The sequence below is a fragment of the Pseudomonas sp. genome (assembly GCF_033723075.1).
Lineage (GTDB): Bacteria > Pseudomonadota > Gammaproteobacteria > Pseudomonadales > Pseudomonadaceae > Aquipseudomonas.
In genome coordinates, this window is the sequence record NZ_JAWVXU010000014.1 from 1 (window position 1) to 114,681 (window position 114,681).

Below are 114,681 nucleotides of genomic sequence, written 5' to 3' on the forward strand. Positions count from 1 at the left end.
CATCTGCGAGATCATGAAGGCCTACGACGTCAGCTTCTCGCTGGGCGATGGCCTGCGGCCGGGTTCGATCGCCGACGCCAACGACGCCGCCCAGTTCGGCGAGCTGGAAACCCTCGGCGAGCTGACCAAGATCGCCTGGAAGCATGACGTGCAGTGCATGATCGAAGGCCCCGGCCACGTGCCGATGCAGCTGATCAAGGAGAACATGGACAAGCAGCTGGAATGCTGCGACGAGGCGCCGTTCTACACCCTCGGCCCGCTGACCACCGACATCGCCCCGGGCTACGACCACATCACTTCGGGCATCGGTGCGGCGATGATCGGCTGGTTCGGCTGCGCCATGCTCTGCTACGTCACGCCCAAGGAACACCTGGGCCTGCCGAACAAGGATGACGTCAAGACCGGGATCATCACCTACAAGATCGCCGCCCATGCCGCCGACCTGGCCAAGGGGCATCCGGGCGCGCAGATCCGCGACAACGCCCTGTCCAAGGCGCGCTTCGAGTTCCGCTGGGAAGACCAGTTCAACCTCGGCCTCGACCCGGATACCGCACGCAGCTACCACGACGAAACGCTGCCGAAGGACTCGGGCAAGGTGGCGCATTTCTGCTCCATGTGCGGACCGAAGTTCTGCTCGATGAAGATCACCCAGGAAGTGCGGGTCTACGCCGAAGAACAGCGCATCGCCGCCCTCGACCTGGGTGTCGAGGAAGGCATGCAGGCCAAGGCCGCCGAGTTCAAGGCGCAGGGCGCGCAGCTCTATCACAAGGTCTGATAGCGGCTGGAAGCACGGCTGACGAGAGAGAGAAAGACGGGGCAGAGTGCCCCGTCTTTGTTGGGGCGTGGCATTTGTGCGGGGTGACAGCAGGGTAATGCAGGTCACCTGGCCAGGCGGCCCAGGTCGGTCAACTCCTGCCCTATGCAAGGTCTCCTTTGGGCCGCTTTCCGGCGTTTGTGACGGGCAGCAACCGGCCCCAGGAGCGGCCATTCGGCTCAGGGTCATGAAACAAATTGGCGTCCCCTTTTCTCATAAGCAAAAGGCAAGACCTGACCCTCTGCCCCATGCGTAGGGGTTGAGGCTGTGCATTATCGTTCTCCAGTGAAACCTTGAACTGCAGAGAGGTTGTGAAAATATCGAGCGCCGTCGCGAGGCTGTCTCCAGGCGTTCGCAGCGCAACGCCAGCAGCGGGCGCTTGGAGGCTGCCGCAGTAGGCGGGAGTTTTTTCACAACCTCTAAGACCTTAGCAGGAGTATGGTCTTGTCGAAGCAGTGACTCACAGGTCATAAATCACATCGACAGGATGTATGCCGAACAGCGGAACCACATTTGCGTGCACGTTTTATCCACCGAGCTTTAGTCCTACCAGTCACCTGGAGTCATCTCCGACTTCAGCAACTCCTTGAACAACCGGGCGCTCGGGCTCTCGTAACTCTTGCTCCAGGCCGCGACGGTTTCGATGGCGGTGCTCTCTCCCTCCAGCGGGACGACTGCAATATCTTCACGCTTGAATTTCTTCACGCATTCCGAGTAAAGGGAGATCCCCATGTTGGCCGCGACCAGGCCGAAAATACCGTTGCTGGTGGTCGCTTCCTGGATCACATTCGGCGTGAATCCCGCACGCAGACAGACTTGCAGCACATAGGCGCGATACTCGCTCCAGCCGCTTTCCGAACCCAGTATAAATTTTTCAGCGGCCAACTCCGCAGCGCTGATCGAGGTCCTGTGCGCTAGCGGGTGCCTGACCGGCAGGATCACTGTAGTGCTTTCGTGGGCGACCCGATGGGTCTCAAGACCTTCAACGGCCAGCGGCCCGATGAGGAAGCCGATGTCGATCAAAGAATCCCTGAGAGCCTTGTGCTGCTCATGGGATGGCATGTACACCAAGTCGATACCCACCTCGGGATGGCACTCCTTGAATGTCTCAAGGATGCGCGGCAGCACGCCATTAATCGAGAAGTCGTTATACGCCACAGTGATATGGCCAATATCACCGGCGGCGGCACGCCGAGCCAGGTGGACACCTCGATCGATATGCGAGAAGACGTGCCGACACTCTTCAAGAAACAATCGTCCCGACTCGGTCAGGCTCACTTGGCGCGTCGTCCGCGCAAACAGATCGGCCCTCACCTCCTCTTCCAGCCCCTTGATCAGCCGGCTTAACGCTGGCTGGGTAATAAATAGCACCTCGGCTGCCCTCTTGAAATGCAGCGCCTCAGCCACTGCGACAAACGCCCTCATCTGGCGTAAATCGAACCGAACATTATTATCCATAGAGGCATCAATCTCTTCAAATAATGAATTAGATGATATCAGTATCCGGGCGTATCTTAAGTTTCGCAAGCACGGCAAACCTGCCAGACCAGACCGCCACCCTACGGTCGCCCTTAGGGTTAAACAACGAATACTGGAGTACAAAAATGTCCAATGACCTGATGGCAAATCTCGAACAAGCCTTTGAAGAGGCCACTAAACTGTACAAGGATCGCGGCTTCCAGCGCCGCGTCGGCTTCGGCAAGAAGCCCGCACTGATCAACGTCGATCTGGCCAACGCCTGGACGCGTCCGGGAAACCCTTTCACCTGCGACAAGATCGACGACGAGATCATTCCCGGTGTACAGCGCCTGCTCGAGGCCTGCCGCGCGCACGGTTTCCCGGTGATCCACGTGACCACCTGCTACCAGGTCAACGACCGCAAAAACCCCAACACCGACATGGGCCTGTGGCACAACAAGATTCCGGTCGATGTGGTCGCCCAAAGCAATGAAGAACTCTGGGCCATCGACTCGCGCATCGCACCGATCGAAGGCGAGCAGGTGCTGATCAAGAAACACGCCAGCTCGTTCCAGGGTACCTATCTGGCCGGCTTCCTGCGTGCCGCCGGGGTAGATACCGTACTGGTCACCGGCGTCACCGCCTCGGCCTGTGTACGCACCACTATCTGTGACGCCATGGCCGAAGGTTTCCGTCCGATTGCTGTGAAAGAATGTATCGGCGACCGTATTCCAGGTGCCGTAGCCTGGAACCTGTTCGACATCGACGCCAAGTTCGGCGACGTCGAATCGGTCGACACCTGTGTCGACTACCTGAATACCGTGGGTAATAAGTAACAACTAATACGCAGGCGGTCGCGGCCGCTATTGCTCTGGCCGCGACCGCATACTCCACCTAAGGAGAACAATAAAATGGCGCGCATAGGTGTAGATGTTGGCGGTACCAATACCGACCTTATTCTAGAAACAACGGAAAAAGACTCCATAGGTCGGGCGATCTTCGAACACAAGGTGCCGACCACCATCGAGGACCAATCGATCGCCGTGATGCGAGGTATCTTGGAGCTCTGCGACAAGGCCGGGCTGAACAAGGATGAAGTCAACCTGATCGTGCACGGCACAACAGTTGCCACCAACATCTCGATCGAACATAACGGCGCAGAAGTCGGGATGCTAACGACCAAGGGCTTCCGCGATATCCTTCATATCGGGCGGCACAAGCGACCTTATAATTTTTCCCTGCATTTCGACGTGCCCTGGCAGTCGGACCCACTGGTCAAACGACGCAACCGTATTCCGATCAATGAGCGCGTCCTGCCGCCACACGGCGAGATCGAAACACCCTTGAATGAGCAGGAGGTGCGCGAGGCAGCCGAAACGCTGAAAGCCCGTGGCATACAGGCGGTGATCATCGGCTTCCTTTACTCTTTCCTCAACCGCGAGCATGAGCAACGCGCCAAGGAAATCGTTCTGCAAGTCATGCCCGACGCCTTCGTCTGCTGCTCCAGCGAAGTGGTCGACGTCATGCGTGAATACGAGCGCTTCTCTACCACCGCGATGAACGCCTATGTCGGGCCGCGCACCTCCCACTATCTGACCCACTTATCGAGCCAGCTACGCGACAACGGTTTCCAGGCCGAACTGCGCATCATGCAGTCCGGCGGCGGCGTGGCCACAGTTGAAAGCTGCTGCGAAAGACCGATCAATATCCTCATGTCTGGTCCTGCCGGCGGGGTGATCGGCGGCCATTACTTCGCTCAACTGGATGGCGAGAAGAACATCATCACCGTGGATATTGGTGGTACATCCGCCGATATCTCCACGTTGATCGACGGCGAAATCAAGATCATGAACCCGCGCGACTCTTACGTCTCCGGACATCCCGTGATGGTGCCGATGATCGACCTGATTACTATCGGCGCCGGTGGTGGTTCGGTGGCCTATATCGACGAGGCCGGTGGCTTTCAGGTCGGCCCGCGCTCCGCCGGCTCCAACCCCGGCCCGGCCTGCTATAACCGTGGAGGCACAGAACCGACCGTGACCGATGCGAACATAGTGCTGGGCCGTCTTGACCCTGACCAGATGCTTGGCGGCGACTTGAAGATCGACGCGGAGCTATCCACCAAGGCGATCAAGGAAAAAATCGCCGACCCTCTGGGGATCAGTGTCCTGGAGGCCGCCCAAGGCATATTGCGCATAGTCAACAACCACATGGCCCTGGCCATCCGCTCCAACTCGGTGGCCCGTGGTGTCGACCCGCGCGACTTCGTGCTAATGCCCTTCGGCGGGGCCGGGCCAGTCCATGGCCCGGCGCTGGCGGAAGAAGTCAATGCCAAGGCGGTATTCGTACCACCATCACCTGGAATTACTGCTGCAGCGGGCCTTCTCACCACCGACTTGCAATACGAGGCGACCCGCTCACAACTCTGCGATCTCAATACCATTTCCAGTACCAACCAGGCGCGACTACAGCAGCATCTGCTCGACCTCGAGCAAGAGATACGCCAGCAACTGCGCAACGATGGGATTGCTGACCAAGAAATGCGGATCACCCGTATCGCCGAATGCCGTTATTACGGACAGGGCTTCGAGTTGCGCTCGCTGATTCCGGCCGGTGATATCACCCAGCAATCCGTGCAAGACATCATCGCCGAGTTCCATCGCCAGCATGAGAAGGACTACGGCTATTGCTTCACCGATGCGGTGGTCGAGATGGTCACCCTTCGCCTGATAGGCAACTCTGCAACGCGCAAATTGGCCTGGCAACCACTGGATGACGCGCAGGACGGCGACAGCGTTGCGGCCTTCATGTACGAGCGCGAGACCATCTTCGACGATGGCCAGCGACTAGTGACGCCGCGTTACGACCGTACCCGGCTGGGCGCCGGCCAGGTCATCGAAGGGCCCGCCATGCTTATGCAGCATGACTCCACCTCGCTGGTACCCCCGGGCTGGACCGCGAAAGTGACCAAGCACGGAAACCTCATCATTTCCAGAAATTAATCAAGAGGTTGGTGAAATGAACAACAACAAGGTCGACCCAATCACTCTGCAAGTCCTCAACGGCGCGTTGAAAACCATCGCCGAAGAGATGGGCCATGTGCTCTATCGCATGTCGTTTTCCTCGATCATTCGTGAATCCCAGGATCTCGGCGCCGGCTTATTCGATACCAACTACCAGACCATCTGCGAATCGGAGTCCACGCCGATGCACATCGGCTCGATTCCGGCGTATCTGCGCGGCATCGAAAAAACCCTGCAGGGCGGGGCATGGCACGATGGCGACGTGGTGATCCACAATCACCCCTACTATGGCTCCAGCCACAGCCCCGATCTGGCGATCATCATCCCGATCTTCCATGAAGGCGAACTGGTCGGCTTCTCCGGCAACACCGCCCACCACATCGATATCGGCGCGGCCACCCCAGGCCTGATTATCGATGTCGACGACGTTTATGCCGAAGGCATGCTGTTGGCCGGCATCAAGTTCTATGAGAAAGGCGTACGCAACGAAGCACTGGCTCAGATGTTCAAGTTCAACAGCCGGGCCTCGACACAACTGATCAGCGACATCGAGGCTCAGGTGGCCTCGGCGCGGCTGGGCGTGAAACGCTTTAAGGAGTTGCTGGAGCGATACGGCAAAGACTTCACCTTCACCGCCATTGCCCAGCTAATGGATTATTCGGAAACCATCCTGCGCCAGAAGATCGCCGAGATCCCCGACGGCGAGTACCGCGCCGAAGGCTTGCTCGACGATGACGGGCGCAACCGCGAAACCCGCCTGCCCATAGTGGTGACTGTGAAGGTGGAGGGCGATTCGGTCACCGTCGACCTGACCGGCTCGGCGGCACAAACCCCAACCGCCTACAACGTGCCATTCGAAGGCTCGTGCAAGGTTGCCGCCTACGCGGCCTTCCGCAAGATCCTGCTGGACTCTTACACCATCGAAAGCTCGGTGCCGTCCAATGAGGGTTCGTTCCGCCCGATCAAGGTCGTGGCTCCGGAAGGTTCGATCTTCAATCCAATTTTCCCGGCGGCATGCGAGGCGCGCTTTACTCAATGCAACCGGATGATCGACCTGATCATCAAGGCTCTTTCGCCGGTTCTACCCGACAAGGTGATAGCCGGCAGTTCGGCGTCAATATCTTTCGCCTCCTACTCAGGCATCAAGGACAACGGCGACTACTGGGTCTTCCTCGAGGTCAACGAGGGCGCCTACGGCGGACGGCCACGTTCCGACGGGCCGGACTGCATCGACAACCTGATGGCCAACACCCGCAACAACCCGATCGAGGACCTGGGCATGCACCTGCCGATGATCTGCGACCGCTACGAACTGCGCGATGACGTGATGCCCGGCGCCGGCAAATATCGCGGCGGCATCGGCGTGGTCAAGTCGCAGCGGGTGCTCACCCCTGGCTTCATCACCCATGAGAGCGAGCGCCATTACGACGTACCCTGGGGCCTCTTCGGCGGTAGCGACGGGGTAGTCGGCAAGACCGAGATCTATAACGCCAACTCGCCAGAGGTCGTGACGGAGATGCCATCCAAGTTCTCCGGCTATGCCTCCCAGGCCGGTGACGTGATGGCCTACTACTCGCCTTGTGGTGGTGGCTACGGCAACCCGCTGGACCGTCCAGCCGAACAGGTCCGGGAAGATGTGCTGGACGATTTCTGCTCGCTAGAGCACGCCTACGCGGTTTACGGCGTCGTTCTCAACGAGAAACTCGATATCGATGCCGCTGGCACTCAGGTCCGCCGCAACTTGCTCAGGAATAACACACAGTAATTGGCTCGGGACATAGCCAAGGTGGAGCGGTATATCCCGCTCCTCATTTTTATAATAAAAACAGCCTAAAGGTAACCACTATGATTTCCGATACGAACTCGGCGGTGTCCGCTAGCACGCCGGCTAATGGCCGCCTGAATCATTTGCTCGAAGAGTCGATTCTTCCGGTATCTGTTAAACAACGGACTATCAGCGCCCTTGGCTTTGTCTGGATCTGGATCGGTATCGCCGTCATCATCGCCACCTTCCAATTGGGGGCGAATGGTGTAGCCGGTTTGCCATTGCTACATGTCGTTGGCATTATTCTGGCAGCCAACGTGGTGCTGGCCTTATTAATGTGCCTCACTGCCGATATCGGCACCGAACACGGCCTATCATTTGCCGTGTACTTACGAGCCCCCTTCGGTGTCTATGGAACCCACCTCCCCTCGATATTTCGCGGCCTGATAGCGGCAATCTGGTTCGGCATTCAAACTTACCTCGGCGCCCTCGCGCTGAATGGTATTGTCGAATACTTGACCGGATATTCAAGCTGGCCAGTCTGGTATGTGGTGTTTGCCTTAATGCAGATTGGCAACACCGCACTGGGCATTAAAGCGGTAGAAATTCTGGCTGCTATTGCAGCGCCGGCGATCATGATCATCTCTATCTGGATGTACTACACCCTGGATGTGCTGGCACATACCAAAGGTCTGAATATCTGGACATTCGTCGGCAATGAGAGCATCACCCCGCTGACCCTGTTCCTGGCCAACGTGGCGTTTTGGTCGACTTTGGCAATCGATATTCCAAATATCACTCGCTTCGTCAAGACCAGCTCCGGCGCCAGGAGCTTCATCAAACGCAACAAGAATATCTTTGTAGCTCAGTTGATTGCCCTGCCGGCCACCCAGACCTGGATTGCGGTGATCGGAGCCGCCTCCTTTATTGCTGCGGGCGACTGGAACCCGATCAATGTGATTCAGGGGCAAAGCGAGGGTCTCAGCCTGCTCATGCTGCTGACACTGGTGCTGCTGGCCCAGTGGTCGACCAATACCGCAGCCAACCTGATTCCTGCGGCCCTTACCTTCGTGAACGTCGGGGCGCCTTATGTGAAGTATCCAATGGCCGTGCTGCTTGCCGGAGTCGTGGGAACGCTATCCATGCCTTGGGCGATTCTGGATAATCTATTTGCCTTCCTGTTCTCTTATGGCTCCTTCCTGTCGGCCATCGGCGGCATCATGATTGCTGACTACTTTTTGATTCGCCGACGCAAGCTCAACGTGCCTGACCTTTATAAAGCGGATGGCCAGTATCGCTATAGCAGTGGCGTCAACCTGGCAGGCATCATTGCCTGGATCGCCGCTGGCGGACTGGCGTTCAGCTCGGGTGCCTGGGCCTTCGTGGTTGGGTTTGGCGCAGGCTTGGTGATCTACTACCTGTTGATGAAACTTTGGGTACTGCGGGTGCATACACAACAAGAGCTGGCAGCCGGCACGGGCGATAAATTCCTTGCCACCAGTGTCGGGATGAACTGGATTTATAACAAGAATACAAATGCCTTCAGTCGTGTTCGCACAGAAGACCTGAGCACCGACATGGGCAGACCTGACCTGTAAGAGGCTACACACTGTCACTTCAAATCAATTAGAACACTGCAGGTCGAACTGCCGTCACACATCAAATGTTGGCAGTTCACTAAACCTCACTACACATCACTGAAAACACCCCAACTCACACAACATTATCATCACGCACCTCGCGCCTGTATTAACTACACATAGGCACGACTTTATTAAAAAACAACAAAACCAAAGACAACAACGCTATTGCCCAAGACAACCAACCACATTGATTACAGCCCAACGCACGACTTCTAGCCGTTACCCATAACAACATCGCAATGGAGATAACAATGAAAACAAAAAAATCCCTGTCGAGCCTTGGCGGCTTTCTGTTTTTTATTTCAGGCCTTCTGCAGGCTGCCGAATGGAGCAACACCAACATCCAGTTGCTATACGGGGAAGACTACAACTTTGGTTCTGCGCCCAACGGCAAAGCGGATATTCGCACCATCACGCTGGAGCACGCCAGTGGCTGGAAATATGGTGACAACTACTTCTTCTTCGACCTCACCGAGGAAACCAATGGCACTGAAGACACCGCCGTCTATGGCGAATACTACACCCGCCTGAATCTTAATAAGATTTTTGCCCGGCCTATTCCTGCCGAGAACCTCTACCAGGGCACATCCATCGGCCTGGGTATCAATCATGGCGAAGACTTCCAAGTCGGCCTGTATGGCCTGAGCACCAACTGGAACATTCCCGGGCTGAATTACTTCCAGATGGACTTCTATGCTTATGACGACATGAAGGGGTCGTTACGTACCACCTACCAGATCACCCCAGTATGGGGCGCCGACTTCAACCTTGGCGCGACCCGCTGGGTATTTAATGGCTTCGCCGACTTCATTGGCAGTCGCGGTGCCGGCACCGTCCGCCAGACCCTGGTGCAGCCAAAACTGTTGCTAGATATCGGCAAGCTTCTGTTCTCCGAGCAAGATCGTTTGCTGGCCGGCGTGGAATACCACTACTGGAAGAACAAATTCGGCGTAGAGGGGGCGGACGACGACGTTATCCAAGGCATGATCCAATGGAATTTCTGAACAGATCACGCCAGGAATTGGCCTGACGCCAAGATGCTGTAGGCCGTTCATTCCTATCAAGAACGGTCTACCCAGCAGACAGCGTTGCATATGACAACACCCTGTTTCAGCTCTTTCGAGCGAGCGGCCATGAAAACAGCAGCGGCACAAGCCCAGCAACAGCGTTGCTTCAGCAGTCGCCTGCAAGACACCAACCTAGCCTACCTCAAGAGCAGCCAGGGCAACATCTCAGGCAAGCCCTCATGTCAGGTCGGCTTTCCGCTACTCGAGCATTTCTCGATGATGGCATTCACCGGGGCGATCGATGCCCTGGTGACCGCCAACCCGCTCAGCAGCAGGCCGCTGTATAGGTTCAAAACCCTCGGGCTGGACGGCCCGGCGGTAGCCAGCGATCTCGGCATCAATATATCGGTGGATACCTCTCTGGCCAGTCAGATGATTGGCGAACTGGACATGCTGATCGTCTGCGGCGGCTTCCGCAGCAACCTTCAGCCCACCGCCAAACTGCTCCACAGACTGCGTCAGATCGCGGCGCAGCAGGTCACCCTGGGCGGCCTGTGGAATGGCAGCTACATACTGGCCCGTGCCGGCCTGCTAGACGGCTACCAGTGCACCATCCATCCCGAAAACCGTGCCGGGCTGGAAATCTGTCCCCGGGTCCGGCCCCCCCTACCTTATGTAGTCGACCGAAACCGCATCAGTTGCGCTGGGCATGATGCTGGAAGTGAATCGCCCTTCGTTTATTAGACACCCTTTGAGGGTCCGCTTTTGGCCCAGGCTGTGTAAAAACTCCCGCTCATGTCTGCGGATCGCGTTGCTACGCGAAATCTGGAGAAGTTTTCGCATCGAGCTTGCGTGGAATTTACAGCGATCGTCAGATTTGATCATTGATTGATCAGCTCTCGGCGCTCAAAACGTTTTTACACAGCCTGGGCCGTTTGCTGCCCTTCGAATCGCCTTTCCATCACCTCGCGCACCTTGCCAGTGACTGGAGTGATTGGGCGACTCAATGCCGAGCGCAAGTGATTTTAATCCACGATCGGTTCAACAGCGGTATCGGCGGCGGGGGCCTGTATACGCTTTTTCGGATTTGACTGAATACGTCGCTCTTGTCCGCGCTGCCGCTTAGCCTGCTGCTTCGCATGCAGCGCCTGAGCCGCCGTCACCGTGCCAACTGCCTGGCCGCTCAAGTCCAAGCGCGGCGTATTCTCCGTCATGCTTGCCCAGTATCGACTTCCCCGGCACCAGGTAGCGATGCCCTGCTTGAGCTGTTCGCTGGATATTCCGAGCAGCTCCAGATGTTGCTCGGCATCCTTGAAAATGCCCTCCTTTAGCGGAAACTTGGGGGTCGGATTGACCGGGAAGGCCAATGGAAAGTGCTTCTGCAATCGCCAGATCGCTTCCACCGCAGGGTCTTGCTCACGAGGCTTTGTTTGCAGGGGGGGCTTCCGCTTGCGCTGCTTCGTGCTATCAGTCTGTACCTGCACTTTTTCGGCCCGCAGGCGGTCACGTAGCTCAGCTAGTTGTTCAAAACCCATCGTTCAGTTCGCAGCTTCATGGTTGATTCGTGGTGCAAGGTTATCCCATGCAGTCTTTTGAAAAAACCTATTCAGGAGTCGGCACGATCAAGGCAAGTGATCGCGACATCCCAGTCGCTCGCCGACGAGCAAAGGAGCGGCAGGGTATGTGGCAGCTTTGGAAAGATTAAGGATAAGGGGCTGCATCTGGCCGCTTTCTGGCTGTCACGAATTGCTGGATTGGGTCGACTCCAGCCGCTCGTGACCGGCAGCTGACGACCGATTCCATTGAAAAAGTAGCTGACTCATGCCCTCACGGAATCGCCCTGTTGGCGCGCACGGGCCCCGCAACGCGCCACAAAAGCGGGGGTTGGCGCCTAGAGAAACAGGCCGCTCAAGGGCGAGGAGGCATCGCCACTGAGTCGGCGCGGCATGCGCCCGGCCAGGTAGGCTTCGCGGCCGGCCTCGACTGCCTTGCGCATCGCCGAGGCCATGCGGATCGGCTCGCGGGCGCGGGCGATGGCAGTGTTCATCAGCACCCCGTCGCAGCCCAGTTCCATGGCGATAGCCGCATCCGAGGCGGTGCCGACGCCGGCATCGACGATCACCGGCACTTTGGCATTCTCGACGATCAGGCGGATGTTGTAGGGGTTGCGAATGCCCAGCCCGGAGCCGATAGGCGCACCCAGGGGCATCACCGCCACGCAGCCGAGTTCCTCCAGGCGCCGCGCCACCAGTGGGTCGTCGCTGGTATAGACCATCACCTTGAAGCCCAGATCGACCAACTGGCGTGCGGCGATCAGGGTTTCGCCGATGTCCGGGTAGAGGGTCTGTGCGTCGCCGAGCACTTCCAGTTTGACCAGATCGTGGCCGTCCAGCAGTTCGCGCGCCAGCAGGCAGGTACGCACCGCGTCCTTGGCGGTGTAACAGCCGGCGGTGTTGGGCAGCAGGGTGAAGCACTCGGGCGCTATTGCCTCGAGCAGGTTGGGCTGCTCGGCATCCTGGCCGAGGTTGCTGCGGCGCACCGCGAAGGTGACGATCTGCGCCGCGCTGGCTTCGACCGCCGCGCGGGTCTCGGTCAGGTCGGCGTAATGCCCGGTGCCGACCAGCAGGCGTGAGGCGAAGGCCTGGCCGGCGATCAACAGCGGGTCGGGGATTACAGTCGCGATAGTCATAGAGGCTCCGGGTCGGTTAGGGGATGTAGGCGGCGATCAGCCTCCGCCGATGGCGTGCACGATCTCCAAGCGGTCGCCCTGCTGCAGACGCAGCTCGGCGTACTCGCTGCGCGGCACCACCTCGAGGTTGCACTCGATGGCCAGACGGCGTTCCTGCAGGTGCAGGCGCGCCAGCAGTTCGGTCAGGCTGGTGCCGACCGGCAGTTGCTGCGCCACCCCGTTGATCTGCACCTCGATCATGCGCTCTCTCCTGCGTCTGGACTGTCGATGGCCCCATGCTCGGGCTATTTGCACGCGCTTTTAAGGGCCAGTCGGTAGTGCGCGGCTGGTCCAGTGGCGCGCTCGGCGGGCTGGCATCACGACTGGCGGATAACTGGTTCTAACCGCGACTGCGCCTTGCTCTTAGCTTCTGTTCCAGAGGAGGGCGGCCGCGTCAGGTTCGCCACCCGCCCGCCAACCAACAAGAACAAAGCCCCAGTCAGGAGGTAACCATGAACAACCCAGCCTACGAGTACGATGCAGCCGAGGCCTTGGCCAGTGACCGCGCCCACGTCTGGCATCACCTGTCGCAGCACAAGCCGCTGGAGCAGAACGATCCGCTGATGATCGTCGAAGGCAAGGGCATGCGTGTTTGGGACATCAAGGGTAATGAATACCTGGATGCGGTTTCCGGCGGTGTGTGGACCGTCAACGTCGGCTACGGCCGCGAGAGCATCGCCGATGCGGTGCGCGATCAGCTGGTGAAGATGAATTACTTCGCCAACTCCGCCGGCAATATTCCTGGCGCCCTGTTCGCCAAGAAGCTGATTGAGAAGATGCCGGGCCTGAGCCGGGTGTACTACTCCAACTCCGGTTCCGAGGCCAACGAGAAGGCCTACAAGATCGTGCGCCAGATCGCTCACAAGAAGTACGGCGGCAAAAAGTACAAGATTCTGTTCCGCGAGCGCGACTACCACGGCACCACTATCACCGCGTTGAGCTCGACCGGCCAGTTCGAGCGCAAGAACCAATACGGCCCCTTCACCCCGGGTTTCGTCGAGTTTCCGCACTGCTGCGAATACCGCTCGCAGTTCGGAGATGTGGCCGACTACGGGGTGCGCGCCGCGCTGGAAATGGAACGGGTGATCCTCGCCGAAGGACCGGATACTGTCGGTGCCGTGGTGCTCGAACCGATTACCGCTGGGGGTGGGGTGATCACTCCGCCGGCCGGTTACTGGGAAACTATTCAGGCGATCTGCAAGAAGTACGACATCCTCCTGCACATCGACGAAGTGGTCTGTGGCCTGGGCCGTACCGGTACCTGGTTCGGCTATCAGCACTACGGTATCAAGCCGGACATCGTGACCATGGCCAAGGGCGTGGCCAGCGGCTATGCGGCGATCTCCTGCACCGTGACCACCGAGGAAGTGTTCGAAGCGTTCAAGGGCGAGGCCGACGATCGAATGGGCTACTTCCGTGACATCAGCACCTTTGGCGGTTGCACCGCAGGCCCGGCGGCGGCGCTGGAGAACATGCGGATCATTGAAGAGGAAGGCCTGCTGGAGAACGTCACCCAGATGGGCGAGTACTTCTTGGCTCGCCTGCGTGAGCTGCAGGACAAGTACCAGGTAATCGGCGATGTGCGCGGCAAGGGTCTGTTCTGTGGCCTGGAACTGGTCAAGGACCGCCAGACCAAGGAACCGGTAGCGGAGAGCCTACCGATTGCCATCGTCGCCGACTGCATGCGCCAAGGGGTGATGATCGGGCGGACCAACCGCAGCTTCGAGCAGTTCAACAACACCCTGTGCTTCAGCCCGGCGCTGATCGCCACCAAGGATGATCTGGATCGGATCGTCGCGGCCCTGGACAACGCCTTTGGCCGCCTTGCAGCCAATCCATAAGGCTCGCCAAACCGTAGCGGACCGGGCACCCAGCTGAGCTGGGTGACCCGGTTTTGGCGTGTCTGCAGCGTTGAGTGCCGCGTGCTAGATAGTCTTGTCGAAGTGTTGTTGCTAGTCTGCTGGGCACTCGCCACGCAAGTGCTGGTAAGAGCATCATGAAGTGGCTGGCCGAGCCGTATGCGGCGCCAGCGCTTGTCGTTCGTTCAGTCGAGGCCGCTATGTTCCAGCTGTTCCATTTGTCTGCCGAAAAATCCACCAGCTTGCAACAGCAACTGCGCGAGCAGATTGCCCAGGTCATTCTCAACGGCAATATCCCGCTCGACAGCCCGCTGCCGTCCAGCCGCAAGCTGGCCAAACAGCTGAATATCGCGCGCAACACCGTGGTCCTGGCCTACGAACACCTGCTCGACGATGGCTACCTGTTGGCCCGTGAGCGCAGCGGTTACTACGTCAATCCAGACATGCTGGCGCGCAAGGTCGAGTCGCCGCGGGCGGCCCGGGACGAGGCCGGCGGCACTTCGCCAGACTGGTCGCAGCGGCTGGTGGTACAGCCCTCGCAGCAGCGCAACATGAGCAAACCACGCGACTGGCAGAATTATAAATACCCCTTTATCTACGGTCAGTTCGACCCGGCCCTTTTTCCTACCGCCAACTGGCGTGAATGCTGCCGCGACGCGGTGAGCATCCCGGCGATCCGCGATTGGGCTTCGGACCGCTTCGATAACGACGATCCCTTGCTGATGGAGCAGATCAGGACGCGCCTGTTGCCGCGTCGTGGGGTTTGGGCTTCGCCCGAGCAAATCCTGGTCACCGTTGGCGCGCAACACGGCCTGTACATGCTGGCGCGGCTGCTGCTGCGCCCCGACAGCCTGATGGGCATCGAAGATCCGGGCTACATGGACATCCGCAATATCGCCATGCTCAACCCGTCACGGGTTCAGCCGCTGGCGGTGGACAACCATGGCCTGGTGCTCAGCGATGAGCTGAATGGCTGCGACCTGATCTATACCACCCCCAGCCACCAGTGCCCGAGCACAGTGACCATGCCCCTGGAACGTCGCTACGAACTGTTGCAGCGGGCCAATGAGCACGATTTTCTGATCATCGAGGACGACTACGAGAGCGAGACCAACTTCAAGGCCAACCCGATCCCAGCGCTCAAGAGTCTTGATAAGAATGATCGAGTGCTCTACGTCGGCAGCCTGTCGAAGACCCTGGCGCCGGGCCTGCGAGTTGGCTATCTGGTTGGGCCCGAAGCCTTGATCCGCGAGGCGCGCGCTCTGCGTCGGCTGATGGTGCGCCATCCGGCGGCGAACAATCAGCGTTCGGTGGCGCTGTTTCTCGAGCGCGGCTACCACGATGCATTGATCATGAGCCTGATGCGTGCCTACCAGGAGCGTCATCAGCAGATGGGCGACGCCCTGCATGAGTACCTGCCGGAGTCCTCCCAGGAACCGAGCTTTGGCGGCTCCTGCTATTGGGTCAAGGGCCCCGACAGCCTGGATGCACGACGCCTGCAGCAGGAGGCCGCCGTCCACGGCATCCTTATCGAACCCGGTGATATCCATTTCTACGGCGATCAGCCGCCGCTCAACTACTTCCGGCTGGGCTACTCGTCGATTCCCGCCGAGCGCATCCGTCCGGGGATCAAACTGCTCGCCGAGCTGATCCAGCAGCTCAGCTAAAGCGCTGTCGTTGAACCTGAACCGCTGATCTCGCTCGCCTCGGGCGGGGGGCATAACCGTGCTCGCAGTTTGTTGCGCCCCTGCCGCAGGGCGCTTGCGCCTGCTCGCTAAGCGGGACTTTCCTGGCGCAACAGCTGGTCCGCAACTGGTTCTATCTGCCTCTTTCTCCGCGCTCCTACTCTAGCGCCAAGCCAGCCCGTCCTTGCTTCAAGGCGAACAAGAGACGGCTCGCTCGACTTGCCCCAAGACTCCATCACAACAACAACGGGAGAGATCGGCATGCTTATTGGAGTTCCTAAAGAGATCAAGAACCACGAGTACCGCGTCGGTATGGTACCTGCCAGTGTGCAGGAGCTGACCAGCCGTAGGCATGTGGTGCTGGTGCAAACCCAGGCTGGCGCCAGCATCGGCTTCAGCGACGAGGATTACCGCGCAGCTGGCGCGACTATCGCCGCCAATGCCGAAGAGGTGTTTGCCAACGCCGAGATGATCGTCAAGGTCAAGGAGCCACAGGCCAGCGAGCGCAAGCAACTGCGCCGCGACCAACTGCTGTTTACCTACCTGCACCTGGCCCCGGATCGCGAGCAGACCGTCGACCTGATGGAAAGCGGTGCCACCTGCATCGCCTACGAGACCGTGACGTCTAGCCGTGGCGGCCTGCCGCTGCTGGCGCCGATGTCGGAAGTGGCCGGGCGGATGTCGATCCAGGCCGGCGCCAGCTGCCTGGAGAAATCCCGTGGCGGGCGTGGCGTGTTGCTCGGCGGCGTGCCGGGCGTGGCATCGGCCAAGGTGGTGATCATCGGTGGCGGTGTGGTCGGCTCGAATGCCGCGCGTATGGCCTTGGGCATGGGCGCGCAAGTGGTGGTACTGGATCGCAGCGTCGAAGTGCTGCGCCGTCTGGTCAGCGAGTTCGGCACCCAGTTGCAGACGGTGCTGTCGACCCGCGCGGAACTCGAAGAGCACGTGCTCTCGGCCGACCTGGTGATCGGTGGCGTACTGATCCCCGGCGCTGCCGCGCCTAAGTTGGTCACCGCCGAAATGGTCCGCGCCATGAAGCCGGGTTCGGCGGTGGTCGATGTGGCCATCGACCAGGGTGGCTGCTTTGAGACCTCGCATGCCACCACCCACCAGGACCCCACCTACATAGTCGACGACGTGGTGCATTACTGCGTGGCCAACATGCCTGGCGCGGTGGCCCGTACCTCCACCCTGGCACTCAACAACGCCACCTTGCCGCACATCGTCGCCTTGGCCGACTTGGGCTGGCAGGAGGCACTACGCCGTGACCCGCATCTGGCCAACGGCCTGAACATCTATGCCGGACAGGTCACCTGCCCGGAAGTGGCCGAGGCCCTCGGCTATCCCTGTGCGCCCATGCCGCTCAACGGCTGAGCCCCGAGTAACCGGCGGCCCAGCCGCTGTACCTTAAGTAACGAGAGGAATATCGACATGCCACGCATGACACCCAGCGAAGCAATGGTAGAAACCCTGGTCGCCAACGGCGTCACCGACGTCTTTGGCATCATGGGCTCGGCCTTTATGGATGCGATGGATATCTTCGCTCCGGCCGGCATCCGTTTTATCCCGGTGGTCCACGAGCAGGGCGCCGGTCACATGGCCGACGGCTTCTCGAGGGTCAGTGGTCGTCACGGCGTGTGCATCGCTCAGAACGGCCCTGGCATCACCAACTTCGTCACCGCCATCGCCGCCGCCTACTGGGCGCACAGCCCGGTGGTAGTGATCACTCCGGAAACCGGCTCGATGAGCCAGGGTCTCGGTGGCTTCCAGGAAGCCCAGCAACTGCCGTTCTTCGAGACCATCACCAAGTACCAGGCCCATGTGCCTAATCCGGCGCGGATGGCCGAACTGACCGGGCGCTGCTTCGATCGGGCCATGCAAGAAAACGGTCCGACCCAACTGAACATTCCGCGTGACTTCTTCTACGGCGATATCAACGTCGAGATTCCCACGCCGATCCGTATCGAGCGCAGCGCCGGCGGCGAGCAGAGCCTGGCCGAAGCGGCCCAGCTGCTGGCTGGGGCGAAGAACCCGGTGATCATCTCCGGTGGTGGCGTGGTCATGGGCGATGCCGTCGAGGCCTGCCAGGCGCTGGCCGAATACCTCGGTGCGCCGGTGGTCAACAGCTACCTGCACAACGACTCCTTCCCGGCCAGCCATCAGCTGTGGTGCGGCCCGCTCGGCTATCAGGGTTCCAAGGCGGCAATGAAACTGCTGTCGCGCGCCGACGTGGTATTGGCCCTCGGTACTCGCCTGGGCCCATTCGGCACCCTGCCGCAGCACGGCATGGACTACTGGCCGAAGCAGGCCAAGGTGATCCAGATCGACTGCGACTCGAAAATGCTCGGCCTGGTGAAGAAGATCACCGTGGGCATCTGCGGCGACGCCAAGGCCGCGGCGGTCAATCTGCTCGCTCGCCTGGAGAACCTCGACGTCCTGTGCCTGGAAAACAAGGGCGCGCGTGCCGAGGAAATCGCCAGGGAAAAAGCCGACTGGGAAACCGAGTTGAACGGCTGGATCCACGAGAAGGACGAATACTCGCTGGACATGATCAAGGAGCAGAGCGGCGAGGAGGGCAGCTACCTGCACCCACGTCAGGTCCTGCGTGAACTGGAGAAGGCCATGCCGGCCGACGCCATGGTCTCCACCGACATCGGCAACATCAACTCGGTGTCCAACAGCTACCTGCGCTTCGAAAAGCCTCGCTCGTTCTTCGCCGCCATGAGCTTCGGCAACTGCGGTTATGCGCTGCCGACCATCATCGGCGCCAAGGTCGCCGCACCGCACCGCACTGCGATCTCCTACGCCGGCGACGGCGCCTGGGGCATGTCGATGATGGAAATCATGACCTGCGTGCGTGAGAACATCCCGGTCACCTCGATCGTGTTCCACAACCGTCAGTGGGGCGCGGAGAAGAAGAACCAGGTGGACTTCTACAACCGTCGCTTCGTCGCAGGCGAGCTGGAAAACCAGAGTTTCGCTGGCATTGCCCGCTCGATGGGGGCCGAAGGCGTCACCGTCGACCGTCTGGAAGACGTCGGCCCGGCGCTCAAGGCCGCTTGCGAGGCACAAAAGGCCGGCAAGACCACGGTGATCGAGATCATGTGTACCCGCGAACTGGGCGATCCGTTCCGCCGCGATGCGCTGTCCAAGCCGGTGCGCTTCCTCGAGAAGTACAAAGACTACGTCTAAGACCGGCTTGTGCCGAACACCTGCCGCTAGCGGCCTATGTGGCTGGCTCGGCTAGCCGTACAGACCTCAAGGAACACTGCAGCGGCGCCTTCGGGCGCCGTTGCAGCTTCGACTGCGAACAATCAGGAATCCAAGCATGTTGAGCACTATTCCACGGGAATGCCCGGCGTTCCTGCTCGATCGGGCCAAGGCCTTGCCGCGCGTGGTTACGGCGGTGATCAATCCGGTCAATCTGCTAAGCCTGAACAGTGCCAAGCGGGCCTGCGATGAAGGGCTGATCGAACCGGTACTGGTCGGTGATCAGGCGCAGATCCGCGCCCTGGCCGAAGAACTCGACTGGGACCTGCACGACCTGCGCCTGCTGCACGCCAGTGAGGAAGGACAGAGCGCCGAAATCGCCTGCAGCCTGGCTGGAGCCGGTAACGCGGCGGCTCTTATGAAGGGGCATCTGCACACCGATACCCTGCTGCGTGCAGTGCTCAAGCGCGAACTCGGGCTGCGTACTGCCAGCCGTCTCAGCCATGTGTTCCACATGACCCTGCCAGGCAGCAACAAAGCATTGTCGATCACCGATGCGGTGATCAACGTGCAGCCGACGATCATTGACAAGGTGCATATCGCCCGCAACGCCATCGACCTGATGCACGCACTGGGCTATGAGATGCCGCGTATGGCGGTGCTGTCCGGTACCGAGGAAGTGACGCGCAGCATGCCGTCCAGCCAGGATGCCGCCGAGCTGGTCAAACTGGCGGCGATCGGCGCCCTGCGCGGCGCCTGCGTCGAAGGACCGCTAGCCTTCGACAACGCGGTGTCACTGGAGGCAGCGCGGATCAAGGGCATCGGCGGCGAGGTGGCGGGCAATGCCGACATCCTGTTGGTGCCGAACCTGGAGGCCGGCAACTTTCTGTTCAAACAGATGGTGTATTTCATGAGTGCCACGGCCGCCGGCCTGGTGCTGGGCGCGCGGGTGCCGATCATCCTCACCTCGCGTGCCGACCCGCTGGAGGCGCGCCTGGCGTCCTGCGCCCTGGCTTCCATTTTTATTGATTATTGTCGGCAGTCGCGAAGCCGCTTGCTGGCTGGCTAAGCAACCCTGCGACCGAAGGAGAACCACGATGGCTGTGCAACGTTATGGCTTTATTTTCAAGGCGCCTGGCATGCAGTTCCTCACCCACAACGGGCGCCTCGAGTCCGACACCTTCGCGGCGACCCTGTGCGGCGTGGCGGGGGTCGAGGAGGCGGTGCTGGTAGCGCAGGAATTGTTGACCCGGCATGTGCAACTGATCGAACTGTGCGGCGCCTTCACCGAGGCCGAAGTCGCGCAGATCCGCGTAGCCATCGACGACCGAATTCCAGTGGCCGCCGTGCACTACAGTCCCGAAACGCGCCAGCGCCTGCAGCAGAGCTAGGCCTGAGCCCGGCCTGTAGGCGCCAGCATGCTGGCTCCTGCCTGTGCGCCTCAAACCGGACTACTGATGTTGTCTTCAGACTGGGATGGCGGAGTGAGCAGGAACTACTTCAACCTGCCAGGCGGCCAACACCCGCCGACGCCACCAGTCGCTGCCTTCGATCAGCTGGCGGATCAGCGCCTGCTGCTGCGCGTCACCGGCGAACTGCTGGGGGCGCGGCAATACCGGTAGCTGGGAGAGCAGGGCTTGGTAGACCTGTAGCTGTTCGTCGATGCTTTGCCGAGGGTCGTTGGGGCAGGGCAGTAGCGGCAACTGAGGGCACAGGTAGAACAGCAACTGGCGGGTTGCCGTGTGCACGTGCTCGCTGGCGAACAACGCCAGGCTGCACGACTTGAGCAGCTCTGCGGCCAACGACAGGCCCTCGGCGCCACGGCTTTCGGCGATTTTCCCCCAGCGTGGCGCCAGCTCCTGGCGAATGAAGCCATCCAGGCGCGCGGCCAGTTCATCCACGCTCAAACCCTGAAAATCCAGTCCAGAGCAATCTTTGAGGATGCGCAGGTAGGTCTTGTCGACCAGGGTGCGGCCGGCGTTTTGCCAGCCGCAGCCGGCGGCCTTGACCAAGCTGCCATAGAACTGCAGCAACAGGGCGTTCTCGCTGCTGCGCACATCCCTGCCCGAGGCAAACGCCGGATGTGGTTGCTGCCAGGCCTGGCGCAGGCGTTCGCCGAGCTGGATGAGGCGCAGGTTATCCAGGGTCATGTGTGTCTCCGCGTGGCTTGGCACGCCCTCAAGGGTTGATTTGCCTGCAGTCCCGCCGCTCAGGCCGGAAGACGCTGCGCACATCACTATAGGTCGACCAGCCAAGGCCGATTAGCACCAGCTGCCGGCTTCTGTCTGGGCCAAGCGCGCAGGCGTCGGCTGGACCCTACGACGGTGTTGGGGTGGTCCTAATGGTGCGGCGGGGCTTTCTCTAGCATCGAAACCCAGTGATTTCATAGCCACAGGGTGTAGGTGAGCACATGACAATAAAACAGCACCACACAATCCCGCCCATGCACAGCCAGTCGCTGGACGAGACGCAGCCGTCGGCGTCCTGGCTCATACGCCGCAAACAGAAACTCAACCTGTTACTGCCGGGGATCATCGCCTCGGCGATAGTCGCCGCCAGTGCCGCCTTCCTCTCCGAGCATTACGGTGCCCCGGTGATGTTGATGGCCTTGTTGCTGGGCATGGCGCTGGGCTTCCTCTCCGAGGAAGGGCGTGCGGTCGCGGGTATTCGCTTCACCTCCAGCACCATCCTGCGGATCGGCGTGGCGCTGCTGGGCATGCGCATCACCGTTGAGCAGATTCTCTCGCTGGGTGGCACGCTGATGGCGGTGGTGATCGGCGCAGTGTTCTTGACCATCAGTTTTGGCATCCTCCTGTCTCGGCTACTCGGCCAGTCACGCGATTTCGGCATTCTCAGCGGCGGCAGCGTAGGCATCTGCGGCGCCTCGGCGGCGCTGGCGATTTCCGCAGTACTGCCGCAGAACAAGGACAGCGAGCGCAACACCATCTTCACCGTTATCAGCGTGACCGCGCTGAGCACCATCGCGATGATCGCCTACCCGCCGATCGCTCAATGGTTCGGCCTGGACGCCCAGCAGGCCGGGGTATTCCTCGGCGCGACCATTCACGATGTGGCCCAAGTGGTCGGTGCCGGCTACAGCATGTCGGACGAAACCGGCGATACCGCAACCGTGGTCAAGCTGTTGCGCGTGGCGATGCTGGTGCCGATCGTATTCAGTCTGTCGTTACTGCTGCGTCAGCGCAGTGACGGTGGTCCTCGCCCGGCACTGCCGTTGCCCTTGTTCATCATCTTCTTCGTGCTGTTCGTCGCCATTAACAGCAGTGGTGTGACCTCGGCACAGGTGCAGGAGTTTGCCAGCGATGTGTCGCGCTGGTGCCTGATCACGGCCATCGCTGCACTGGGGATGAAAACTTCACTGAAGTCGCTGCTGGAAGTCGGCTGGCGTCCGGCGACCCTGTTGGTCAGTGAAACCGTGTTTCTCGCCACGCTGATTCTGTTCGCGGTGAAGTGGCTGGGCTGAAGCAAGCGCCAGAGGTGACTTGCACACGCCCCGCCTGATCAGCAGGCTGCCGCCCGGGCGGTAACTGCAAGGGTACGCCGACTGGCGTGCCCAGCAATGGAGGCGGTATGAGTCTGCAGGTGCATGGTTTTTTTCTGCTGTGCGTGGCTCTGGCCACCGTCGCTCAGAGCCTCACCGGTTTCGCCTTCGGCCTGATCCTGCTGGGGCTGGTCGCCACCCTGCAAGTGGTGCCGCTGACCGAGGTGGCGGTGGTGATCAGCATCCTCACCCTGGGCAACGCCATGGGCACCCTGGGCGGGCCGAAGCCGCAGCTGGACCGGGCGGTGTTGATGCCCGTGCTGCTGAGCAGCCTGCTCGGGGTCAGCCTGGGCATCTGGGGACTGGGCGCCCTGGACGATACGCAAGTCGCCTGGCTGCGCCTGTTGCTGGGTGGGGTGATCATCGCCGGCAGCCTGATGCTGGTGGTGCAAAGCAAGCCGCAGGCGCAACTGTCCGGGCAACCCTCGTTCTGGCTGGCCGGAGGCCTGTGCGGGTTGCTCAATGGCCTGTTCTCTAGTGGCGGGCCGCCGATCGTCTATCACCTGTACCGCCAGCCCTTGGGCTACGAGGTCATTCGCAACACCCTGATCACGGTGTTCGCCGCCAACGCTGCGGCGCGCCTTGGCCTGGTCATGGCGCAAGGGCAGCTGAGCCTGTCTACCCTGTGGCTGAGTGCCGAAGCCTTGCCGCTGGTACTGCTGGTCAGCTGGTTGGTGCGCCGTTATCCGCCGAGGCTGTCCCTGCGAGCGGTGCGCTGGCTGGTCTTCGTGCTGATGGCGCTGGCCGGCGTCAGCCTGATCTGGGACTCATTGCCGGGGCTGTTGGCGGCACGGCCTGCCTGAGCCCCGGCCGCGCGCCGGTCATCCAGAGCGCCGGCCAGTGACGCTCGAAAATCTTTCGTTGTGTATACCCGGTCGCGGTTCGATATACCGAGTCTTCTGCTCCACGGTCCCATGTTTTTTGTGGCTTGAGATTCGTTGATGTTACGCCTGGCTACTCGCTGTGCTGCCATCCCCCAAAACAGGCGAGGGGCGGTCGCGTCAGGTCATGTGCAGCGAGGTGGAAGGGTTTCGCTAAGCTGTGACCGGTGAGTTCAGCAAGTCATGACCGCCTGTTTCGGAACATGCTGGAAATCGGTCACGCGTTAGCGAAACGACCGCTCGCGGCGGGCCGAATTACGCCGTACTCGGCACGCCAAAGCAGGAAAACCGGCGAATGCCGGTTTTCCTGGAGTGGCGGGGGCTGCAGTCGATTCAATCGAATCTCAGCAGTTACCCTTTTTGGCTTGGCCCGGTGGGCAATGAGGTGGGCCGCCACCGCCACCGTTGTCACCAATATCGATGCCGATGCCGGGTAAGCGCAGGCTACAGCCCGAGATCAGCAGGCCCGCCAGAACAACAGCCATGATACGTACCAACATTTAGCAATTCCTTTCATACGATGCCCGGGGTGGGCAGAGGTGGTCGCCATGACGGCCGCCACCAGGGTTTTCATGCATTTGTCGTCCGCAGCTAAACACCTCGCGCTCACGCGAGCCCAGTCGAGCTTGAGTTTCTGATGGGGAATACGCCGCAAGTCACCAGGGGTATGCGGGCGTAAGGGCGCTGGCGGGCTGGTTCAGGGGCAACTATACGGCATGTCAGGCAATGCGCATGACTATTCATGCAGCCGCGTGCGGCCAAGCGAGGCGCTCAATATCGCGACACATGGATGGGTCATGCCGCCTGTTTGCGTCCGGTGGCGCGTTGGCGTGGTGGCTGCCATGACCGCGTACGATTGGCTGCTCATGAAAGCCGCTCCCAGATCTCGGCATTGGCCAAGTCCTGCGTGGTGGCGTGCTTCGACTGGCCGTAGATGGGATCGAGCGCGTAGCTGTCGCCCGCCTCAAAGGCAGCCGAGTAGCGTACGCCGCTGGGCTTGTGCAGGTAGCACTCGGGGCGGTTGCACTGTGCATTGATGCGTTGCACTTGGGACGAATCGGTCATGCCGCTCATTGTCTGTCCTTCTGCAGCTGGTGCTGCTCCGGTTTCTTCAGAGTCTGTTCCAGGCCCTGGCTGGGGTCTGTGCGCTATCGAACATTCGCGCGGTTGAGCGGGAGTCGCCGGGCTTGATGCCATGCGCCGCTGACGACGAATGCGCAGATTCAACCAGAATGAAAAACCCCTGAAGCGCGGGCTTCAGGGGTTTTGCTTGCTGCGCGGGGGGAGGGTCTGTCGGCTTATTTGCGCCGCCACTGGCCTTGCCATTGGATGTACTGACCGGGTGGGGTCTTTTCGATGGCTTTCTTGCCGGCGATGGCTTCCACGTCGCTGAGCTGGATGCCGTTCTGGGTCGCCAGTTTCTGGTATTCGGCGCGGCGGGCCTGGTTGATCAGACGGGCGATTTCGTCCACATCGGGGCCGGGTTTGACTACCCCGAGGTAGCCGTTGGGCATTTCGCCGAGTTGGCCGCTGGCCTTGGCGTCGCCGAGGGCGGACATGGCGTCGTTGAGGTTCAGGGCCAGCACCGGCAGGCTCAGGCTGAGCAGCAGGAACAGGCTGACGATTCGTTTTGACAGGCTCATGGTGTGGCTCCTTAGAACAGTCCGCTGGACTCGCTGAACATGCCGTCCAGCGCCTTATCCACCTTGATGTAGATTTCGTGCTCGATCTTCACGTTGAGGTTGATATTGATCGGCTCGTTAGGCATCGCCAGCTGCACCGTGGGGGTACAGGCTACGCTCAGCAGGCCCATCAGCAGGGCGGCGAAACAACTACGCAAGCGCATGGCGCTTCTCCTTGATTAAGGCTCCTTCGGGGATGCTGCATTGCGCTCCAGCATACGCTGCTGCACCCGTTGCTTGATGATCTCGTTGACCTTGTCGGTCAGTTGCAGGCTGGCCAGCAGGGTCGGGATGTCTTCCTCCAGGTTGATGTTGAAGTGGATCGGCCGGCCCCGTTCGATTGCCGGGTTACGGCCTTCCAGGCGCATGGCCAGGAGCAACTTGCCTTGCCGATCATAGTCGACCTGGCTGGTCAGTGTCGTGAACTGAAAGTCTTCCAGAGATTGCGTCACCAGTTGCATGGCCGGGTTGCTGCGCCCCAGTGCCCTGATGCGCTCCGAATGAAACTCCAGGCGCCCGCCCGGGGCGCGCGCGTGCAGTTGTCCCTGTTCGATCTCGATGCCGGCGGGGCCGATGCTCAGCGGCAGTTGGCCGTCGATGAGGCCGCTGCCCGCCAGGCCCTCGGCCGGGTAGAGCGTGAAGAGCTGATTGAGGTCGAGGCCTTGCAGATGCAGGGGAAACACCAGCGTGCGCTGCTGCAGGTCCCACCGGCCGGGATCGAGGCGGAGCATGCCGCCCATGACTGCAGCCTGGGCCTGTTGCAGCTCAAGCAGACCCTGGCCGGGTTGGGCGCGTGCCGCCTTGTAGGTGCCGCGCAGCAGCGCCGGGCCGATGGGCATGCCCGGGTCGACCTGCTCCAGGCGCAGTTCGTTCAGCTGGAGCTGGAGCTGGCGCTGATCAAGGTGCAGTTGCAGGCGCGCATCCAGGCCGCTGAGTTCGCTGCGGTCATAGATGCCGGCCAGGCCTTTGCCGCTGAGTTCAAGCTGTAGGTCGGGCAAGTCGCGGCCCGGGGCGAGGCTGAGGCTGGCGTTGCCGCTCAGGCGGCCGTTGTTGAAATCGAGCAGCGCCGGCCAGTCCGTCAGGGTTGTGCTCAGGGGGTTGCCGGCGCGCAGAAACACTTCAGTCAGCTGCGCCTGTAGCCGCAGGCCCTGGCGGCTGTCGTGTTGCAGTTGCACGGCCAGCTGCAGATCGGTATCTGCCGCCACCTTGCCGTTGAGCTCGAGCTGTTGTTCGGTGGCCGTTAGCGTGCCTTGCCAGCGCCAGCCCTGGGGCTTGAGGAGGGCGTGCTCGAGGCGTCGGGCTGCCAGCGTGGCGGGGCCCTGCAGGCGCCACGTCTGCAGGGTGCCGGCCTGGTGCTGCGCGTGCAGCTGCAGGTCCTGGGTGGTGGCACTGACCTGGGCCAGACGCAGGTCTGCACTGCTCAGTTGGCCCAGCTCGAGTTGCGAGCCTTTGCTCAGGTTGAGGCGCAGTTGCTCGCTGTCCAGGTAGCCGTTGAAGTGCAGCGTGGCTTTCAGGTCGCGCAGTTGCCAGTCGTCGACCGCCAAGCCCGGGCTGCTGACCTTGAGCTGCGCCTTGTCCAACTGCGCGGCCCAGGGCGCTGCGTTGGCCAGGGCCAGATTGGCCTGCAGGTCGAATTGGCTAACGCCGCTACTGGTCAGGCTGATCGCCAGTGGCAGCGAGCGCTCGGCCAGGTTGCCGGGTAGCTCTGCGAGTGGGCTGGACGCTTGAATTCGCAGGTGCAGCGAGTCGGGGTGCAAGGCGGCCGGCAGCGCGCTCAGCCACTGGGCGGGCACTCTATCCAGTTGCAAGTCGGCGGCCAGGCGTTCGGCGAACCATTGACCGCCGACGCCGCGGGCGGCGACGCCGAAGGTGCCTTGCACCCGACCCGCGCCCGGGATGGGCCAGGGCTCAGGCAGGCTGGCGCTGGCGTTGACTTGGCCACTGGCGCTACGCAGTCGCTCCAGGCTCAGGGCGCCGGAGGCCAGCTGTAGCTGCCAGGTCGCCGAGAGTTGCGCCGCGCTCGGGGCACTGGGCAGTCGTTCGCCGGGGGCGAGCGCCCACTGGCTGAGCCAGTCCTGCAAGGCTGCGGCCTGGCTGAGATCGGGCGCGCTCAGGTCGCCGCTCCATACCGGGCCGGCAGGGCTGTTGCGCAGGCTGCTGTGCAGGCTCAGTTGGCGTTGCCCGTCGACGGCCAGGGTCAGTTGCAGATCCGCCGCCTGGGCGTCGCCCTGCAGCTGTGCGCGCCATGCCTGCTGTTGCTCGCGGTGTTGCAGGTTGAGCAGCAGTTCCAGGGCTCGCGAGGTATCTTGCGTCTGCTTCAGTTGCAGGTCGCCTTGCAGCGTGCAGCGCCCGCTGGCGCAGGGCAGTTCGGCCGTGAGCTGCTCGATGTGCAGGCTGAGCGGCAGCCAGGCCAATGCTGTCGCCAGTTGCTGCAGATCGGGCGCGGTAGTAGCGGTGGGCTCCTGCTGGCTATTCTGCACGGCGGGGTGCCGGGCCACGGCGAGACGCGCGAGGCGAATATGCTGCCAGAAGGGCGGTGTCAGGCTGAATTGCTGCCAGCCCAGGTGCAGTTGCTCCGCATTGACCCGGGTGACGCCGGTACTGGCGCGCTGCTCGAGGTCGAGGCGAGCCAGGCCGATACCGGTGAGCGACAGGCTTGCCCCCTGCCAGTCGAACTGGTGAATCGCGTGACGCTCGAGCAGGCGCAGCCAGCTGTAGTAGCTGTAACCGCCAAGCAGCACCAGCAGCATGAGCACGTTGATGATTCGCAGCCCGGAACGCCGGCTGATCATGAGTACATTTCCATTGTGCTGAGGGCAGGACGTTAACCCATGAGCCGGGGGCTGCCAATCAACCGCTGGCCGGTCGTTGAGAAATTGGCGTGCTCGCCATCGACCATGCCGCGTCCATGGCTATTGCTGTTGGCGGCGACCCGCGACCATCGGTCGCAGCTCGATGAGCAGGCCAGGATCACCGAGCCAGGGCGAGGCGGGCAGGCCATGTTGCAGGGTTGACGCTATTGCCCGCGATACCCGGGCGTTTAGCGGTTATATGTCTGGAGATGCCTGAAAAGTTGCCGTCAGAAATTGTTCTGGAGGCTGGCTGGCGGCCGATATTGTCCCGGCTGAACGGTTCTGGATGATTGACACGGCGAGAGCGGGCCTTACTGATCCGCAACACCGCGTGAAGGGTGCGTTTTGGCCGGGAAATGCCCCTAAACAGGGCGTTCGGGGCGTGCAGTGGAAAAACTTGTGCACAATTACGAAGCGCCTTGTCAAGGCTGCATTTGTGATTGATGTAAATCCTTGATTCTTTATGGTGATTTTTTAAGTCAATGAAAAATATGAATTTTTTATGCTGGTGAAAAAATCATCAGTTTGACTTCAGGCCCCATAACATAGGCGATCAGGCGTCTTGCTCCCATGTTATCCACTGAGTTATCCACAGCTTCTGTGGATTGTCCCAGGCGCCCGCTCTAGCACGCCGCTGAACGAGTTTTTCGGGCTTTACCTCGGCGAAAAAAGGAGTAGAGTGCCCGCCTTTCCTGCTATCGCTGCTTCTTATGTCACGCGCATTGCCCCGTTTATCCGCTGCAACATCCCCTGTTAGCCCTCGCTTGCCGATGCGCGTTGCGCTCTGGCTGCTGGACAGCTCGCGTTTCGGTCAGGCGACAAGCGTCAAGCGCTTCGCCGGTCAGTTGCTCAAGCAGCCGGCACGTCAGGGTGTGGTGTTGGCCCAGAGCCGGCTGGGGCAATTGCTCTGCCACGACTGCGGCAATCCCCGCGACCGGCGTATCGGCTTCGGATTGTTGCGCCAGGCCGCACGTTCCGGCGATCGCCAGGCCCAGCTTGAGCTGGGCCGGCTGTACAGCCAGCCGCGCAGCAATGAAACATTGCAGGCGCGCCACTGGCTGGAGCTGGCAGCGGCACAGGGTTCGCTTGAAGCCAGGCAGCTGCTGAACGGTCTCTGATCCGCGTCTGAGCGTTCTGCGTGGGGCCGGGCTGGGTATACTGCCCGGCAATCTTGCGCGGAGCCGCTTATGCCCATCGATTTACCTTCTCAGCTACCTGCGCTGCTGCTCGGCCTGGCTCTGGCTGGCCTGCCGCTACTGGCGCTGGCCTGGGCGCTGCAACGGCGTGCAGCCAATGCGCAACTCGAGTCCAGCCTGCTGCAGGAGCGTCTGGGCAGTGCCCAGTTGGCTCAGGCCGGCTTGAGTGCGCAGCTCGATGAATGCCGCCAGGAGATCGCCGAGATCAGCGAGATCAAGGCCGACCAGCAAGCCGAGTTGGCGGCCAAGCGGCGCGAGACCGAACTGCTCCAGCACGAGCGGCAGATCGCCCGCGAGGCCGCCCTGGCCTGGCACTCCCAACGTGAGCAGCAGGAAGCCGAACTGCGACGCCTGAGCGCCGAACGGGCGGCCTTGAGTGCCGAGTTGCGTGAGCAGCAGGGCAGCCACCAGCAGCGCCTGGACGACCTGCAGGGCTCGCGCGACGAGCTGCGGGCGCAGTTCGCCGAGTTGGCCGGGAAGATCTTCGACGAGCGTGAGCAACGCTTCGCCGAGACCAGCCAACAGCGCCTGGGCCAGTTGCTCGATCCGCTCAAGGAGCGCATCCAGTCCTTCGAAAAACGCGTCGAGGAGAGCTACCAGCAGGAAGCTCGCGAGCGCTTCTCGCTGGGCAAGGAACTTGAGCGTCTGCAGCAGCTCAATCAGCGTCTGGGCGATGAAGCGACCAACCTGACCCGTGCCCTGCAAGGCCAAAAAATCCAGGGTAATTGGGGCGAGCTGGTGCTGGAGCGGGTGCTGGAACATGCCGGGCTGGAGAAGGGGCGCGAATACCAGACCCAGGTCAGCCTGAAGAGCCCGGACGGCCAGCGTTTCCAGCCCGATGTGCTGATCCAGCTGCCGGGCGACAGGCAGGTGGTGGTGGATGCCAAGGTCAGCCTGACGGCCTACCAGCAATACATCGCCGGCGCAGACGAACCAATCCGGCAACAGGCCCTGAAACAGCATGTGCTGTCACTGCGTGGTCATTTGAAGGGCTTGTCGCTGAAGGATTACCAGCGCCTGGAAGGGCTGCACAGTCTGGATTTCGTGCTCTTGTTTGTGCCGATAGAGGCGGCCTTCGCCGCCGCTCTGCAGGCCGATGACGGCTTGTTCCAGGAGGCCTTCGAGCAGCACATCGTGATTGTTAGTCCGACCACCCTGCTGGCGACCCTGCGGGTGATCGACAGCCTCTGGCGCCAGGAGCGCCAGGGCCAGAACGCGCGCGAGATCGCCGAGCGCGCCGGGGCGCTGTACGACAAGTTCGTCGCCTTCATCCAGGATCTGGACGAAGTCGGCGCACGCCTGCAGCAGCTGGACAAGGCCTATGCCGCGGCGCGCAACAAGCTGTGCGACGGTCGCGGCAATATCATCAGTCGGGTGGAGAATCTCAAGCTGCTCGGTGCCCGCGCGAGCAAGAGCCTGCCGCCCGAGTTGCTCGAGCAGGCGGCCGGCGTGGCGGTGCTGGATGAGGCGGCAGAGTAGGGTCGGCACAAGGCGCGCATGCAAAACGCCGAGGTTGCGTAGGAAACCCGCTCGTTCTCAAACCAGCAGCAGTACTGCCGCGCCCGCCAGCAGGCCTGCGGCCATCACCGGCAGGGTGCGCAGGGCCAGCTGACGGCCGCCGATCAGAGCGATCAGCAAGCCCTTGACCAGGCTGTTACTCAGAACCGCGAGGAAGATGCCCTGCACCGCGACCTGGGGAGCCAGCTCGGTCTTGGCGCTGCGTGCCAGGGTCAGGGTGATGGGGTCCACGTCGGCAAGTCCGGAGAGCAGCGCCACCAGGTACACACCAGCATCGCCAAGCCAGCGTCGGGCGCCTTCCGCCAGAAACAGGATCAGCACCAGCAGCGCGGCAAAGCGCAGTGCCGAGCCCAGCTCGAAGGGGTTCTTCAGCGGCGGTTCGGCGCTTTCCTCTCGCGGGTCGCCGGCCAGACGGAAATACACCAGCGCGCCCCCGGCATAGACCAGGGCCGCCACGCCCAATGGCCAGAGCAGGCGCGGCAGCAATTGGGCATTGATCAGACCGACTTCCAGCAGTACGCGGGGGAACATCAGTGCCGAGGTTGCCAGCAGGCCGCAGGCCAACATGGCGTGCAGGCTGCGCTCCTGGTTCAGGCGGGCGAGGGTGATGGTCATCGCGGTGGAGGAGACAATGCCGCCCAGCAGCGCGGTGATCAGCAGGCCGTGGCGGGTGCCGACCAGGCGAATGGCCACATAGGCGGCAAAGCCGAGGCCGGCGATCAGCACCACCATCCACCAGGTGACGTAGGGGTTGAACACCTGCCAGGGGCCGTAGCCCTGGTTGGGCAGGGCCGGCAGCAGCACCAGGGAGATGAACAGCAGTTTCAGTACCCCCGACAGTTCCGCCTCGCTGAGTCGGCGCAGAGCACCGTGCAGGGTACGTTTGAGGCTCAGTAGCAGTGCCACCGCCACGGCACCGGCGGCGGCCAGAGGAGGATGTCCGGCGACTGCCAGGCTACCGAGGATGAAGGTGATCAGCATCGCCACTTCGCTGGTCAGACCGCGGTCGCCCAACTGCATCAGGTCGCCGAAGTAGGAGGCGAGTACCAGGGCGGCGAAACCGACGAAGATGACTGCCCAGGCGACCACGCCGAAGTGTTCGCCGAGCAGCATGGCGAAACCGCCGAGCAGGCCGCTCAAGCCAAATGTGCGGATACCGGCGGCCAGGTGGCCGTCCTCGGTGTTGCGCTCCTGCCAGCCGCGTTCGGCACCAATCAGCAGGCCTGCCGCCAGCGCACTGGCGAAGTTCAGTAGGGTGTCGAGAGCCTCGGGCATGCTGCGTCCTTGAACGGGGCTTGATGCTGGCAGTCTAGCCAGTCGCCGGGGCGATGTATTGCGGCAGGTCAGTGGGTGAGTGTTGCGGTCACTGGCAATCGCGGCTGAAGCGGAGTGCCGCCCAGCCGCTCCCACGGCGAAAGCGCGTTGCTCCTTGTGGGAGGGGCTTGAGCCGCGAGCGGTTCCCGCGGCCAGCCTAGCGCAACGTCAGGTGGCGGCTGAGCAGGGCGCGCAGGGCGGCCGGTTTGACCGGTTTGGCCAGGTAGTCGAGGCCGGCGGCGTGGACTTCGGCGATCAGTTCGGGGCGGCCGTCGGCGCTGATCACCACGCCTGGCACCGGCTCGCCCAGGCGGGTGCGCAGCCAGGCCATCAGCTCGGTGCCGGTCTCGCCTTCGTCGAGGTGGTAGTCGACCAGGGCCAGGTGCGGGCGCACATCCTCGCTGAGCAGGTGTTCGCATTCCAGGCGATTGCGCGCGGTCCAGACCTGGCAACCCCAGCGCGACAGCAGGCTGTGCATGCCGGTGAGGATGCTGTCCTCGTTGTCGATGCACAGCACCTGGCTGCCGGTCAGCAACTGGCCGTTGAGTTCGGCGCTGGCTGGCTTGGGTTTGGCCGGCGGGGTGCGGGCCAGCGGTACGGTGACGCTGAACACGCTGCCCTTGCCCGGCCAGGAGCGCACCTCCAGCTTGTGTTCGAGCACCCGACACAGGCCGTCGGCAATCGCCAGGCCGAGGCCGAGGCCTTTTTCGGCGCGGGTCTGGTGGCTGTCCAGGCGCTTGAATTCCTCGAAGATGACCTTGCGCTTGTCTTCTGGGATGCCCGGGCCGCGATCCCAGACTTCCAGGCGCAACTGCCCGCCCGAGCGGCGCACGCCCAGCAGCACGCGGCCTTTGGCGTAGCGGAAGGCGTTGGTGAGGAAATTCTGCAGCACCCGGCGCAGCAGCTTGCTGTCACTGTCCACGCGCAGGCGGCTGCCGCGCAGGCGGAAGTCGATGCCGCATTCGGCGGCCAGTACCTTGAACTCGGCGCCCAGGGTATCGAACAGGTTGTTGAGCACGAAGGCATTGCGCTCCGGGGTGATGCGGCCATTTTCCAGGCGCGAGATGTCCAGCAGATCGCTGATCAGGTCTTCCGCCGAGCGCAGCGAGCTGTCCAGGTGGCGCACCAGTTCCTTGGTTTCGTGCGGCAGGGCGTCTTCCTGGTGGGAGAGTGCGGCGGAGAACAGCCGGGCGGCATTCAGCGGCTGCATCAGGTCGTGGCTGACCGCGGCGAGGAAGCGGGTTTTAGACTGGTTGGCCGCCTCGGCCACGCCCTTGGCCTCGGTCAGCGCCTGATTCAGTTGCGACAGCTCATGGGTACGTTCGATGACCCGCTGTTCCAGGCCTTCGTTGGCGTCCTTGAGCGCGCGCTCGGCCTCGCGGAACTCGGTGATATCGGTGAAGCTCATGACGAAGCCGCCGCCGGGCATCGGGTTGCCGATCAGTTCGATCACCCGACCGTTGGGGAAGGTGCGCTCATACGTGTGGGCGGTGCCCTGGCGCATCCAGTGCAGGCGCCTGGCGATGCTTTCCTCGACATCGCCGACGCCGAGCATGCCGCGTTCGGCGTTGAAGCGGATGATCTCGGCAATCGGTCGGCCGACGTAGATCAGGCCGTCCGGGTAGTCGAACAGCTCGACGTACCTATGGTTCCAGGCCACCAGGCGCAGCGCCTGGTCGACCACACTGATGCCCTGGGTGATGTTCTCGATCGCCCCCTGCAGCAGGGCGCGGTTGAACTGCAGCACCTCGCTGGCCTCGTCGACGATGCGCACCACATCCTCGACCTGCATCTCGCGCCCTTCGATGGCCGCCTTGACCACCGCGCGGGTCGAGGAAGCGCCGAGCACGCCGGCGAGCAGGCGTTCGGTGTGGGCGATCCACTCGCTGTTGGCCGGCAGGTTGGGGTTGAAGCTCTGGCCCTGGCGGTAGGCGCAGCGCATGAAGCTCTGTTGCGCGCGCTCCTCGCCGACGAAGCGACTGGCGAGGATCAGCAAGTCGTTGACCTGGACCGCCAGCAGGCTGCGGTTGCTCGGCTTGGCACCGAAGTCGTGGCCGATGAAGCGACCGGCCTGCCAGTGTTCGGAAACCCGCGTGCGGGAGAACCAGGACACCCAGGCAAACAGCAGGAAGTTGCCGGCCAGCGACAGCACCACGCCGCGGGTCAGAGCGTCGACCTGGAAGCCGATCGGCGCGTAGAGCAGGCCTTGCAGGCCGGGCAAACTGTCCAGCGACCAGCCCAGGCTGCGTGCCACCAGGGGCATGACCAGGGTGTAGAACCAGATCAGTGCGCCGAAGATCATCCCGGCGAACACGCCGCGGCGGTTGGCCTGCTTCCACACCAGGGCACCGAACATGGCCGGTGCAAGCTGGCCGATGGCGGCGAACGAGACCTGGCCAATGGTCGCCAGGCTGGCGTTGGAGCCGAGCAGGCGGTAGCAGACATAGGCCAACAGCAGGATCAGCACGATGCTCACCCGTCGCGCCGTGAGCATCCAGTGGCGGAAGGCCTCGAACGGCCGTTCGGTGTTCTGCCGGCGCAGCAGCCAGGGCAGCAGCATGTCGTTGGAGATCATGGTCGACAGTGCCACCGAGGCGACGATGACCATGCCGGTGGCGGCCGAGGCGCCGCCGATAAAGGCCAGCACGGCCAGGGCCGGATGCGCCTGGGCCAGCGGCAGGCTGATGACGAAGGAGTCCGGGCTGACCCCGGCCGGCAGCAGCATCTGCCCGGCCAGGGCGATGGGCACGACGAACAGCGCGGCGAGCACCAGGTAAGCCGGGAACACCCAGCGCGCCAGGAGCAGGTCCCGCGGTTCGATATTCTCCACCACGGTGACGTGGAACTGCCGCGGCAGGCAGATGATGGCGATCGTCGACATGCCGGTCAGCGTCATCATTGCTGGCCAGTTCACTGTCTCGGCCCAGAAGTCGTCGAGTGCGGGGGTGTTGCGGGCCTGGTCGAACAGGTCGCCGAAACCGTTGTACAGCCCGTAGGTGACGAAGGCGCCGACGGCGAGGAAGGCCAGCAGCTTGACCAGTGATTCGAAGGCGATCGCCAGGACCATGCCGCGGTGGTGTTCGGTGACGTCGAGGTTGCGCGTGCCGAACAGGATGGTGAACAGCGCCAGGACCAGCGATACGATCAGTGCGGTGTCCTGGGCGCGGGTGCCCGTGGAGTCGGCACCGGCGCCAATCAGCAGGTTGACCCCGAGCACGATGCCCTTGAGTTGCAAGGCGATATAGGGCAGCACGCCGACCAGGCAGATCAGCGCCACGACTATCGCCAGGGCCTGGGATTTGCCGTAGCGCGCGGCGATGAAGTCGGCGATCGAGGTGATGTTCTCCTCTTTGCTGATCATCACCATCTTCTGCAGCACCCAGGGGGCGAACAGCATGAGGATGATCGGCCCCAGGTAGATCGGCAGGAATGACCAGAGCTGCTCGGCGGCCTGGCCGACCGCGCCGAAGAAGGTCCAACTGGTGCAGTAGACCGCCAGCGACAGGCTGTAGACCCAGGCGCGCATGCGCGGCGGCAAGGGCGCGCGGCGGCGGTCGCCATAGAAGGCGATGGCGAAGAGAATGGCCATATAGGTCAAGGCGACCGCAGCGATCAGCCCGCTGGACAACGACATGGGGACTCCGACAGCAAACTATATGGGACTTGTCCGGTCTTAATGCAGGTGCCGATCACGGCCCCTCTCAAGACGAGACAATACTTCAAATGAATGCTCAGCAGTGTCGCAGCAAAGTGCCGTGCCGTCAGGCGCGACCAAGGTCGCAAGCCGGTCGGCTGCCACCTCTTGGCAATTGTGGTCGGGCGCCTGCCCTGTTAGCGTGGCGCGCTTGCGTCTAGTCGGAGGAGGGAGCCCATGTTCAAGCCGCAATTGATTACCCTGCAGCGCGGTGCGCTGCGTATCGAACCGATGCTTGATGCCGATATTCCGGCACTGGTGACCCTGGCCGAAGCCAATCGCCAGGAGCTGATCCACATGAGTGGCACCCAGCGCCTGGACTGGTACCGCCAGGGCTTGCTCGACCAGCGTGAAGGCAAGGCGTTGCCGTTCGTCATCCGTCTCGGTGAGCAACTGGTGGGTACCACCCGGTTCGGCGACTTCATGCCGGCGCTGCCCGCCGCCGAGATCGGCTGGACCTGGCTCGATCACAGCCAGCACGGCACCGGCCTGAACGCCATGGTCAAGTACCTGATGTTGCGCCATGCCTTCGAGAACTGGCGCATGGTCCGTGTGCAGTTGAAAACCGCCGCCAGCAACCTGCGTTCGCAGCGCGCGATCGAAAAACTCGGTGCACAACGCGAGGGCGTGTTGCGCAATCATCGCCGACTGGCCGACGGACGCCTGGACGACAGCGTGCTGTACAGCGTCACCGACCAGCAGTGGCCGGCGCTCAAGCAACAGCTGGAGGCGCGTTTCAGCGGTTGATCGATGGCACGGACCGAGGTTGAGCGCACACGTTTCTGGACCTCGCGCGAGTTGCACGGGGTCGAGCTGCTGCATGCCCACTACATCGAGCAGCGCTTCACCCCGCATGTGCATGAGGGGTTTGTCTTCACCGTGATCGAGCAGGGCGCGCAGTCGTTCCGTCATCGTGGCAGCGACCACCTGGCGCCGGTCGGCAGCATGGTGCTGATCAACCCGGATGAACTGCACACCGGCTCCAGGGCCCATGAACAGGGCTGGCGCTACCGCGGTTTCTACCCGGATAACCACCTGGTTGGCGGGGTGTTGGCCGAGCTGGGACTGGACACGGGCGGCCTGCCGTCGTTTGCCGACAGCGTATTGCATGACCCGCAGCTGCACCGCATGTTCGCCGAGTTGCATCGGTTGCTCGACAGCCGGGCCAGTGCCTTGCAGCAGCAGACCGCCTGGCGCGAGGCGATCCTGGCGCTGTTCCAGCGACATGCGCGCATTCCGGCTGGCCGCGCGCCAGGACACGAACCCCGGGCCGTGGCGCGGGCCAAGGATTTGCTCAGCAGCCAGCTGGCCGAACCACCGTCGCTGGAAGCGCTGGCCCAGGCGGTCAACCTCTCGCCTTTTCATTTCGCCCGGGTGTTCCGCCGCGCCACCGGCCTGCCGCCCCACGCCTGGCTGATGCAGCGCCGCCTGGAGCAGGCGCGCGGCCTGCTGAAAAACGGCTGCACGCCACTGAGCGTGGCCATGCAATTGGGCTTCGCCGACCAGAGCCACCTGAGTCGGCAATTCAAACAGACCTATGGCGTCGGCCCGGGCGCCTACCGCAAGGCCTGCAGCGGCCGGCCCGGGTAGGTTGCGCGGGCCGCCTAGGCCGTGCGCACCGGGGGTGGCGGGTATTTGGTGCGCACGGCGCACCCTACGGGTCGAGGTCATCCTGGCAATGATTTCGCGATGGTTCTCTGTGTGCCGGCGACGCTCACTCCCCATGCAGGCGGCCCGCCGCTATTTGACTGCGCAAGATCGTTCAAGACCGTCCTCAGGGCTGCGGTGTAACCTGCGCAGCTCAAGGAGGATCCATGTCCCGTCAACACGAGTTCGCCCAGGGCGCCCGCGACATGCTGCCGATGTTGCTCGGCGCCATACCCTTCGGCATCATTTTCGGCAGCCTGGCCGGGGCCGCCGGCCTGAGCGCCTGGCAGGCCCTCGGCATGTCGCTGCTGGTGTTCGCCGGCTCGGCGCAGTTCATCGCCATCAGCCTGCTTGGCGCCGGTACCGGCCTGGCCGTGCTGCTGCTTACCACCCTGGTGGTCAACCTGCGCCACGCCCTGTACAGCGCCAGCCTGCAACCCTTTGTGCGCCATCTGCCCAAGCGCTGGCGCATGCCGCTGGCGTTCTGGCTGACCGACGAGGCCTACGCGGTGGTGCTCAATCGCTACACCGAGTCCGACAGTTCGCCGCACAAGCACTGGTATTTCCTCGGCGCGGCGCTGGCCATGTACCTGAACTGGCAGCTGTGCACCCTGGTCGGCGTGCTGTTCGGCCAACGCGTGCCGAACCTCGCTGCCTGGGGCCTGGACTTCGCCATGCTGGCAACCTTTATCGGCATCGTCGTACCCATGTTGCGCTCTCGTCCGCAGGTGGCGGCGGCGCTGGTGGCCGGCGCGGTGGCACTGGCCTGCCATGCCTGGCCGTACAAGCTCGGTCTGCTGGCTGCGGCGTTCAGCGGGATCGTCGTCGGCGTGCTGCTGGAGCGACGTAGCGAAGTGGACGTGGAGGCGCTGGCCTGATGGACAACTGGTTATTGATCTTCGGCATGCTGGCGATCACCTTTTCGATTCGCTACAGCCTGTTCGCCTTTCCCGACCTGCGCTTCCCGCCGCTGGTGCGCCAGGGCCTGCATTTCGTGCCGACCGCGGTGCTCACCGCCATCGTGCTGCCGGGCATGCTGCTGCCGGACGGCCGGCACTGGGCGCTGAGCCTGGACAATGCCTACCTGTGGGCGGGGCTGGCGACTATCGCCATCGCCGCCGTTACCCGGCACCTGCTGGCGACCATTGGCGGCGGTCTGCTGGTGTTCTTCCTGTTGCGCTGGGCGCTGGGCCAGTTGCCGCTCTGAGATCGGTGGTTTTGCCCGCTGCCCTCATCCGGCGCTGCGCGCCACCTTGACCCACAGGGATGTGGCGAATGCGGTACTCCCGCCGGCGACCCCATGGATGGGGGATGTAGGAAAAATGCCGGGAGCATTTTCGAGAGCGGGAGCCGCCTGCCGGAGGGAGAAGGGCATAAGGAGGGCGTCGCTGGGCGACTTTCACGTTAAGAAGCGGCAAAAATCGCCGTTTCCTGTGGCTTTGCCGGGGCTTGTTGCAGTCCAATGCTGGACGGGCGTTGCGGCGCCCGCGGTTTTCCCGGCCCTGCACGGCCCTCATGCCAGGTACATGGACGATGACCCCACACTCGCAATTCACCCTGCTCGGCACAAGGCGCTTCCTGCCGTTCTTCCTCACGCAGCTGCTCGGCGCCTTCAACGACAACATCTTCAAGCAGTCGCTGATCCTCGCCATCCTCTACAAGCTCAGCTCCGGGGCGGACGGCAGCCTGCTGGTCAATCTCTGCGCGCTGCTGTTCATCCTGCCGTTCTTCCTGTTTTCCGCGCTCGGCGGGCAGTTCGGCGAGAAGTTCGCCAAGGACCGCCTGATCCGCACGATCAAGTTCGCCGAGATCCTGATCATGCTTGCCGGCGCCGCCGGGGTGCTGCTGAATAATCTGCCGCTGATGCTCGCCGTGCTGTTCTGCATGGGCACCCAGTCGGCGCTGTTCGGTCCGGTCAAGTATTCGATCCTGCCGCAGCACCTGCGCGAGGAGGAATTGGTCGGCGGCAACGCCCTGGTGGAGATGGGCACCTTCCTGGCGATTCTCGCCGGCACCATCGGCGCCGGTATCATGATGGCCAGCAGCGGCTACGCCAGCCTGGTTGCCGGCACCGTGGTGACGGTGGCGGTGCTCGGCTACCTGGCCAGTCGCAGCATTCCCCGTGCCCATGCGGCGCTGCCGGAGCTGGTGCTGGACTGGAATATCTTTCGTCAGTCGTGGCGGATCATGCGCCTGGGCCTGGTCGAGCAGCGGCCTGCGGTCTCGCGCTCGCTGGTCGGCAACTCCTGGTTCTGGTTTCTCGGTGCGGTCTACCTGACGCAGATTCCGGCCTATGCCAAACAGTGGCTGTACGGCGACGAAAGCGTGGTGACCCTGATTCTCGCGGTGTTCTCGGTGGGCATCGCGCTGGGTTCGATGCTCTGCGAGCGGATGAGCGGGCACAAGGTGGAGATCGGCCTGGTGCCCTTCGGCTCGATCGGCCTGACCCTGTTCGGCGTGCTGCTCTGGTGGCACTCGGGCGGTTTTCCGCAGGACGCGCAGGCCCACGACTGGCTGGCGGTGCTCAGCCACGGCCAGGCCTGGTGGATCCTGTCCTCGATCCTCGGCATCGGCCTGTTCGGCGGCTTCTACATAGTGCCGCTGTACGCCCTGATCCAGTCGCGCACCGCCGAACACGAGCGGGCGCGGGTGATCGCCGCCAACAACATCCTCAACGCGCTGTTCATGGTGGTCTCGGCGATCGCCTCGATCCTCTTCCTCAGCGTCGCCGAACTGTCGATTCCGCAGCTGTTTCTGGTCATCTCGCTGATGAACGTCGCGGTCAACAGCTACATCTTCAAGCTGGTGCCGGAATTCAGCATGCGCTTCCTGATCTGGCTGCTCGGCCACTCGCTGTACCGGGTCGAGCACCAGGGGCTGGATGCCATCCCCGAGGAAGGCCCGGCGGTGCTGGTATGCAACCACGTGTCCTTCGTCGATGCCCTGCTGGTCGGCGGCGCGGTGCGCCGGCCGGTGCGCTTCGTCATGTACTACAAGATCTACAACCTGCCGGTACTCAACTTCATCTTCCGCACCGCCGGCACTGTACCGATCGCCGGGCGCAACGAGGACCTGCTGATCTACGACGCGGCGTTCAAGAAAATCGCCGAATACCTGCGCAATGGCGAGCTGGTGTGCATCTTTCCCGAGGGCAAGTTGACCGGCGATGGCGAGATCAACGAGTTCAAGAGCGGTATCGAACGCATCCTCGCGGAAAACCCGGTGCCGGTGATTCCCATGGCACTGCAAGGCCTGTGGGGCAGCTTCTTCAGCCGCGATCCACGCAAGCGCCTGTTCCGCCGTCTGTGGTCGCGGATCAAGCTGGTGGCCGGCGCGCCACTCGGTGCCGAACAGGCCGACCGGCAGCTGTTGCAGGCGCAGGTGGCGGCGCTACGCGGCGAGGTGCGCTGAGAGCCTGCGCGTATCAATGCGCTGCGCCGCCGGTCGTGCCTGCGGGCAAGCGCCTGGTCAGCAGTACGGCAAGCATGCTGATGGCGAGGGCGATGCCGATGCAGTGGAAGGCGTCGTTGTAGGCCATGATTGCCGCCTGCTGATGGGTGATCTCGCTGAGTTTGGCCAGGGCAGCCTGCTCGCTGCCGAGTTTCTCGGTCAGTAGCGCGAGGCGCTCGGCGACCTGCGGGTTGCTCGGCACCAGGGCCTCGCGCAGGTAGTCGAAATAGACCTTGGCGCGGCTGTCGAGCAGGGTGGCGAGCAGGGCGATGCCGATGGCGCCGCCGAGGTTGCGCAGGATGTTGAACAGGCTCGAGGCCGAGCCGGCATCCTGCGGCAGCACGTAGGCGGTGGCGATCAGTGAGATGGTGACCATGACCAGCGGCTGGCCGAGGGCGCGGATGATCTGGATATGCTTGAACTGCTCGCCGGCGAAGTCCGGGTTGAGTACGCCGGAGGCGAAGCTGGCGGCGCCGAACAGGCCGAAACCCAGGGCGCAGAGCAGCTTCGGCGACACCGCCTTCATCAGCAGTGGCACCAGGGGAATCAGAAACAGCTGCGGAATGCCCATCCACATGATCACCTCGCCGATCTGCAGGGCGTTGTAGCCCTGGGTCTGCGCCAGGTACAGCGGCAGCACATAGATAGAACCGTACAGGCCCATGCCCAGGCCGACGCTGGAAATGCTCGACAGGCCGAAGTTGCGCTCGCGCAGCACGCCGAGGTTGATCAGTGGGTTCGGCCTCGACACCTGCAGGATGATGAACAGCACCAGGCTGATCGCCGCGATGCTGCCGAGTCCGGCGATCAGGCTGGATTCCAGCCAGTCCTTGCGATGACCTTCCTCGAGAAACACCTGCAGGCAACCCAGGCCCAGGCCGAGGGTGAGAATGCCGGCATAGTCGCTGGTTTTCAGCAGCTCCCAGTGCGGCGCTTTTCTTTCCAGGCCGTAGAGCAGCCCGGCGATCATCAGCAGGCCGGGCAGCACGTTGATATAGAAGATGTATTTCCAGCCGAAGTTTTCCGTCAGCCAGCCGCCCAGGGTCGGCCCGATGGACGGGGCGAAGGTCGCTGTCAGGGCGAACAGGGCCATGCCCTTGGCGCGATGGTGTTCGGGCAGTTTGATCAGGATCAGGGTGAACGCCAGGGGGATCAGTGCGCCGCCGGTGAAACCCTGCAGGGCGCGGAACACGATCATGCTCTCCAGGCTCCAGGCCATCGAGCAGAGCAGCGAGGCCGCCAGGAACCCGGTCGACACCCAGACCGCCAGGCGTCGGGCGGAGAGCAGCTGGACCAGCCAGGCCGTCATCGGAATCATGATGATTTCGGCGACCAGGTAGGAGGTGGAGATCCACGAGCCTTCCTCCAGGGTGGCCGACAGCGCACCCTGGATATCCTTGAGCGAGGAGTTGGTGATCTGGATGTCCAGCACCGCCATGAAGGCGCCAAGCAGGGCGCTCATCACCGCGATCCAGTCGCGCCGGCTGGGTTCGCCGGTGGGGCGAATCAGCGCATCAGCCGCCATGCGGTTGGTCGGCCTGGATGTCGACCTTGACCTCTACCGACATGCCCGGACGAATCAGGCCCTTGAGCGGATTGTCCACGGCGAAGGTCAGCTTGATCGGGAAACGCTGGACCACCTTGGTGAAGTTGCCGGTGGCGTTGTCCGGTGGCAGCAGGCTGAACTGGGCGCCGGAGGCGGCGAACAGGCTGTCGACCCGGGCCGCGATGGGAGTGTCGGGGAAGCTGTCGAAGGTCAGTTCGGCACTTTGCCCAGGCCGCATGCGGCCGATCTGGGTCTCCTTGAAGTTAGCTTGAACCCAGATGTCCTGATCCGGAACCAGGGACAGCAAATAGGCGCCGGCGTGCACGTATTGGCCGTTGCGAGCGGCGCGCTGGCCGATAAAGCCGCTGATGGGGGCATGGATCTCGGTACGCGAGAGGTTCAGCTGTGCTTGGGCCAAGTCGGTGCGGGCGCTGGCGATCTGCGCTTCAAGCCGCTTGATCTCGGCGTGCAGGCTGTTGACCTGCTGGCGCTCGGCTTGTAGATCCGCCTGGGCTCTGCTCACCTGCGAGCGCGCGACGCGGCTGTCGGCAGCCAGGGTGGTCACCCGTTCTTCAGACACATAGCCGGGTTTGCGCAGGGCTTGCGCGCGTGACAGATCGATTTGCGTGCGCCCCAGGATGGCTTCGCTGGTCGCTACGCCAGCCTGGCTGGCGGCAATCAGGCTGGCCTGCCGGCGCAGTTTGCTCTGTGCCTGCAGCAGTTCGGCTGCGCGGGTGGCTAGGATGGCCTGGGCACGCTGCTGCGCCAGTTCGGCGTCGGCGCTTTCCAGTGTCAGCAACAACTCGCCCTGCTGCACATGCTGGTTGTCATCCACCAACACCTTGGCGATGCGCGCGCCAAGCTGGCTGGAGACTCGGGTGATTTCCCCCTGCACATAGGCGTTGTCGGTACTTTCGAGATAGCGCCCGATGAGCAGCCAGTGGGCGGAGAAGGCCGCAGCGATGAGGCCGAGTACGGCCAGGAAGATAAACAGACGACGTTGCAGCTGGGCAGGCATGGCAGGCGCTCGACGTTCGGGCAAGAGGGTGTTGGCAACAGTGCATCGGTGAATCTAACAGTGTTCCTTTGGAGTCTGCAGCGGTTAAAATTCATAAGCTTTGTTGCTTATAGGGAACAATAATGGGTCTTGATGATGCCCTGATCTTCACCCGCGTGGTCGAGTGCCACAGCTTCACCCTGGCTGCCCAGGGGCTGGGCATGCAGAAGTCCACGGTCAGTCGGCGGATTGCCTTGCTCGAGGAGCGCCTCGGTGTGCGTCTGCTCAATCGCACCACGCGCAAGTTGCGCCTGACCGAAGTCGGCCAGGCCTATTACGAGCGCTGTCGACAGATCATGCTCGACTTCGCCGAGGCCGAGCAGGCGGTGATGCAGTTGCAGTCGGAACCGTCCGGCTTGCTGCGCATCAGCGCGCCGATCGAGTTCGGCCAGCTGTTCCTCGGCCGGGTGCTGGGGGAGTTCATGCGCCAGTACCCGCAGATCACAGCGGAGGTCGAATTGACCTCGCGCAACGTCGATCCGGTCGAGGAGGGCGTGGACATCGTCATCCTGGTCGGCCAGCCGCAGGATTCCACGCTGATCGCGCGCAAGCTGTTCGAGACCGAGCGGCGGCTGTGCGCCAGCCCGGATTACCTGGCCCGGCATGGCACCCCGCGGATGGTCGCCGACCTGGCGTCGCACCGGGCGATCCTGCTGCCCCGCGACTCGTCGCGCTATTGGCCGCTGCTTGACGAGAGCATCGCCTGCCAGCGGGTGCTGGCGTGCAACAACATCACCTTCGCCCGCGAAGCGGCGCTGGCCGGCGCCGGGATCGCCGGGCTGCCGAGCATGATCTGCGAGCGCGCGATCCAGGGCGGGCGGCTGATCGAGCTGTTGCCCGGGGCGCGCCTGCCGGTCGGCGAGCTGTACGCGGTCTATCCTTCCCGGCGCTTCCAGGCGATGAAGGTGAAAACCTTTCTCGATTTCCTGATGGCCTGCCTGCCAGTCGAACAGGGGCGCCTGCTGGAGCCTACTGCGGCAGGCCTGTTAACATCGCCGCCTTAATCGGCTTTCGTTCCAATTCTTCGAGATATTCCATGACCACCGTCCGTACCCGTATCGCGCCGTCGCCCACCGGCGATCCGCATGTAGGCACTGCCTATATCGCCTTGTTCAACCTGTGCTTTGCCCGTCAGCACGGTGGCGAGTTCATTTTGCGTATCGAGGACACCGATCAGCTGCGCTCGACCCGCGAGTCGGAGCAACAGATTTATGATGCTCTGCGCTGGCTCGGTATCGAATGGAGCGAAGGCCCGGATGTCGGCGGCCCGCATGGCCCGTATCGGCAGAGCGAGCGTGGGCATATCTACCAGAAGTACAGCGCCGAGCTGGTGGACAAGGGCCACGCCTTCCACTGTTTCTGCAGTGCCGAGCGTCTGGACCAGGTTCGTGCCGAACAGATGGAAGCCAAGCAGACGCCGCGCTACGACGGCCACTGCATGCACCTGGCTGGCGATGAAGTGCAGCGGCGCCTGGCTGCCGGTGAGCCCAACGTGGTGCGCATGAAGGTGCCGAGCGAAGGCGTCTGCGTGGTGCCGGACATGCTCCGCGGCGAGGTCGAGATCCCCTGGGATCGCATGGACATGCAGGTGCTGATGAAGACCGATGGCCTGCCGACCTACTTCCTGGCCAACGTGGTCGACGATCACCTGATGGGCATCACCCATGTGCTGCGTGGCGAAGAGTGGTTGCCGTCGGCGCCCAAGCTGATCCTGCTCTATGAATACTTCGGCTGGGAACAGCCGCAGCTGTGCTACATGCCGCTGCTGCGTAACCCGGACAAGAGCAAGTTGTCCAAGCGCAAGAATCCGACCTCGATCACCTTCTACGAACGCATGGGCTTTTTGCCACAAGCGATGCTCAACTACCTCGGGCGCATGGGCTGGTCGATGCCGGACGAGCGCGAGAAGTTCAGCCTCGACGAAATGGTCGAGCATTTCGACATCCAGCGCGTGTCGCTGGGCGGGCCGATCTTCGATCTGGAGAAGCTGTCCTGGCTCAACGGCCAGTGGATGCGCGAGCTGACGGTCGAGGAGTTCGCCGCCGGTGCGCAGAAGTGGGCATTCAACTCCGATTACCTGATGCAGATCGCCCCGCACGTGCAGGGCAGGGTTGAAACCTTCAGTCAGATCGCGCCGCTGGCCAGCTTCTTCTTCGCTGGTGGGGTCAACCCCGACCCCAAGCTGTTCGAGCACAAGAAGCTGTCGCCCGATCAGGTGCGTCAGCTCATGCAGTTGATCCTGTGGAAGCTGGAGGCCTTGCGCCAGTGGGAAAAGGACAGGATCACCGGTTGTATCCAGGCGGTGGTCGAGCACCTGCAGTTGAAGCTGCGCGACGCCATGCCGCTGATGTTCGCGGCGGTGACCGGTCAGGCCAGCTCGGTATCGGTGCTCGATGCCATGCAGATACTCGGGCCGGACCTCACTCGTTTCCGCCTGCGTCAGGCCATCGAGCTGCTCGGTGGTGTGTCGAAAAAGGAAAACAAGGAGTGGGAAAAGCTGCTGGCGTCCATCGCCTGATCGCCTGTTATCCTGCTTGAGCGCCCAGGTGGCTGATCGGGATAGGGTAAGTGGTTGTTCTGTCAGCATAAAGAAAGCAGCTATAGGTGAAAATTTTGTTGACAGTAGCGGGGCGCCCTCTTAACATGCGCCCCGTCCTTGAGATGGGGCTATAGCTCAGCTGGGAGAGCGCTTGCATGGCATGCAAGAGGTCGACGGTTCGATCCCGTCTAGCTCCACCAATCTCAAAGCCGAAAGGCTTGCCACAGTCAGCTCTCGAGTTGGCTGAGTTTTGAAGGGTATTTGCGTCCCCTTCGTCTAGTGGCCTAGGACACCGCCCTTTCACGGCGGTAACAGGGGTTCGAGTCCCCTAGGGGACGCCACTATTTAAAAAGCAGTTCCGTTGGGTGCTGTGAGCCGCGAGGCGATAAATCTGGGGGTATAGCTCAGCTGGGAGAGCGCTTGCATGGCATGCAAGAGGTCAACGGTTCGATCCCGTTTATCTCCACCAATTTTGCAGCAGTAGTAACTGCCACGGGCCAGCGTAAAGCTGGCCTTGTTTTTCGAAGGTTTCGTCCCCTTCGTCTAGTGGCCTAGGACACCGCCCTTTCACGGCGGTAACAGGGGTTCGAGTCCCCTAGGGGACGCCATTTTTGCCCGCTCTGCGGGACTTTTAAGGGTCATTCTTTGCGGAATGGCCCTTTTGTTTTTCTGCTTCGCTTTCCTTTCCGATCAATCGGCCCGACCAGTGGTAAGGGATTCTGCTTGCCTAAATTTATTACGAGCATAATATTTCAATCGTAATATTTTGGAGGCAAGCATGAACGACAAGAAAGCTCAAACCCGTGAACGCATTCTTTCTGCGGCAAGTGCCGCGTTGGTGCAGCGCGGTCCCGCCGAGCCGAGTGTCGGGGAGGTGATGGGGGCCGCCGGGCTGACTGTGGGTGGCTTCTATGCGCACTTCGAGAGCAAGGATGCGCTGATGCTGGAGGCGTTCAGGCAGTTGCTCGGCCAGCGCCGCGAATTGATCAAGCAGATGGACAACGACTTGCCGGCCGACGAGAGGCGGGCGCTGCTGGCGGCGTTCTACCTGTCGCGCAAGCACCGCGATGCCAGCGAGCAGGCCTGCCCGCTGCCAAGCTCGCTGGGCGAGCTGACGCGCCTGCCCGAGGGCTTTCGCACGGCCTTGGCCGAACATCTGGAACTGATGGTGGCGCAGTTGTCGGCAAGCCCCGAGGACGCTTCCCGGGCGCTCGCCGATATCGCCTTGATGGTGGGGGGGCTGGCGCTGGCGCGGGCGCTGGGCCCTGGCGAGTTGTCCGACCGCGTTCTGCGTGCCGCCAAGTCGGCGATCGTTTGAGGAGAGAGGCAATGAACAACATGAACTGGGTGCGTGGATTCAATGCCACCGTTGGCTGGGTGGCGCCGCAGGCAGTGGCAAGCAAGCTGCGACGTGAGTTCATGACGCCGCGCGATTTGCCGCCGCGCGATTGGGAGTTGCCGCTACTGGCTCGGGCCGAGCGTATCACCCTGCGTTTCGGGCTGTCGGCATTGCGTTGGGGCAGCGGTCCGACGGTGCTGTTGATGCATGGTTGGGAAGGCCGGCCGACCCAGTTCGCCGAGCTGATCAAAGTACTGGTGCAGGCCGGTTACGGTGTGGTCGCCCTGGATGCTCCTGCTCACGGACGCTCGCCGGGGCGGGAGGCCAATGTGGTAGTGTTCGCCCGTGCCCTGCTCGAGGCAGCGAGTGAGTTGCCGCCACTGCAAGCGGTGATCGGTCACTCGATGGGCGGCGCCAGTGCCTTACTGGCGACGCAGATGGGCTTGCGTGCCGGGGCCGTGGTCAGTATTGCGGCACCGAGCCGGATCCTCACCATGCTGCGGCTTTTCGCCCGCTATATGGGCTTGCCTGCCCAGGCGCGGGCGCATTTCGTCCGTCTGGTCGAGGAAAAGGCTGGCATGCCGGCCGCGCATCTCGATGTGGCGTGCTACCAGCTGGATTTCCCGGGTTTGATCGTGCACGCCGCCGATGACCCTGTTGTGCCCTATAGCGAGGCGCAGGCGATCCATGAGGCCTGGTTCGATAGCCGCTTGTTGCGTCTCGAACAGGGCGGGCACCAGCGGCTGTTGTCTGACCCGCAGCTGGTGCAGGCGGTTATGCAGCTATTGGCTGCGCTGCGTCAGGCCTCGTCAAGCGAGCTGGCCTCGTAGCTTTCCACCCGATTGCGGCCGGCCGCCTTGGCACGATAGAGAGCCTGGTCGGCGTGTTGTAGCAGCTGTTCGCTGTCTGCACTGTCGGGTAACCCGGCGCACACCCCGATGCTGATGGTCAGGCCGATGGTCTGGCCTTGATAGGTGCAAGGGTGGCGGGCCAGGTCGGCGCGCAGTTGTTCCGCCAGGTCATGGGCGCCGGCCAGATCGGTATCGTTGAGTACGGCGACGAACTCTTCGCCGCCGAAGCGGGCGAGCAGGTCGCCGGCGCGCAAGCGTTGTTGCAGACGTTGGGCGGCGTGGTGCAGGCAGGCATCGCCGGCCAGGTGGCCATAGTGGTCGTTGACCTGCTTGAAGTGGTCGAGGTCCATCATCAGGATGGCCATGGGGCGCTGGCTGCGCACGGCCTGGGCCAGGCTGCGATGCAATTCTTCGTTGAGGGTATGGCGGTTGAACAGGCCGGTCAGGCTATCCCGGCGATTCAGCTCGGAGAGTTGCTGGTTGGCGCCGGACAGCGCCTTCAGGGCTTGTTCCAGTGCCGCTGTGCGTTCCTTGACGCGGATCTCCAGGCCCTCGTTGAGCTGTCGTTGCAGGCTCAGGCCTTTGGCCTGCTCCACTCTCAGCTGTTGCTCCTGGGTGAGCAGTTGCGCCTGGGTCAGGCGTTGGGCGTTCTGCGCCTGGCGGATGCGCACTGCCAGGGCGATGGAGAAAACCACCAGCTCGATCAGTCCGCCGATCTGTTGCGCGTGCAGGGTCAGCAGCGAGTTGGCGATCAAGCCAGTGCCGCTGAGGATGCTGAACAGACTGGCGGTGATCAGCACGAACCAGCCGATGGCGAACAGGCGGGCGGGTTTATAGCCCTCGCGCCAGCGCAGCAGGGTGAACAGGCAGGCGAGTGCGGCGCAGACGATGACCAGGGCGAAACTGCCGAACAGTGCGACCTGATAGGGCGCGAACAAGGACAGGCCGATGACCAGCCAGGTGCCGCCCAGCAGTACGCGCACTATCTGTGTGTAGCGCGGCGATGCATTCTTGAGGTCGAGCACGCCATAGGCGAACAGGATGCCGAACAGGGTGGCCACTGCCGAGCTGAGCGGGAAACTCAGTTGGTGCCAGTCCAGCGATTGCGACCAGAGCCATTGCAGGGCGAAGCCGAGCTGGATGAACTGATAGCCGCCGAAACTGGCGACGAACAGGCTGTACCAGAGGTAGTCGCGGTCGCGGGTGATGACGAAGATCGACAGGTTGTAGACGAACATCGCCGCCAGCGCGCCGAAGAACAGGCCCTGCAGGAGCAGCATGAGTTGTTCATGATGGTTGAAGGTTGCGCTGGTCATCAGGCTGGCGCTGAGGTTGGCCGAACCTTCGGTCTGCATGCGCAGGATCAGTTCGCGGCTTTCCCCGGCGGCCAGGTGCAGCGGTAGCAGCAGTTGCCGGTGTTCGATCCAGCGCGCCGCGAACGGGCGCTGATCGCCAGCGCTGTAGACCCGTTCGCCATCCAGGCCATAGGCATCCAGATAGTCGAGCAGCGGGTTACCGATCAGCAGAACCCAGTCCATGCTGCGGGATTCGGGGTTATGCAGTTGCAGGCGCAGCCAGTAGGCGCTGCCGTTGTAGCCGAAGCTGGCATCGCGGCGGCCAACCGGCTGCCAGGCCGAGTCGGGCAGGCGGCGTACATCGTCTATTTCTGCCTGCTTTGCTGGATCTTGCCAGACCTGCAAGAAGGGGCCGGGCAGCACCGGTTGCTCCGTCGCGGGCAGCGATAGGACATCTGCCAGGCTCAGGCTGGGCAGGAGCACTATCAACAAGAGCAGGCGTAAGACAACAACCAAGTGCGAGATTCTCAGCTAAGTGGGGGGCTGCGTAGGAGGCCGATCATCAGGACACCTGATGCAGTCCATAGCCCGGGGTCTGTCGCCGTTTCGGCACGGTCGCGACGAAACGGTAACAGAGCCTAGAAGCTTTTGGCCATTATCCATAATCTTTCCATCTGCTGTCTGATTCGGGCAGCAGTTCGTCCATCCCCGCTCGCCGAGCAGCAATTGACGCCCGTGGCATGGAGTTGTCGAGCCTTTAGCGCCTAAAATGCGGCATCGGCCAGCGCAACGGTAGGCCATATGAAGATTTAGGAGCAAAGCCCATGAGTCTGAGGATGGAGAGGGGCGTGCCACAGAGGCGTCCGGTGGCTGTCAGTATCCTGGAATGCGTGCCCGCCAGCGCGCTGACCTGCAGCCTGGAGTCACGGGGATGAGCTGGGATCTGGCTGATCCGTTCGTGATCGACATCAGCGTGGTTGCCGACGACATCGACGGCCTCGGTCACGCCAATAATGCCGTCTATGTCAGTTGGCTGGAGCGCTGCGCCTGGCGTCATTCCCAGTACCTGGGCCTCGATCTGGTCGAATACCGCCGGCTCGACCGGGCCATGGCGGTGCTGCGCCACGAGATCGACTACCTGGCCAGTGCTTATGAAGACCAGCAGTTGCAGATGGCCACCTGGATCGTCGAGTCGGATCAGCGCTTGAAGATGGACCGGCGCTTTCAGCTGGTGCGTCCAGCGGATGGCATCACCTTGTTGCGAGCCAAGACCACCTTCGTCTGCATCGAACTGTCCAGCGGCAAGCCCAAGCGTATGCCGGTCGAGTTCGTCGAGGGTTACGGCCGTGCGTTGCGGTTGCCCTTTCCCCTGGAGCTTTGACTCGCGCCGTTATTACAGTTGCGGGGCCAGGAACAGTGCGTTGTTGTCGAGCATTACCAGGTACTGTCGGGTTTCCCCGGGTTCGAGCAAAACCGACTGGCCGCTGGCCAGGCCGGCTGCATCGCAACTGTCCGCTGATTTCAGTCGTGCCCTGAGATAGAGCGTGCCAGCCGGCACATCCAGGCTCACCGACTTGCCGGCTGGCAGTTGTGCCACCGGCTTGTTTTCCACGAGCAGTTCGACCGCACAAGTGTTCGGCACCTTGCGGTCGCGTCCGATCACCAGTTGGGCCATGTGTTCGGGCGCGGGGCGCAGTTCGGATTCGCCGTTTTTCCGTGATTCTGCCTGGCTCAGGCCGAGGCCGAAGTACAGACTGGTGAGCAGTATCAGGATGCGCATGTTCGTCCTCCATGGCGTCGTAGTGTCCTCGATGTGGACTCCCAGATGGCGATGGCGTTCCATTTCGTTCGCCTCGCGTGCGCTGCAGGGCATTTCATCCAGGGCCATGCGCCGCGTACACTACGCGGCGTTTTTTCGAGATTTTCACTATGCAGATCGCCCTTGCACCGATGGAAGGATTGGTCGACGAGATCCTCCGCGATGTGCTGACCCAGGTCGGCGGCATCGACTGGTGCGTGACCGAATTTATCCGGGTCACCGAGCGGGTGCTGCCGACCTCGACCTACCAGAAGCTGGCGCCGGAACTGTTCAGCGCTGCGCAAACGGCGGCTGGCACGCCATTGCGCGTGCAGTTTCTCGGCTCCGATCCGCAGTGCCTGGCGGATAACGCCGCCTTTGCCTGCGGCCTCGGTGCACCGGTGATTGACCTCAACTTCGGCTGCCCGGCGAAAACCGTGAACAAGTCCCGTGGCGGCGCGGTGTTATTGAAAGAGCCGGAACTGCTTCATGCCATCGTCCGCGAGGTGCGCCGCACGGTGCCGGCCGGGATTGCGGTAACGGCCAAGATGCGCCTGGGTTTCGAGCATAAGGACTACGCCCTGGACTGTGCCCGGGCCCTGGCCGAAGGCGGGGCCGCGCAGCTGGTGGTGCACGCGCGGACCAAGGTCGAGGGCTACAAGCCGCCGGCTCATTGGGAGTGGGTGGCGCGGGTGCAGGAGGCGGTCAAGGTGCCGGTGTTCGCCAATGGCGAGGTGTGGACGCTGGACGACTGGCGGCGCTGCCGCGAAATCAGCGGCGTCGAAGACGTCATGCTCGGCCGCGGCCTGGTGGCGCGGCCGGACCTGGCCCGGCAGATCGCCGCGGCGCGGGTCGGGCAGACCGTGGTCGAAATGGACTGGGCGGCGCTGCAACCCTTGCTCGCCGACTTCTGGCTGCAGGCCAGGCGCAAGATGTCCCCGCGCTATGCTCCGGGGCGCTTGAAGCAATGGCTGGCGATGCTCACCCGCAGCTATCCCGAGGCCTTCGCGTTGTTCAATCTGCTGCGCCGGGAGAACGATTGCAGTCGGATCGATGCCTTGCTCGGCATTGATTTGCCCCTGAGCAAGCGCCAGGAACAACTGGCCATCGCCTGAGAGCAAGGCTTTTTGTAGGTGCCAGGCGGTGTACTCAGCGTCCGCCACTGACATCCAGCAGTGCGCCGCTGGTGTAGGACGCCTGGTCGCTGGCCAGCCAGAGAATCGCCTGGGCGACTTCCTCGGCCAGACCACCGCGGCCCATGGGTACGCTCTGGCTGACCCGGGCGACCCGTGCCGGCTCGCCGCCGCTGGCGTGGATCTCGGTGTCGATGACCCCGGGGCGCACGGCATTGACGCGGATGCCTTCGCCGGCGACTTCCTTGGCCAGGCCCAGGGTCAGGCTGTCGATGGCGCCCTTGGCGGCTGCATAGTCGATGTATTCGCCGGGCGCGCCGAGGCGGGCGGCCACCGACGACAGGTTGACGATGGCGCCACCGCTGCCGCCATGGCGGGTCGACATGCGTTTGACCGCCTCGCGGGCGCAGAGAAAGCTGCCGAATACGTTGACGGCGAAGATCCGCTGCCAGCGGTTGAGGTCCATCTGTTCCAGACGCATCTGCTGTTCCAGGATGCCGGCGTTGTTGACCAGCACGTCGAGGCGGCCGAAGTGCTGGTCGAGGCTGGCGAACAGTCGCAGTACCTGGGCTTCATCGGCTACGTCGGCCTGCACGGCGATGGCCTGTCCGCCAGCCTCGACGATCTGCTCTGCCAAAGCCTCGGCGGCGTGGCTGTGCTGACGGTAATTGAGGCATATGGCATAGCCCTGGGTCGCTGCCAGCCTGGCGGTGGCAGCGCCGATGCCGCGGCTGGCACCGGTTATCAGCATGACTTTACGCATTGGGCGGGTCTCCGGGACGGTCAGGGCGCGGCTGGCGTCGTGGTGTGGGTGTTTTGCTGCGCGGCCCTTCAGGACGTCGCCGGGCGCTGCCGGGTGTGCGCCAGCAGTGCGCGGAACTCGGGCAGTGGCAGCGGCTTGCTGAACAGGTAGCCCTGGTACAGGTGGCAGCCTTGTTGCTGGAGAAAATCCAGCTGTTCTGGTTGTTCGACCCCTTCGGCTATGATCGCCAGGCCAAGGCTGCGCGCCATGGCGACGATGGCGCGGATGATCTCCGCATCGTTGGCATCATTGGGGGCGTCGCGGACGAAGGATTGGTCGATCTTCAGCAGGTCCACCGGCAGGCGTTTGAGGTAGGTCAGCGAGGAATAGCCGGTACCGAAATCGTCCATGGCGAAGCTGACACCGAGCTTCTTCAGGCGATTCATCTTGGCGATGGTGTCCTCGATGTTCTGGATGACGATGCCTTCGGTGATTTCCAGCTTGAGCATGGGTTTGGGCAAGTTGCTGCTGCGCAGGCTGCTTTCCACCCGCTCGACAAAGTCGTTGTGGCGGAACTGGCGCGGGCTGATGTTGACGCACAGGCTGAAGTTCTGCGTATCGATCAACCCTTCGTCGAGCAGTTGCGCGCAGGCATGGCAGGATTCGGCGAGCACCCAGCCGCCGACTTCGAGGATCAATCCGCTCTCTTCCAGGACGTGGATAAACAGCGCCGGCGACTGCGGGCCCAGGGTTGGATGGAGCCAGCGCAACAGTACCTCGGCGCCGATGATCTGGCCGGAGCGGGCGTCGGCCTGGGCCTGGAAGTACAGTTCGAACTCGCCGCGTGCCAGGGCCAGGCGCAGGTCATTTTCCAGGCGTAAACGTTCGCTGGCGGCTTCCTGCATGGTCCGACGGAACAGCTGGACGGTATTGCGCCCGGAATCCTTGGCGCGATAGAGGGCAATGTCGGCGCGCTTCAGCAGGTCGGCCGGGGTGGCGCCGTGGTCGGGGATCAGGGCGATGCCGATGCTCGGCGTGACCTGCAGGCGATGGCCGTCGATGAGCATGGGTTCGGCCAGCAGCATGCGCAGTTTTTCGGCAACCATGCGGGCCTGGCGGGTGACGGCCGAGCGTTTGCCTTCGAGGCCGGAGAGCAGTATGACGAACTCGTCGCCGCCGAGGCGGGCGACCGTGTCTTCCTGGCGTACGCTGGCTTCCAGGCGGGCGGTGACCAGTTTGAGCACGGTATCGCCGATCGGGTGGCCGAGCGAGTCGTTGATGTGCTTGAAGTGGTCGAGGTCAAGAAACAGCAGGGCGCCGCGCAGGTCGTGGCGCTTGAGCAGGGCGATCTGCTGGGTCAGGCGGTCCATCAGCAGGGCGCGGTTGGGCAGGTTGGTCAGCGAGTCGTGGTAGGCCAGGTGCTGGATCTGCGCCTGCGCTTCCTTCAGCAGGCTGACGTCGCGGGCGGTCAGCAGCAGGCAGTCGAGGCCGTTGAGGTCGATCGGCTCGACCGAGACCTCCACCGTCTTGACACTGCCATCGCGGTGCTTGCCGAGCATCTCCCGATGTGTCACCCGGCCGTCGCGCAGGAGCATTTCGAGCATCTCCAGGCGCTGCCTGGGGTCGGCCCAGATATTCATTTCCAGGGCCGTGTGACCGATGACTTCCTCGGCATGATAGCCGGTGAGGCGGTAGAAGCCTTCGTTGACCTCGATATAGCGGGCCGTATCGCGTTCGGTGATGGTGATGGCGTCAGGGCTGGAGTGGAAGGCCTTGGCAAACTTTTCCTGGCTGGCCTTGAGCGCGGCCTCGGCTTGCAGGCGTTCGCCGACGTCGCGCAAGGTGGTGAGGATGCACAGCTGGCGGTCGACTCTGATGAAACGGCAGGACACCACGCAGGTCAGTTCATTGCCCGCCTTGGTGCGATAACGGGCCTGTTCGTTGTCCAGGCCCTGCTGCGCGGTGAGCTTGTCATACAGGCGCCGGCGTTCGTCGTGCTCGACCCAGAAGCCGAGTTCCGGGCCAGCGCGTCCGACGATTTCCTCTGGCGTCCAGCCGAAGGCCGCGCTGAAGCTGTCGTTGATCTCGACGAACACGCCGTCGCGAATGCGCGACACGCAGATGGGGTCGGGGCTGGCCTGGAACAGGGTGGCGAATTTCTCCTCCGAGGCGGCCAGGCGTTGTTCGCGCTGTACCCGTTCGCTGATGTCGATGAGGATGCCGGCCATGCGCAAGGGCTGGCCTTGTTCATCGCGGTAGAGCTTGGCGGTGCTTTCCAGGAAATGTACTTCGCCGTTGCCGTAGATCGCCCGGTAAGTGACTTGATAGTCCTGTTCGGCACCTTGCGTCAGGTCGTGGTAGGTCCGGCGCATGGTGCGCCGGTCGCCCAGCGGCACCTGGCTGAAAAATTGGTGAAAATCGCCATGAAAGGGCTCCTGGCTCAGGCCGTGCAGGGTTGAGGCGCGGGGCGAGGCGAACAGCATGTTGCTCGGAATGTGCCAGTCCCAGGTGCCCAGATCGGCAGATTCCAGGGCCAGGTTCAGGCGTTCCTGACTGTTCTTCAGGGCCTGTTCCTGGGCACGATGCTGAGTGATGTCACGTACCGTCAGAACCAGGCAGGTAGACCCGTCCAGCTCGATTTCTCCGCCGAACAACAGGTTGTTGCTGACGCTGCCGTCACGGCTGTACAGGCGCACTTCCAGCTCGTTCAGGTTGCCTTGGCGCAATGCATCGAGCATTCGCTGGCGGTCATCGGGGTCGGCCCAGATACCCAGTTCCAGCGAGGTAAGTCCCAGGGTTTCGCTGCTTTTCCAGCCGAATTGCCGTTCGAAAGCCGGGTTGACCTCGATAAAACGCCCGGTTTCCTTGTCGGTGATTACCACCGCATCGGGGGTGTGACGAAACGCCTGGGCGAATTTCTGCTCGCTGCTGCGCAATGCGGCTTCGACGCGCTTGCGTTCGCTGGTATCGAGGAAGGTGCAGAGTAGGAAGGCTTGCCCGTCCAGTTCGATGTATTGGCTGGACATCACGCCGTCGAGAATGCGGCCGTCGCGGGCACGCATCTGCACTTCCTGGGTCACCGGCTCGCGGCTGTCCGGCGCAGCACGGCGCAGATAGTCGCGCTGCTGGTCATGCACCCAGAGATCCAGTTCGAGGGTCGAGCGGCCGATGACCTCGGCTGCCGGCCAGCCGAAGGTGCTGGCGAAATGCTGGTTGGCCTCGGTGATCATGCTGTCGGCGAAACGCACCAGCAGGATCACGTCCGGGCTGAGCTGGAACAGATTGGCGAAGCGCTGCTCGGAGTTGCGCAGCGCCTGGGCGCGCTGCTGTTGGGCGCTGATGTCGCGGATAACGCCGAACATCTGCTGCTTGCCGCTGGCGTCGGTCTGCAGGCTGCCGCTGATTTCCAGCCAGTGCAGGCTGCCGTCCGGCCAGCGAATGCGATGCTGCAGGGCGTGGCTGCTCGGCACACCGTCGAGCACGGCCTGAAACATCTGCAGGACATCGCGGCGGTCTTCTTCCGGGATCAGTTCGATGTAGTCGACCCGGGTGCGCAAGGGGCGGGTCGGGTCCAGGCCGAATAATGCCTGGGCACCACGCGACCAATTGACCTGGCCGCTTGGCACATCCCAGTACCAGGCGCCCAGTTGAGCGCCGTTCAGCGCCGCCAGCAGGCGCGGGGCGTCGTTCCAGGTTTTCTCGAATACGGCTGGATCCAGGGCAGGGATGTGCGGCAGCGGTGGCCGATTGTCACTGGCGTTGGCCATTGGCGGCCTTTTGGTTATGGGGTGAGCTATGCCGGGGCATGAGATGACAGTGATGCAGGGTCATGTAAAGGGCCCTTTGTTATCGTTATGCGCCTCACGTTAGCCTTTGCGCAGGCGCCAGCGCAAGGCTGTCGCGTTGGCCATCGAGCAACTGCATGAAGGCACGCGCGGCATTCGACAGGGTGCGCTCGGTGTGTGAAATATAGCCGAGCTGCCGCGACAGCTGGATGCCGGGCAGCGGCAGGCGGGCGACCTGCTCGTCGAGCATGGTGCGTGGCAGTACGCTCCAGGCCAGGCCGATCGACACCATCATCTTGATGGTTTCCAGATAATTGGTGCTCATGGCGATGTTCGGCGTCAGCGCCTGGGCTTCGAACAGGCGCCGCACGATGTGGTGGGTAAAGGTATTGCCGCCGGGAAATACCGCCGGGTGACGGGCTACGTCGGCCAGGCTGATCACGCCACTGCGTGCCAGCGGATGCTCGGGCGCGGCGACAAAATCCAGCGGGTCGTCCCACACCGCTACCGCATGCACCGGTTCGCGGGTTTCCGGGGCCAGGGTGATCACTGCCAGCTCGGCGCGGCCATGCAGGACTTCTTCGTAGGCCACTTCGGAGTCGAGAAACTGGATGTCCAGCGCCACCTGTGGGTGTGCGCGGGTGAAGGCGCGCAGCAAGGGCGGCAAGCGATGCAGGCCTATGTGGTGGCTGGTAGCCAACGTCAGCCGTCCGCCGATCTCGCCGCTGAGGTTGTTCAGGGCGCGGCGGGTATCGTCCAGCACATTGAGAATCTGGTAAGCGCGCGGCAGCAGGGCGCGGCCGGCCTCGGTCAGGCTCACCTCACGACCCAGGCGGTCGAACAGGCGTACATTGAGTTGCTGTTCCAGGCTGGCAATGCGCTTGCTCACGGCCGGTTGGGTCAGGTGCAGGCGTTCGGCGGCCTCGGAGAAGCTGCCAAGCTCGGCGATGGCGATAAAGGCATTGAGGGTGGCGAGATCCATGGCAATAGCTCCCAGCGGTAAGCCATAAGATAGAGGCTTGTAGCGTACCGCTATTCCTATCAGGAATCCTTTGGATAAAAAATATGAATTTGAGTAATTCGACCCAGGCTCTTAGGATCACCCTATAAATAAGGGGCTATTCGTCCTTGAATAGAAACACGCTGATGAGGGAACCGCTGATGGCCGGCAAAACGCTCTACGACAAGCTCTGGGAAATGCATGAGGTGAAGCGCCGTGACGATGGTTCGTCGCTGATCTACATCGACCGTCATATCCTTCACGAAGTGACCTCGCCGCAGGCCTTCGAAGGGCTGCGTCTGGCTGGGCGCAAGCCGTGGCGCATCGACGCCAACATCGCTACCCCGGATCACAACGTGCCGACCACCAAGGCCGAGCGTCAGGGCGGTCTGGAGTCCATCGCCGATGAGGTCTCGCGCCTTCAGGTGCAGACCCTCGACGAGAACTGCGACGACTTCGGTATTCTCGAATTCAAGATGAACGACGTGCGCCAGGGTATCGTCCATGTGGTCGGCCCGGAGCAGGGTGCGACCTTGCCGGGCATGACCGTGGTCTGCGGCGACTCCCACACCTCGACCCACGGCGCCTTCGGTGCGCTGGCCCACGGCATCGGCACCTCCGAGGTCGAGCATGTGCTCGCCACCCAATGCCTGGTGGCGAAGAAGATGAAGAACATGCAGGTTCGCGTGGAGGGCCAGTTGCCTTTCGGCGTGACGGCCAAGGACATCGTCCTCGCGGTGATCGGCAAGATCGGTACCGCCGGTGGCAATGGCCATGCCCTGGAGTTTGCCGGCAGCGCGATCCGCGAGCTGTCGCTGGAAGGGCGCATGACCATCTGCAACATGTCGATAGAGGCGGGCGCCCGGGTCGGTCTGGTGGCGGTGGATGAGAAGACCATCGCCTATGTCGAAGGCCGTCCGTTCGCCCCCAGGGGCGCGGATTGGGACAAGGCGGTCGCGCAGTGGCAAGACCTGGTGTCCGACGCCGACGCGCATTTCGATAAAATCGTCGAGTTGCGTGCCGAAGACATCAAGCCGCAAGTCAGTTGGGGCACGTCGCCGGAAATGGTCCTGGCCGTCGATCAGCGCGTGCCGGATCCGGCGGTCGAGGCCGATCCGGTCAAACGCGATTCCATCGTGCGGGCCCTCAAGTACATGGGCCTGAGTGCCAATCAGGCGATCACCGATATCCAGCTGGATCGTGTGTTTATCGGCTCCTGCACCAACTCGCGGATCGAAGACCTGCGCGCCGCTGCAGCCGTGGCCAAGGGCCGCAAGGTCGCATCGACCATCAAGCAGGCCATGGTGGTGCCGGGCTCGGGCTTGGTTAAAGCCCAGGCCGAGGCGGAAGGCTTGGACAAGATTTTTGTCGAAGCCGGCTTCGAATGGCGTGAGCCGGGCTGCTCCATGTGCCTGGCGATGAACCCGGACAAACTCGGCAGTGGCGAGCATTGTGCCTCCACCTCCAACCGCAACTTCGAAGGGCGTCAGGGCGCCGGTGGCCGTACCCACCTGGTCAGTCCGGCCATGGCGGCGGCAGCGGCGGTGACCGGTCACTTTATCGACGTACGCGAATTGACCCGGCCTTAAGGAGAGCGAAGATGAGAGCCTTTACCCAACACACCGGCCTGGTCGCTCCTTTGGATCGCGCCAACGTCGACACCGATCAGATCATTCCCAAGCAGTTCCTCAAGTCGATCAAGCGCAGTGGCTTCGGCCCCAATCTGTTCGACGAATGGCGCTACCTGGATATCGGTCAGCCCAACCAGGACAGCTCCAAGCGTCCGCTCAATCACGATTTCGTGTTGAACGCGCCGCGTTATCAGGGCGCCAGTGTGCTGCTGGCACGGGAGAACTTCGGTTGCGGCTCCAGTCGCGAACACGCGCCCTGGGCGCTGGAAGAGTACGGCTTCCGCGCGATCATCGCGCCGAGCTTTGCTGACATTTTCTACAACAACAGCTTCAAGAACGGCCTGTTGCCGATCGTCCTCGACGAAAACGATGTCGATGAGCTGTTCCAGCAGAGCGAAGCCAGCGAAGGCTACCAACTGACCGTCGACCTGGCGGCGCAGACCGTGACCCGCCCGGACGGCAAGCAATACGGCTTCGAGGTGGATGCCTTCCGCAAGCATTGCCTGCTCAACGGTCTGGACGATATCGGCCTGACTCTGCAGGGTGCCGAGGCGATCAAGGCCTTCGAAGTCGATTACCAGCAGCGCAGCCCCTGGCTGTTCGGCTCGGTCAAGTAGGGTGCGCTGTGCGCACCATTGAATAAAAGGTCTGGTGCGCACGGCGCACCCTACGGCGCATTGAGGACAAGATGAGCAAACAGATTCTGATTCTGCCCGGCGACGGTATCGGTCCGGAAATCATGGCCGAGGCGGTCAAGGTGCTGCAGCTGGCGAACGAGAAGTTCGACCTTGGGCTCGAGCTGTCGTTCGATCAGCTGGGCGGCGCCGCCTATGAGCAATACGGCGTGCCGCTGGCCGACGAGACCCTGGCGCGCGCCCGCGCCGCCGATGCGATTCTGCTCGGTGCGGTGGGTGGCCCCCAGTGGGATGCCATCGATCCGGCCCTGCGCCCTGAGCGCGGCCTGCTGAAGATCCGTTCGCAGCTGGGTCTGTTCGCCAACCTGCGTCCGGCCATCCTCTACCCGCAGCTGGCCGATGCCTCGTCGCTCAAGCCGGAAGTGGTCGCCGGTCTGAATATCCTGATCGTGCGTGAACTGACCGGCGGCATCTATTTCGGCAGTCCGCGTGAATCGCGCGTGCTGGAAAATGGCGAGCGCATGGCCTTCGACACCCTGCCGTACAGCGAAAGCGAGATCCGCCGTATCGCCCGGGTCGGTTTCGACATGGCCCGTGTCCGCGACAAGAAGCTCTGCTCGGTGGACAAGGCCAACGTGCTGGCCTCCAGCCAGCTGTGGCGCACCGTGGTCGAGGAAGTGGCCCAGGATTACCCGGATGTCGAGCTCAGCCACATGTACGTGGATAACGCGGCGATGCAGTTGGTACGCGCGCCCAAGCAGTTCGATGTAATGGTCACCGACAACATGTTTGGCGACATTCTGTCGGATGAGGCTTCCATGCTCACCGGTTCTATCGGCATGCTGCCGTCTGCTTCGCTGGATGCCAACAACAAGGGCATGTACGAGCCATGCCATGGTTCGGCGCCGGACATCGCCGGGCAGGGCATTGCCAACCCGCTGGCGACCATTCTTTCGGTCTCGATGATGCTGCGCTACAGCTTCAGCCAGAGCCAGGCCGCCGCTGCCATCGAGCAGGCGGTCAGCAAGGTGCTGGATCAGGGCCTGCGCACCGGCGACATCCATTCCGTCGGTACGACCAAGGTCGGCACCGCCGCCATGGGTGATGCGGTAGTCGAGGCGTTGCGTAGTCTGTAATCTTCCAGGTTCTCCGGAAAGTTTCCGGCGGTCTGTTCATATAGGTGTAGTGGTTATGAAACGTGTAGGTCTGATCGGTTGGCGTGGCATGGTCGGTTCCGTGCTGATGCAGCGCATGCTGGAAGAGCAGGATTTCGACTTGATCGAACCGGTGTTCTTCACCACCTCCAATGTTGGCGGTCAGGGGCCGGCCATCGGCAAGGACATCGCCCCGCTGAAGGATGCCTACAGCATCGACGAGCTGAAGGGCCTGGATGTGATTCTCACCTGTCAGGGTGGCGACTACACCAGCGAAGTCTTCCCCAAACTGCGCGAGGCCGGCTGGAAGGGTTACTGGATCGACGCCGCGTCCTCGCTGCGCATGGTCGATGACGCGGTGATCGTGCTCGATCCGGTCAACCGCAAGGTGATCGACCAGCAACTGGATGCAGGCACCAAGAACTATATCGGCGGCAACTGCACCGTCAGCCTGATGCTGATGGCTCTGGGCGGTCTGTACGAAGCCGGTCTGGTCGAGTGGATGAGCGCCATGACCTACCAGGCGGCGAGCGGTGCCGGCGCGCAGAACATGCGCGAGCTGATCAAGCAGATGGGCGCGATCAATGCCTCGGTTGCCGACGACCTGGCGAACCCGGCCAGTGCCATTCTGGATATCGATCGCAAGGTGGCCGAGGCCATGCGCAGCGAGTCCTTTCCGGTGGACAACTTCGGCGTGCCCTTGGCTGGCAGCCTGATTCCCTATATCGACAAGGAACTGCCCAACGGTCAGAGCCGCGAAGAGTGGAAAGCCCAGGCCGAGACCAACAAGATCCTCGGTCGCTTCAAGAACCCGATTCCAGTGGACGGTCTCTGTGTGCGCATCGGCGCCATGCGCTGCCACAGTCAGGCGTTGACCATCAAACTGAACAAGGACGTGCCGCTGTCCGACATCGAAGGTCTGATCAGCCAGCACAATCCCTGGGTCAAATTGGTGCCGAATCAGCGTGAAGCCAGTATCCGTGATCTTGGGCCAACTGCCGTCACCGGCACCCTGAGCGTGCCGGTCGGGCGTTTGCGCAAGCTGAACATGGGCTCGCAATACCTGGGCGCCTTCACTGTCGGTGACCAGCTGCTGTGGGGCGCCGCCGAACCGCTGCGCCGTATGCTGCGGATTCTGTTGGAGCGTTGATAACGTCGCCGTGAGTTTTGCCTGAGCGTGCCCCGCTGGAATGAATAGGAGCGAGTGGTGTCGATGATCGAGATGTTGAGCGATCATCGGCACAGCTGGCTCCTTTGCATTTGTGGGGCTGCGCTATACAGTGCGGTGCTTATTCCGTCAGAAGCCTGTCCATGACCCGTACCTTTGATATTGCCGTGATCGGCGCCACCGGCAGTGTTGGCGAAACCCTCGTGCAACTGCTCGAAGAGCGCGATTTCCCCGTGGCCAATCTGCACCTGCTGGCCAGCGGCGAGTCGGCCGGGCGTTCGCTGTCGTTCAAGGGCAAGAATCTGCGGGTGCGGACCCTGGAGTCTTTCGATTTCTCCAGCGTCGGCCTGGTTTTCTTTGCCGCCAGTGAGGCGATTACCCGTAGCTATGCACCCAAGGCACATGCGGCCGGTTGTTCGCTGATCGATCTGGCCGCCGCTTTGCCGGCCGAGCAGGCGCCTCGGATTGTGCCTGAAGTGAATTCCGAGGTTTTGAAAACGCTCGGCGCACCCTATCAATTGACCAGTCCGAGCCCCTCGGCGATTGCCGTGGCGGTGGTGCTGGCCGCTCTGCGCGAGCAGATCAATGTGCTGCGTGTGGCGGTTACCGCGTGTTTGGCTGTTTCCAGTCGCGGACGTGAAGGCGTGTCCGAGTTGGCGCGGCAAACCGCCGAGCTGCTTAACGGTCGTTCATTCGAGCCACAGTTGTTCGGCCGCCAGGTTGCCTTTAATCTGCTCGCTCAAGTGGATGTGCCGGATAGCGACGGCCATGGGATGCTGGAAAAGCGCCTGGCCAGTGAGCTCAAGGAGTTGTTTGCTCGGCCGCAGTTAAAGGTTTCGGCAACCTGTATTCAGGCGCCTGTGTTTTTTGGCGACAGCCTCAGTGTGTCGCTGCAGGCAGATGCTGCTGTCGATCTGCCGGCGATTTGTACGGCTTTGCAGGCATCCACCGCCCTGGAGTACATCGAGCCGGGCGATTATCCGACGGCTGTGGGCGATGCGGTGGGTCAGGATGTGGTGTATGTAGGCCGCGTTCGGGGTGGGCAGAATGACCCCACTGAACTCAATTTGTGGATTGCGTCTGATAATGTGAGGAAAGGCGCTGCCTTGAACGCTGTGCAATTGGCTGAGTTATTGATAAAACACTATCTGTAAAAGATACTTAGCTGGAAATCTGAATAATCTTTCGAGCTTGGCAACATTGGCTGAGTTGATTGCTGAATGGGGAACCACCTTCGGGTGGATGCAGGCAGCAGCTATCAAGACCCTCTCGGATATCGAGAAAAAAAGATAAAACAAGGGAAAACGCTATGGTTCGGGTTCGCAAACTGGTGCTGGCAATCGCAGCTGCTTCGGCACTGTCCTCCGGTATGGCGCACGCGCTGGGGCTGGGTGAAGTGACCCTGCAGTCGGCGCTGAATCAGCCGTTGGTGGCTGAGATCGAATTGTTGGAGGTGCGCGACCTGGCTTCCAATGAGTTGCTGCCGAACCTGGCATCCCCTGAAGAGTTCACCAGGGCCGGGGTCGATCGCCAGTACTTTCTGACCGACCTCAAGTTCACCCCGGTACTCAAGCCTAACGGCAAGAGCGTCATCCGCGTGACCTCGAGCAAGCCGGTGCGTGAGCCTTATCTGAACTTCCTGGTCGAGGTGCTGTGGCCCAATGGCCGTCTGTTGCGCGAGTACACGCTGCTGCTCGATCCGCCCCTTTACTCGCCGCAAACCGCTGCCGCGGCTGCGCCACAACTACCGGTAGCTGCTCCGGCACCACGCGCACAAGCCAGTGCTCCCGTTCAGCGTGCAGCCCCGCAATCCAGTGCGCCTGTCGCTGCGCCAAGCACCTTGCAAGGCGACGAATACAAGACCACTGCCAATGACACTCTCTGGGAGATCGCCCAGCGTGTGCGCGGTGGAGGCAGCGTGCAGCAAACCATGCTGGCCATTCAGGATCTGAATCCTGACGCCTTTATTGGCGGCAATATCAATCGCCTGAAGAACGGCCAGGTGTTGCGTCTGCCTCAAGAGCAGCAGATAGGCAGTCGTGCCCAGGCCGAAGCCGTGGCCCAGGTCGCCGAACAGAATGCGGCCTGGCGCGAGAGACGTAATGTCGCTACCGGCGCCCGCCAGCTGGATGCAACCAGGCGCAGTGTCGCTGGCGCGGCACCGGCCGAGGCAAAAGCTCAGGACAGCCTAAAACTGGTCGCCGCCGATACCGGCAAGGCCGCCAGTGGCAGTGAGGCAGGTGCCGCCGACAGCAAGGCGCTGACCGACAAGCTGGCGGTGACCCAGGAAGGTCTGGATTCCACCCGCCGCGAGAACGAAGAGCTGAAAGGGCGCATGGGCGACCTGCAGGGTCAGCTCGATAAATTGCAGCGTTTGATTCAACTGAAAGATGATCAGCTGGCCAAGCTGCAGGCGGATCTCGCCGCGCAAGGGCAGGCGCCTGCCTTGGAAACCCCAGCCGTAGCGGCAGTGCCAGCAGCGCCAGTTACTGCGCCGGTTGTCCCAGTAGAAGCCCCGGACTTCAATTACAGCGAGGAGCCCGCGGCTACAGAGGCTGAGGCTGAGCCCCAGCAGCCGGTCGCTCAGCCGGCTGTAGCCGTTGAGCCTGCAGCGCCGCCCGTCGCCGAGGCGCCGCCAGCTCCGGTGGCCAAGGCCGCAGCTCCGGTTACTCCGGCAAAACCAGTTGAGCAGCCGCCACAGCTCAGTACTCTCGATGATCTGCTTGCCAACCCCATGCTCCTGGGGCTTGCCGGAGGCGGCGCGTTGCTGGTGCTGTTGATCGGGTTGATGATGCTGTCGCGTCGCAACGCATTGAAGGAAGCCGAGTTGCACGAAAGCCTGGCTGCCGAGAACCGTGACAATAATCTTGATAGCGATATGGAGTTGCCGGCCGACAGTTTTCCCGATGACATCCTCGACAGCCCGGCTACCGCTGAGCCAGGGGAAGAGCGTGTGATTGCGCAGACCAGCGATGCGCTGGGCGAGGCAGACATCTATATCGCCTATGGTCGTTTCAATCAGGCTGCCGAGTTGTTGCAGAATGCCATCAACGATGAACCGCAACGCAGTGACCTGCGGCTCAAACTGATGGAGGTTTACGCCGAACTGGGCGACCGTGAAGGCTTCGCCCGCCAGGAAAGCGAATTGGGTGAAATTGGTGGTGCCTCCGCCGAGGTCGAGCAATTGAAAGGCAAGTATCCGGCAATAGCGGCTTTGGCCGGCGCTGGAGTGGCTGCCGCTACCTTGGCCGATGATGATTTTTCCAGCTTCAGCCTGGATGATCTGACCCTGGATGACCCTGGCCAGCCGGCTGCTGCGGCAGGTGATCTGGATGATGCCTTCGATCTGAGTCTGGATGATCTTGAGTCCGACCTTGATGCCGACCTCGAGCGTGACCTGAATGCTCCGCCTGCCGATGCTGCGCTGGCCGACCTGGACAGCCTGTCGTTGGATAGTGACCTGGATCTGACTGCTCCGGCCGAGTCGGTTGCGGACAAAGACGATGAAATGGAGTTCGATCTGAGCCTTGACGATGAGCCCGCCGACAGCCTTGAACTGGGTGAGGATCTGGCGGGTTTCAGCCTGGATCTGGACAGCGAAAGCAAGTCGACCGAAGCCGAAAGCGAAACCGATGAGTTTCTGTTGAGCCTGGACGACGAGCCGGCAGTCGAGTCCACTGCAGATGAGCTGGCCGGGTTGAGTCTCGACCTGCCGGGTGAGTCCGAGGGGGGCGATTTCGACCTGTCCGACGATTTCGATCTGTCGCTAAGCGATGAGGCTCCGGCAGAGCCTGGCAGTGATAGTTTCGCTGCCCAGCTCGATGAAGTGACCGCGGAGCTGGATCAGTTGTCGGAGAGTCTGGATCAGCCGGCGCCTGTCGCTGCACCTGTTGCTGCGCTGCAAGGGGCGGATCTGGATGGCGACGATGATTTCGACTTCCTTTCGGGGACCGATGAAACCGCGACCAAGCTGGACCTTGCGCGCGCCTATATCGATATGGGCGATGCCGAGGGTGCGCGTGACATCCTCGATGAAGTAATCGCCGAAGGTAACGATGATCAGCAGCAGGAAGCGCGCGAGCTGATCGCTAACTTGGTTTGATCCATGTCTGATGCAATACCCGCTGCGGCAGCCGAATTGGCTGCCGTTGGCATTTACAGAATCGCCCTCGGGGTCGAATACCGAGGCTCGCGTTACCATGGCTTTCAGCGTCAGCGTACCGGCGTGCCGACGGTCCAGGGATCCCTGGAAAAAGCCCTGTCGAAAGTGGCTGGTGGCGCTCCGGTTACCTTGAGCTGTGCCGGGCGCACCGATGCACTGGTGCACGCCAGTGCTCAGGTGGTGCATTTCGATACGCCGGTCGAGCGCTCGATGCTCGCCTGGGTCATGGGTGCCAACAGGAACCTGCCGACCGATATCAGTGTGGTGTGGGCCAAGCTGATGCCGGCGCACTTCGATGCGCGCTTCTGTGCCATGGCCAGGCGTTACCGCTATGTGATCTACAGTGACCAGATTCGCCCGGCGCACATGGCCGAGGAGGTGACCTGGAATCATCGGCCACTGGATATCGAGCGCATGCGCGAAGCGGCTCAAGCCTTTGTCGGTACGCATGACTTCAGTGCCTTTCGGGCGCGTCAGTGCCAGGCCAAGTCGCCGATCAAGACGGTGCACCATCTGAAGTTGATCGAGCATGGTCGCTTTATCGTTCTGGATATTCGGGCCAATGCGTTCCTCCATCACATGGTGCGCAATATTGCCGGAGTGCTGATGACCATCGGCGCCGGCGAGCAGCCGGTGGAGTGGGCGCGTGCGGTGCTGGAAACCGGAGTTCGCCGTACGGGTGGGGTGACCGCGCACCCATACGGGTTGTATCTGGTGCAAGTCGACTACCCGCAGGAGTTCGATCTGCCTATGCGGTATCTCGGTCCGCACTTCCTCTCGGGGCTGCCGGACGTGGCGGCAGACGTCTAGACATTCATTTGCTACCATCGATTCTTTATTGGGGGTATTCGCCCGTTGTCAGTCGTTCGCAGCAAGATCTGTGGAATTACCCGCTTGGAAGACGCATTGGCTGCTGTTGACGCCGGTGCCGACGCTATTGGCCTGGTGTTTTATGCCAAGAGTCCGCGAGCCGTAACTGTGCAGCAGGCGCAGGTGATATTGGCGGCGTTACCGCCGTTCGTGACCACTGTGGGTCTTTTCGTCGATTGCGAGCGCAGCGAGTTGAACGCAATTCTCGATGTGTTGCCGCTTGATCTGTTGCAGTTCCATGGCGATGAGTCTCCGGCCGCCTGTGAGGGCTTTCGCCGGCCCTATATCAAGGCGTTGCGGGTCAGGCCGGGTGACGACATTGCCGCGCAGATAGGCTTGTACGGCTCTGCCTCAGGTGTTTTGCTGGACACTTTCGTGCCGGGCGTGCCGGGCGGGACTGGTGAGGCGTTCGACTGGTCATTGGTGCCGCAGGGTTTGTCTGTCCCGATCATTCTGGCGGGAGGCTTGACGCCGGAGAACGTGCGCGTTGCTATCGAGCGGGTGCAGCCCTATGCGGTGGATGTCAGTGGAGGCGTCGAGGCGAGCAAGGGTTTGAAGGACAGTGACAAGATTCATGCGTTCGTCCGTGCAGTCAGGAGTGCCTGAGTCAATGCTCGTGCGATGTGACGGCTCTGCAGACTTGGCCGTCCATAACCCTGATGCAGTGACCGCCTTTGGCAGTCGAGGCCAAGGTGGCGGACAGCCCCTATTGAGACTGTCCTCGTGAATTTGCTTGGATGTGCCGGCAAGGCCCTGTGCCAGACGCCTGTTCGAGCCCACAGTTTTGGAGAATCAAGAGCATGAGCAACTGGTTGGTAGACAAACTGATCCCATCGATCATGCGGTCCGAAGTCAAGAAGAGTTCGGTGCCCGAAGGCCTCTGGCACAAATGTCCTTCCTGTGATGCGGTGCTGTACAAGCCTGAGCTGGAGAAGACTCTGGATGTCTGCCCCAAGTGCAACCACCACATGCGCATCAACGCACGTGCGCGCCTGGACATCTTCCTCGATGCCGAAGGCCGCGAAGAAATCGGCGCGGAACTGGAGCCGGTTGATCGCCTGAAGTTCCGTGATAGCAAGAAGTACAAGGACCGCCTGGCTGGCGCGCAGAAGCAGACCGGCGAAAAAGACGCGCTGATTGCCATGCGCGGGACGCTTGAGTCGATGCCCGTGGTGGCCTGTGCCTTCGAGTTCTCCTTTATGGGCGGTTCGATGGGGGCGATCGTTGGTGAGCGTTTTGTGCGTGCGGCTAACGTGGCGCTGGAGCAGCGTTGTCCGTTTGTGTGCTTCTCCGCTTCGGGCGGTGCGCGCATGCAGGAGGCGCTGATATCCCTGATGCAAATGGCCAAGACGTCTGCGGTACTGGCGCGTCTGCGTGAAGAAGGTATTCCGTTTATCTCGGTGTTGACCGACCCGGTTTATGGTGGCGTTTCCGCGAGCCTGGCCATGCTCGGTGATGTCATCGTTGCCGAACCCAAGGCGCTTATCGGTTTTGCCGGTCCGCGCGTTATCGAGCAGACGGTGCGTGAAAAGCTCCCGGAAGGTTTCCAGCGTAGCGAGTTCCTCATCGAGCACGGTGCCATCGACATGATCATTCATCGCGAAGAGTTGCGTCCACGCCTGGCCAGACTGCTGGCTCAGTTTATGGGGCGGCCGTCGCCCGTTGCTGATGCGTTGCCGGTCACTGTATGACCGAACGCTCTCTGGCCGATTGGTTGGCGTACCTGGAAAAATTGCATCCAAGCGCCATTGATATGGGGCTGGAGCGCTCCAGGGTGGTGGCGCAGCGTTTGGGTTTGTCCAGGCCCGCGCCGCGGGTGATTACGGTCACCGGCACCAATGGCAAGGGGTCGACCTGTGCGTTTCTCGCCGCCTTGCTGCGGGAGCAGGGGCTCAAGGTCGGGGTGTACAGCTCACCCCACCTGCTGCGTTACAACGAGCGGGTGCAGATCGCCGGTGCCGAGGCCGGCGATGCCGAGCTTTGCCAGGCATTCACGGCTGTTGAGGCCGCGCGTGGCGAGATTTCCCTGACCTATTTCGAGATGGGTACCCTGGCAGCTTTCTGGTTGTTTCAGCGTGCAGACTTGGATGCCGTGGTGCTGGAGGTCGGGCTGGGCGGGCGACTGGATGCGGTCAACCTGATCGATGCCGATCTGGCCCTGGTGACCAGTATCGGCATCGATCACGCGGAATGGCTGGGCGACAACCGTGAGTCGGTAGCCTTCGAAAAGGCCGGTATCTTTCGCGCTGGCAAGCCGGCCTTGTGCGGAGATCTCGATCCGCCACAGGCGTTGCTGGACCAAGTGGCGCTGCTGGATGCGCCGTTTTTTTTGCGCGGCCGCGATTACGATCTGCATGTTGAGGGGCAAGGCTGGTCCTGGTTTGGCTTGAATGGCAAGGGCGAGGTCGTGCGTCTGCAGCACTTGCCCCTGCTCGATCTGCCGATGGAAAATGCCGCGTTGGCGCTGCAAGCCTATGCCTTGCTCGATCTGCCCTGGCAGCCTGAGCGAATCGTCAGTGCCTTGTCGAGTACTCGGGTAACCGGTCGCCTGGATCGCAGAACGCTGACTTGGCAGGGTAAGCCACTCACGCTGTTGCTGGATGTTGGGCATAATCCCCACGCGGCCGAGTATTTGGCGCAGCGCTTGTCTGGCAGGCCGCTGGCCGGCAAGCGCTGGGCGGTGTTCGGTCTGCTGGCCGACAAGGACTTGGTTGGAGTGGTAACGCCCTTGCTCGATGAGGTCGTGGATTGGGCTGTGGCGCCGCTGCCGACCAGTCGCACCCGCCCGGCCGGCGAGCTGCAGGCGTATTTGCACAATTGTGGCGCGCAGGTGACGGCCCATGCCGATGTGCAGGCGGCGTTGCAGGCACAATGTACGCGGGCGGCGGCAGGCGATGAAGTACTGCTGTTTGGGTCTTTTTACTGCGTGGCCGAGGCCCTGGACTGGCTGGCCCGCCATGCCAAGGGGGAGGGGCAGGATGGCTTTGCTGGATAAAGTATTGAGACAGCGCATTGTCGGTGCCTTGGTGTTGGTGGCCTTGGCGGTGATTTTTCTGCCCATGCTGTTGTCGCGTGAAGACGAGTTGCGTCGTGTGGTGGTCGATGCGCCTGCGATGCCGAAGGCTCCGGCCATGCCGCAGATTGAAATGCAGCCCGTAGTCGTGCCAGAACCGCAGGAGTTGCCCGAGGAGTTGCAGCCCATTGCCGAGGCCCCGGCCCCGGCGGAAGCGGCGCCGGCACCAGAGCCAGAGCCAGAGCCTGAACCGGTGGTAGCGGCCCCTGCACCAGACAGTGCTCCGACACAAGCTCCTGCCAGCCGCCTGGATGCCAACAGCTTGCCGGTTAGTTGGTCGGTGCAGTTGGCCAGTCTGTCCAGTCGCACGGGTGCGGAAACTCTGCAGAAAACCCTGCGTAGTCAAGGCTATAACGCCTATATCCGTAGCGTGGACGGGATGAACCGAGTGTTCGTCGGGCCCGTGATCGAGCGAACCGAAGCCAATCGCTTGCGTGAGCAGTTGAATCGACAGCACAAGCTCAGCGGCTTTGTCGTGCGCTTTCAGCCAGAACGCGGTTAGCCCACTGCCGCGCCATCGCCGAGTGGCGCTCCGGTGCGCGCGCAATGCGCAATTCGGGGGTGTGAAAAATATACAGACCCGTTGCCGTAGACGGGTTTTTTACACCCTCTGAAGGCTGGCGTGCACCGCGCACGGTAATTTTCCTGAGGTCTGATAATCCTTTACTTACCCCATGCGAGGGGCTCTGTTAAAATGCAGCGCCTTTTCAGTAGGTAATCTGCATCGTGGCATTCACTTGGGTCGATTGGGCGATTATCGCCATCATCGCCGTATCGAGCTTGATCAGTTTGAGCCGTGGTTTCGTCAAGGAAGCCCTGTCCTTGCTCACCTGGATCATTGCCGGTGTGGTTGCCTGGATGTTTGGTGGCGCGTTGTCCGAGCACCTCGGCGAATGGATCGAAACCCCTTCGGCGCGGGTGATAGCGGCCTGCGCCTTGCTCTTCATCGTCACCTTGCTGGTTGGCGCGCTGGTCAATTACCTGATCGGCGAACTGATCCGTGTCACCGGACTTTCCGGCACCGATCGCTTGCTCGGCATGGTTTTCGGGGCCGCCCGTGGTGGCTTGCTGGTCGTCGTGCTGGTCGGGCTGCTCAGCCTGGCGCCGGTGCAGCAGGATCCATGGTGGCGGCAATCGACGCTGTTGCCGCATTTTTTAATGGTCGCGGACTGGTCGAAGAACCTCATTCTTGGGGTGTCCAGCCAGTGGCTTGCCAGCGGCATCAGCGCACCTGCTGAGCTGCCGTTCAAAGAAGCGCTGATGCAGCATAAACTGCCTTAACCGCATTCGGAATTAGCCTGTTTCACTTCAGTAGGGGTTGCGTCACATGTGTGGCATTGTCGGTATCGTCGGTAAATCGAACGTCAATCAGGCGCTGTATGACGGCCTAACCGTCCTCCAGCACCGCGGCCAGGATGCTGCCGGTATCGTCACCAGCCATGATGGGAGGCTGTTCCTGCGCAAGGATAATGGCCTGGTGCGCGATGTCTTCCATCAGCGCCATATGCAGCGACTGGTCGGCCACATGGGCATCGGCCATGTGCGCTATCCCACTGCCGGCAGTTCCAGTTCGGCCGAGGCGCAACCCTTCTACGTCAACTCGCCCTACGGCATCACCCTGGCGCACAACGGCAACCTGACCAACGTCGAGCAGTTGGCCAAGGAGATCTACGAGTCCGACCTGCGTCACGTCAACACCAACTCCGACTCGGAAGTGCTGCTCAACGTCTTTGCCCACGAACTGGCCCAGCGCGGCAAGTTGCAGCCGACCGAGGAAGATATCTTCGCCGCGGTCAGTCAGGTACATCAGCGCTGCATCGGTGGTTACGCGGTGGTGGCGATGATCACCGGTTACGGCATCGTCGGTTTCCGCGACCCCAACGGTATTCGTCCGATCGTCTTCGGGCAGCGCCACACCGATGAAGGCGTGGAGTACATGATCGCCTCGGAAAGCGTGTCGCTGGACGTGCTCGGCTTCACCCTTATTCGCGATCTGGCACCGGGCGAAGCGGTGTACATCACCGAAGACGGCAAACTCTCGACCCGACAGTGTGCGAGCAATCCCCATCTCTCGCCGTGCATCTTCGAACATGTCTACCTGGCGCGCCCGGACTCGATCATGGATGGCGTCTCGGTGTACAAGGCGCGCTTGCGCATGGGCGAGAAGCTGGCCGACAAGATCCTTCGCGAGCGGCCGGAACACGATATCGATGTGGTCATTCCGATTCCCGATACCAGCCGTACCTCGGCGCTGGAGCTGGCCAATCACCTGGGGGTCAAGTTTCGCGAAGGCTTCGTCAAGAACCGCTACATCGGTCGTACCTTCATCATGCCGGGCCAGGCGGCGCGCAAGAAGTCGGTACGGCAGAAGCTCAACGCCATCGAGCTGGAGTTCCGCGGCAAGAACGTGATGCTGGTGGACGACTCCATCGTGCGCGGCACCACCTGCAAGCAGATCATCCAGATGGCGCGTGAAGCCGGGGCGAAGAACGTCTACTTCTGTTCGGCGGCGCCAGCCGTGCGTTACCCCAACGTGTATGGCATCGACATGCCCAGTGCCCACGAGCTGATCGCCCATAACCGCAGCACTGAAGAAGTCTGCGAGCTTATTGGTGCCGACTGGCTGGTGTACCAGGACCTGTCTGATCTGATCGAGGCGGTTGGTGGCGGCAAGATCAAGATCGAACACTTCGACTGCGCGGTATTCGATGGTCAATACGTCACCGGCGATGTCGATGAGGTTTACCTGAACAAGATCGAGCAGGCGCGTAACGACCTTTCCAAGGTCAAGTCCCAGGCGGTCAGCGCGATTATCGATCTGTACAACAATTGACGGCAGGCCGGGCAGGGTGAACCTGTCCGGCGTTTGGCTGGTGCGCGTGGCGCACCCTACACGGCACGGTCGGCGCTGCCGGCCGTAATGAGGTTTGCAGCATGACCGAAGAATGGCAAGCAGGGCGTCTGGATAGCGATCTGGACGGTGTGGGTTTCGATACCCTGGCGGTACGCGCCGGCCAGCATCGCTCGCCTGAGGGCGAGCACAGCGAGGCGATTTACCCAACCTCCAGCTACGTGTTTCGCACCGCTGCCGATGCCGCTGCGCGCTTTGCCGGTGAAGTGCCGGGGAACGTCTACTCACGCTACACCAACCCCACGGTACGTGCCTTCGAGGAGCGCATCGCTGCGTTGGAAGGTGCCGAGCAAGCCGTGGCAACCTCGTCCGGTATGTCGGCGATCCTGGCCATGGTCATGAGTCTGTGCAGCGGCGGCGACCATGTACTGGTATCGCGCAGTGTGTTCGGTTCGACCATCAGCCTGTTCGAGAAGTACCTCAAGCGTTTCGGCGTGCAGGTCGATTATGTGCCGTTGGCCGACCTGCAAGCCTGGAGTGCTGCGTTCAAGCCCAATACCAAGCTGCTGTTCGTCGAGTCGCCGTCCAATCCGCTGGCCGAGCTGGTTGATATCGCCGCGCTGGCGGAAATAGCCCACAGCAAAGGCGCGCTGCTGGCGGTGGACAACTGCTTCTGTACCCCGGCGCTGCAGCAGCCGCTCAAGCTTGGGGCCGATATCGTCATGCACTCGGCGACCAAGTACATCGACGGCCAAGGTCGCAGCATGGGCGGCGTGGTCGCCGGCAAGGCCGAGCTGATGAAGGAGGTGGTGGGCTTTCTGCGTACCGCAGGGCCTACCCTCAGCCCGTTCAACGCCTGGATCTTCCTCAAGGGCCTGGAAACGCTGCGTGTGCGCATGCAGGCGCATTGCGCCAGCTCCCAGCAGTTGGCCGAGTGGCTGGAACAGCAGTCGGGTATCGAGCATGTCTACTATTCAGGGCTGCCCAGCCATCCGCAGCATGCGTTGGCCAAGCGTCAGCAGAGTGGTTTCGGGGCGGTGGTCAGTTTCGAAGTCAAGGGCGGCAAGGACGCAGCCTGGCGCTTTATCGACGCGACCCGGGTGATTTCGATCACCACCAACCTGGGCGATACCAAAACCACCATCGCTCACCCCGCGACTACTTCCCACGGTCGTCTGTCGCCGGCCGAGCGGGCCAACGCCGGGATTCGCGACAACCTGATCCGGGTGGCCGTGGGTCTGGAGGATATCGTCGACCTCAAGGCCGATCTGGCGCGCGGTTTGGCAGCGCTCTGAAGCCGTTGGTACAGGCTTTATAGAAAAAGCCCCGCTCTCGTGCGGGGCTTTTTGCTATGCAGGCTTTACTCGCGCAGGTCGATGGCCGGCGCGCTGTCGCGATCGAACAGTTTTTTGGGATCGCGTGGCAGGATGCCGGGGCGGTAATCACTGCGTACGTCGCCGAGTACGCGGATGTCGCTGTACTTCTTGCCCGAGAGCGCGGCCAGACCCGCGGCATCGCGGATCACGGTCGGGCGCAGGAAGACCATCAGGTTGCGTTTGATGCGGGTGTCCTTGGTCGAACGGAACAGCCGGCCGAGCAGGGGGATATCGCCGAGCAGCGGCACTTTCGAGTCGGTCTGGGTCACGTCGTCCTGAATCAGTCCGCCCAGCACTATGACCTGGCCGTCTTCGGCGAGGATGGTGCTTTTGATCGAGCGCTTGTTGGTGATCAGGTCCACGGCATTGATCCCCTGGGTGGTGGGGGCGATGGAGGAGATTTCCTGTTCGATTTCCAGGCGCAGGCTGGCACCTTCGTTGATATGTGGGGTGACTTTCAGGGTCACGCCGATGTCCTGGCGTTCGATGGTGGTGAAGGGGTTGTCCGCCCCCGAGGCGCTGGTGGTGAAGGAGCCGGTCTGGAAGGGAACGTTCTGTCCGACCAGGATCTCGGCTTTCTGGTTGTCCAGGGTCAGCAGGCTGGGCGTCGACAGCAGGTTGCTCTTGGTATTGGCCGACAGCGCGGTGATCAGCACACCAAAGCTGTCGGTGCCGAGGCCGATGATGGCGCCTTCCGGGAGGTTGTTGAGTATCGGGTTGTCGATGTTGTTCCTTTGGTCCTGGATGGCTTGCAGGGCCGTTCCGACCGACAGCCCGGTGTTGCTGAAATTCACCCCGCCCAGGCCGCCTGTGCTACCGCGGGCATCCACCGCCCACTGCACACCGAGGGCATCGCTGATGTCGCCGGAAACTTCGACGATGGCTGCTTCCACCATCACCTGGGCGCGTGGCACGTCGAGCTGGCGGACGATGTCTTCGAGAGTCGCCACCGTCTCCGGATCGGCCAGCAGTACCAGGGCGTTGAGGCTTTCGTCCGCGCGAATCAGGATGTTCTGCGGTCTGCCGGTGGATTCTCCGTCGCTCTGGGTTTTCAGTCCTTCGGATATATCGCCGAGGGTTTCCGCCAGGTCCTTGGCGTCGTTATGACGCAGGCGAATCACCCGGGTATTGGCCGAGCGGCTGGTCGGGCTGTCCAGCGATTGCGCCAGGGCGACCAGCTTGGCGCGTGCGGCCGGCGGGCCGAGGATGATCAGGCGGTTGGTGCGCGAATCGGCGATCACCTGGATGCCGGCTGAGGCTTTTGCCTGGCCGCGTTCCAGGGTGTTGTTGAGCAGTTCGGCTGCATCCATGACCCAGGCATGCCGCAGGTCGAGCACGCTGTAATCGCGATCGCCTTTCTGGTCGAGTTGGCGCAGCAAGTCCTCAATGCGGGCAATATTGGCACTGCGGTCGCTGATGATGATGGCGTTGGCCGAGGTGACCGCCGCCAGATGACCGTATTGAGGAACCAGCGGGCGAAGCAGCGGAATGAGTTCGGTTGCTGAAGTGTGCTGGACCTGAATCAGGCGGGTTTCCAGGCGATCCGGGGCGGCGCGGCCTTGTCCCGCATCGGCCTTGGCCTCGGCGTTGGGCACGATGCGCGCCTGTTCACCCTGGGTGATGACGCTGAAACCATGGGTGGCCATCACCGAGAGGAACAGTTGATAGATTTCGCTCAGGGTCAGCGGTGTACTCGATACGACACTGACCTGGCCTTTGACCCGCGGGTCGACGATGAAGGTTTCGCCAGTGATCTGCGCGATCTGTTCGATGAACTCGCGGATGTCGGCGCCTTTCAGGTTGATGGTCCAGCTTTCCTCCTGTTGGTTGGTGCTGGGCGCTGACGGGGTGATCGCGGCATTCAGCGGCATAGCGCTGAAGGCCAAGCCGGCGGCAAGCAGGGCGAAGGTGAGGTGCGAGAAGATCGGAGTCATCGGTTCAGTTGCTTTCCGTAGGCTGGTCGGTGGGTTCGGCGTCCGCTGGCAAGGTGCCGGACATCTCCATCTGCTGACGCAGGGCGTCCATGCGTTCGCGCAACTGTGCGAGGTTGTCGGCTTCCAGTTGCTCGAGCTGATCCCGCGCGTCAGTAGCGGCTTCGTCCGGCGCGTAAGCCGTATCCTCATCACTGGAGCGACTGCGCGGAAATGCCAGGCTTTCCAAGCGGCCATTGCGCAGCAACTCTACGCGATCTGTGTAGACCGCATGCAGGCTTACGCCACCAATCACTTCACTATCTACGTTGTAGCGCTGTGCCGGATTGCCGTCCAAGCGGATGATTGCACTGGAGCGCTTGGGGTCGGCATGCACGAAGCTGCCGAGCAGTGTCAGGCGCATACTGGTGGCGGGTGGTGGCGCATCGCTGCTCTGGCTGCTGCCGAATAATTGTTCCAGGCCTTGACTGGCGGTGGAAGGCTTCAGGCTAGCTGCGTTCGGCGTGCCGAGAACGGCCGGGGCACGCAGCAGGCGCAGCCAGTCGGCGGTTTGCCAGGCCAGGCTGACGCTCATGAGCAGGATGACCACTACGCCGAGCAGAATGCCAGCGTGCCGTTGCATCCAGCGTCGAGTAGCCAAAAGAGGCAAAGGCATTACTCCCGAAATTTATTCTTATGTGGCGTGGCTCGCGCGTCGATCATAGACACTTGGCAAGTATTTGACAGTCCCCTTTCAGGGTGGTGTATCGCACCATATGATGTGCTAAAGATAGCTCAGAGATTGTGAAGCTATCGAATACCATTGCGCAGCTGCCTCCAGGCGTTCGTGGCGCAACGTCAGCAGCGGATGGCGAAGCGGTTGCAGTAGGCGGGTTATTATTCACAGCCTCCCAGTGTTTCCGCCCCTGGGCGGGGAAATTATAATCATCAAGCGGTGCAACCGCAGACGTACAACGGTCAGAATCAGTCGTGATACGCCTGTCCGGTTACCGTTTCAAGGCTTATCCTGGATGAACGCACTGCCTACCGAAGCTCCCCTGCGCCGTTTGCCGTTCAGCTTCGCCAAGCGTCATGGCGTGGTCTTGCTGATCGAGGCCGATCCACCCTGTCTGGCCCATCGAGCGACCGTCGAGCTGGTGGCTCTGGCCGAGGTCCAGCGCTTTGCCGGGCGCCTCTTACCCATGCGAGCCTTGACCGACGAAACTTTCGAACAGGCGCTGGCCAAGGCTTATCAGCACGAATCCGGGGCCATGCAGCTGGCCGAAGGTCTTGGCGGCAGCCTCGATCTGGCGGCCTTGGCCGAGCAGGTGCCGGAAACCGAAGACCTGCTGGAGCAGGAAGACGACGCTCCGATCATTCGACTGATCAACGCCATCCTTGGCGAAGCGATCAAGGAAGACGCTTCGGATATCCACCTGGAAACCTTTGAGAAGCGTCTGGTCGTGCGTTTTCGTGTGGATGGCATCCTGCGCGAGGTGCTCGAGCCCAAGCGCGAGTTGGCGGCGCTGCTGGTGTCGCGGGTCAAGGTCATGGCGCGTCTGGATATTGCCGAGAAGCGTATCCCGCAAGATGGGCGTATTTCCCTCAAGGTCGGTGGTCGCGAAGTGGATATCCGTGTATCTACGCTACCTTCGGCCAATGGCGAGCGGGTGGTGCTGCGCCTGCTCGACAAACAGGCCGGACGCCTCGATTTGCAGCGTCTGGGCATGAGTGCCCGGGATTGCCAGGCAATGGAGGCGACGTTGCGCAAGCCCCACGGCATTCTGCTGGTCACTGGCCCAACCGGTTCGGGCAAGACCACTACGCTGTACGCCAGCCTGGTCAGCCTGAATGACCGCACGCGCAATATCCTCACGGTCGAAGACCCGATCGAGTACCACCTCGAAGGTATCGGCCAGACCCAGGTCAACACCAAGGTCGACATGACCTTCGCCCGCGGTCTGCGAGCGATTCTGCGGCAAGATCCGGATGTGGTTATGGTCGGTGAAATCCGTGACAAGGAAACGGCCGAAATCGCCGTGCAGGCGTCATTGACCGGGCATTTGGTACTTTCCACCCTGCATACCAACAGCGCGATAGGCGCCATTACCCGCCTGGTGGACATGGGTATCGAGCCTTTTCTGTTGTCGTCCTCCTTGCTTGGTGTACTGGCCCAGCGCCTGGTAAGGGTTCTCTGTCCGCATTGCAAGGAGGCCTTTCAGGCCGATTCTGCGGAGTGCGCGCTGCTTGGCGTGGCTGCCGAGCAGGCACCGACCCTCTATCGCCCAGATGGCTGCGAGGAGTGCCATGGGCAGGGCTATCGTGGACGTACCGGGATATACGAGCTGGTGGTGTTCGACGATCAATTGCGTACGCTGATCCATAGTGGCGCATCGGAACAGGTAATGATCCGCCATGCCCGTAGCCTTGGTCCAAGCATCCGCGAAGATGGCCGGCGCAAGGTGCTGGAAGGGCTGACCAGCCTGGAAGAAGTGCTACGCGTAACCCAAGACGAATGAGCCGGGAACGCTAATGGCCGCCTTCGAATACCTCGCTCTCGATGTCAGGGGCCGCCAGCACAAGGGGGTGCTGGAGGCCGACAGCGCGCGTCAGGTGCGGCAAATCCTGCGCGAGCGGCAATTGTCGCCGCTCGATGTCCAGGCTACCCGCACCCGCGAACAGGCCGCTGGCGGAGGGCACTTCAGTCTGGTGCGCGGGCTGTCGGCGCGCGATCTGGCCTTGCTTACCCGCCAGTTGGCGACCCTGATCCAGGCCGCGTTGCCAGTCGAGGAAGCGTTGCGTGCTGCGGCGGCCCAGGCCCGTGTGCCGCGAATCCAGAGCATGCTTCTGGCGGTGCGGGCGCGGGTGCTGGAGGGCCATGGCTTGGCCAGCAGCCTGAAAGAGTTTCCTGCGGCTTTTCCCGAGTTGTACCGTGCTACCGTGGCCGCGGGTGAGCACGCCGGGCACCTGGGGCCGGTGCTGGAACAACTGGCCGATTACACCGAGCAGCGCCAGCAATCGCGGCAGAAGATCCAGCTGGCACTGCTCTATCCACTGATCCTGATGTGCTCCTCGCTGCTGATCGTCGCTTTTCTGCTGGGTTATGTGGTGCCGGATATCGTGCGGGTGTTCGTCGATTCCGGACAAACCCTGCCGACGCTGACCCGCGGGCTGATCGTTGCGAGTGAATGGGTCAAGAGCTGGGGCTGGCTGGCGGTCATTGTGCTGCTGTTGGGTTTTTTCGCGCTGCGTTGGGCGCTTCGCGATGAGGCGGTGAAACTGCGCTGGCACGACTTGCTGCTGCGCGTGCCGCTGCTCGGGCGATTGATTCGCGCAACCGATTGCGCGCGTTTCGCCTCGACCCTGGCAATCCTCACCCAGAGCGGTGTACCGCTGGTCGAAGCCTTGGCCATTGGTGCCGAGGTGATAGTCAATCGGGTGATTCGCGCGCAGGTGGTCGTGGCTGCGCAGAAGGTCCGCGAAGGCGGTAGCCTGACCCGGGCGCTGGAGGCCAGTGGGCAGTTCCCGCCGATGATGCTGCACATGATTGCCAGCGGCGAACGTTCCGGCGAGCTGGATCAGATGCTCGCACGCACGGCACGCAATCAGGAAAACGACCTGGGCGCCCAGGTGGCGCTGATGGTCGGGCTCTTCGAACCTTTCATGTTGGTGTTTATGGGCGCAGTGGTGCTGGTCATAGTGCTGGCGATTCTGCTGCCGATTTTGTCTCTCAATCAGTTGGTGGGGTAAGCAGGTGAATAGCAGGTCGTTGCAAAATGCAGGTGGAACCGTCAAACCAACGCAGGCCGCTTGGCCTCGGTCTGCCCAGCGTCAGGCGGGTTTCACCCTGATCGAAATCATGGTGGTGGTGGTGATTCTCGGCATTCTCGCCGCCCTGGTGGTGCCGCAGATCATGAGTCGGCCGGATCAGGCCAAGGTGACAGTCGCCAAAGGCGACATCAGGGCCATCTCCGCGGCCCTGGATATGTACAAGTTGGACAACCATACCTACCCGAGTACCCAGCAGGGGTTGGAGGCGCTGGTGGATAAACCCACGGGTAATCCGCCGGCGAAGAACTGGAGTCGCGACGGCTACCTCAAGCGCTTGCCCGTCGATCCCTGGGGCAATGTCTATCAGTACCTGGCGCCCGGCACCAAGGGCGCCTTCGACCTCTATTCGCTGGGTGCCGACGGCAAGCCGGGTGGCAGCGAACTGGATGCCGATATTGGTAGCTGGGACCTCTGATGGGGCTTGACTGAGCCATGCTTGCCCGCCGCATTGGCGCATCCGGCCCGGTCAGGGGGGTTACTCTGATCGAGCTGCTGGTGGTCATCGTGATTCTCGGTAGCCTGATCGGCCTCGCCGTACTCAGTACCGGTATCGCCGGTCCGGCACGCGAGTTGCGTAACGAAGCCGAACGCTTGGCCGGATTGATCGGCGTACTGGCCGACGAAGCGCTGCTGGATAATCGGGAGTACGGTTTGCGGTTCAGTGCAGAGGGCTATCAGGTGTTGCAGTACCAGCCCGGCACCGCGCGTTGGCAGGCTCTGGATCACGAGCCATATCGCTTGCCGGCCTGGGCCGAGTTGAGTATCGAACTGGAGGGTGAGGCGCTGCAATTGCCGCAGTCGGTAGCCGAGCGGCGACAGGCAGCAACAACCCCGCAGCTGTTGATTCTTTCCAGTGGCGAACTCAGCCCCTTTCGTTTACAGCTGCGCGAGCGGCGCAAGGACGGTGTGCAGTTGCAACTGTCCAGCGACGGCTTCCGGTTGCCCAGGGTCGAGGTCGATAGTCCGTCGGGGCACTCGGGATGAAGTGTTGCCGAGGTTTCACCCTGCTCGAAGTGCTGGTGGCTCTGGCCATATTCGCGCTGGTCGCCGCCAGCGTATTGACCGCCAGCGCGCGCAGCCTGCAAACCGCTGCACGGCTGGAAGAGAAAACCTTGGCGATGTGGATTGCCGACAATCGCTTGACCGAGTTGCAACTTGTCGAGACACCGGCCAGCGACGGGCGCGAGCAGGGCGAGCTGGAGTTCGCCGGGCGGCGCTGGCAATGGCAGAGCGAAATCCAGCCGACCAGCGAGCCGAGCATGCGCCGGGTCACCCTGTGGGTGGCGCCGCGCCCGACACGCGGTCATCCTGGCGGCGATCTGCGTGAGCGCGCGGTGGTCAGTCTCACCGGCTTTCTTGGAGACTCGCGATGAGGCGTACGCGTGGCTTCACCCTGCTCGAATTACTGATCGCCATCGCGATTTTTGCCCTGCTCGGGCTGGCGACCTATCGCATGCTCACCAGTGTGTTGCGCACCGACAGCGTCACCCGTAACCATGAGTTGCAGTTGCGTGAGCTGGTGCGCGCCATCGCCGCCTTCGAGCGCGACCTGTTGCAGGTTACTGTGCGGCCGGTGCGCGACCCGTTTGGCGATCCGCGCCCGGCCCTGTATGGCGAGGCGGACGAGGTCGCGGCTGTGGAACTGAGTCGCGCCGGCTGGCGCAATCCGCTGGGGCGCAGCCGTGCGAGCGTGCAGCGGGTGCGCTGGCAACTGAGCGGCGAGCAGTGGCAGCGACGCTACTGGAATGTGCTCGATCAGGCTCAGGACAGCCAGCCTCAGGTGCAGCAGGCGCTGGACGGGGTGACTGGCGTGCGCTTGCGTTACCTGGACGGCGACGGTAGCTGGCTAGACAGTTGGCCGCCAGCCGGCAGCACTGGCGAAGCACAGCTGACCGCGTTGCCCCGGGCAGTCGAGCTGGTGCTGGAGCATCGCCGCTATGGCGAGTTGCGCCGGTTGTTGCGTCTGCCAGATGTGCGGCCTGAGGGCGCGGCGCCGGCGGCGGCTGAGCCGGAAGCGTCCGACGAGGTGCTCGAGCCATGAAGGCGCAGCGCGGCGTGGCGCTGATCACCGTGATGCTGGTGGTGGCGGTGGCGACTGTGGTGTGCGCCGGGATTATCGCGCGTCAGCAATTGTCAATTCGCAGCAGCGCCAACCAGTTGCATGTACGCCAGGCCTGGCATTACGCCCTGGGTGGCGAAACCCTGGCCAAGGCCGTGTTGCGGCGCGATCTGCAGCAAGGCGACCCGCGTGCGCCCGTGGATCATCTGGGTGAGCCCTGGGCGCAGCCGCTGGTGCCCTTCGCCCTGGATGAAGGTGGTGAGTTGCGCGTGCGTATCCTCGACCCGACGGGGCGTTTCAACCTCAACAGCCTGGTGCGTCAGGGGCAGGCCAATGAGGCAGCGCTGGGGCAGTTTCGTCGTCTGCTGCTCGGCCTGCAAATCGATGCGCCCTATGCCGAGCGGCTGCTCGACTGGCTGGATGCCGATCAGGAGCCGAGTGGCGGCTATGGTGCCGAAGATAATCAATACTTGTTGGTACAGCCGGCCTATCGCGCCGCCAACCGGACGCTGGTCGATGTGTCCGAATTGCGCCTGTTGCTGGAGATGAGCGAGACCGATTATCAGCGGCTGTTGCCCTGGGTCAGCGCCTTGCCGACGGATGCGGCCTTGAATGTCAACACCGCCAGTGCCCGGGTGCTGGCGAGTCTGGCCGAGGGCTTGCCGCTGAGCACGGCCGAGGGGCTGGTTGCCCGGCGTGCCGGTCAGGGCTATGTCGATGTGCCGAGTTTTCTCGCGCAATTGCCGGGGTTGAGCGTGCAGAGTCAGGGGTTGGCGGTTGGCAGCCAGTATTTTCAGGTGATCAGTGAGGTCAGCGTGGGCGAGCGCCGTCAGGTTTTACGCAGTACCCTGCAGCGCGCCAGCGATGGCAAGCTGTATGTCCTATCCCGTGATCTGGGGCAGAGCGGGGTGCCGCCTGCACCTGTCGAGGAAGTCGAGTGATGAATCAGTTGTGTGTGTTTCTGCCGCCTGCGGCCTGTGCCGGCGCCTTGGCGGAGTTGCCGGTGCAGCGGGTGCGCGCAGGCGATAGCGAGTGCCTGCCGTTTGCCGAGGCGCTGGCCGGGTTGGCCGAGGCCTGGACCCTGGTTCTGCCGGTCGAGGCGGTAACGGCCTGCGCCGTGCGCCTGCCGACGCAAAAGACTCGCTGGCTGCGTCAGGCCCTTCCGTACGCGGTGGAGGAGTTGCTGGCCGAGGACATTGAACAGTTGCATCTGGCCTTGGGCGAGCGGCTCGCGGACGGCCGCCATCGGGTGTTTGCCGTGCGCCGCAGTTGGCTGGCGGACTGGCTGGCGCTGTGCCCGGTAGCGCCACGGGCGATTGCCGTGGATGCCGATCTGCTGCCACGCCAGGGCACCCAGTTGCTGCACCTGGGTTCGCGCTGGTTACTCGGCGGAGAAGGGGTGGCGCGCATGGCGCTGAGTGCCGAATCATGGTTGGCGCTGGCGGCGCGTTGCCCCCATCCGCATATTGGCTATCGCTCGGCGCAGCAGGCCGGGTTGGTGCCGCTGGATGAATGTCTGGAACTGGCCGATGCCTATGGCTGGCTGGCGCAGCAGGCGTTGAGCAATGATCTGGCCCAGGGCGAATTCGCGCCACAACAAAACGCGGGTCAATGGCAGCGCTGGCGTCCCTTGTTCGGGTTGCTCGGTTTGTGGCTGGTTTTACAGTGGGGCTTCAATCTGGCTCAGGGCTGGCATTTGCAGCAGCAGGCCGAGACCTATGCCCAGGCCAGCAAGGCGCTTTATCAGGAACTGTTCCCCGAGGATCGCAAGCTGGTCGATCTGCGGGCGCAACTGGACCAGCACTTGGCCGCGGGAGGTGGCAGTGGCCAGGGGCGCTTGCTCGGCATGCTTGCTCAGGTGACTCAGGCCATGGCGCTCGACGGTGAGCCTGTGCAGGTGCAACAAGTGGATTTCAGCGCCATTCGCGGCGATCTGGCCATGCAGATTCAGGCGCAGGGCTTCGCTGAGCTGGAGCGCTTGCGCGAACGCCTGCAAGCGGCTGGCCTGAGGGTGCAGCTGGGGTCGGCAAGTCGTGAGGCGGCAGGAGTCAGCGCACGCCTGGTGATTGGAGGATGAACAACTTGAGCGAGTCGAAGACGCCATTCACGGCGCGATTGCAAGGTTCGTTGCCGCTGCAGCGCTGGCGTGCTCTGTTGCCCCGTGAGCGCCTGGCTCTAGGTCTGTTGGCCCTGTTTGTGCTGCTGACGCTGGTGTATTTGCTGCTCTGGCAGCCTGCGCGGCAGGGGGTGACGGCGGCACGCAGTGCCTTTACTCAGGAGCGCGCTTTGTACGCCTACCTGCAGGCACAGGCGCCGTTGGCGCGCAGCCTGGCGAGTCAGCCGCAGGTCAGCCTCGATCCGGCGCGCTTGCAAGGCCTGGTTACCGCCAGTGCAGCCGAGCAGGGCTTGCTCATAGAGCGGCTGGACAGCGACAGCGGGGGTTCGCTGCAGGTTAGCCTGCAGCCGGCGGCATTCGCCCAGCTCTTGCGTTGGTTCACTCGGCTGGAACAGCAGGGCGTGCGGATTGCCGAGGCGGGTCTGGATCGCACTGCGGACAATCGCGTGGCGGCAAGGCTGACCTTGAGTGTGGCATTTTAATTCGGCGTGTCTGGGCCAGCGCAGGACCTTGCGAATCGTTCTGGCCTTGGGTCGCTATCGTGATATTTCCCGTTTTTGAGAAAAACTTTAAGCAGAGTATTGACTTAGGTTCGTCCCACCCGTAAATTGCGCGCCTCACAAAGCGAAGGGTGATTAGCTCAGCTGGGAGAGCATCTGCCTTACAAGCAGAGGGTCGGCGGTTCGATCCCGTCATCACCCACCACTCTTTGTGATTTCGGACGCAAGTCCGACCGACGCGCAGCGGTAGTTCAGTCGGTTAGAATACCGGCCTGTCACGCCGGGGGTCGCGGGTTCGAGTCCCGTCCGCTGCGCCATATTTCCCATGTCGGGTTCGCTCGATATGAGGTGGAGGGGCTGATACAGCTGCTCTGCCAGATGAAGCAAGAGTTCTTTGGGTGCAAGCCCATCCGACACGCAGCGGTAGTTCAGTCGGTTAGAATACCGGCCTGTCACGCCGGGGGTCGCGGGTTCGAGTCCCGTCCGCTGCGCCATATATGAAGCCCTCAGGTAGCGATACCTGAGGGTTTTTTATTGTCTGCGACAAACTGTCATCTTGTATTCATCTGTCCCCTTTAGCTTGATTGGCATGTGTATTTGTCGACGACAGCATCAAGCGGGAGGAACCACCAATGGATGACTATCAAGAAGAGCTGCTCGAGTCCCGTGCCTTTGACCAGGACGACGCCGAGCCGGTTGAAGACGCCACCGAGATTTGAATCCCGCTCGCCTGTCACGGGCCGCTAGCCGGCCTGGCGCTGGGCGCGGCGGAATTCGCCCGGGGTCTGCTGGTTCCAGCGTTTGAAGGCGCGCTGGAAGGCTTCGGCCGAGGCGAAACCGAGCAGGTAGGCGATCTCGCCGAAGGCCAGTTCGGTGTCGCGGATATAGGCCATGGCCAAGTCGCGGCGGGTGTCGTTGAGGATGGCGCGAAACTGCGTGCCTTCCTCGGCCAGCTTGCGTCGCAGGGTCCAGGTTGGCAGCTGCAGACTCGCGGCGACTTCCTGCAGGTCGGGCTCGCGGCCATGCAGCAGCGGCCCGAGCAGGCGGGTGATGCGCTCGCGCAGGCTGCGGGTGCGGGTCAGGAGCTCGAGTTCACGTTCGCAGATTGCCAGCAGCTGGTACCAGGTGCTTGGGCAGTGCTCTGGATTGCGCAGGTTGAGCGTGCTCTGCTGCAGGCGCAGTTGATTGTGTTCGGCAGCAAACTCCACGGGGCAGTCGAACAGCTCGCCGTACTGCGTGCCGTAAGCGGGCGCGGGAAACTCGATCTGGATTTTTTCCACGCTCAGGCGTTGATTGGCCAGGCTGCCCAGTTGCTGGGTCCAGCCGGCCAGCACCGAGTCGACCACGAAGCGGTTGTAGGCGTTGTACGGGCTGATCGAATAGAAGCGCAGCCAGGCGCCGCGGGCATCTTCGTGCAGGCTGGCCTGGCCGCGGTAGTTGGCGGCATACAGCGGCTCGAAGCGGATCAGGGCGCGGGCCGCTTCGCGCACGGTGGGTGCCTGGGCCGCGGTGACGCCGGCCAGGCCTACCTGGCTCAGGCGACTCAGGCGGCCCATCAGCAGGCCGAGGCCGGGTTCGCCGGTCAGTTGAATCGCCGCATGACCCAGGCGCATGTAGCGCGGGATCGACAGGCGTGCCCCAGGTTCGGCCAGCCTGGCCGGGTCCAGGCCATAGTTCTCGAGCAGGGGCTGGGGGTCCTGTCCAAGCTGGCGCACGGCATCGGCCAGGCTGTGGACGAAGCCGACCGAGAGGTCGCCGAGGCGCACCCGTTGCGGTTTCACTCGGCATCTATCCAGATGTTCAACATATGACTGCCTGGCGCCGGGCTGGCTTGCTCGACTGCGCGGGGGATCAGCAGGATGTCCCGCGAGGCGCCGCCAATCGGCCAGTCCAGCTTGCCGCGCAGGAACAGCGCCGGGCTGCTCAGGTCGCCGTCGACCAGGTGCAGGCTGCTCTGCGGATAGCCGGGGCGCCAGTCGCGCTCGACCCGGTATTGCAGTGTGCCGACGCTGAGGCGTTGTGGTGGGGTGGCGTCGGCTCGCCAGGGCCAGGGCTCGAGGTGCGGACTGCCCTGGATAGTGCCTTGCGGGGAAAACACCAGGCTGAGGTTGCGCAGCGGGCCCGCGCCACTGTGCAGGCGGCCATCCTCCACACGCGGCTCGGGCAACAGGATGGAGCCGGCCAGCAGGGTGACCTGGTACTCGCGGGCGAGTCCGCCGAACAGTTGCTGGTAGTCCTCGGCCATTTGCTCGGCCTTCATGCGCAGCAGGGCTTCGTCCAGGCGTTCGGCGTCCAGGTTCAGCAGCAGCGCCTTGATGGCCAGCAGCGGGTTGCCGAGCAGCAGCCAGTCGCGTACTTCCTGACGGCTGCGGGCCCGATAGAACTCGACCTTCTCGTCACGTGCCAGCAGCCAGGTGCCGATATGCTCGGGCAGTGCCACCAGGGTGTCGGGGCCGAGCAGGCCGACTGTGCGCGCATTATCCAGTGCGGCGGCGAGCTTCAGGCGCAGATGGGCCGGGCTCTGGTAATCCATGGGATAGAGTTGCGGGCGGATCAGCAGCAGGTTGCCGCGCGATTGCGCCGGCGCCGGCTCGCTGCTGATCGAGCTGCGCAGGTCGGACAGGTAATGGGCGGCCGGGCGCCGTTCGGCCCAGATCAGGAAGGCGACCAGGCAGCCGCCGACGATCAGGGTAACAAGAAGTATCGAGAGTTTACGGATCATGGCTACAGGGTAGGTCGATGAGTGGCAGTCTGCCAAGCGGTCGCGTTCATTTTGGTCATCAAGTTGTGATTTTGAGTCATTGAGGGGGCTGCTCCGGCTCTTTATCGTCTAGTGCATACCGACCGTGGTCCCGTTGAGGCCGCGGCATTTCCGTGAAATGCACCCGCTCGCTGTGGAGACTTCCATGACTGCTCGCTACCCGCACCTGCTCGCCCCCCTGGATTTGGGCTTCACCACCCTGCGCAACCGCACCCTGATGGGCTCGATGCACACGGGGCTGGAGGAGAAGCCGGGTGGCTTCGAGCGCATGGCGGCCTATTTCGCCGAGCGCGCCCGTGGCGGCGTCGGCCTGATGGTGACCGGCGGTATCGGGCCGAACGAGGAGGGCGGTGTGTATGCCGGGGCGGCCAAGTTGACCACCGTCGAAGAGGCGCAAAAGCACAGGGTCGTCACCCAGGCGGTGCACGAAGCAGGCGGCAAGATCTGCATGCAGATCCTGCATGCCGGGCGCTATGCCTACAGCCCCAAGTCGGTGGCGCCGAGCGCGATTCAGGCGCCGATCAACCCGTTCAAGCCCAAAGAGCTGGACGAGGAAGGCATCGAGAAGCAGATCCAGGATTTCATCAACTGCTCCGTACTGGCCCAGCAGGCCGAGTATGACGGCGTCGAGATCATGGGGTCGGAAGGCTACTTCATCAACCAGTTCCTGGTCGCCCACACCAACCACCGCAGCGACCGCTGGGGCGGCAGCTACGCCAACCGCATGCGTTTGCCGGTGGAGATCGTTCGTCGCGTGCGCGAGGCGGTGGGGCCGAGCTTCATCATCATCTATCGCCTGTCGATGCTCGATCTGGTCGAGGGCGGCAGCACCTGGGACGAGATCGTGCTGCTGGCCAAGGCCATCGAGCAGGCTGGTGCAACCCTGATCAATACCGGTATCGGCTGGCATGAGGCGCGCATTCCGACCATCGCCACCAAGGTGCCGCGTGCGGCCTTCACCAAGGTCACCGCCAAGCTGCGCGGCGAGGTCAAGATTCCGCTGATCACCACCAACCGCATCAATACCCCGGAAATTGCCGAGCAGGTGCTGGCCGAAGGCGACGCCGACATGGTCTCCATGGCCCGTCCGTTCCTCGCCGACCCGGAGTTCGTCAACAAGGCCGCCGCCGGCCGCGCAGACGAGATCAACACCTGCATCGGCTGCAATCAGGCCTGTCTGGACCATACCTTCGGCGGCAAGCTGACCAGTTGCCTGGTCAACCCGCGCGCCTGTCACGAGACCGAGCTCAATTACATTGCCACCACCCAGGTCAAGAAGATCGCCGTGGTCGGTGCCGGCCCGGCTGGCCTGGCGGCCGCCACCGTCGCCGCCGAGCGTGGTCACAGCGTGACCCTGTTCGATTCGGCTGGCGAGATCGGCGGTCAGTTCAATGTGGCCAAGCGGGTGCCGGGCAAGGAGGAGTTCTTCGAAACCCTGCGCTATTTCAAGCGCAAGCTGCAGACCACCGGCGTGGAGCTGTGCCTGAATACCCGGGTCTCGGCCTCTGAGTTGGCCAAGGGCGGCTTCGACGAGGTGATCCTGGCCACCGGTATTGCCCCGCGCACGCCGGCGATCAGCGGCGTGGATCACCCCAAGGTGATCGGTTACCTGGATGCCATTCTCGAGCGCAAGCCGGTTGGTCAGCGGGTCGCTGTGATCGGCGCCGGCGGTATCGGCTTCGACGTCTGCGAATTCATCACCCACCAGGGCGAGTCCACTAGCCTCGATCGCGAGGCATTCTGGAAGGAGTGGGGGATCGACACCCAGCTGCAAGCCCGTGGCGGGGTCGCCGGGATCCAGGCTCAGCCCCATGCCGCAGCGCGTCAGGTATTTCTGCTGCAGCGCAAGAAGTCCAAGGTCGGCGACGGCCTGGGCAAGACCACCGGCTGGATTCACCGCGCCGGATTGAAGAACAAGAATGTGCAGATGCTCAATGCGGTCGAGTACCTCAAGGTCGACGATGAGGGGCTGCATATCCGTATTGGCGAGGGTGAGCCGCAGGTGCTGGCGGTGGATAGCGTGATCCTGTGCGCCGGCCAGGATCCGTTGCGTGAGTTGCAGGACGGCCTGGTCGCAATCGGGCAAAGCGTACACCTGATCGGTGGTGCCGATGTCGCTAGCGAGCTGGACGCCAAGCGGGCAATCGATCAGGGGTCGCGTCTGGCGGCGCAGCTATGACGGGCGCGCCGAACACGACCGCAGCACTGGCGGTGCAGCCGGCGGTGGCCGAGGCTCTGGAAAAATGGCATGCAATGATTGCCGCTGGTGATCTGAGTGGGTTGCCGGCGCTGCTGCATCCGCAGGCGGTATTCCGCTCGCCCATGGCCTTCAAGCCCTATCTGGGTGCTCCGCTGGTGACCTTGATCCTCGGCACGGTGGTCAAGGTCTTCGAGGACTTCCATTACCATCGCCAACTGGTCAGCGCCGATGGTCTCGATGTGGTGCTCGAGTTCGCCGCCAAGGTGGCTGGACGCGAGCTCAAGGGTATCGATATGATCCGATTCGATGCGCAGGGGAAGATTGTCGAATTCGAGGTGATGATCCGGCCAATGAGCGGCTTGCAAGTGTTGGGCGATGAAATGGCCAGACGTTTGGCGCCGTTGCTGTCCGGCCAAACGTCTTAATCGATTGCACCAAACTCATCACACTTTCGCGCTGTCGCCGGCTCGTTCGAGCGTGGCGGCCGAGCGACTGCCAACCCAGTCACATTGCCGCTATTGGCTTTTCCCCTAGACTTGCCTGAACAAAGGAATGGCGGCTGTAGTGCGGGCTTCCTCTTCGCTGTCAGGCATCTCGCTGAACCGTGGCAGACGGCTGTGAGCAGAGCGTTCGTATGATCGCTCGTTTCCTGCGTTAGCTGATTCCACCGTATTGGCCTAGAGGGAAACCGATGAGCATGCAGAACAAGCCGCAGATGGTTGAGGCCGTGATGTTCTTCAGTGAACGCGGTGGCGTCTGCAAACAGATGTTCTTTGCCGAGTTCGAGGCCTTGCTCGATGGCGTGGTCAACATGCCGGAGTTTGCCGATCAGCAGATGCGCATTGCCTATGTGGCGATCAATCCGCGCCTGTTGATCCGGGCGGCAGTGTTCTTCTATCTGGACTTCGACGAGAAAGGCGCGCCGGACTCGGGCTGGAATATCCCCCTGCAGCACCTGTCCGAGCGTGCCGGCCGTGGTCCCGACCTGGGTGCCGGGCCGATTCGGCTGGCCTGCCGCAGTCAGTGCCCGGTGTCCTGGCACCAGATGCATTTGTGGGATCCGAATCTGGCCCCCGGGCACAATGACCTGGCGTTGCTGCGTGATGCCGTCAAGCGCAACAACCTGGGTTTGCTGGTCGAGGACGACAGCACCCAGGCGGTTGCTCCCGAACGCTTGCACATGGCGTCGGAAGATAAATGGTATGCACCCGATGCGGCCGCGGACATGGCCGATAAAATCGCCAAGACGATGGATCAGGAACACCGTCTGAAGACCGCGCAGCTGATCAAGCAGCAGCGCTTGCGCATCAGTAGCCTGAGCCAGCAACACGAAGAGGAAGTGGCCAAGCTCAAGTTGGCCCATGAACAGCAGGGCAAGAGTCTGCAGGCGCAGGCGAGCGAGCTGCGTCAGGCATTGCGCCAGCAACAGGAGTTGAACGCCACCCTCAAGGCGCAATTGGCGGCTCAGGCGGCCAGCATGCAGTCGTTTCGCGAGGAAATGACCGAGCAGATGCGCGAGCTGGAGCGCCATGACCGGACAGGAAGCGAGATTCTGCGAGTCCAGTTCGAGAATGAACTGCAAGCCAAGATCGCCTCGGCAGTGGCCGAGTACAAGGAGCAAGTCGCCATTCGCGATGTCGAACTTGCCTACCGCAACGAACAGGACACGCAGTTGCACGAGGAAGTCGAGCGGCTCAAGCATGAGCGCGACGAACTGGCCGGTCAGGGCGGTGAGCAGATTCTCGAGCGGCTGGCCTCGCTCGGTGTGGTCTTCGTGGTCTATCACCCTGGCGCCGGGCACCTGACCATCCCCTTGCAGGACATCGGCAGTTATCGAGCCAACCCCATGGCCTATGCCGCGGCCAAGTGTTTCGTTTCCGAACTGCAGTACCGCCAGTGGCTGGTGCACTACCAGCAACCGAGTTGCGAGGCGGCGTTGCCCAGCGGTCAGCGCTGCGCCATCCCGATCGACCGGGTCGACACCCCGAGCCGTTTCACCGTAGGCAATTCCAACTGCTGCGAGCGGCACAAGGCTGCTAGCCGCTTGCGCACAGTCGGTTAAGACTTGCCGCTCGTTGACCCCGATTGGACGCCCAGGGCGCCGCTCGAACCCTTGCGTCTGGATTGGCTGGCGGCGGCCGAGGTCGAGCTGGCAGTGCTGCGCCTGGATCTGATCGACCCGCTGATCAGCGGCAATAAATGGTTCAAGCTGGCGCCCTACCTGCAAGCGGCCTGCGCTGTCGGTGCCGAGGGGCTGATCAGTCTTGGCGGCGCCCATTCCAATCATCTGCATGCGCTGGCCGCCGCGGGCAAGCGCTTCGACTTCCCCACGGTTGGTCTGCTCCGCGGCACGCCGCAGGACACGCCTACCGTGCGCGATCTGCAGCGCTTCGGCATGCAGCTGCACTGGCTCGGTTATGGCGGCTACCGTGCCCGGCATCAGGCGGACTTCTGGGCCCCGTGGCGTGAGCACTACCGCAACCTGCATCCAGTGCCCGAAGGCGGCGGTGGTTTGCCGGGGGCCATGGGCTGTAGCGGGCTGGTGAGTCAGGTGCAGGAACAACTGAGCGGGCTCGGTTGGGTGGATTATCACGGCTGGTGGCTGGCGGCGGGTACGGGAACGACCCTGGCGGGGCTGGTGCTGGGCGAGGCGGGCGCTCATCCGGTCTACGGCGCGGTGGCGGTGCCGGACGATCATGGCGTGGCGCACCAGGTGCGGGCGATTCTCGACGAGGCGCAGGCGGTGGATGGCGTCTACCAGTTGCTGGATGCCAGTCGCGGCGGCTTTGCCAAGGTCGATGCGGCGCTGCTGGAGTTTCTCCTGGCCAGCGAAGCGGCCAGTGGGCTGGCGTTGGAGCCGCTGTATACCGCCAAGGCGCTAATGGCGTTGCGTCAGCGTGTCGAGGCCGGTTACTTTGAGCGCGGCAGTCGCCTGGTGTTCGTGCATACCGGCGGCTTGCAGGGACGCGCCGCGGCGTTGCGCCAGTATGAACGGTTGTGAATATGGGCTGTTTGCGCACCCTCCGAGTCTTGACCAGCGGAGCCTGGATACCCATGAGTGACCCCCTGAACCCCGAACAGTTGCGCAGTTTTACGCCGCTCAATGTGCTGTCCGAACAACAGTGGCGGGAGCTGCGCAGTCAGCTGGTGCCGCAGCCGCTGTTGGCCGGGCAGTTGCTCTTTCGCCGCGGCGATCAGGCGGCCCTGACCTACTACCTGCTCGCTGGAGAGCTGCTGCTGCAGACGGCCGATGGCCAGCAGCAGCGTCTGAGCGCCGGCAGTGCGGCCAGCTGCCACCCGTTGTCGCCCGGCTTGCCGCGTTTGCATGAAGCGCGTGCCGCCACCGATGCCAGCCTGCTGGCGGTGGACACGGCAACCCTTGGCCGGCTGTTGACCTGGCGCCTGACCTATCAGGATTTGCTCCTCGAGCTTGGCCAGAACCATGCCGATGTGGAGTGGCTGGAGCGCCTTCTGCAGAATCCTGTATTCGCCAAGGTACCGCCGAGCAATGTACGCACCATGCTTGAGCGTCTGCAGCGCATCGAGCTGGCGGCGGGCACAACCCTGTTGCGGGAAGGGGAGTCCGGCGATTGCTGTTATTTCCTCGAAAGCGGCCGCGCCGAAGTGATTCGCGGCGCTGGTAGCGAGCGACAGGTATTGGCCGAGCTGGAAGTGGGCGCCTGCTTCGGTGAAGAGGCCTTGCTCGCCGACCGTCCGCGCAATGCCACGGTGACGCTGATCGAGGATGGCGTGGTGTTGCGTCTCGCTCGTCAGGATTTCTTCTCGTTGCTCAAGGCTCCGGTGGTCGACGATGTTGCCCTGGGCGAGGCGGCACGCCTGCTGGCGGCCGGCGCACAGTGGCTGGACGTGCGCCTGCAAGAGGAATACGAGCGGGGCCATGCACTGGAATCCCTGCATATGCCGTTGCAGCTCCTGCGCCTGAAGGCGCGGCTGCTGGATAAGGCGCGCACCTATCTGTGCTATTGCGACAGTGGTAAGCGCAGCGCCAGCGCGGTGTTCCTGCTGGCGCAGCTGGGCTTCAGTGCCTACGCGTTGCGCGATGGCCTGGATGTGCTGCCGGCGGTGCAACGCGATGCCTTGCTGTGCGAAAGCGGCTCGGGTTACCTGGCGCGGTCGGGCGGGCGTACCGAGCGCAGCGGCTGACGGCTGTCCTCGGCGCTACTTCTCGGCGGGTGCGGGCATGGCTGTCGGCCAGTCGTCGCTGACCAGGAACAGCCGCTCCACCTCCTGCCAGTCGCCCTGCGGGCTGTGCTGCAGTCGCACCAGTAGTTGCGCCTTGGCCTGCGGCTGCAGGGTGCGCAACCACTCCTGCAGTGTTTCGGCGGACCACCGTTCGGCATGGCCTATTCGCGCGGGCGCCAGCCAGGCCGTGCGTGGCAGAGGCTGCCAGCAACCCTCGCTGTTTTGTGCGACAAAGCCTGGCCAGTCACGTCGGTGCAGCCAGCGGCCGCGCAAGTGCTGCGGATTGGCGCCGGGAGGCGGCAGGCAAGGTTTCGGCCAGGGGTAGAACAGGTAACCGCCGAGCCAGAGTGCCGCCTGGGCATTGCCCAGGTCGAGTTCGGCCAGCGCCGGGCGTGCTTCGCCGCGTGCCGACATGGGCAGTTGGTGCTGGCTGAGATGATCGAGCTTGATATCCAGGCGGTCATGGCTGCCCGGACCGATCCAGTGGGCGAGTTCGGCGCCGCTTTGCTGCTGCGGGCCGAGGTAGAGTTTGATCGCCAGTTCCAGGTGGTGCACGCCTTCTTCGTCGCGCAGCAGCAAGTCGAGTTCGCCGAGGGTCTGGCCGTTCTGGCGGATTGGCAGGTTGGCGGCCAGCAGCTCGATACCGGGGGCGGCGTGCAGGGCGAATTGCCAGAGGCGTTCGTAATACAAGCCCAGGCGCCGTACCGAGCGCTGCGCCAGCCAGTTCGACAAACTGCCGGGGTCGCTGTCGAGACGCCGCAGCCAGTCGGCCAGCATGCCCGGCGTACGGCTCCACTGGCTGGCGCTGAGCGGGTGGCGTTGCGGCCACGGCAGGCTGCTCAGCAGTGGCGGCGAAAGCAGCACCCAGGCCAGATCCCGCACCATGGGTTGGCGCAGTTGCTGCTGCAGGTCGGTAAGCGCGGGAAAAGGTGTCATGGTGCGAGCATAGCGCCAAATCCGTGCGTGGCGCTTGTCGACCCTGCGCGCTTTGGCCTGGCGCAAATGCCGCGAGTTTGCCGCTGTCGCAGGCTTTCGCCCATAATCGAGCCTGTCTAGATCCAGAGTCTGCGGGAGCACCATGGAGCAATTTCGAAATATCGGCATCATCGGCCGTCTGGGTAGCACCCAGGTGCTGGAGACCGTCCGCCGGCTGAAGCGGTTTCTGATCGATCGTCACCTGCATGTGATTCTCGAGGACACCATCGCCGAAGTGCTGCCGGGGCATGGCTTGCAAACGTCCTCGCGGAAGATTCTCGGCGAGGTCTGCGACCTGGTGATCGTCGTCGGCGGCGACGGCAGCATGCTCGGCGCGGCCCGCGCACTGGCGCGGCACAAGGTGCCGGTGCTGGGGGTCAACCGCGGCAGCCTGGGCTTTCTCACCGATATCCGTCCGGATGAACTGGAGCTCAAGGTCGCCCAGGTCCTGGAAGGCAATTACCTGACCGAGAACCGTTTCCTGCTGGAGGCCGAAGTGCGTCGGCATGGCGAAGCGATCGGCCAGGGCGATGCCCTCAACGACGTGGTGCTGCACCCGGGCAAGTCGACGCGGATGATCGAATTCGAGTTGTTCATCGATGGCCAGTTCGTCTGCAGTCAGAAGGCCGACGGCCTGATCGTCGCCACGCCGACCGGCTCCACCGCCTATGCGCTGTCCGCCGGCGGGCCGATCATGCACCCCAAGCTGGATGCCATGGTCATCGTGCCGATGTACCCGCATACCTTGTCCAGTCGGCCGATCGTGGTGGATGGCAACAGCGAGTTGAAAATCGTCGTGTCCAAGGATATGCAGATTTACCCGCAGGTTTCCTGCGATGGCCAGAATCACTTCACCTGCGCGCCGGGTGATACCGTCACGGTGAGCAAGAGGCCGCAGAAGCTGTGCCTGATCCATCCGCTCGATCACAACTACTACGAGGTCTGCCGCAACAAGCTGGGCTGGGGCAGTCGGCTCGGCGGGGGAGGAGGCTGAATGCACCTCGATCCCGCGCGTGGCTACGACCTGATTGGTGACATTCATGGTTGTGCACTGACCCTGGAACGCCTGCTCGATACCCTCGGCTATCGGCGCCAGGGTGGTGTCTGGCGTCATCCGCAGCGCATGGCGATTTTTCTCGGCGATCTGGTCGATCGCGGTCCGCGTATCCGTGAAGCCCTGCATCTGGTGCATGACATGGTCCGGGCCGGCGAGGCACTGTGCATCATGGGTAATCACGAATTCTATGCCCTCGGCTGGAGCACCCTGGCCGCGCCCGGAAGCGGCCAGCACTATGTGCGTGAGCACACGCCGCGGCATGCGCGGCTGATCAAGGAGACCCTGGAGCAGTTCGCAGCCTATCCCGCAGAATGGTCCGAGTTTCTCGCCTGGTTCTATGAGCTGCCGCTGTTCATCGATGCCGGGCATTTCCGTGTGGTGCATGCCTGTTGGGATCGCGACCTGATCGAGCCGCTGGGCGCGCAGTTCCCCGATGGTTGCATCGACGAGCACTTCCTCCAGGCCTCGGCGGTACCCGGCAGCTTTGCCAATACCGCACTGGATCGTCTGCTGCGCGGCACCGACATGCGCCTGCCGCACGGCTTGACCTTGACCAGTGGCGAGGGCTTCACCCGGGCACATTTTCGCACCAAGTTCTGGGAGGAAGATCCGCAGACCTACGGCGATATCGTCTTCCAGCCGGATGCCTTGCCGGCGTTGGCCGCTCAAACGCCGCTGAGCGAGCTGCAAAAAGACGAGCTGCTGCGCTATGGCGCCGATCAGCCTCTGCTGTTCGTCGGCCACTATTGGCGCAGCGGCAAGCCGGCACCGATTCGCCCCAACCTGGCGTGCCTCGATTACAGCGCGGTGTTGAACGGCAAGCTGGTGGCCTATCGTCTGGATCAGGAAACGCGCCTGGATCCACACAAGTTTGTCTGGGTCGAAGTCCAGCGCCCGCAGGCTCCACGATGAGTCAGGTTGCCGTCCTGCGTCTGCCGATCCAGGCCGATCTCAGCGGCTTTATCGCCCTGTTGCGGCGCTTGCAGGTACCTCATCGCGTCGCCGAAGAAGCGGGCGAGCAGGTGCTGTGGGTGCCGGACGAGCTGGCCGAGCAGGTGCGCGACCTGTATCGGCGCTACCCGCTGGGCGATGCGGCGCTGCAGTTGGCTACGTCACCGCAGGCCGCGGCGGGGTTTGTCCAGCAGTTGCGCGGCAGCCCGCTCACGGCCGGCATGCTCGGGCTGACCCTGCTGGTGGCCGCACTGACCGCGCTGGGCGACAACTTCACGGCAATCCGCTGGTTGAGCTTCGTCGATTTCCGCATTCAGGGCGATTACATCTATTTCAGTTACCTGACCGAAATGCTCGAAACGGGGCAGTGGTGGCGCCTGATCACGCCGATGCTGATTCATTTCGGCCTGCTCCACCTAACGATGAATGCACTCTGGTACTGGGTGCTGGGGCGACGCATCGAGGCGCGCCAGGGGCCGTGGATGCTGCTCGGGCTGACGCTGCTGTTCAGCCTGGCCTCCAATCTGGCCCAGTACAGCTTTTCCGGGCCGGCCCTGTTTGGCGGCTTGTCCGGCGTGCTTTACGGCTTGCTGGGGCACTGCTGGCTGTTTCAGCGCCTGGCGCCCACTGCCGAGTATCAGCTGCCGCGAGGTGTGCTGGTGATGATGCTGGCCTGGCTGCTGATCTGCATGACCGGCATCTTCGAGCTGCTGCAGTTCGGCGCGATTGCCAACGCCGCCCATGTCGGCGGATTGCTCGCCGGTTGCGCTACCGGTCTGCTGGGTGGGGCCCTGGCGCGCCAGCGTGCCGACAGATGATTGCACGGGCTTGCGTCAAGCGCTCGCGAGTGCCTGGCGCAGCCGGTAAACTGCGGCTTTGTATTCGGAGGTATCCATGTCGTCCTTTCTCCAAGCTGTTGAAAATATTACCCCGGAAATCCACCAGAGCCTGAAGCTGGCCCTGGAAATCGGCAAGTGGCCCGATGGCCGCAAGCTGACCCAGGAGCAGAAGGAACTGACCCTGCAGGCGCTGATCGCCTGGGAGGCCCTCAATCTCCCCGAGGACCAACGCATCGGCTACATGGGCGAGCAGGCCTGTGGCTCCAAGTCCGAGCCGGCACCCAACTTGTTGTTCACGTCCGTAGATGCTCTGCCCTCGGATAGCCTGCACTGATGGCCGAATTGGCACGCGGTGCCCTGAGCAAGATGGCGGCACGCCTGGATGCGCCTGTGCAGTACGCCTTTCGCCTGGACGATCAGGAAGTGGCGGTCAATCCGCTGATCGGCAAGACCTTGCGCCTCGAGTACCTGGGCGCGATCCATTGCAGCCACTGTGGGCGCAAGACCAAGACCAGTTTCAGCCAGGGCTACTGCTACCCCTGCATGCAGAAGCTGGCGCAGTGCGATATCTGCATCATGAGTCCGGAGCGCTGCCACTACGACGCCGGCACTTGCCGCGAACCGAGCTGGGGCGAGCAGTTCTGCATGACCGACCATGTGGTCTACCTGGCCAACTCCTCGGGCGTGAAGGTCGGCATCACCCGCGCCACGCAGATTCCGACGCGCTGGATCGACCAGGGTGCGAGCCAGGCCTTGCCAATTCTGCGGGTAGCGACCCGGCAGCAATCCGGTTTCGTCGAAGACCTGCTGCGCACTCAGGTCGCGGACAAGACCAACTGGCGCGCCTTGCTCAAGGGCGACGCGGCGCCGGTCGACCTGCCGGCGATTCGTGAGCAGCTGTTCGCCAGCTGTGGCGCCGGGCTCACCGAGTTGCAGCAGCGCTTCGGCATTCAGGCGATTCAGCCGCTGAGCGACCAGCAGCCGGTGGACATCCGCTACCCGATCGAGGCCTACCCGGCCAAGATCAGCAGCTTCAACCTGGACAAGAACCCGATCGCCGAAGGGACCCTGCTCGGCATCAAGGGCCAGTACCTGATGTTCGACACCGGTGTGATCAATATCCGCAAGTACACCAGCTATCAGATAGCGGCAAGCTGCCCGGCATAAGCCGCGCGCCTGTCGCCGTGACGACCGTAATCACCTAGCAGCTTGAAGCGTCTCGCTTGAAGCTGCCGCGAAGAGGCTCCCCATGCGCACCGAACAGCCGAAGATGATTTACCTCAAGGACTATCAGGCGCCGGACTACCTGATCGACGAGACGCACCTGACCTTCGAGTTGTTCGAGGATCACACCCTGGTGCATGCGCAGCTGGTGATGCGGCGCAACCCCGAGCGTGATGTCAGGGGTCTGCCGTTGCTGGTGCTGGATGGTCAGCAGTTGGAGTTGTTGTCGCTGTCCATGGATGGTCAGGAGTTGAGCGCCGCGGACTATCAAGTGAGCGCCAGCCACCTGAGCCTGCAGCCGAAGAACGCCAGCTTCGTTATCGACAGCAGCGTGCGCATCCACCCAGAAAGCAACACCGCGCTGGAAGGCCTGTACAAGTCCGGCAGCATGTTCTGCACCCAGTGCGAGGCCGAGGGTTTCCGCAAGATCACCTATTACCTCGATCGCCCGGACGTGATGAGCAAGTTCACCACCACGGTCAGCGCCGAGCAGCACAGCTACCCGGTGCTGCTGTCCAACGGCAACCCGATTGCCAGCGGCCCGGAAGATGGCGGCCGGCACTGGGCGACCTGGCAGGATCCGTTCATGAAGCCGGCCTACCTGTTCGCCCTGGTTGCCGGCGACCTCTGGTGCGTGGAAGACAGCTTCACCACCATGAGCGCGCGCGAAGTGGCGCTGCGCATCTATGTCGAGCCGGAGAACATCGACAAGTGCCAGCACGCCATGGACAGCCTGAAGAAGTCGATGAAGTGGGACGAAGAGGTCTATGGCCGCGAGTACGACCTGGACATCTTCATGATCGTCGCGGTCAACGACTTCAACATGGGCGCCATGGAGAACAAGGGCCTCAATATCTTCAACTCCAGCTGCGTGTTGGCCAAGGCCGAGACAGCCACCGACGCCGCCCACCAGCGGGTCGAGGCGGTGGTAGCGCACGAGTACTTTCACAACTGGTCGGGCAACCGGGTGACCTGTCGCGACTGGTTCCAGCTTTCGCTCAAGGAAGGCTTCACCGTGTTCCGCGACGCCGAGTTCAGCGCCGACATGAATTCGCGCACGGTCAAGCGCATTGAGGACGTGGCCTACCTGCGCACTCACCAGTTCGCCGAGGATGCCGGCCCCATGGCCCATCCGGTGCGGCCTGAGGCCTTCATGGAAATTTCCAACTTCTACACCCTGACCGTCTACGAGAAGGGTTCGGAAGTGGTGCGCATGATCCGCACCCTGGTCGGCGCCGAGGGCTTCCGTCGGGGCAGCGACCTGTACTTCGAGCGCCACGATGGCCAGGCCGTGACCTGCGACGATTTCATCAAGGCCATGGAAGACGCCAATGGCGTCGACCTGAGCCAGTTCAAGCGCTGGTACAGCCAGGGCGGTACGCCGCGTTTGGCCGTCAGCGAGGCATACGATGGCGCCGCCAAGACCTACAGCTTGACCTTCCGCCAGAGCTGTCCGGCCACGCCGGGGCAGCGCGACAAGCAGCCCTTCGTGATTCCCGTGGAGTTGGGCTTGCTCGGCGCGCAGGGTCAGGCCCTGCCGTTGCGCCTGCAAGGTGAAGCCGTCGCCGGGGAGTCGTCGCGGGTGATCTCGATTACGGCGGCCGAGCAGGTGGTGACCTTTGTCGATGTTGCCGAACAGCCGCTGCCGTCGCTGCTGCGCGGCTTCTCCGCGCCGGTCAAGCTGAGCTTTTCTTATAGCCGCGATCAGTTGATGTTCCTCATGCAGCACGACGCCGACGGTTTCAACCGCTGGGAAGCCGGTCAGCAGCTGGCCGTGCAGGTGCTGCAGGACTTGATCGGCCAGCAACAGCGCGGAGAGCCTTTTCAGCTGGATCAGCGCCTGGTCAGCGCCCTGCGCAGCGTGCTGGAGAACGCGTCGCTGGATCAGGCCATGGTTGCCGAACTGCTCTCGTTGCCGGGTGAGGCCTACCTCAGCGAAATCAGCGCAGTGGCCGATGTCGATGCCATCCACAGCGCCCGCGAATTCGCCCGCAAGCAACTGGCCGACGCCCTGTTCGATCTGCTTTGGCAACGCTACCAGGCCAATCGCGAGATTTCGCGCAGCACTGCTTATGTCGCCGAGGCCGAGCACTTTGCCCGGCGCAGCCTGCAGAACATTGCGCTGTCCTACCTGATGCTCAGCGGCAAGCCCGAGGTTCTGGCGGCATGTCTGGAGCAGTTGGAGGTATGTGACAACATGACCGAGCGCCTGGCGGCTGTGGCCGTGCTGGTCAATTCGCCGTTCGAGGAGGAAAAAGCCAAGGCGTTGGCCAGCTTCGCCGAGTTCTTCAAGGACAACCCCTTGGTCATGGATCAGTGGTTCAGCGTCCAGGCGGCTTGCAGCCTGCCGGGCGCCTTGGGGCGGGTACAGCAACTGATGAGGCACCCGGCCTTTACCCTGAAAAACCCGAACAAGGTACGCGCCCTGATCGGGGCGTTCACCGGGCAGAATCCGGTCAACTTCCATCAGGTCGACGGCAGCGGCTACCGCTTCCTGGCCGATCAGGTGATTACCCTGAATGCCCTCAACCCGCAGATCGCCGCGCGGCTGCTCGGGCCGTTAACCCGCTGGGGTAAATACGACGACACTCGTCAGGCCTTGATGAAGGCCGAGCTGGAACGGATTCTCGCCTCTGGCGAGCTGTCCAGCGATGTTTACGAGGTGGTCAGTAAAAGCCTCGCCTGATGCCTATGGTGCGGTCTGGAGTAATTCGCGATCCGTAGGGTGTATCGCCGCAGGCAGTGCACCAGGGTTCACCGGCGCGATACAACGCTGGCGGGTTGTCGCTGCGCTCCGATCGGAGCGCCGCCCGGACTGCCCTACCCGCAGGCAGTGCATCAAGAGGCGAGCTCCATCGATTTCAGTCGGCGCGATTGCGCATGACGGTTATTTCAAACCGGCGGCCTTGCGTCGTCGCGGCACAGGTTGATGTTCGTGTAGTGTTGGCGAAAGGCCGCTACAGTGATGGCGGCCTTTGTGCATCAATCCGTCGAGTAAGCGGTCAATCACGCGGCTCGGCCTTAACAAAACATAACGTCACGCCGATTGTCAGGCCTTTCGAAAGCTCGCTAGCATAGGCGGTCTGCTAAAAAGCAGGACCACCGATAACAACAAGCAAGGGGGAAGGTATATGAGTGAGCCCGTCATGCGGCGCACCTGGGCCGGTCTGTTCAATGCACCGGCGTTGCGCTTGTACTTGCCGCTGGCTAAAGCGCTCTCGCTCTGCAGTGTGCTGTCCATCGTGATATTCACTGCCGCGCCATTGCAGGCGCAAACCGCCACCGATTCAACTGTCCGCTACTCGATCGAGTCGCCGAAAGCAGTGAAAAAACTGCTGTTGGACGTCACCCGCGTCGGCCAGCGCCTGGTGGCTGTGGGTGATCGTGGCCATATCCTCTACTCCGACGACAACGGCACCAGCTGGATCCAGGCCAAGGTGCCGACCCGGCTGATGCTTACCGCGGTGTTCTTTGTCGATGACCAGCACGGTTGGGCGGTTGGCCACGACGCGCAGATCCTGGCCAGTAGCGATGGTGGCGCCACCTGGGCCAAACAGTTCGAGGACCCGGAACGCGAGGACGGCTCGCCTTTCCTGGATGTCTGGTTCAAGGATGTGAACAACGGTTTCGTCGTCGGCGCCTATGGTGCGCTGTTCGCGACGACTGATGGCGGCAAGAACTGGGAAGATGTCAGTGATCGTCTCGATAACGAAGACGGCTATCACCTGAACGCCATCGTCGAGGTCAAGGATGCCGGGTTGTTTCTCGTCGGCGAACTGGGCGTCATGCTCCGCTCGGCCGATTGGGGGCAAACCTGGGAAACCCTCCAGGGTCCTTACGACGGCTCACTCTTTGGTGCTCTCGGCACCGGCGAAGCCGGCAGTTTGTTGGCTTATGGTCTGCGCGGCCACCTGTTCCGTTCCGCCGACTTCGGTGACAGCTGGCAGCAGATCGAGCTGAATACTCCGAATAACGGTCCGCTGGAGTTCGGCCTGGCCGATGGTAATCGACTTGCCGACGGCTCGATCGTGGTGGTTGGGCATGGCGGCACCGTGCTGAAAAGCAGCGATGACGGACGCACCTTCAGTTTGTTCAATCGCGTCGACCGGCTCTCGCTCGCGGGCGTCACCGCACTGGATAACGGCAACCTGATTCTGGTGGGGCAGGGCGGCGTCCATGTCGCTTCGCCGACTGGCGCCGATCTGGGCCAACAACAATAAGCCGGGAGAGTTTGCATGAGTAAGCATCAACAACGACCTGCGTCTGTCCTCGAGCGGTTGATCTTCAACAATCGTCCGGCCGTTATCGTGCTGTGCCTGTTGATCAGTGTTTTTCTGTTCTATCAAGCGGCGCAGGTGCGCCCACAAACCAGCTTCGAGAAGATGATTCCGCTGGGGCACCCCTATATCCAGAAGATGCTCGAGCACCGCAACGACCTGGCGAACCTGGGCAACACCGTGCGCATCTCGGTGGAAGCGGTCGAAGGCGACATCTTCGACAAGGAGTACATGGAGACGCTGCGGCAGATCAACGACGAAGTGTTCTACATTCCCGGCGTCGATCGCTCCGGCCTGAAATCGCTGTGGAGCCCGAGCATCCGCTGGACCGAGGTGACCGAAGAGGGCTTCGCCGGCGGCCCGGTGATTCCGCAGACCTACGACGGCTCGTCCGACAGTCTGGAGGATTTGCGCAGCAATATTCTCAAGTCTGGGCAGATCGGCCGGCTGGTGGCCAACAATTTCAAATCGAGCATCGTCGATGTGCCGCTGCTGGAGGCCTATCCCGACCCTGAGGATCAGAGCAAGCTGATCCCGCTGGATTACCAGAAATTCTCCCACGAGCTGGAAGAGAAGATTCGCGAGAAGTACCAGGCGCAGAATCCCAACGTGAAGGTGCACATCATCGGCTTCGCCAAGAAAGTCGGTGACCTGATCGATGGCCTGATCGGCGTGGCCTTGTTCTTCGCCGTGGCCATCGGCATCACCTTTGCCCTGTTGCTGTGGTTCACCCATTGCTTCAAGAGCACCCTGGCGGTGGTCGTCACCACCCTGATCGCGGTTATCTGGCAGTTGGGCTTGCTGCATACTCTGGGCTTCGGGCTGGATCCTTATTCGATGCTGGTGCCGTTTCTGGTATTCGCCATCGGTATCTCCCATGGGGTGCAAAAGATCAACGGCATCGCCATGGCCTCGGGGGAGGCGACGAGTCCGTTGGTTGCTGCGCGCATAGCGTTTCGCCAGCTGTTCATTCCCGGTTTGGTCGCCTTGCTGTCGGATGCGGTCGGCTTCATCACCTTGCTGCTGATCGATATTGGCGTGATCCGCGAGCTGGCCATCGGCGCGTCTATGGGTGTGGCGGTGATCATCCTGACCAACCTGATCCTGCTGCCGGTGATGATTTCCTATATCGGCATCAGCAAGAAGGCGGTCAAGATCAGCCGTGAAGAAGCGGCCAAGGATCATCCGCTCTGGCGTCTGTTTTCCAACTTCGCCCACCCGATGGTGGCGCCGGTGTCCGTGCTGATTGCCGTGGTGGCACTGGCCGGTGGCGTCTGGTATGGCCAGAACCTGAAGATCGGCGACCTCGATCAGGGCGCGCCCGAGTTGCACCCGGACTCGCGCTACAACCTGGATAACGACTTCGTCATCCGCAACTACTCGACCAGCTCCGATGTGCTGGTGGTGATGCTCAAGACCGAAAGGGAAGGCTGCTCGAGCTACCAGGCCCTGTCGGCCATGGACCAGTTGATGTGGACCATGGATAACACCGCGGGCGTGCAGTCGACCATCTCCATGGTCACTGTGTCCAAGCAGGTGATCAAGGGCATGAACGAGGGCAACCTGAAATGGGAAACCCTGTCGCGCAACAAGCATGTACTGAACAACTCGATTGCGCGTGCCGAGGGGCTGTACAACGCCGACTGCTCGGTGGCGCCGGTGCTGGTGTTCCTCAATGACCACAAGGCGGAAACCCTGGAACGGGCGGTCGCGGTCGTCGAAGACTTCGCCGCGGAACATAACCAGGATGGCCTGGAGTTCATCCTGGCGGCGGGTAACGCCGGTATCGAAGCGGCCACCAACGAGGTGATCGCCGCGTCTGAGACCACCATGCTGGTAGCAGTCTATGCCGCCGTGAGCTTCATGTGCCTGCTGACCTTCCGCTCGATTGCCGCCACCCTGTGCGTGATTCTGCCGCTGGTGCTGACCTCGGTATTGGGCAACGCGCTGATGGCCTACATGGGCATCGGGGTCAAGGTGGCGACCCTGCCGGTAATCGCCCTGGGCGTCGGCATCGGCGTCGACTACGGCATCTATATCTACAGTCGTCTGGAGACCTACCTGCGCCTGGGACTGTCGTTGCAGGAGGCCTACTATCAGACCCTCAAGTCGACTGGTAAGGCCGTGCTGTTCACCGGTGTCTGCCTGGCGATCGGTGTGGCGACCTGGATCTTCTCGGCGATCAAGTTCCAGGCCGACATGGGCCTGATGCTGACCTTCATGTTCCTCTGGAACATGATCGGCGCGATCTGGCTGCTGCCGGCACTGGCCCGCTTCCTGATCAACCCGGAGAAGCTGCGCAACAAGGCCTGACAGGCAGGCGCAGCACTAAAAAAACCGCGGCCTTCGGGTCGCGGTTTTTTTATGTCGGTTGTGATTGTGATGAATCGGGGCGGTCGCTTGATGGTCGCCTCGAGGTTATCGTGGGCCAGGTGTTCAACGTCCTCAAGGTGGAGTAACGCCGTGCTCCTGAGTCTGGCCGCTGATGCGGTGTTGCTCCTGCATCTGCTGTTCATTGTCTTCGCCCTGCTCGGTGGCGTGCTGGTGTTGCGCTGGCGTTGGCTGGCCTGGCTGCACCTGCCCGCCGTGCTCTGGGCGGCGACGGTCGAAGCACAGCAGTGGCTGTGTCCGCTGACACCGCTGGAAAATGCCCTGCGCCACGCCGCGGGGCAAGCGGGCTACGGCGCTGGTTTTGTTGAGCACTACCTGCTGCCGATCATCTACCCGGCAGGGCTTACGCCCGTTATCCAGCTGTGGCTGGCGGTCTTGGTCGTACTGCCGAGCCTGTTGGTGTATGGCTTTTTGCTCTGGCGTTGGCGCAGCCGCTAGCCGGTCTGGCAGTGACGGCAGTTTGCCTTGGTCATTCAGCAACATGATGGTGCATGGGGCTGAATATTTCCTTAGCTACACTGCGCCCTGTCTTCTATCGCACAACAAGGCGACTTCCATATGCAAAATCGCATGATGATTACCGGCGCGGGTTCAGGGTTGGGTCGTGAAATCGCCCTGCGCTGGGCGCGCGAGGGCTGGCGTCTGGCGCTGGCCGATGTCAACGAGGCTGGGCTCGCCGAAACCCTGGAATTGGTCCGCGCAGCTGGTGGTGATGGTTTCACCCAGCGTTGCGACGTGCGCGACTACAGTCAGTTGACCGCTCTGGCGCAGTCCTGCGAGGAAAAGTTCGGCGGCATCGATGTGATCGTCAACAATGCCGGTGTGGCCTCGGGCGGTTTCTTCGACGAGCTGTCGCTGGAGGACTGGGACTGGCAGATCGCGATCAACCTGATGGGCGTGGTCAAGGGCTGCAAGGCATTCTTGCCCTTGCTCGAGCGCAGCAAGGGCAAGATCGTCAACATCGCGTCGATGGCGGCCCTGATGCAGGGCCCGGCGATGAGCAACTACAACGTGGCCAAGGCCGGTGTGGTGGCGCTGTCGGAAAGCCTGCTGATCGAGTTGAAGGCACAGGAAATCGGGGTGCATGTGGTCTGCCCGTCATTCTTCCAGACCAACCTGCTCGACTCCTTCCGCGGCCCGACGCCGGCGATGAAGGCCCAGGTCGGCAAGCTGCTGGAAAGCTCGCCGATCAGCGCCGCGAACATCGCCGACTACATCTATGACGAGATGGCCAAGGGCGAGTTTATGATTCTGCCCCACGAGCAGGGCCGCATGGCCTGGGCGTTGAAGCAGAAGAACCCGCAGCTGCTGTATGACGAAATGATCAGCATGGCCGACAGGATGCGCGCCAAGGGCAAGCCGGCGTAATCCAGCTCCAGGTGCGGCCAGGACTGGCGGGGGGCACCCGCCCCTTCGCCAGTTGGTCGCTCAGCGTGCCATGCGCGCCGAGAAGAAAATCGCCAGGATGATCAGCGTGCCGCCGAGCAGCATGCGCAGGGTCGGTATCTCGTTGAACAGCCACCAGGCGAAGGCGATGCCGTAGACCGGCTCCAGGGCGAAGATCACCGCGGCGCTGCGCGCCTTGATCACGCGCAGGCTGGCGACGAACAGGCTGTGCGCCAAGCCGGTACAGAACACTCCGAGCAGGGCCAGCCAGAACCAGTCGAGCAGCGCCAGGCCGGGCAGCTGGGGCCAGGCGAAAGGCAGGAAGCACAGCAGCACCGTGAGGTTCTGGCAGAGCGCCGCCTGCACCGGATCCAGACCGCGGGTACTGGCGCGGTTGAGCAGCGACAGCAGGGCGAACAGCAAGCCCGATAATATGGCCCAGAGCAGTCCGACTGTGGCCTGGTTGCCAAGGTCGAAGTTCGGTGTGACCAGGATCAGCCCCAGGCAGACCAGGGCGACCATGGCGAATTCGCTGGGCCGCGTACGTTCGCGAAACAGCAGGCCTTCGAGCAGCACGGTAAACGCCGGGAAGCTGGCGAAACCGAGGGTGGCGATGGCCACGCCGGAAACCTTCACCGCCTCGAAGAAGGTCAGCCAATGGCTGCCGAGCAGCAAACCACCCAGTGCCAGCATGGCCAGCTGCCGCGCATTGGGACGTTGGCTATGGTTCTGGCTGAGGAGGCGGGCGAACAGGGTGAGGGCGACGACGGCGAAAATCGCCCGGCCGCCGACGATGGCCATGGGCAGGGTATTCGCCAGTTTGCCGAAAATCCCCGACAGGCCAAACAGCAGGGCGCCCAGGTGAATCGCCAGCAGTGCCTTGCGCTCGGTCATGCCAGGCGCGCGCCATTGGGCAGTGGTTTGTCGAAGCTGGCCAGTACCACCTTGTTGTCCGCGTCATAGACGCCGGTCACCAGCACCTCGGAACGAATACCGGCGATGCGCTTGGGGGCGAAATTACACACGCAGAGCACCTGGCGGTCAATCAGTTCGGCACAGGGGTAGTGCTCGGTGAGTTGCGCGCTGGAGGTTTTCACCCCGAGTTCGCCGAGGTCGACCCGCAGCACATAGGCCGGCTTGCGGGCCTTGTCGTTCGGCTCGGCGGACAGCACTGTGCCCACGCGCAATTCCACCCGCTGAAAGTCTTCCCATTCGATCTGCTGCATGGCGTTTCTCCGACTAGCTGATGTTGCGTGCAGTCTAGGGAGAGAAGCGGGCCCTGTCTGTCGCGGGAGTCGCGGTCTTTGTCGCGTTACTCGTGGCGCTGGCGCAGCGCGCGCGGGGTGCAGCCGAACTGGCGCAATAGCGCCGCGGTAAAGGCACTTTGCGAACTGTAGCCGACCCGCGCAGCGATCTCGCCGACCGCCAGCTGGCTAGTGCACAGCAACTGTCGGCCCAGGTGCAGGCGCCGGCTGCGCACATAGGCCATGGGCGTCTGTCCGGTCTCGTCGAGAAAGCGCGCATGAAAGCGCGCCGCCGACAAACCGGCCAACCGCGCCAGATCGCCAACCTGCAGCGGGTAGGCGGCATGCCGGTCGATATGCGCGTCCAGGGCTGCCAGCGGCAAGCCTGGCACGCCCGGCAGGTTGACGCGCTCGCTCGCCAGGCTGGCCAGCAACAGCGCTGCGCCTTGCCGGGCGATCACCGGATCATCGATCGGGCTGGCCGCCAGCCAGCTGACCAGCTGGCTTTGCGCCGGGTTGAGGCTCAGGGCGCCGGGGCGCTCGAGCAGGCGTCGGCTGGCATCGGCATGCATGCCCAGGTGCTGTTGCAGCCAGTGCTCGGAGGGTACGTCGAGCACCAGGCACTGGCTGCCGCTCCTGCTGCCACAGGCGTGTTGCGCCGCCGCCGGCACCACGGCGAGGGTCTGGCGGATCACCTGACTGCCCAGCCCGGCCACTTCGAAGTCCAGTTGACCGCTCAGGCCGAACACCAGCTGGGCATGGTCATGGCTGTGGTTGAGCAGTTCATGGCTGTAGTGACGCAAAGAGAGCGGCGACGGCATGGCAAGGTCCTCGTGGCAGGCGGCCAGTTTAGCAGGCAGTTGCCCATGGTCGTGGCGGGTCGCTGTCATCGAACCGCCATGGGGTTGTCACAGTCGTTTCACCGCCGGCGCGCAAGCTCGTAAAAACCCAGCCGGAGGCCGCCCATGACCAGCGCCCAGCTCGCTAAGCCGAGTCGCAAGCAACGAGTCCGCACCCTGTGGATTTCCGATGTCCACCTGGGCACTCGGGATTGCCAGGCCGAACACCTGGCGGCGTTTCTCAAACGCTATCAAACCGACCGGATTTACCTGGTGGGCGACATCATCGACGGCTGGAGGCTGCGCAGCGGCATCTACTGGCCGCAGGCGCACAGCAACGTGATCCGCCGCCTGCTGACCATGAGCAAGCGCGGCACCGAGGTGATCTATGTCACCGGCAACCACGACGAGTTTCTGCGCCGTTATTCGTCGCTGATGCTGGGCAATATCCAGTTGGTCGACGAGGCCGAGCACATCACCGCCGATGGCCGCCGGCTGCTGGTGATCCACGGCGACCAGTTCGATGTGATCACCCGTTACCACCGCTGGCTGGCCTTTCTCGGCGACTCGGCCTACGAGATTACCCTGACCCTCAACCGCTGGCTCAATCACTGGCGCAGTCGTTACGGCTACGGATATTGGTCGCTGTCGGCCTACCTCAAGCACAAGGTCAAGGGCGCGGTGAACTTCATCAGCGACTTCGAGCAGGCGATTGTCCACGAATGCGTCAAGCGCGGCTTCAACGGCGTGGTCTGCGGGCATATCCACCACGCCGAGATCCGCCCGATGGGCGAGGTGGAATACATGAACTGCGGCGACTGGGTCGAGTCCTGCACCGCCTTGATCGAACACCTGGATGGGCGCATCGAGTTGTATCGGCTGGCCGATGACCAGGCTCGGCAAACCCTGGCTGTGGCCGAGCAGCTGGCGGCTGTTGAGCCGGCGGCATGAGGATACTGATCGTCTCGGATGCCTGGCTGCCCCAGGTCAACGGCGTGGTCACCAGCTTGCAGGCCCTGGTCGGTGAATTGCGCAGCCTTGGTCATCAGGTCAAATTGCTGTCGCCGCAGGACTTTCGCAGCTGGCCGTGCCCGACCTACCCGGAAATTCCGCTGGTATGGAACCTCTGGCGGATCGGCCCGGCGATCCGCGAGTTTCAGCCCGACTGCGTGCATCTTGCCACCGAAGGGCCGCTCGGCTGGGCCGCCAGGCGCTGGCTGGACAAGCGCGGTCTGGCGTTTTCCAGTGCCATCCATACGCGCTTTCCCGAGTACATTCATGGTCGATGGCCATGGATACCGCTGCGCTGGGGCTATGCCTACCTGCGCGCCTTCCATCGCCCGAGCCGGGCGGTGCTGGTGACCACCGAGCGCCTGCGTGCGGAGTTTTCCGGATGGGGCCTGCAGCGCCTGCTGCTGTGGCGCAAGGGCGTCGATACGCGCTTGTTTAACCCGCAAGTGCCGCCGCTCGGGGCGTGCAAGCCAGTGTTCCTGTGTGTCGGACGGATCGCTGCGGAAAAGAATCTGCAGGCCTTTCTCGACCTCGACCTGCCCGGCGAGAAGCGGGTGGTCGGCGACGGTCCACAGCGTGAAGCCTTGCAGGCGTGTTATCCGCGGGTGAGCTTTCTCGGCTATCGGCATGGCGCCGAGCTGGCCGAGGCCTATCGTCAGGCCAGCGTGCTGGTGTTTCCCTCGCGCACCGATACCTATGGTCTGGTAATGCTCGAGGCGCTGGCCTGCGGCACGCCGGTGGCGGCCTTCCCCGTGCCCGGCCCGCTGGATGTGCTGGAGGCGGGCGTCACCGGGGTGATGGACGAAGACTTGGGCGCGGCCTGCCTGGCAGCGCTGGAGCTGGATCGCACGCGCTGCGCCGAGTTGGCGGCAGGGCAATCCTGGCGGGTCTCGGCGCTGGAGTTCCTGGCCCGTCAGCCCTTGCTCGACGGCGAGTCGTGTACCGCTCGGGTTTTGGCGATAACCGGCCAGGATTAGTTGGCTGTGGTTGGTCCGGGTAGGGTGCGCTGCGCGCACCAGGTGTATTGAGGTCAATGGTGCGCGCGGCGCACCCGCCAACCCGGCCGTACTTACATGATCACCTTGTCGCGCAATTTCTCGGCGGCCTGCTGCAGTGCCTGGATCACCCGTTGCTTGTCGAAATTCTGGATGCCGTTGGTATCCAGGTACATGGAGAAACCGGGCAGTTCATGCTCGACATAGCTGGAGGTGGCGCCGAGGTCACGGCGGAAGTCCACCACCTGGTAGATCTGCACCGGACGGGTGAACCCCTTGACGCTGATCTGGCCCTTGTCGCGGCACATGATCAGGTCTTTGACCAGCGAGTAGGTCTCGTGGGAGATCAGGATGTCGCCGGCTTCGGCGGCGCTTTCCAGGCGGCTGGCGAGGTTCACGTCGCGGCCGATGATGGTGTAGTCCATGCGCGTGTCGGCGCCGAAGTTGCCGACCGTGCAGTAGCCGGTGTTCAGGCCCATGCGGATTTCCAGCGGCTTGGTGATGCCTTGGGCGCGCCACTGCTGGCGCAGCACTTTCATGTGTTTGCGCATGGCCACGGCCATCGATACCGCCGCCACGGCATCCTGCTTGGCGCCTTTGCTGGCCGGGTCGCCGAAGAACACCATGACGCTGTCGCCGATGAACTTGTCGATGGTGCCACCGTATTTCAGGCAGATTTTCGACATCTCGTTGAGGTAGCTGTTGAGCAGATCGGTCAGTGCTTCGGCTTCCAGTTCCTCGGACAGCTCGGTGAAGCCCTTGATGTCGGAGAAGAATACCGTGAGCTTCTTGCGCTGGGTCTCCAGGCGTACGCTCTTCTTGCCGGTGAAGATCGACTCCCACACCTGCGGTGACAGGTACTTGGCCAGGTTGCGAGCCAGGCGGGCGGCTTTTTCCTGTTCGCGTTTGATTTCGCAGCGTACCTGGGCCAGGCGCAAGCCTTGCTGGTGCACGAAATAGGCGGTGGTGCAGACGTACAGGGTGCTGAAGGCGATGCTCACCAGGGCGACCAGGGCCGGGGTGTCGGGGTTGAATTTCAGTTCGATCAGCGCCGCGTTGAGCAGGGTGCTGCTGGCTGCGATCAGCATGGCCAGGCCGAGGTAGCGCAGGCCGCCCGCCACCATCGAGCTGAAGGCCAGGATCAGCAGGCACATCAGGCTGGGTACGACCGAGAAACCGAGCAGGACCAGCGCCGCACCGCAGTGCAGAGCGTCGACAAACAGCAGGGCCAGGATGGCGCTTTGCGCGTGATCACGCTTGAAACGTTGGCTGAAGTGATGGGCCAGATGCGGATAGAGCAGGGCATAGGGCACCACCCACAGAATGTCGTAGCCGAAATGCTGGGTATAGGTGCCGGCAGCGATGCTCGCGGCCATGGCGATATAGGCCAGTACTCGCGAGTAATACTCGCGCAGTGGTGGCGCCGGTAATGCGTGGAGCCGGTTCTGGGTAGTGGCATTCATGCTGTGGAAACGATCCCTGCTGATTATCTGACGTCTCTGCTGGACGTCTAAGTCGCGCGTTAAGCGCTGGACCAGGAGTGCGACAGAACAGGGATCATAACCAAGCCAGGTGGTGCGAGCCAAGCATCGCAGCCGAACGGCGTGAAGATGCCGGCCAGTGGGCGGCTTCGGCGCAGTCGGAACGTGGTTGGATCAGAATTTGATGCGCCCGCTAAAGGCATCCTTGAGCATTACCCAGTCGCCCATGAAGCTGTACAGCGGGTATTGAAAGGTGGCCGGGCGGTTCTTCTCGAAAACGAAGTGGCCGACCCAGGCAAAGCCATAGCCGGCGACTGGCATGGCCAGCAGCCACAGCCACTGTTGTGTGGCCAGGGCGTAGGCGAGAATGCCCAGCACCAGCAGGCTGCCAACATAATGCAGGCGACGGCAGATAGGGTTGCTGTGTTCTTGCAGGTAATAGGGGTAGAACTCGGCGAAGCTGGTGTAGCGATTGCTGGTTTGCGTAGCCATGGCATGCCTCCTGGTCGTCTGTTGGCCGCACCGGGGTTCAGCGGCTGTGGCGTGTTGACAGTCTAGGCGCGCTGTCCCGTTGGGCCAGTGACATTAGGTGCCAGTTTAGTATCCTTCGCGCTGCCAGTATCTGCGCCAATAGCTGAGAGCTGGTGAAAAACTCTCGCCTACTGCGACCGCCTCCAGGCGCCCGCTGCTGACGTAGCGCGCCTTGCTGCGAATGTCTGGAGACGGTCTCGCTACGGCGCTCGATATTTTCACAAGCTCTGAGAGAAGCGACTTCCAGATGACTCGAATAAGAATAACGTCATGAGCGAACGCACCACTTCATCGAATTGGGCCCTGGGCATCGTCCAGGCCCTGGAAATGGGCGGCGTCGACTGCCGGATGATTTTCCGCGAGTTGAGGCTGGATTACGCCGCGCTGGAAGATCCGGATGCACGCTTTGCCCAGGACGACATGACGCGTCTGTGGCAGCGCGCAGTGGAGCTGTCGGGCAATCAGGCGATCGGCCTGAACATGGCCAAGGTGGTACGCCCGGCTTCATTCCATGTGGTCGGTTACGCCTTGATGTCCAGCCGCACCTTGACCGAAGGGCTGGCTCGGCTGGTGCGTTACCAGCGGATCATCGCCGAGGGCGCCGATCTCAGCTTCCGTCCCACGCCCAGTGGTTATGAGCTGATCCTGGCAATTCATGGCGACCGCCTGCCGCCGGCCCGGCAGAGTGCCGAGGCTTCGATGGCCTGCGCCTTGGCCTTCTGCCGCTGGCTGACCGGCCAACCCATTCGTCCGCAGCAGGTGCTTTTGCAGGGCGACCCTCCGGCGGATCTCGAGCCCTTTCAGCAGGTGTTTCAGGCGCCGCTCAAATTCAATGCCGGGCACTATGCGCTGCTGTTCGAGCGGGCAGACCTGGACCGGCCTCTGCCGACGGCCAACGAGTCGCTGGCCC

The 114,681-nt window shown here is 62.6% G+C and carries 98 protein-coding genes and 7 tRNA genes (1 of these 105 only partly in view); 76 read left to right on the forward strand and 29 right to left on the reverse strand.

Features of this window, described 5'->3' with window-relative positions; genetic code table 11:
- The coding region (locus R3355_RS16560; RefSeq protein WP_318962153.1) for a phosphomethylpyrimidine synthase ThiC at positions 1–775 on the forward strand (775 nt) is incomplete at its 5' end.
- 585 nt (positions 776–1,360) lie between these two features.
- Here R3355_RS16560 and R3355_RS16565 read toward each other — a convergent pair.
- Positions 1,361–2,272 carry a LysR family transcriptional regulator gene (locus R3355_RS16565; RefSeq protein WP_318962155.1) on the reverse strand — a complete coding sequence of 304 codons (912 nt, stop codon included), beginning with the start codon at positions 2,270–2,272 and terminating at the stop codon, positions 1,361–1,363.
- Between the two features lie 146 nt (positions 2,273–2,418).
- On the opposite strand from R3355_RS16565, the gene R3355_RS16570 reads away from it, so the two are divergent.
- The 6 genes from R3355_RS16570 to R3355_RS16595 all read left to right on the forward strand — a co-directional run bounded on the left by R3355_RS16570 (position 2,419) and on the right by R3355_RS16595 (position 10,454).
- Entirely contained in the window at positions 2,419–3,108 is a 690-nt protein-coding gene (locus tag R3355_RS16570) for an isochorismatase family protein (RefSeq protein WP_318962157.1), read from the forward strand.
- A 75-nt stretch (positions 3,109–3,183) separates the two neighbouring features.
- Complete coding sequence (locus R3355_RS16575) at positions 3,184–5,274, forward strand: hydantoinase/oxoprolinase family protein (RefSeq protein ID WP_318962159.1); 2,091 nt, start codon at positions 3,184–3,186, stop codon at positions 5,272–5,274.
- Positions 5,275–5,290: 16 nt separating this feature from the next.
- Positions 5,291–7,060: a hydantoinase B/oxoprolinase family protein gene (locus R3355_RS16580; protein ID WP_318962161.1), complete on the forward strand. Its 1,770-nt coding sequence runs from the start codon at positions 5,291–5,293 to the stop codon at positions 7,058–7,060.
- An 80-nt stretch (positions 7,061–7,140) separates the two neighbouring features.
- A complete protein-coding gene (locus tag R3355_RS16585) occupies positions 7,141–8,658 on the forward strand; it encodes an NCS1 family transporter (protein WP_318962163.1) in 1,518 nt (505 codons plus the stop codon).
- 296 nt (positions 8,659–8,954) lie between these two features.
- On the forward strand, positions 8,955–9,707 hold the full coding sequence (locus R3355_RS16590; protein ID WP_318962164.1) for a DUF5020 family protein: 753 nt from the start codon (positions 8,955–8,957) through the stop codon (positions 9,705–9,707).
- 129 nt (positions 9,708–9,836) lie between these two features.
- Positions 9,837–10,454, forward strand: coding sequence for an AraC family transcriptional regulator (locus R3355_RS16595; protein ID WP_318962165.1), 618 nt, complete (start codon positions 9,837–9,839; stop codon positions 10,452–10,454).
- Between the two features lie 281 nt (positions 10,455–10,735).
- Here R3355_RS16595 and R3355_RS16600 read toward each other — a convergent pair whose 3' ends face one another.
- The 3 genes from R3355_RS16600 to thiS all read right to left on the reverse strand — a co-directional run bounded on the left by R3355_RS16600 (position 10,736) and on the right by thiS (position 12,636).
- On the reverse strand, positions 10,736–11,245 hold the full coding sequence (locus tag R3355_RS16600) for a ProQ/FinO family protein (RefSeq protein WP_318962166.1): 510 nt from the start codon (positions 11,243–11,245) through the stop codon (positions 10,736–10,738).
- Positions 11,246–11,601: 356 nt separating this feature from the next.
- A complete protein-coding gene (locus tag R3355_RS16605) occupies positions 11,602–12,399 on the reverse strand; it encodes a thiazole synthase (RefSeq protein WP_318962167.1) in 798 nt (265 codons plus the stop codon).
- Between the two features lie 36 nt (positions 12,400–12,435).
- Positions 12,436–12,636, reverse strand: coding sequence for a sulfur carrier protein ThiS (thiS, locus tag R3355_RS16610; RefSeq protein ID WP_318962301.1), 201 nt, complete (start codon positions 12,634–12,636; stop codon positions 12,436–12,438).
- A 254-nt stretch (positions 12,637–12,890) separates the two neighbouring features.
- Between thiS and R3355_RS16615 the strand changes: the two genes are divergently transcribed.
- The 6 genes from R3355_RS16615 to R3355_RS16640 all read left to right on the forward strand — a co-directional run bounded on the left by R3355_RS16615 (position 12,891) and on the right by R3355_RS16640 (position 20,583).
- Positions 12,891–14,279 (forward strand): aspartate aminotransferase family protein, encoded by a 1,389-nt coding sequence (locus tag R3355_RS16615; RefSeq protein ID WP_318962168.1) that lies wholly within the window; start codon positions 12,891–12,893, stop codon positions 14,277–14,279.
- A 218-nt stretch (positions 14,280–14,497) separates the two neighbouring features.
- Positions 14,498–15,964, forward strand: coding sequence for a PLP-dependent aminotransferase family protein (locus R3355_RS16620; RefSeq protein ID WP_318962169.1), 1,467 nt, complete (start codon positions 14,498–14,500; stop codon positions 15,962–15,964).
- A gap of 279 nt (positions 15,965–16,243) precedes the next feature.
- On the forward strand, positions 16,244–17,356 hold the full coding sequence (gene ald, locus R3355_RS16625) for an alanine dehydrogenase (protein WP_318962170.1): 1,113 nt from the start codon (positions 16,244–16,246) through the stop codon (positions 17,354–17,356).
- 57 nt (positions 17,357–17,413) lie between these two features.
- Positions 17,414–19,174 (forward strand): sulfoacetaldehyde acetyltransferase, encoded by a 1,761-nt coding sequence (xsc, locus tag R3355_RS16630; protein WP_318962171.1) that lies wholly within the window; start codon positions 17,414–17,416, stop codon positions 19,172–19,174.
- A 136-nt stretch (positions 19,175–19,310) separates the two neighbouring features.
- Positions 19,311–20,261 carry a bifunctional enoyl-CoA hydratase/phosphate acetyltransferase gene (locus R3355_RS16635; protein WP_318962172.1) on the forward strand — a complete coding sequence of 317 codons (951 nt, stop codon included), beginning with the start codon at positions 19,311–19,313 and terminating at the stop codon, positions 20,259–20,261.
- A 28-nt stretch (positions 20,262–20,289) separates the two neighbouring features.
- Entirely contained in the window at positions 20,290–20,583 is a 294-nt protein-coding gene (locus R3355_RS16640) for a DUF6506 family protein (protein ID WP_318962173.1), read from the forward strand.
- 75 nt (positions 20,584–20,658) lie between these two features.
- Here R3355_RS16640 and R3355_RS16645 read toward each other — a convergent pair whose 3' ends face one another.
- A complete protein-coding gene (locus R3355_RS16645) occupies positions 20,659–21,342 on the reverse strand; it encodes a hypothetical protein (RefSeq protein ID WP_318962174.1) in 684 nt (227 codons plus the stop codon).
- A 293-nt stretch (positions 21,343–21,635) separates the two neighbouring features.
- Here R3355_RS16645 and R3355_RS16650 point away from each other — a divergent pair, with 293 nt between their 5' ends.
- Positions 21,636–22,673, forward strand: coding sequence for a YeiH family protein (locus R3355_RS16650; protein WP_413243529.1), 1,038 nt, complete (start codon positions 21,636–21,638; stop codon positions 22,671–22,673).
- Between the two features lie 107 nt (positions 22,674–22,780).
- Positions 22,781–23,554 (forward strand): TSUP family transporter, encoded by a 774-nt coding sequence (locus tag R3355_RS16655; protein WP_318962178.1) that lies wholly within the window; start codon positions 22,781–22,783, stop codon positions 23,552–23,554.
- A 422-nt stretch (positions 23,555–23,976) separates the two neighbouring features.
- Here R3355_RS16655 and R3355_RS16660 read toward each other — a convergent pair whose 3' ends face one another.
- The 5 genes from R3355_RS16660 to R3355_RS16680 form a co-directional block, all read right to left on the reverse strand.
- Positions 23,977–24,132 carry a hypothetical protein gene (locus tag R3355_RS16660; RefSeq protein ID WP_318962180.1) on the reverse strand — a complete coding sequence of 52 codons (156 nt, stop codon included), beginning with the start codon at positions 24,130–24,132 and terminating at the stop codon, positions 23,977–23,979.
- A 364-nt stretch (positions 24,133–24,496) separates the two neighbouring features.
- Positions 24,497–24,706 carry a hypothetical protein gene (locus R3355_RS16665; protein WP_318962181.1) on the reverse strand — a complete coding sequence of 70 codons (210 nt, stop codon included), beginning with the start codon at positions 24,704–24,706 and terminating at the stop codon, positions 24,497–24,499.
- 224 nt (positions 24,707–24,930) lie between these two features.
- Positions 24,931–25,275 (reverse strand): YdbL family protein, encoded by a 345-nt coding sequence (locus R3355_RS16670; protein WP_318962183.1) that lies wholly within the window; start codon positions 25,273–25,275, stop codon positions 24,931–24,933.
- Between the two features lie 11 nt (positions 25,276–25,286).
- A complete protein-coding gene (locus tag R3355_RS16675) occupies positions 25,287–25,478 on the reverse strand; it encodes a YnbE family lipoprotein (protein ID WP_079202625.1) in 192 nt (63 codons plus the stop codon).
- A gap of 15 nt (positions 25,479–25,493) precedes the next feature.
- Entirely contained in the window at positions 25,494–28,106 is a 2,613-nt protein-coding gene (locus tag R3355_RS16680) for a YdbH domain-containing protein (RefSeq protein ID WP_318962185.1), read from the reverse strand.
- 830 nt (positions 28,107–28,936) lie between these two features.
- Between R3355_RS16680 and R3355_RS16685 the strand changes: the two genes are divergently transcribed.
- Together R3355_RS16685 and rmuC are read left to right on the forward strand one after the other, a co-directional pair.
- Positions 28,937–29,284, forward strand: coding sequence for a sel1 repeat family protein (locus tag R3355_RS16685; RefSeq protein ID WP_318962187.1), 348 nt, complete (start codon positions 28,937–28,939; stop codon positions 29,282–29,284).
- Between the two features lie 195 nt (positions 29,285–29,479).
- Positions 29,480–30,841, forward strand: a complete 1,362-nt coding sequence (rmuC, locus tag R3355_RS16690) for a DNA recombination protein RmuC (protein WP_318962302.1) — start codon at positions 29,480–29,482, stop codon at positions 30,839–30,841.
- 57 nt (positions 30,842–30,898) lie between these two features.
- On the opposite strand, the gene R3355_RS16695 is transcribed toward rmuC, so the two are convergent.
- Positions 30,899–32,155: an MgtC/SapB family protein gene (locus R3355_RS16695; RefSeq protein WP_318962188.1), complete on the reverse strand. Its 1,257-nt coding sequence runs from the start codon at positions 32,153–32,155 to the stop codon at positions 30,899–30,901.
- Between the two features lie 196 nt (positions 32,156–32,351).
- The gene (locus tag R3355_RS16700; protein ID WP_318962189.1) at positions 32,352–35,828 is read right to left on the reverse strand and encodes a PAS domain-containing hybrid sensor histidine kinase/response regulator; all 3,477 of its coding nucleotides are present in this window, start codon (positions 35,826–35,828) and stop codon (positions 32,352–32,354) included.
- Between the two features lie 237 nt (positions 35,829–36,065).
- On the opposite strand from R3355_RS16700, the gene R3355_RS16705 reads away from it, so the two are divergent.
- The 5 genes from R3355_RS16705 (at position 36,066) to R3355_RS16725 (ending at position 40,946) form a co-directional block, all read left to right on the forward strand.
- Positions 36,066–36,635: a GNAT family protein gene (locus R3355_RS16705; RefSeq protein WP_318962190.1), complete on the forward strand. Its 570-nt coding sequence runs from the start codon at positions 36,066–36,068 to the stop codon at positions 36,633–36,635.
- Between the two features lie 3 nt (positions 36,636–36,638).
- Positions 36,639–37,478: an AraC family transcriptional regulator gene (locus tag R3355_RS16710; protein ID WP_318962191.1), complete on the forward strand. Its 840-nt coding sequence runs from the start codon at positions 36,639–36,641 to the stop codon at positions 37,476–37,478.
- A 224-nt stretch (positions 37,479–37,702) separates the two neighbouring features.
- Positions 37,703–38,413 (forward strand): AzlC family ABC transporter permease, encoded by a 711-nt coding sequence (locus tag R3355_RS16715; protein ID WP_318962192.1) that lies wholly within the window; start codon positions 37,703–37,705, stop codon positions 38,411–38,413.
- The gene (locus R3355_RS16720; RefSeq protein WP_318962193.1) at positions 38,413–38,742 is read left to right on the forward strand and encodes an AzlD domain-containing protein; all 330 of its coding nucleotides are present in this window, start codon (positions 38,413–38,415) and stop codon (positions 38,740–38,742) included. Before R3355_RS16715 ends, R3355_RS16720 begins: the two co-directional genes overlap by 1 nt.
- 326 nt (positions 38,743–39,068) lie before the next feature.
- Entirely contained in the window at positions 39,069–40,946 is a 1,878-nt protein-coding gene (locus tag R3355_RS16725; RefSeq protein WP_318962194.1) for an MFS transporter, read from the forward strand.
- Positions 40,947–40,959: 13 nt separating this feature from the next.
- Here the strand turns inward: R3355_RS16725 and R3355_RS16730 are convergent, their stop codons facing one another.
- Together R3355_RS16730 and R3355_RS16735 are read right to left on the reverse strand one after the other, a co-directional pair.
- Positions 40,960–42,450, reverse strand: coding sequence for an MDR family MFS transporter (locus tag R3355_RS16730; protein WP_318962303.1), 1,491 nt, complete (start codon positions 42,448–42,450; stop codon positions 40,960–40,962).
- 49 nt (positions 42,451–42,499) lie between these two features.
- Entirely contained in the window at positions 42,500–43,549 is a 1,050-nt protein-coding gene (locus tag R3355_RS16735; RefSeq protein ID WP_318962195.1) for an HlyD family secretion protein, read from the reverse strand.
- Positions 43,550–43,671: 122 nt separating this feature from the next.
- Here R3355_RS16735 and R3355_RS16740 point away from each other — a divergent pair, with 122 nt between their 5' ends.
- The 8 genes from R3355_RS16740 (at position 43,672) to R3355_RS16775 (ending at position 48,296) form a co-directional block, all read left to right on the forward strand.
- Entirely contained in the window at positions 43,672–44,592 is a 921-nt protein-coding gene (locus tag R3355_RS16740; RefSeq protein WP_318962196.1) for a LysR family transcriptional regulator, read from the forward strand.
- Between the two features lie 32 nt (positions 44,593–44,624).
- Positions 44,625–46,106: a glutamate--tRNA ligase gene (gene gltX, locus R3355_RS16745; RefSeq protein WP_318962198.1), complete on the forward strand. Its 1,482-nt coding sequence runs from the start codon at positions 44,625–44,627 to the stop codon at positions 46,104–46,106.
- 145 nt (positions 46,107–46,251) lie between these two features.
- Positions 46,252–46,327: transfer RNA gene (locus R3355_RS16750), tRNA-Ala, on the forward strand.
- 65 nt (positions 46,328–46,392) lie between these two features.
- Positions 46,393–46,468: transfer RNA gene (locus R3355_RS16755), tRNA-Glu, on the forward strand.
- Between the two features lie 52 nt (positions 46,469–46,520).
- Positions 46,521–46,596: transfer RNA gene (locus R3355_RS16760), tRNA-Ala, on the forward strand.
- A gap of 63 nt (positions 46,597–46,659) precedes the next feature.
- Positions 46,660–46,735, forward strand: a tRNA-Glu gene (locus tag R3355_RS16765).
- A 170-nt stretch (positions 46,736–46,905) separates the two neighbouring features.
- Positions 46,906–47,445 carry a TetR/AcrR family transcriptional regulator gene (locus R3355_RS16770; RefSeq protein ID WP_318962199.1) on the forward strand — a complete coding sequence of 180 codons (540 nt, stop codon included), beginning with the start codon at positions 46,906–46,908 and terminating at the stop codon, positions 47,443–47,445.
- An 11-nt stretch (positions 47,446–47,456) separates the two neighbouring features.
- Positions 47,457–48,296 carry an alpha/beta fold hydrolase gene (locus tag R3355_RS16775; RefSeq protein WP_318962200.1) on the forward strand — a complete coding sequence of 280 codons (840 nt, stop codon included), beginning with the start codon at positions 47,457–47,459 and terminating at the stop codon, positions 48,294–48,296.
- Here the strand turns inward: R3355_RS16775 and R3355_RS16780 are convergent.
- Entirely contained in the window at positions 48,266–50,128 is a 1,863-nt protein-coding gene (locus R3355_RS16780) for a diguanylate cyclase (RefSeq protein WP_318962201.1), read from the reverse strand. The genes R3355_RS16775 and R3355_RS16780 overlap by 31 nt on opposite strands.
- Positions 50,129–50,543: 415 nt before the next feature.
- Here R3355_RS16780 and R3355_RS16785 point away from each other — a divergent pair, with 415 nt between their 5' ends.
- Positions 50,544–50,993, forward strand: a complete 450-nt coding sequence (locus R3355_RS16785; protein ID WP_318951157.1) for a thioesterase family protein — start codon at positions 50,544–50,546, stop codon at positions 50,991–50,993.
- Positions 50,994–51,005: 12 nt separating this feature from the next.
- Here R3355_RS16785 and R3355_RS16790 read toward each other — a convergent pair whose 3' ends face one another.
- Complete coding sequence (locus tag R3355_RS16790) at positions 51,006–51,392, reverse strand: hypothetical protein (protein ID WP_318962202.1); 387 nt, start codon at positions 51,390–51,392, stop codon at positions 51,006–51,008.
- A 149-nt stretch (positions 51,393–51,541) separates the two neighbouring features.
- On the opposite strand from R3355_RS16790, the gene R3355_RS16795 reads away from it, so the two are divergent.
- Entirely contained in the window at positions 51,542–52,525 is a 984-nt protein-coding gene (locus R3355_RS16795; protein WP_318962204.1) for a tRNA-dihydrouridine synthase family protein, read from the forward strand.
- Positions 52,526–52,559: 34 nt separating this feature from the next.
- Here the strand turns inward: R3355_RS16795 and R3355_RS16800 are convergent, their stop codons facing one another.
- The 3 genes from R3355_RS16800 to R3355_RS16810 form a co-directional block, all read right to left on the reverse strand.
- Positions 52,560–53,306, reverse strand: coding sequence for an SDR family oxidoreductase (locus R3355_RS16800; protein ID WP_318962205.1), 747 nt, complete (start codon positions 53,304–53,306; stop codon positions 52,560–52,562).
- Positions 53,307–53,374: 68 nt separating this feature from the next.
- Positions 53,375–57,052, reverse strand: coding sequence for a PAS domain S-box protein (locus R3355_RS16805; RefSeq protein WP_318962206.1), 3,678 nt, complete (start codon positions 57,050–57,052; stop codon positions 53,375–53,377).
- 94 nt (positions 57,053–57,146) lie between these two features.
- Positions 57,147–58,052 carry a LysR family transcriptional regulator gene (locus tag R3355_RS16810; protein WP_318962207.1) on the reverse strand — a complete coding sequence of 302 codons (906 nt, stop codon included), beginning with the start codon at positions 58,050–58,052 and terminating at the stop codon, positions 57,147–57,149.
- Positions 58,053–58,231: 179 nt separating this feature from the next.
- Between R3355_RS16810 and leuC the strand changes: the two genes are divergently transcribed.
- The 14 genes from leuC to R3355_RS16880 all read left to right on the forward strand — a co-directional run bounded on the left by leuC (position 58,232) and on the right by R3355_RS16880 (position 74,909).
- Complete coding sequence (gene leuC, locus R3355_RS16815; protein WP_318962208.1) at positions 58,232–59,659, forward strand: 3-isopropylmalate dehydratase large subunit; 1,428 nt, start codon at positions 58,232–58,234, stop codon at positions 59,657–59,659.
- Positions 59,660–59,670: 11 nt separating this feature from the next.
- Positions 59,671–60,318 (forward strand): 3-isopropylmalate dehydratase small subunit, encoded by a 648-nt coding sequence (gene leuD / locus R3355_RS16820; RefSeq protein WP_318962209.1) that lies wholly within the window; start codon positions 59,671–59,673, stop codon positions 60,316–60,318.
- A gap of 71 nt (positions 60,319–60,389) precedes the next feature.
- Positions 60,390–61,472: a 3-isopropylmalate dehydrogenase gene (leuB, locus tag R3355_RS16825; protein WP_318962210.1), complete on the forward strand. Its 1,083-nt coding sequence runs from the start codon at positions 60,390–60,392 to the stop codon at positions 61,470–61,472.
- A 55-nt stretch (positions 61,473–61,527) separates the two neighbouring features.
- Entirely contained in the window at positions 61,528–62,640 is a 1,113-nt protein-coding gene (asd, locus tag R3355_RS16830) for an aspartate-semialdehyde dehydrogenase (RefSeq protein WP_318962211.1), read from the forward strand.
- Between the two features lie 161 nt (positions 62,641–62,801).
- Positions 62,802–63,812, forward strand: a complete 1,011-nt coding sequence (locus tag R3355_RS16835; RefSeq protein WP_318962305.1) for an aspartate-semialdehyde dehydrogenase — start codon at positions 62,802–62,804, stop codon at positions 63,810–63,812.
- Between the two features lie 155 nt (positions 63,813–63,967).
- Positions 63,968–66,760 (forward strand): FimV/HubP family polar landmark protein, encoded by a 2,793-nt coding sequence (locus tag R3355_RS16840; RefSeq protein ID WP_318962213.1) that lies wholly within the window; start codon positions 63,968–63,970, stop codon positions 66,758–66,760.
- A gap of 3 nt (positions 66,761–66,763) precedes the next feature.
- Entirely contained in the window at positions 66,764–67,630 is an 867-nt protein-coding gene (truA, locus tag R3355_RS16845; protein WP_318962215.1) for a tRNA pseudouridine(38-40) synthase TruA, read from the forward strand.
- A 45-nt stretch (positions 67,631–67,675) separates the two neighbouring features.
- Complete coding sequence (locus R3355_RS16850; RefSeq protein WP_318947796.1) at positions 67,676–68,296, forward strand: phosphoribosylanthranilate isomerase; 621 nt, start codon at positions 67,676–67,678, stop codon at positions 68,294–68,296.
- A 194-nt stretch (positions 68,297–68,490) separates the two neighbouring features.
- Positions 68,491–69,381: an acetyl-CoA carboxylase, carboxyltransferase subunit beta gene (gene accD, locus R3355_RS16855; protein ID WP_318962216.1), complete on the forward strand. Its 891-nt coding sequence runs from the start codon at positions 68,491–68,493 to the stop codon at positions 69,379–69,381.
- Positions 69,378–70,685 carry a bifunctional tetrahydrofolate synthase/dihydrofolate synthase gene (gene folC, locus R3355_RS16860; RefSeq protein ID WP_318962217.1) on the forward strand — a complete coding sequence of 436 codons (1,308 nt, stop codon included), beginning with the start codon at positions 69,378–69,380 and terminating at the stop codon, positions 70,683–70,685. The genes accD and folC overlap by 4 nt, the downstream gene beginning before the upstream one ends.
- Positions 70,669–71,265 carry an SPOR domain-containing protein gene (locus tag R3355_RS16865; protein WP_318962218.1) on the forward strand — a complete coding sequence of 199 codons (597 nt, stop codon included), beginning with the start codon at positions 70,669–70,671 and terminating at the stop codon, positions 71,263–71,265. The genes folC and R3355_RS16865 overlap by 17 nt, the downstream gene beginning before the upstream one ends.
- Positions 71,266–71,489: 224 nt before the next feature.
- Complete coding sequence (locus R3355_RS16870; protein WP_318947789.1) at positions 71,490–72,044, forward strand: CvpA family protein; 555 nt, start codon at positions 71,490–71,492, stop codon at positions 72,042–72,044.
- A gap of 46 nt (positions 72,045–72,090) precedes the next feature.
- Positions 72,091–73,596: an amidophosphoribosyltransferase gene (purF, locus tag R3355_RS16875; protein ID WP_318962219.1), complete on the forward strand. Its 1,506-nt coding sequence runs from the start codon at positions 72,091–72,093 to the stop codon at positions 73,594–73,596.
- Positions 73,597–73,697: 101 nt separating this feature from the next.
- Positions 73,698–74,909, forward strand: a complete 1,212-nt coding sequence (locus tag R3355_RS16880) for an O-succinylhomoserine sulfhydrylase (RefSeq protein WP_318947787.1) — start codon at positions 73,698–73,700, stop codon at positions 74,907–74,909.
- Positions 74,910–74,974: 65 nt separating this feature from the next.
- Here R3355_RS16880 and gspD read toward each other — a convergent pair whose 3' ends face one another.
- On the reverse strand, positions 74,975–76,924 hold the full coding sequence (gene gspD / locus R3355_RS16885; RefSeq protein ID WP_318962220.1) for a type II secretion system secretin GspD: 1,950 nt from the start codon (positions 76,922–76,924) through the stop codon (positions 74,975–74,977).
- Between the two features lie 4 nt (positions 76,925–76,928).
- The gene (locus R3355_RS16890; protein WP_318962222.1) at positions 76,929–77,543 is read right to left on the reverse strand and encodes a type II secretion system protein N; all 615 of its coding nucleotides are present in this window, start codon (positions 77,541–77,543) and stop codon (positions 76,929–76,931) included.
- A gap of 388 nt (positions 77,544–77,931) precedes the next feature.
- Here R3355_RS16890 and gspE point away from each other — a divergent pair, with 388 nt between their 5' ends.
- The 12 genes from gspE to R3355_RS16950 all read left to right on the forward strand — a co-directional run bounded on the left by gspE (position 77,932) and on the right by R3355_RS16950 (position 85,900).
- On the forward strand, positions 77,932–79,419 hold the full coding sequence (gene gspE / locus R3355_RS16895; RefSeq protein WP_318962223.1) for a type II secretion system ATPase GspE: 1,488 nt from the start codon (positions 77,932–77,934) through the stop codon (positions 79,417–79,419).
- Positions 79,420–79,432: 13 nt separating this feature from the next.
- Positions 79,433–80,650 (forward strand): GspF family T2SS innner membrane protein variant XcpS, encoded by a 1,218-nt coding sequence (xcpS, locus tag R3355_RS16900; RefSeq protein WP_318947782.1) that lies wholly within the window; start codon positions 79,433–79,435, stop codon positions 80,648–80,650.
- 19 nt (positions 80,651–80,669) lie between these two features.
- On the forward strand, positions 80,670–81,146 hold the full coding sequence (gene gspG, locus R3355_RS16905) for a type II secretion system major pseudopilin GspG (RefSeq protein WP_318962224.1): 477 nt from the start codon (positions 80,670–80,672) through the stop codon (positions 81,144–81,146).
- Between the two features lie 17 nt (positions 81,147–81,163).
- Positions 81,164–81,715 (forward strand): type II secretion system minor pseudopilin GspH, encoded by a 552-nt coding sequence (gene gspH, locus R3355_RS16910; protein ID WP_318962225.1) that lies wholly within the window; start codon positions 81,164–81,166, stop codon positions 81,713–81,715.
- Positions 81,712–82,104 (forward strand): type II secretion system minor pseudopilin GspI, encoded by a 393-nt coding sequence (gspI, locus tag R3355_RS16915; protein WP_318962227.1) that lies wholly within the window; start codon positions 81,712–81,714, stop codon positions 82,102–82,104. Before gspH ends, gspI begins: the two co-directional genes overlap by 4 nt.
- Entirely contained in the window at positions 82,101–82,772 is a 672-nt protein-coding gene (gspJ, locus tag R3355_RS16920) for a type II secretion system minor pseudopilin GspJ (protein WP_318962229.1), read from the forward strand. Before gspI ends, gspJ begins: the two co-directional genes overlap by 4 nt.
- Positions 82,769–83,731: a type II secretion system minor pseudopilin GspK gene (gene gspK, locus R3355_RS16925; RefSeq protein WP_318962230.1), complete on the forward strand. Its 963-nt coding sequence runs from the start codon at positions 82,769–82,771 to the stop codon at positions 83,729–83,731. The genes gspJ and gspK overlap by 4 nt, the downstream gene beginning before the upstream one ends.
- Entirely contained in the window at positions 83,731–84,867 is a 1,137-nt protein-coding gene (gene gspL, locus R3355_RS16930) for a type II secretion system protein GspL (RefSeq protein ID WP_318962232.1), read from the forward strand. The genes gspK and gspL overlap by 1 nt, the downstream gene beginning before the upstream one ends.
- Complete coding sequence (locus R3355_RS16935; RefSeq protein ID WP_318962234.1) at positions 84,864–85,388, forward strand: type II secretion system protein M; 525 nt, start codon at positions 84,864–84,866, stop codon at positions 85,386–85,388. The genes gspL and R3355_RS16935 overlap by 4 nt, the downstream gene beginning before the upstream one ends.
- A gap of 147 nt (positions 85,389–85,535) precedes the next feature.
- Positions 85,536–85,611, forward strand: a tRNA-Val gene (locus R3355_RS16940).
- Between the two features lie 35 nt (positions 85,612–85,646).
- A tRNA-Asp gene (locus tag R3355_RS16945) sits at positions 85,647–85,723 on the forward strand.
- A 100-nt stretch (positions 85,724–85,823) separates the two neighbouring features.
- Positions 85,824–85,900, forward strand: a tRNA-Asp gene (locus R3355_RS16950).
- A gap of 249 nt (positions 85,901–86,149) precedes the next feature.
- On the opposite strand, the gene R3355_RS16955 is transcribed toward R3355_RS16950, so the two are convergent.
- Positions 86,150–87,187, reverse strand: coding sequence for an AraC family transcriptional regulator (locus R3355_RS16955; RefSeq protein ID WP_318962235.1), 1,038 nt, complete (start codon positions 87,185–87,187; stop codon positions 86,150–86,152).
- The gene (locus tag R3355_RS16960) at positions 87,184–88,128 is read right to left on the reverse strand and encodes a hydrolase (RefSeq protein WP_318962236.1); all 945 of its coding nucleotides are present in this window, start codon (positions 88,126–88,128) and stop codon (positions 87,184–87,186) included. Before R3355_RS16960 ends, R3355_RS16955 begins: the two co-directional genes overlap by 4 nt.
- 184 nt (positions 88,129–88,312) lie before the next feature.
- On the opposite strand from R3355_RS16960, the gene R3355_RS16965 reads away from it, so the two are divergent.
- The 5 genes from R3355_RS16965 (at position 88,313) to R3355_RS16985 (ending at position 94,531) form a co-directional block, all read left to right on the forward strand.
- Positions 88,313–90,346, forward strand: coding sequence for an NADPH-dependent 2,4-dienoyl-CoA reductase (locus tag R3355_RS16965; RefSeq protein WP_318962238.1), 2,034 nt, complete (start codon positions 88,313–88,315; stop codon positions 90,344–90,346).
- On the forward strand, positions 90,343–90,792 hold the full coding sequence (locus tag R3355_RS16970) for a nuclear transport factor 2 family protein (RefSeq protein WP_318962239.1): 450 nt from the start codon (positions 90,343–90,345) through the stop codon (positions 90,790–90,792). Before R3355_RS16965 ends, R3355_RS16970 begins: the two co-directional genes overlap by 4 nt.
- A gap of 266 nt (positions 90,793–91,058) precedes the next feature.
- The gene (locus R3355_RS16975) at positions 91,059–92,429 is read left to right on the forward strand and encodes a chromosome partitioning protein ParA (RefSeq protein WP_318962241.1); all 1,371 of its coding nucleotides are present in this window, start codon (positions 91,059–91,061) and stop codon (positions 92,427–92,429) included.
- A 3-nt stretch (positions 92,430–92,432) separates the two neighbouring features.
- Complete coding sequence (locus R3355_RS16980; RefSeq protein ID WP_318962243.1) at positions 92,433–93,368, forward strand: 1-aminocyclopropane-1-carboxylate deaminase/D-cysteine desulfhydrase; 936 nt, start codon at positions 92,433–92,435, stop codon at positions 93,366–93,368.
- A gap of 53 nt (positions 93,369–93,421) precedes the next feature.
- The gene (locus R3355_RS16985) at positions 93,422–94,531 is read left to right on the forward strand and encodes a cyclic nucleotide-binding domain-containing protein (RefSeq protein WP_318947318.1); all 1,110 of its coding nucleotides are present in this window, start codon (positions 93,422–93,424) and stop codon (positions 94,529–94,531) included.
- Positions 94,532–94,546: 15 nt separating this feature from the next.
- Here the strand turns inward: R3355_RS16985 and R3355_RS16990 are convergent, their stop codons facing one another.
- Complete coding sequence (locus tag R3355_RS16990) at positions 94,547–95,506, reverse strand: DUF1853 family protein (RefSeq protein WP_318962245.1); 960 nt, start codon at positions 95,504–95,506, stop codon at positions 94,547–94,549.
- A 142-nt stretch (positions 95,507–95,648) separates the two neighbouring features.
- On the opposite strand from R3355_RS16990, the gene R3355_RS16995 reads away from it, so the two are divergent.
- The 10 genes from R3355_RS16995 (at position 95,649) to R3355_RS17040 (ending at position 107,652) form a co-directional block, all read left to right on the forward strand.
- The gene (locus R3355_RS16995) at positions 95,649–96,539 is read left to right on the forward strand and encodes an NAD(+) kinase (protein WP_318947320.1); all 891 of its coding nucleotides are present in this window, start codon (positions 95,649–95,651) and stop codon (positions 96,537–96,539) included.
- Positions 96,540–97,514 carry a metallophosphoesterase gene (locus tag R3355_RS17000; RefSeq protein ID WP_318962246.1) on the forward strand — a complete coding sequence of 325 codons (975 nt, stop codon included), beginning with the start codon at positions 96,540–96,542 and terminating at the stop codon, positions 97,512–97,514. It begins immediately after the preceding gene.
- Complete coding sequence (locus R3355_RS17005; RefSeq protein ID WP_318962247.1) at positions 97,511–98,371, forward strand: rhomboid family intramembrane serine protease; 861 nt, start codon at positions 97,511–97,513, stop codon at positions 98,369–98,371. The genes R3355_RS17000 and R3355_RS17005 overlap by 4 nt, the downstream gene beginning before the upstream one ends.
- Before the next feature lie 76 nt (positions 98,372–98,447).
- On the forward strand, positions 98,448–98,726 hold the full coding sequence (locus R3355_RS17010) for a YeaC family protein (protein ID WP_318962249.1): 279 nt from the start codon (positions 98,448–98,450) through the stop codon (positions 98,724–98,726).
- On the forward strand, positions 98,726–99,559 hold the full coding sequence (locus tag R3355_RS17015) for a DUF2797 domain-containing protein (RefSeq protein ID WP_318947324.1): 834 nt from the start codon (positions 98,726–98,728) through the stop codon (positions 99,557–99,559). The genes R3355_RS17010 and R3355_RS17015 overlap by 1 nt, the downstream gene beginning before the upstream one ends.
- Before the next feature lie 82 nt (positions 99,560–99,641).
- On the forward strand, positions 99,642–102,302 hold the full coding sequence (gene pepN, locus R3355_RS17020; RefSeq protein WP_318962251.1) for an aminopeptidase N: 2,661 nt from the start codon (positions 99,642–99,644) through the stop codon (positions 102,300–102,302).
- 445 nt (positions 102,303–102,747) lie between these two features.
- Positions 102,748–103,836 carry a WD40/YVTN/BNR-like repeat-containing protein gene (locus R3355_RS17025; RefSeq protein WP_318962252.1) on the forward strand — a complete coding sequence of 363 codons (1,089 nt, stop codon included), beginning with the start codon at positions 102,748–102,750 and terminating at the stop codon, positions 103,834–103,836.
- A 15-nt stretch (positions 103,837–103,851) separates the two neighbouring features.
- Positions 103,852–106,206 carry an RND family transporter gene (locus tag R3355_RS17030; protein WP_318962254.1) on the forward strand — a complete coding sequence of 785 codons (2,355 nt, stop codon included), beginning with the start codon at positions 103,852–103,854 and terminating at the stop codon, positions 106,204–106,206.
- 150 nt (positions 106,207–106,356) lie between these two features.
- The gene (locus tag R3355_RS17035) at positions 106,357–106,722 is read left to right on the forward strand and encodes a DUF2784 domain-containing protein (RefSeq protein WP_318962256.1); all 366 of its coding nucleotides are present in this window, start codon (positions 106,357–106,359) and stop codon (positions 106,720–106,722) included.
- Between the two features lie 120 nt (positions 106,723–106,842).
- Positions 106,843–107,652 (forward strand): SDR family oxidoreductase, encoded by an 810-nt coding sequence (locus R3355_RS17040; RefSeq protein WP_318962258.1) that lies wholly within the window; start codon positions 106,843–106,845, stop codon positions 107,650–107,652.
- Positions 107,653–107,712: 60 nt separating this feature from the next.
- Here R3355_RS17040 and R3355_RS17045 read toward each other — a convergent pair whose 3' ends face one another.
- From R3355_RS17045 to R3355_RS17055, 3 genes are all read right to left on the reverse strand, one after another.
- The gene (locus R3355_RS17045; protein ID WP_318962260.1) at positions 107,713–108,564 is read right to left on the reverse strand and encodes a DMT family transporter; all 852 of its coding nucleotides are present in this window, start codon (positions 108,562–108,564) and stop codon (positions 107,713–107,715) included.
- Complete coding sequence (locus R3355_RS17050) at positions 108,561–108,896, reverse strand: tRNA-binding protein (RefSeq protein ID WP_318962263.1); 336 nt, start codon at positions 108,894–108,896, stop codon at positions 108,561–108,563. The genes R3355_RS17045 and R3355_RS17050 overlap by 4 nt, the downstream gene beginning before the upstream one ends.
- Before the next feature lie 86 nt (positions 108,897–108,982).
- Positions 108,983–109,735, reverse strand: coding sequence for an AraC family transcriptional regulator (locus R3355_RS17055; protein WP_318962264.1), 753 nt, complete (start codon positions 109,733–109,735; stop codon positions 108,983–108,985).
- A gap of 144 nt (positions 109,736–109,879) precedes the next feature.
- On the opposite strand from R3355_RS17055, the gene R3355_RS17060 reads away from it, so the two are divergent.
- Both R3355_RS17060 and R3355_RS17065 read left to right on the forward strand, forming a co-directional pair.
- Positions 109,880–110,704, forward strand: coding sequence for a UDP-2,3-diacylglucosamine diphosphatase (locus tag R3355_RS17060; protein WP_318947333.1), 825 nt, complete (start codon positions 109,880–109,882; stop codon positions 110,702–110,704).
- Positions 110,701–111,741, forward strand: coding sequence for a glycosyltransferase family 1 protein (locus R3355_RS17065; RefSeq protein ID WP_318947334.1), 1,041 nt, complete (start codon positions 110,701–110,703; stop codon positions 111,739–111,741). Before R3355_RS17060 ends, R3355_RS17065 begins: the two co-directional genes overlap by 4 nt.
- Positions 111,742–111,833: 92 nt before the next feature.
- Here R3355_RS17065 and R3355_RS17070 read toward each other — a convergent pair whose 3' ends face one another.
- Entirely contained in the window at positions 111,834–113,222 is a 1,389-nt protein-coding gene (locus R3355_RS17070; protein ID WP_318962266.1) for an adenylate/guanylate cyclase domain-containing protein, read from the reverse strand.
- Between the two features lie 192 nt (positions 113,223–113,414).
- Positions 113,415–113,732: an Mpo1-like protein gene (locus R3355_RS17075; protein WP_318962267.1), complete on the reverse strand. Its 318-nt coding sequence runs from the start codon at positions 113,730–113,732 to the stop codon at positions 113,415–113,417.
- A gap of 309 nt (positions 113,733–114,041) precedes the next feature.
- Between R3355_RS17075 and R3355_RS17080 the strand changes: the two genes are divergently transcribed.
- A protein-coding gene (locus tag R3355_RS17080) for an AraC family transcriptional regulator (RefSeq protein ID WP_318962268.1) crosses the window boundary here: on the forward strand, positions 114,042–114,681 show its 5' portion. Its footprint extends 362 nt past the window's final position; only the first 640 of its 1,002 coding nucleotides appear in the window; it begins with the start codon at positions 114,042–114,044; its stop codon lies beyond the right edge, outside the window.

Bases quoted from the DNA above. Each gene is read 5' to 3' on its own strand.
- R3355_RS16695 (WP_318962188.1), bottom strand. From the start codon at position 32,155: ATGCCCGAGGCTCTCGACACCCTACTGAACTTCGCCAGTGCGCTGGCG.
- R3355_RS16800 (WP_318962205.1), bottom strand. From the start codon at position 53,306: ATGCGTAAAGTCATGCTGATAACCGGTGCCAGCCGCGGCATCGGCGCT.
- R3355_RS16715 (WP_318962192.1), top strand. From the start codon at position 37,703: ATGTCCCGTCAACACGAGTTCGCCCAGGGCGCCCGCGACATGCTGCCG.
- folC (WP_318962217.1), top strand. From the start codon at position 69,378: ATGACCGAACGCTCTCTGGCCGATTGGTTGGCGTACCTGGAAAAATTG.
- R3355_RS16650 (WP_413243529.1), top strand. From the start codon at position 21,636: ATGCACAGCCAGTCGCTGGACGAGACGCAGCCGTCGGCGTCCTGGCTC.
- R3355_RS16565 (WP_318962155.1), bottom strand. From the start codon at position 2,272: ATGGATAATAATGTTCGGTTCGATTTACGCCAGATGAGGGCGTTTGTC.
- xcpS (WP_318947782.1), top strand. From the start codon at position 79,433: ATGGCCGCCTTCGAATACCTCGCTCTCGATGTCAGGGGCCGCCAGCAC.
- gspE (WP_318962223.1), top strand. From the start codon at position 77,932: ATGAACGCACTGCCTACCGAAGCTCCCCTGCGCCGTTTGCCGTTCAGC.
- R3355_RS16575 (WP_318962159.1), top strand. From the start codon at position 3,184: ATGGCGCGCATAGGTGTAGATGTTGGCGGTACCAATACCGACCTTATT.
- purF (WP_318962219.1), top strand. From the start codon at position 72,091: ATGTGTGGCATTGTCGGTATCGTCGGTAAATCGAACGTCAATCAGGCG.
- R3355_RS16605 (WP_318962167.1), bottom strand. From the start codon at position 12,399: ATGACTATCGCGACTGTAATCCCCGACCCGCTGTTGATCGCCGGCCAG.
- pepN (WP_318962251.1), top strand. From the start codon at position 99,642: ATGCGCACCGAACAGCCGAAGATGATTTACCTCAAGGACTATCAGGCG.
- R3355_RS17070 (WP_318962266.1), bottom strand. From the start codon at position 113,222: ATGAATGCCACTACCCAGAACCGGCTCCACGCATTACCGGCGCCACCA.
- R3355_RS16840 (WP_318962213.1), top strand. From the start codon at position 63,968: ATGGTTCGGGTTCGCAAACTGGTGCTGGCAATCGCAGCTGCTTCGGCA.
- R3355_RS17040 (WP_318962258.1), top strand. From the start codon at position 106,843: ATGCAAAATCGCATGATGATTACCGGCGCGGGTTCAGGGTTGGGTCGT.
- gspJ (WP_318962229.1), top strand. From the start codon at position 82,101: ATGAGGCGTACGCGTGGCTTCACCCTGCTCGAATTACTGATCGCCATC.
- R3355_RS16975 (WP_318962241.1), top strand. From the start codon at position 91,059: ATGAGCATGCAGAACAAGCCGCAGATGGTTGAGGCCGTGATGTTCTTC.
- R3355_RS16795 (WP_318962204.1), top strand. From the start codon at position 51,542: ATGCAGATCGCCCTTGCACCGATGGAAGGATTGGTCGACGAGATCCTC.
- R3355_RS17045 (WP_318962260.1), bottom strand. From the start codon at position 108,564: ATGACCGAGCGCAAGGCACTGCTGGCGATTCACCTGGGCGCCCTGCTG.
- R3355_RS16655 (WP_318962178.1), top strand. From the start codon at position 22,781: ATGAGTCTGCAGGTGCATGGTTTTTTTCTGCTGTGCGTGGCTCTGGCC.
- R3355_RS16985 (WP_318947318.1), top strand. From the start codon at position 93,422: ATGAGTGACCCCCTGAACCCCGAACAGTTGCGCAGTTTTACGCCGCTC.
- R3355_RS16770 (WP_318962199.1), top strand. From the start codon at position 46,906: ATGAACGACAAGAAAGCTCAAACCCGTGAACGCATTCTTTCTGCGGCA.
- R3355_RS17025 (WP_318962252.1), top strand. From the start codon at position 102,748: ATGAGTGAGCCCGTCATGCGGCGCACCTGGGCCGGTCTGTTCAATGCA.
- leuC (WP_318962208.1), top strand. From the start codon at position 58,232: ATGGCCGGCAAAACGCTCTACGACAAGCTCTGGGAAATGCATGAGGTG.
- R3355_RS17075 (WP_318962267.1), bottom strand. From the start codon at position 113,732: ATGGCTACGCAAACCAGCAATCGCTACACCAGCTTCGCCGAGTTCTAC.
- gspL (WP_318962232.1), top strand. From the start codon at position 83,731: ATGAATCAGTTGTGTGTGTTTCTGCCGCCTGCGGCCTGTGCCGGCGCC.
- asd (WP_318962211.1), top strand. From the start codon at position 61,528: ATGAAACGTGTAGGTCTGATCGGTTGGCGTGGCATGGTCGGTTCCGTG.
- R3355_RS17060 (WP_318947333.1), top strand. From the start codon at position 109,880: ATGACCAGCGCCCAGCTCGCTAAGCCGAGTCGCAAGCAACGAGTCCGC.
- R3355_RS16790 (WP_318962202.1), bottom strand. From the start codon at position 51,392: ATGCGCATCCTGATACTGCTCACCAGTCTGTACTTCGGCCTCGGCCTG.
- R3355_RS16890 (WP_318962222.1), bottom strand. From the start codon at position 77,543: ATGCAACGGCACGCTGGCATTCTGCTCGGCGTAGTGGTCATCCTGCTC.
- R3355_RS16570 (WP_318962157.1), top strand. From the start codon at position 2,419: ATGTCCAATGACCTGATGGCAAATCTCGAACAAGCCTTTGAAGAGGCC.
- gspI (WP_318962227.1), top strand. From the start codon at position 81,712: ATGAAGTGTTGCCGAGGTTTCACCCTGCTCGAAGTGCTGGTGGCTCTG.
- R3355_RS16620 (WP_318962169.1), top strand. From the start codon at position 14,498: ATGTTCCAGCTGTTCCATTTGTCTGCCGAAAAATCCACCAGCTTGCAA.
- R3355_RS16680 (WP_318962185.1), bottom strand. From the start codon at position 28,106: ATGATCAGCCGGCGTTCCGGGCTGCGAATCATCAACGTGCTCATGCTG.
- R3355_RS16990 (WP_318962245.1), bottom strand. From the start codon at position 95,506: ATGACACCTTTTCCCGCGCTTACCGACCTGCAGCAGCAACTGCGCCAA.
- R3355_RS16665 (WP_318962181.1), bottom strand. From the start codon at position 24,706: ATGAGCGGCATGACCGATTCGTCCCAAGTGCAACGCATCAATGCACAG.
- xsc (WP_318962171.1), top strand. From the start codon at position 17,414: ATGCCACGCATGACACCCAGCGAAGCAATGGTAGAAACCCTGGTCGCC.
- R3355_RS16635 (WP_318962172.1), top strand. From the start codon at position 19,311: ATGTTGAGCACTATTCCACGGGAATGCCCGGCGTTCCTGCTCGATCGG.
- R3355_RS17050 (WP_318962263.1), bottom strand. From the start codon at position 108,896: ATGCAGCAGATCGAATGGGAAGACTTTCAGCGGGTGGAATTGCGCGTG.
- R3355_RS16785 (WP_318951157.1), top strand. From the start codon at position 50,544: ATGAGCTGGGATCTGGCTGATCCGTTCGTGATCGACATCAGCGTGGTT.
- R3355_RS16725 (WP_318962194.1), top strand. From the start codon at position 39,069: ATGACCCCACACTCGCAATTCACCCTGCTCGGCACAAGGCGCTTCCTG.
- gspH (WP_318962225.1), top strand. From the start codon at position 81,164: ATGCTTGCCCGCCGCATTGGCGCATCCGGCCCGGTCAGGGGGGTTACT.
- leuD (WP_318962209.1), top strand. From the start codon at position 59,671: ATGAGAGCCTTTACCCAACACACCGGCCTGGTCGCTCCTTTGGATCGC.
- ald (WP_318962170.1), top strand. From the start codon at position 16,244: ATGCTTATTGGAGTTCCTAAAGAGATCAAGAACCACGAGTACCGCGTC.
- R3355_RS17010 (WP_318962249.1), top strand. From the start codon at position 98,448: ATGTCGTCCTTTCTCCAAGCTGTTGAAAATATTACCCCGGAAATCCAC.
- leuB (WP_318962210.1), top strand. From the start codon at position 60,390: ATGAGCAAACAGATTCTGATTCTGCCCGGCGACGGTATCGGTCCGGAA.
- R3355_RS16580 (WP_318962161.1), top strand. From the start codon at position 5,291: ATGAACAACAACAAGGTCGACCCAATCACTCTGCAAGTCCTCAACGGC.
- R3355_RS16675 (WP_079202625.1), bottom strand. From the start codon at position 25,478: ATGCGCTTGCGTAGTTGTTTCGCCGCCCTGCTGATGGGCCTGCTGAGC.
- R3355_RS16970 (WP_318962239.1), top strand. From the start codon at position 90,343: ATGACGGGCGCGCCGAACACGACCGCAGCACTGGCGGTGCAGCCGGCG.
- R3355_RS16965 (WP_318962238.1), top strand. From the start codon at position 88,313: ATGACTGCTCGCTACCCGCACCTGCTCGCCCCCCTGGATTTGGGCTTC.
- R3355_RS16645 (WP_318962174.1), bottom strand. From the start codon at position 21,342: ATGACCCTGGATAACCTGCGCCTCATCCAGCTCGGCGAACGCCTGCGC.
- R3355_RS16720 (WP_318962193.1), top strand. From the start codon at position 38,413: ATGGACAACTGGTTATTGATCTTCGGCATGCTGGCGATCACCTTTTCG.
- R3355_RS17005 (WP_318962247.1), top strand. From the start codon at position 97,511: ATGAGTCAGGTTGCCGTCCTGCGTCTGCCGATCCAGGCCGATCTCAGC.
- accD (WP_318962216.1), top strand. From the start codon at position 68,491: ATGAGCAACTGGTTGGTAGACAAACTGATCCCATCGATCATGCGGTCC.
- R3355_RS16660 (WP_318962180.1), bottom strand. From the start codon at position 24,132: ATGTTGGTACGTATCATGGCTGTTGTTCTGGCGGGCCTGCTGATCTCG.
- R3355_RS17015 (WP_318947324.1), top strand. From the start codon at position 98,726: ATGGCCGAATTGGCACGCGGTGCCCTGAGCAAGATGGCGGCACGCCTG.
- R3355_RS16585 (WP_318962163.1), top strand. From the start codon at position 7,141: ATGATTTCCGATACGAACTCGGCGGTGTCCGCTAGCACGCCGGCTAAT.
- R3355_RS16710 (WP_318962191.1), top strand. From the start codon at position 36,639: ATGGCACGGACCGAGGTTGAGCGCACACGTTTCTGGACCTCGCGCGAG.
- R3355_RS16735 (WP_318962195.1), bottom strand. From the start codon at position 43,549: ATGCCTGCCCAGCTGCAACGTCGTCTGTTTATCTTCCTGGCCGTACTC.
- R3355_RS16590 (WP_318962164.1), top strand. From the start codon at position 8,955: ATGAAAACAAAAAAATCCCTGTCGAGCCTTGGCGGCTTTCTGTTTTTT.
- gspD (WP_318962220.1), bottom strand. From the start codon at position 76,924: ATGACTCCGATCTTCTCGCACCTCACCTTCGCCCTGCTTGCCGCCGGC.
- R3355_RS16935 (WP_318962234.1), top strand. From the start codon at position 84,864: ATGAACAACTTGAGCGAGTCGAAGACGCCATTCACGGCGCGATTGCAA.
- R3355_RS16880 (WP_318947787.1), top strand. From the start codon at position 73,698: ATGACCGAAGAATGGCAAGCAGGGCGTCTGGATAGCGATCTGGACGGT.
- gspK (WP_318962230.1), top strand. From the start codon at position 82,769: ATGAAGGCGCAGCGCGGCGTGGCGCTGATCACCGTGATGCTGGTGGTG.
- R3355_RS16600 (WP_318962166.1), bottom strand. From the start codon at position 11,245: ATGGGTTTTGAACAACTAGCTGAGCTACGTGACCGCCTGCGGGCCGAA.
- gltX (WP_318962198.1), top strand. From the start codon at position 44,625: ATGACCACCGTCCGTACCCGTATCGCGCCGTCGCCCACCGGCGATCCG.
- truA (WP_318962215.1), top strand. From the start codon at position 66,764: ATGTCTGATGCAATACCCGCTGCGGCAGCCGAATTGGCTGCCGTTGGC.
- R3355_RS16640 (WP_318962173.1), top strand. From the start codon at position 20,290: ATGGCTGTGCAACGTTATGGCTTTATTTTCAAGGCGCCTGGCATGCAG.
- R3355_RS16700 (WP_318962189.1), bottom strand. From the start codon at position 35,828: ATGTCGTTGTCCAGCGGGCTGATCGCTGCGGTCGCCTTGACCTATATG.
- R3355_RS17030 (WP_318962254.1), top strand. From the start codon at position 103,852: ATGAGTAAGCATCAACAACGACCTGCGTCTGTCCTCGAGCGGTTGATC.
- R3355_RS16960 (WP_318962236.1), bottom strand. From the start codon at position 88,128: ATGATCCGTAAACTCTCGATACTTCTTGTTACCCTGATCGTCGGCGGC.
- R3355_RS16775 (WP_318962200.1), top strand. From the start codon at position 47,457: ATGAACAACATGAACTGGGTGCGTGGATTCAATGCCACCGTTGGCTGG.
- R3355_RS16670 (WP_318962183.1), bottom strand. From the start codon at position 25,275: ATGAGCCTGTCAAAACGAATCGTCAGCCTGTTCCTGCTGCTCAGCCTG.
- R3355_RS16865 (WP_318962218.1), top strand. From the start codon at position 70,669: ATGGCTTTGCTGGATAAAGTATTGAGACAGCGCATTGTCGGTGCCTTG.
- R3355_RS16995 (WP_318947320.1), top strand. From the start codon at position 95,649: ATGGAGCAATTTCGAAATATCGGCATCATCGGCCGTCTGGGTAGCACC.
- R3355_RS17000 (WP_318962246.1), top strand. From the start codon at position 96,540: ATGCACCTCGATCCCGCGCGTGGCTACGACCTGATTGGTGACATTCAT.
- R3355_RS16740 (WP_318962196.1), top strand. From the start codon at position 43,672: ATGGGTCTTGATGATGCCCTGATCTTCACCCGCGTGGTCGAGTGCCAC.
- R3355_RS16705 (WP_318962190.1), top strand. From the start codon at position 36,066: ATGTTCAAGCCGCAATTGATTACCCTGCAGCGCGGTGCGCTGCGTATC.
- R3355_RS16685 (WP_318962187.1), top strand. From the start codon at position 28,937: ATGCGCGTTGCGCTCTGGCTGCTGGACAGCTCGCGTTTCGGTCAGGCG.
- R3355_RS16595 (WP_318962165.1), top strand. From the start codon at position 9,837: ATGAAAACAGCAGCGGCACAAGCCCAGCAACAGCGTTGCTTCAGCAGT.
- R3355_RS17065 (WP_318947334.1), top strand. From the start codon at position 110,701: ATGAGGATACTGATCGTCTCGGATGCCTGGCTGCCCCAGGTCAACGGC.
- R3355_RS16810 (WP_318962207.1), bottom strand. From the start codon at position 58,052: ATGGATCTCGCCACCCTCAATGCCTTTATCGCCATCGCCGAGCTTGGC.
- R3355_RS16615 (WP_318962168.1), top strand. From the start codon at position 12,891: ATGAACAACCCAGCCTACGAGTACGATGCAGCCGAGGCCTTGGCCAGT.
- R3355_RS16835 (WP_318962305.1), top strand. From the start codon at position 62,802: ATGACCCGTACCTTTGATATTGCCGTGATCGGCGCCACCGGCAGTGTT.
- R3355_RS17055 (WP_318962264.1), bottom strand. From the start codon at position 109,735: ATGCCGTCGCCGCTCTCTTTGCGTCACTACAGCCATGAACTGCTCAAC.
- R3355_RS16805 (WP_318962206.1), bottom strand. From the start codon at position 57,052: ATGGCCAACGCCAGTGACAATCGGCCACCGCTGCCGCACATCCCTGCC.